The 114339-nt window shown below is 48.5% G+C and carries 122 protein-coding genes and 6 tRNA genes (2 of these 128 only partly in view); 86 read left to right on the forward strand and 42 right to left on the reverse strand.

Annotated features, from left to right (window positions below):
• From gatA to X794_RS05530, 8 genes are all read left to right on the forward strand, one after another.
• Positions 1-295 carry the final stretch of an Asp-tRNA(Asn)/Glu-tRNA(Gln) amidotransferase subunit GatA gene (gatA, locus tag X794_RS05495; protein ID WP_034376298.1) on the forward strand. 1166 nt of this gene lie to the left of the window's left edge, so the window shows 295 of its 1461 coding nt (coding positions 1167-1461); the start codon falls outside the window, past its left edge; its stop codon occupies positions 293-295.
• Positions 296-311: 16 nt separating this feature from the next.
• Positions 312-776: a hypothetical protein gene (locus tag X794_RS05500; RefSeq protein WP_034376295.1), complete on the forward strand. Its 465-nt coding sequence runs from the start codon at positions 312-314 to the stop codon at positions 774-776.
• Positions 777-899: 123 nt separating this feature from the next.
• Entirely contained in the window at positions 900-1274 is a 375-nt protein-coding gene (locus tag X794_RS05505; RefSeq protein ID WP_034376293.1) for a DUF2178 domain-containing protein, read from the forward strand.
• Between the two features lie 5 nt (positions 1275-1279).
• Positions 1280-1489: a helix-turn-helix transcriptional regulator gene (locus X794_RS05510; RefSeq protein WP_012034108.1), complete on the forward strand. Its 210-nt coding sequence runs from the start codon at positions 1280-1282 to the stop codon at positions 1487-1489.
• The gene (locus tag X794_RS05515; RefSeq protein ID WP_034376291.1) at positions 1486-2406 is read left to right on the forward strand and encodes an ABC transporter ATP-binding protein; all 921 of its coding nucleotides are present in this window, start codon (positions 1486-1488) and stop codon (positions 2404-2406) included. The genes X794_RS05510 and X794_RS05515 overlap by 4 nt, the downstream gene beginning before the upstream one ends.
• On the forward strand, positions 2406-3101 hold the full coding sequence (locus X794_RS05520) for an ABC transporter permease (RefSeq protein WP_011309698.1): 696 nt from the start codon (positions 2406-2408) through the stop codon (positions 3099-3101). Before X794_RS05515 ends, X794_RS05520 begins: the two co-directional genes overlap by 1 nt.
• A gap of 137 nt (positions 3102-3238) precedes the next feature.
• The gene (locus X794_RS05525) at positions 3239-3721 is read left to right on the forward strand and encodes an Lrp/AsnC family transcriptional regulator (protein WP_011309699.1); all 483 of its coding nucleotides are present in this window, start codon (positions 3239-3241) and stop codon (positions 3719-3721) included.
• A 22-nt stretch (positions 3722-3743) separates the two neighbouring features.
• Positions 3744-4940 (forward strand): aminotransferase class I/II-fold pyridoxal phosphate-dependent enzyme, encoded by a 1197-nt coding sequence (locus tag X794_RS05530; protein ID WP_011309700.1) that lies wholly within the window; start codon positions 3744-3746, stop codon positions 4938-4940.
• 79 nt (positions 4941-5019) lie between these two features.
• Here the strand turns inward: X794_RS05530 and trpS are convergent, their stop codons facing one another.
• Together trpS and ispH are read right to left on the reverse strand one after the other, a co-directional pair.
• The gene (gene trpS, locus X794_RS05535) at positions 5020-5991 is read right to left on the reverse strand and encodes a tryptophan--tRNA ligase (RefSeq protein WP_011309701.1); all 972 of its coding nucleotides are present in this window, start codon (positions 5989-5991) and stop codon (positions 5020-5022) included.
• A gap of 54 nt (positions 5992-6045) precedes the next feature.
• A complete protein-coding gene (ispH, locus tag X794_RS05540) occupies positions 6046-6900 on the reverse strand; it encodes a 4-hydroxy-3-methylbut-2-enyl diphosphate reductase (RefSeq protein ID WP_034376290.1) in 855 nt (284 codons plus the stop codon).
• An 85-nt stretch (positions 6901-6985) separates the two neighbouring features.
• Here ispH and X794_RS05545 point away from each other — a divergent pair, with 85 nt between their 5' ends.
• Together X794_RS05545 and pfkB are read left to right on the forward strand one after the other, a co-directional pair.
• On the forward strand, positions 6986-7996 hold the full coding sequence (locus tag X794_RS05545) for a tagatose 1,6-diphosphate aldolase (protein WP_034376289.1): 1011 nt from the start codon (positions 6986-6988) through the stop codon (positions 7994-7996).
• Positions 7993-8925 carry a 1-phosphofructokinase gene (gene pfkB / locus X794_RS05550; RefSeq protein ID WP_034376288.1) on the forward strand — a complete coding sequence of 311 codons (933 nt, stop codon included), beginning with the start codon at positions 7993-7995 and terminating at the stop codon, positions 8923-8925. Before X794_RS05545 ends, pfkB begins: the two co-directional genes overlap by 4 nt.
• A 3-nt stretch (positions 8926-8928) precedes the next feature.
• Here pfkB and X794_RS05555 read toward each other — a convergent pair whose 3' ends face one another.
• Positions 8929-9786: a DUF5667 domain-containing protein gene (locus X794_RS05555; protein ID WP_041344569.1), complete on the reverse strand. Its 858-nt coding sequence runs from the start codon at positions 9784-9786 to the stop codon at positions 8929-8931.
• A 5-nt stretch (positions 9787-9791) separates the two neighbouring features.
• Complete coding sequence (locus tag X794_RS05560) at positions 9792-10331, reverse strand: ECF subfamily RNA polymerase sigma factor, BldN family (protein ID WP_034376286.1); 540 nt, start codon at positions 10329-10331, stop codon at positions 9792-9794.
• A 366-nt stretch (positions 10332-10697) separates the two neighbouring features.
• Here X794_RS05560 and X794_RS05565 point away from each other — a divergent pair, with 366 nt between their 5' ends.
• From X794_RS05565 to X794_RS05615, 11 genes are all read left to right on the forward strand, one after another.
• Entirely contained in the window at positions 10698-10922 is a 225-nt protein-coding gene (locus X794_RS05565) for a helix-turn-helix domain-containing protein (RefSeq protein ID WP_034376284.1), read from the forward strand.
• A gap of 15 nt (positions 10923-10937) precedes the next feature.
• Complete coding sequence (locus tag X794_RS05570) at positions 10938-11615, forward strand: LuxR C-terminal-related transcriptional regulator (RefSeq protein ID WP_011309709.1); 678 nt, start codon at positions 10938-10940, stop codon at positions 11613-11615.
• A 104-nt stretch (positions 11616-11719) separates the two neighbouring features.
• On the forward strand, positions 11720-14056 hold the full coding sequence (locus X794_RS05575; RefSeq protein ID WP_011309710.1) for a GspE/PulE family protein: 2337 nt from the start codon (positions 11720-11722) through the stop codon (positions 14054-14056).
• Between the two features lie 9 nt (positions 14057-14065).
• Complete coding sequence (locus X794_RS05580) at positions 14066-15271, forward strand: type II secretion system F family protein (protein WP_011309711.1); 1206 nt, start codon at positions 14066-14068, stop codon at positions 15269-15271.
• 12 nt (positions 15272-15283) lie between these two features.
• Positions 15284-15739 (forward strand): type IV pilus modification PilV family protein, encoded by a 456-nt coding sequence (locus tag X794_RS05585; RefSeq protein ID WP_011309712.1) that lies wholly within the window; start codon positions 15284-15286, stop codon positions 15737-15739.
• Complete coding sequence (locus X794_RS05590; RefSeq protein ID WP_011309713.1) at positions 15736-16290, forward strand: PulJ/GspJ family protein; 555 nt, start codon at positions 15736-15738, stop codon at positions 16288-16290. The genes X794_RS05585 and X794_RS05590 overlap by 4 nt, the downstream gene beginning before the upstream one ends.
• Before the next feature lie 30 nt (positions 16291-16320).
• On the forward strand, positions 16321-17448 hold the full coding sequence (locus X794_RS05595; protein WP_011309714.1) for a pilus assembly PilX family protein: 1128 nt from the start codon (positions 16321-16323) through the stop codon (positions 17446-17448).
• A 114-nt stretch (positions 17449-17562) separates the two neighbouring features.
• Complete coding sequence (locus X794_RS05600) at positions 17563-19170, forward strand: DUF7305 domain-containing protein (RefSeq protein ID WP_011309715.1); 1608 nt, start codon at positions 17563-17565, stop codon at positions 19168-19170.
• 9 nt (positions 19171-19179) lie between these two features.
• Positions 19180-19755, forward strand: coding sequence for a hypothetical protein (locus X794_RS05605; RefSeq protein ID WP_015407204.1), 576 nt, complete (start codon positions 19180-19182; stop codon positions 19753-19755).
• 5 nt (positions 19756-19760) lie between these two features.
• On the forward strand, positions 19761-21218 hold the full coding sequence (gene pilM, locus X794_RS05610) for a type IV pilus biogenesis protein PilM (RefSeq protein ID WP_041344570.1): 1458 nt from the start codon (positions 19761-19763) through the stop codon (positions 21216-21218).
• Between the two features lie 16 nt (positions 21219-21234).
• On the forward strand, positions 21235-22350 hold the full coding sequence (locus tag X794_RS05615; protein ID WP_041344571.1) for a type IV pilus twitching motility protein PilT: 1116 nt from the start codon (positions 21235-21237) through the stop codon (positions 22348-22350).
• Positions 22351-22473: 123 nt separating this feature from the next.
• Here X794_RS05615 and X794_RS05620 read toward each other — a convergent pair whose 3' ends face one another.
• Entirely contained in the window at positions 22474-22833 is a 360-nt protein-coding gene (locus X794_RS05620; RefSeq protein WP_041344572.1) for a type II secretion system protein, read from the reverse strand.
• A 224-nt stretch (positions 22834-23057) separates the two neighbouring features.
• On the opposite strand from X794_RS05620, the gene X794_RS05625 reads away from it, so the two are divergent.
• From X794_RS05625 to X794_RS05655, 7 genes are all read left to right on the forward strand, one after another.
• Positions 23058-23825 carry a prepilin peptidase gene (locus X794_RS05625; protein ID WP_041344573.1) on the forward strand — a complete coding sequence of 256 codons (768 nt, stop codon included), beginning with the start codon at positions 23058-23060 and terminating at the stop codon, positions 23823-23825.
• Positions 23826-23948: 123 nt separating this feature from the next.
• Entirely contained in the window at positions 23949-26033 is a 2085-nt protein-coding gene (locus tag X794_RS05630) for a bifunctional mannosyl-3-phosphoglycerate synthase/mannosyl-3 phosphoglycerate phosphatase (protein WP_034376277.1), read from the forward strand.
• Between the two features lie 140 nt (positions 26034-26173).
• Positions 26174-26719: an RDD family protein gene (locus tag X794_RS05635; RefSeq protein ID WP_231097487.1), complete on the forward strand. Its 546-nt coding sequence runs from the start codon at positions 26174-26176 to the stop codon at positions 26717-26719.
• A gap of 60 nt (positions 26720-26779) precedes the next feature.
• Positions 26780-28243 (forward strand): glutamate--tRNA ligase, encoded by a 1464-nt coding sequence (gene gltX, locus X794_RS05640; protein WP_011309723.1) that lies wholly within the window; start codon positions 26780-26782, stop codon positions 28241-28243.
• Positions 28244-28447: 204 nt separating this feature from the next.
• Positions 28448-29017: a DUF3795 domain-containing protein gene (locus X794_RS05645; RefSeq protein WP_034376272.1), complete on the forward strand. Its 570-nt coding sequence runs from the start codon at positions 28448-28450 to the stop codon at positions 29015-29017.
• Positions 29018-29116: 99 nt separating this feature from the next.
• Positions 29117-29374, forward strand: coding sequence for a hypothetical protein (locus X794_RS05650; RefSeq protein ID WP_011309725.1), 258 nt, complete (start codon positions 29117-29119; stop codon positions 29372-29374).
• A gap of 1 nt (position 29375) precedes the next feature.
• Positions 29376-30380, forward strand: coding sequence for a radical SAM protein (locus X794_RS05655; protein WP_034376270.1), 1005 nt, complete (start codon positions 29376-29378; stop codon positions 30378-30380).
• A gap of 18 nt (positions 30381-30398) precedes the next feature.
• On the opposite strand, the gene X794_RS07385 is transcribed toward X794_RS05655, so the two are convergent.
• Positions 30399-30548, reverse strand: a complete 150-nt coding sequence (locus X794_RS07385) for a hypothetical protein (protein ID WP_011309727.1) — start codon at positions 30546-30548, stop codon at positions 30399-30401.
• 137 nt (positions 30549-30685) lie between these two features.
• On the opposite strand from X794_RS07385, the gene ybeY reads away from it, so the two are divergent.
• On the forward strand, positions 30686-31168 hold the full coding sequence (ybeY, locus tag X794_RS05660) for an rRNA maturation RNase YbeY (RefSeq protein WP_012984478.1): 483 nt from the start codon (positions 30686-30688) through the stop codon (positions 31166-31168).
• Entirely contained in the window at positions 31165-31737 is a 573-nt protein-coding gene (locus tag X794_RS05665; protein WP_011309729.1) for a flavodoxin family protein, read from the forward strand. The genes ybeY and X794_RS05665 overlap by 4 nt, the downstream gene beginning before the upstream one ends.
• A 1-nt stretch (position 31738) precedes the next feature.
• Here X794_RS05665 and X794_RS05670 read toward each other — a convergent pair whose 3' ends face one another.
• Positions 31739-32713 (reverse strand): dihydroorotate dehydrogenase, encoded by a 975-nt coding sequence (locus X794_RS05670; protein ID WP_012984479.1) that lies wholly within the window; start codon positions 32711-32713, stop codon positions 31739-31741.
• A gap of 295 nt (positions 32714-33008) precedes the next feature.
• On the opposite strand from X794_RS05670, the gene X794_RS05675 reads away from it, so the two are divergent.
• From X794_RS05675 to X794_RS05710, 8 genes are all read left to right on the forward strand, one after another.
• Complete coding sequence (locus tag X794_RS05675) at positions 33009-33380, forward strand: TraR/DksA family transcriptional regulator (protein ID WP_011309731.1); 372 nt, start codon at positions 33009-33011, stop codon at positions 33378-33380.
• A gap of 26 nt (positions 33381-33406) precedes the next feature.
• Positions 33407-33889 (forward strand): signal peptidase II, encoded by a 483-nt coding sequence (gene lspA, locus X794_RS05680; RefSeq protein ID WP_011309732.1) that lies wholly within the window; start codon positions 33407-33409, stop codon positions 33887-33889.
• Positions 33876-34778, forward strand: a complete 903-nt coding sequence (locus X794_RS05685) for an RluA family pseudouridine synthase (protein WP_011309733.1) — start codon at positions 33876-33878, stop codon at positions 34776-34778. The genes lspA and X794_RS05685 overlap by 14 nt, the downstream gene beginning before the upstream one ends.
• A 99-nt stretch (positions 34779-34877) precedes the next feature.
• Complete coding sequence (locus X794_RS05690; RefSeq protein WP_011309734.1) at positions 34878-35159, forward strand: winged helix-turn-helix domain-containing protein; 282 nt, start codon at positions 34878-34880, stop codon at positions 35157-35159.
• 27 nt (positions 35160-35186) lie between these two features.
• Positions 35187-35597 (forward strand): hypothetical protein, encoded by a 411-nt coding sequence (locus X794_RS05695; protein WP_011309735.1) that lies wholly within the window; start codon positions 35187-35189, stop codon positions 35595-35597.
• A gap of 140 nt (positions 35598-35737) precedes the next feature.
• Positions 35738-36328: a methyltransferase family protein gene (locus tag X794_RS05700; RefSeq protein WP_011309736.1), complete on the forward strand. Its 591-nt coding sequence runs from the start codon at positions 35738-35740 to the stop codon at positions 36326-36328.
• The gene (locus tag X794_RS05705) at positions 36325-37956 is read left to right on the forward strand and encodes a GH3 family domain-containing protein (RefSeq protein ID WP_011309737.1); all 1632 of its coding nucleotides are present in this window, start codon (positions 36325-36327) and stop codon (positions 37954-37956) included. Before X794_RS05700 ends, X794_RS05705 begins: the two co-directional genes overlap by 4 nt.
• Before the next feature lie 172 nt (positions 37957-38128).
• Entirely contained in the window at positions 38129-40654 is a 2526-nt protein-coding gene (locus tag X794_RS05710) for a diguanylate cyclase (protein WP_041344574.1), read from the forward strand.
• A 42-nt stretch (positions 40655-40696) separates the two neighbouring features.
• Here X794_RS05710 and nadC read toward each other — a convergent pair whose 3' ends face one another.
• From nadC to X794_RS05735, 5 genes are all read right to left on the reverse strand, one after another.
• On the reverse strand, positions 40697-41557 hold the full coding sequence (gene nadC / locus X794_RS05715; protein WP_011309740.1) for a carboxylating nicotinate-nucleotide diphosphorylase: 861 nt from the start codon (positions 41555-41557) through the stop codon (positions 40697-40699).
• A gap of 1 nt (position 41558) precedes the next feature.
• Entirely contained in the window at positions 41559-43106 is a 1548-nt protein-coding gene (gene nadB, locus X794_RS05720; RefSeq protein WP_012984482.1) for an L-aspartate oxidase, read from the reverse strand.
• Between the two features lie 21 nt (positions 43107-43127).
• On the reverse strand, positions 43128-43406 hold the full coding sequence (gene yajC / locus X794_RS05725) for a preprotein translocase subunit YajC (RefSeq protein ID WP_011309742.1): 279 nt from the start codon (positions 43404-43406) through the stop codon (positions 43128-43130).
• A gap of 10 nt (positions 43407-43416) precedes the next feature.
• Positions 43417-44673 (reverse strand): tRNA (N6-isopentenyl adenosine(37)-C2)-methylthiotransferase MiaB, encoded by a 1257-nt coding sequence (gene miaB, locus X794_RS05730; RefSeq protein WP_011309743.1) that lies wholly within the window; start codon positions 44671-44673, stop codon positions 43417-43419.
• Between the two features lie 96 nt (positions 44674-44769).
• Positions 44770-45114: a hypothetical protein gene (locus X794_RS05735; protein WP_012034140.1), complete on the reverse strand. Its 345-nt coding sequence runs from the start codon at positions 45112-45114 to the stop codon at positions 44770-44772.
• Between the two features lie 255 nt (positions 45115-45369).
• Between X794_RS05735 and mscL the strand changes: the two genes are divergently transcribed.
• Positions 45370-45834, forward strand: a complete 465-nt coding sequence (gene mscL, locus X794_RS05740) for a large conductance mechanosensitive channel protein MscL (RefSeq protein ID WP_012034141.1) — start codon at positions 45370-45372, stop codon at positions 45832-45834.
• 47 nt (positions 45835-45881) lie between these two features.
• Here mscL and X794_RS05745 read toward each other — a convergent pair.
• The 7 genes from X794_RS05745 to X794_RS05775 form a co-directional block, all read right to left on the reverse strand.
• Positions 45882-45973: transfer RNA gene (locus X794_RS05745), tRNA-Ser, on the reverse strand.
• 78 nt (positions 45974-46051) lie between these two features.
• Entirely contained in the window at positions 46052-46864 is an 813-nt protein-coding gene (gene mutM / locus X794_RS05750) for a DNA-formamidopyrimidine glycosylase (RefSeq protein ID WP_041344575.1), read from the reverse strand.
• Positions 46857-47480, reverse strand: a complete 624-nt coding sequence (locus X794_RS05755) for a phosphatase PAP2 family protein (RefSeq protein ID WP_011309747.1) — start codon at positions 47478-47480, stop codon at positions 46857-46859. Before X794_RS05755 ends, mutM begins: the two co-directional genes overlap by 8 nt.
• Positions 47481-47488: 8 nt before the next feature.
• On the reverse strand, positions 47489-50200 hold the full coding sequence (gene polA, locus X794_RS05760; protein WP_011309748.1) for a DNA polymerase I: 2712 nt from the start codon (positions 50198-50200) through the stop codon (positions 47489-47491).
• Between the two features lie 162 nt (positions 50201-50362).
• Positions 50363-50809, reverse strand: a complete 447-nt coding sequence (locus tag X794_RS05765) for a rhodanese-like domain-containing protein (RefSeq protein ID WP_015407911.1) — start codon at positions 50807-50809, stop codon at positions 50363-50365.
• Between the two features lie 3 nt (positions 50810-50812).
• Entirely contained in the window at positions 50813-51391 is a 579-nt protein-coding gene (locus tag X794_RS05770) for a hypothetical protein (protein WP_011309750.1), read from the reverse strand.
• Positions 51392-51443: 52 nt separating this feature from the next.
• Positions 51444-51647: a hypothetical protein gene (locus X794_RS05775; RefSeq protein ID WP_011309751.1), complete on the reverse strand. Its 204-nt coding sequence runs from the start codon at positions 51645-51647 to the stop codon at positions 51444-51446.
• A gap of 267 nt (positions 51648-51914) precedes the next feature.
• Here X794_RS05775 and argF point away from each other — a divergent pair, with 267 nt between their 5' ends.
• The 4 genes from argF to X794_RS05795 are packed head-to-tail and all read left to right on the forward strand — an operon-like array spanning position 51915 to position 55971.
• Positions 51915-52850, forward strand: coding sequence for an ornithine carbamoyltransferase (gene argF / locus X794_RS05780; RefSeq protein WP_015407912.1), 936 nt, complete (start codon positions 51915-51917; stop codon positions 52848-52850).
• Positions 52851-52870: 20 nt separating this feature from the next.
• Entirely contained in the window at positions 52871-54199 is a 1329-nt protein-coding gene (gene der / locus X794_RS05785; protein WP_015407913.1) for a ribosome biogenesis GTPase Der, read from the forward strand.
• Entirely contained in the window at positions 54193-54843 is a 651-nt protein-coding gene (plsY, locus tag X794_RS05790; protein WP_011309755.1) for a glycerol-3-phosphate 1-O-acyltransferase PlsY, read from the forward strand. Before der ends, plsY begins: the two co-directional genes overlap by 7 nt.
• A gap of 48 nt (positions 54844-54891) precedes the next feature.
• Entirely contained in the window at positions 54892-55971 is a 1080-nt protein-coding gene (locus X794_RS05795; RefSeq protein WP_011309756.1) for an NAD(P)H-dependent glycerol-3-phosphate dehydrogenase, read from the forward strand.
• Between the two features lie 3 nt (positions 55972-55974).
• Here X794_RS05795 and dnaJ read toward each other — a convergent pair whose 3' ends face one another.
• The 4 genes from dnaJ to hrcA form a co-directional block, all read right to left on the reverse strand.
• Entirely contained in the window at positions 55975-57054 is a 1080-nt protein-coding gene (gene dnaJ, locus X794_RS05800) for a molecular chaperone DnaJ (protein ID WP_011309757.1), read from the reverse strand.
• Positions 57055-57205: 151 nt separating this feature from the next.
• Complete coding sequence (gene dnaK / locus X794_RS05805) at positions 57206-59116, reverse strand: molecular chaperone DnaK (RefSeq protein ID WP_011309758.1); 1911 nt, start codon at positions 59114-59116, stop codon at positions 57206-57208.
• A gap of 35 nt (positions 59117-59151) precedes the next feature.
• Positions 59152-59715 carry a nucleotide exchange factor GrpE gene (locus X794_RS05810; RefSeq protein WP_011309759.1) on the reverse strand — a complete coding sequence of 188 codons (564 nt, stop codon included), beginning with the start codon at positions 59713-59715 and terminating at the stop codon, positions 59152-59154.
• A gap of 49 nt (positions 59716-59764) precedes the next feature.
• Positions 59765-60751, reverse strand: coding sequence for a heat-inducible transcriptional repressor HrcA (hrcA, locus tag X794_RS05815; protein ID WP_226988277.1), 987 nt, complete (start codon positions 60749-60751; stop codon positions 59765-59767).
• Here hrcA and X794_RS07445 point away from each other — a divergent pair.
• The 5 genes from X794_RS07445 to X794_RS07480 all read left to right on the forward strand — a co-directional run bounded on the left by X794_RS07445 (position 60693) and on the right by X794_RS07480 (position 63895).
• Positions 60693-60830 carry a hypothetical protein gene (locus tag X794_RS07445; RefSeq protein ID WP_226988281.1) on the forward strand — a complete coding sequence of 46 codons (138 nt, stop codon included), beginning with the start codon at positions 60693-60695 and terminating at the stop codon, positions 60828-60830. The two genes, hrcA and X794_RS07445, sit on opposite strands and share 59 nt — an antisense overlap.
• A 137-nt stretch (positions 60831-60967) precedes the next feature.
• Positions 60968-61600 (forward strand): MBL fold metallo-hydrolase, encoded by a 633-nt coding sequence (locus X794_RS05820; RefSeq protein WP_011309761.1) that lies wholly within the window; start codon positions 60968-60970, stop codon positions 61598-61600.
• A 39-nt stretch (positions 61601-61639) separates the two neighbouring features.
• Positions 61640-63172 (forward strand): InlB B-repeat-containing protein, encoded by a 1533-nt coding sequence (locus X794_RS05825; protein WP_034376261.1) that lies wholly within the window; start codon positions 61640-61642, stop codon positions 63170-63172.
• A gap of 44 nt (positions 63173-63216) precedes the next feature.
• Positions 63217-63714 (forward strand): ribonuclease H-like domain-containing protein, encoded by a 498-nt coding sequence (locus X794_RS05830; RefSeq protein WP_011309763.1) that lies wholly within the window; start codon positions 63217-63219, stop codon positions 63712-63714.
• A gap of 55 nt (positions 63715-63769) precedes the next feature.
• Positions 63770-63895 carry a hypothetical protein gene (locus X794_RS07480; protein WP_012984489.1) on the forward strand — a complete coding sequence of 42 codons (126 nt, stop codon included), beginning with the start codon at positions 63770-63772 and terminating at the stop codon, positions 63893-63895.
• 326 nt (positions 63896-64221) lie between these two features.
• Here the strand turns inward: X794_RS07480 and X794_RS05835 are convergent, their stop codons facing one another.
• From X794_RS05835 to X794_RS05850, 4 genes are all read right to left on the reverse strand, one after another.
• Positions 64222-67272, reverse strand: coding sequence for a fibronectin type III domain-containing protein (locus X794_RS05835; protein ID WP_041344576.1), 3051 nt, complete (start codon positions 67270-67272; stop codon positions 64222-64224).
• A 274-nt stretch (positions 67273-67546) separates the two neighbouring features.
• Positions 67547-68821 (reverse strand): transcription termination factor Rho, encoded by a 1275-nt coding sequence (gene rho, locus X794_RS05840; protein WP_012984491.1) that lies wholly within the window; start codon positions 68819-68821, stop codon positions 67547-67549.
• Between the two features lie 86 nt (positions 68822-68907).
• Positions 68908-69558 carry a fructose-6-phosphate aldolase gene (gene fsa, locus X794_RS05845; RefSeq protein ID WP_034376259.1) on the reverse strand — a complete coding sequence of 217 codons (651 nt, stop codon included), beginning with the start codon at positions 69556-69558 and terminating at the stop codon, positions 68908-68910.
• Between the two features lie 38 nt (positions 69559-69596).
• Positions 69597-71231, reverse strand: coding sequence for a CTP synthase (locus tag X794_RS05850; protein ID WP_011309768.1), 1635 nt, complete (start codon positions 71229-71231; stop codon positions 69597-69599).
• Between the two features lie 282 nt (positions 71232-71513).
• Between X794_RS05850 and X794_RS05855 the strand changes: the two genes are divergently transcribed.
• The 11 genes from X794_RS05855 (at position 71514) to X794_RS05905 (ending at position 83061) form a co-directional block, all read left to right on the forward strand.
• Positions 71514-72506 carry a DnaJ C-terminal domain-containing protein gene (locus tag X794_RS05855; RefSeq protein WP_034376257.1) on the forward strand — a complete coding sequence of 331 codons (993 nt, stop codon included), beginning with the start codon at positions 71514-71516 and terminating at the stop codon, positions 72504-72506.
• A 12-nt stretch (positions 72507-72518) separates the two neighbouring features.
• Entirely contained in the window at positions 72519-72824 is a 306-nt protein-coding gene (locus X794_RS05860; RefSeq protein ID WP_011309770.1) for a MerR family transcriptional regulator, read from the forward strand.
• A gap of 4 nt (positions 72825-72828) precedes the next feature.
• The gene (locus X794_RS05865; RefSeq protein WP_011309771.1) at positions 72829-75267 is read left to right on the forward strand and encodes an ATP-dependent Clp protease ATP-binding subunit; all 2439 of its coding nucleotides are present in this window, start codon (positions 72829-72831) and stop codon (positions 75265-75267) included.
• Positions 75268-75284: 17 nt separating this feature from the next.
• The gene (locus X794_RS05870; RefSeq protein ID WP_012034158.1) at positions 75285-75941 is read left to right on the forward strand and encodes a VTT domain-containing protein; all 657 of its coding nucleotides are present in this window, start codon (positions 75285-75287) and stop codon (positions 75939-75941) included.
• Between the two features lie 85 nt (positions 75942-76026).
• Positions 76027-77445: an amidophosphoribosyltransferase gene (gene purF / locus X794_RS05875; RefSeq protein WP_011309773.1), complete on the forward strand. Its 1419-nt coding sequence runs from the start codon at positions 76027-76029 to the stop codon at positions 77443-77445.
• Positions 77446-77560: 115 nt separating this feature from the next.
• Positions 77561-78583, forward strand: a complete 1023-nt coding sequence (gene purM, locus X794_RS05880) for a phosphoribosylformylglycinamidine cyclo-ligase (protein ID WP_051044878.1) — start codon at positions 77561-77563, stop codon at positions 78581-78583.
• Positions 78580-79200 carry a class I SAM-dependent methyltransferase gene (locus X794_RS05885; protein ID WP_034376255.1) on the forward strand — a complete coding sequence of 207 codons (621 nt, stop codon included), beginning with the start codon at positions 78580-78582 and terminating at the stop codon, positions 79198-79200. The genes purM and X794_RS05885 overlap by 4 nt, the downstream gene beginning before the upstream one ends.
• Before the next feature lie 22 nt (positions 79201-79222).
• Positions 79223-80770 carry a bifunctional phosphoribosylaminoimidazolecarboxamide formyltransferase/IMP cyclohydrolase gene (gene purH / locus X794_RS05890; RefSeq protein WP_173023623.1) on the forward strand — a complete coding sequence of 516 codons (1548 nt, stop codon included), beginning with the start codon at positions 79223-79225 and terminating at the stop codon, positions 80768-80770.
• A gap of 17 nt (positions 80771-80787) precedes the next feature.
• On the forward strand, positions 80788-81789 hold the full coding sequence (locus tag X794_RS05895) for a nicotinate phosphoribosyltransferase (RefSeq protein ID WP_011309777.1): 1002 nt from the start codon (positions 80788-80790) through the stop codon (positions 81787-81789).
• Between the two features lie 183 nt (positions 81790-81972).
• A complete protein-coding gene (gene hgcC / locus X794_RS05900; RefSeq protein ID WP_011309778.1) occupies positions 81973-82221 on the forward strand; it encodes an HgcAB-associated protein HgcC in 249 nt (82 codons plus the stop codon).
• Between the two features lie 3 nt (positions 82222-82224).
• The gene (locus tag X794_RS05905; protein ID WP_011309779.1) at positions 82225-83061 is read left to right on the forward strand and encodes an arsenite methyltransferase; all 837 of its coding nucleotides are present in this window, start codon (positions 82225-82227) and stop codon (positions 83059-83061) included.
• On the opposite strand, the gene tilS is transcribed toward X794_RS05905, so the two are convergent.
• Genes tilS through X794_RS05930 form a run of 5 tightly spaced genes read right to left on the reverse strand, consistent with a single transcriptional unit; the run spans position 83058 to position 88234 of the window.
• On the reverse strand, positions 83058-84488 hold the full coding sequence (tilS, locus tag X794_RS05910; RefSeq protein ID WP_012034165.1) for a tRNA lysidine(34) synthetase TilS: 1431 nt from the start codon (positions 84486-84488) through the stop codon (positions 83058-83060). The genes X794_RS05905 and tilS overlap by 4 nt on opposite strands.
• Before the next feature lie 42 nt (positions 84489-84530).
• The gene (locus tag X794_RS05915) at positions 84531-85154 is read right to left on the reverse strand and encodes a histidine phosphatase family protein (RefSeq protein WP_011309781.1); all 624 of its coding nucleotides are present in this window, start codon (positions 85152-85154) and stop codon (positions 84531-84533) included.
• Between the two features lie 2 nt (positions 85155-85156).
• Entirely contained in the window at positions 85157-86335 is a 1179-nt protein-coding gene (locus tag X794_RS05920) for a M48 family metallopeptidase (protein WP_034376253.1), read from the reverse strand.
• Positions 86335-86979, reverse strand: coding sequence for a TIGR03936 family radical SAM-associated protein (locus X794_RS05925; RefSeq protein WP_012034168.1), 645 nt, complete (start codon positions 86977-86979; stop codon positions 86335-86337). The genes X794_RS05920 and X794_RS05925 overlap by 1 nt, the downstream gene beginning before the upstream one ends.
• Entirely contained in the window at positions 86960-88234 is a 1275-nt protein-coding gene (locus X794_RS05930) for an HlyC/CorC family transporter (protein WP_034376252.1), read from the reverse strand. Before X794_RS05930 ends, X794_RS05925 begins: the two co-directional genes overlap by 20 nt.
• Positions 88235-88351: 117 nt before the next feature.
• On the opposite strand from X794_RS05930, the gene tsaD reads away from it, so the two are divergent.
• From tsaD to groL, 3 genes are all read left to right on the forward strand, one after another.
• Positions 88352-89332: a tRNA (adenosine(37)-N6)-threonylcarbamoyltransferase complex transferase subunit TsaD gene (gene tsaD, locus X794_RS05935; protein ID WP_011309785.1), complete on the forward strand. Its 981-nt coding sequence runs from the start codon at positions 88352-88354 to the stop codon at positions 89330-89332.
• A gap of 492 nt (positions 89333-89824) precedes the next feature.
• Entirely contained in the window at positions 89825-90121 is a 297-nt protein-coding gene (locus tag X794_RS05940; protein ID WP_011309786.1) for a co-chaperone GroES, read from the forward strand.
• Positions 90122-90148: 27 nt separating this feature from the next.
• Positions 90149-91762 (forward strand): chaperonin GroEL, encoded by a 1614-nt coding sequence (groL, locus tag X794_RS05945; protein ID WP_011309787.1) that lies wholly within the window; start codon positions 90149-90151, stop codon positions 91760-91762.
• A gap of 87 nt (positions 91763-91849) precedes the next feature.
• Here groL and X794_RS05950 read toward each other — a convergent pair whose 3' ends face one another.
• Positions 91850-93109, reverse strand: a complete 1260-nt coding sequence (locus tag X794_RS05950) for a M16 family metallopeptidase (protein ID WP_041344577.1) — start codon at positions 93107-93109, stop codon at positions 91850-91852.
• A gap of 112 nt (positions 93110-93221) precedes the next feature.
• Here X794_RS05950 and hypA point away from each other — a divergent pair, with 112 nt between their 5' ends.
• The 12 genes from hypA (at position 93222) to X794_RS06010 (ending at position 100410) form a co-directional block, all read left to right on the forward strand.
• Complete coding sequence (hypA, locus tag X794_RS05955; protein ID WP_011309789.1) at positions 93222-93581, forward strand: hydrogenase maturation nickel metallochaperone HypA; 360 nt, start codon at positions 93222-93224, stop codon at positions 93579-93581.
• Positions 93562-94215, forward strand: coding sequence for a hydrogenase nickel incorporation protein HypB (gene hypB, locus X794_RS05960; protein ID WP_011309790.1), 654 nt, complete (start codon positions 93562-93564; stop codon positions 94213-94215). The genes hypA and hypB overlap by 20 nt, the downstream gene beginning before the upstream one ends.
• Positions 94216-96507 carry a carbamoyltransferase HypF gene (gene hypF / locus X794_RS05965; protein ID WP_034376248.1) on the forward strand — a complete coding sequence of 764 codons (2292 nt, stop codon included), beginning with the start codon at positions 94216-94218 and terminating at the stop codon, positions 96505-96507.
• Positions 96507-96722: a HypC/HybG/HupF family hydrogenase formation chaperone gene (locus X794_RS05970; RefSeq protein ID WP_011309792.1), complete on the forward strand. Its 216-nt coding sequence runs from the start codon at positions 96507-96509 to the stop codon at positions 96720-96722. Before hypF ends, X794_RS05970 begins: the two co-directional genes overlap by 1 nt.
• A gap of 3 nt (positions 96723-96725) precedes the next feature.
• Positions 96726-97820, forward strand: a complete 1095-nt coding sequence (hypD, locus tag X794_RS05975) for a hydrogenase formation protein HypD (protein ID WP_011309793.1) — start codon at positions 96726-96728, stop codon at positions 97818-97820.
• Positions 97813-98820, forward strand: coding sequence for a hydrogenase expression/formation protein HypE (gene hypE / locus X794_RS05980; RefSeq protein ID WP_041344578.1), 1008 nt, complete (start codon positions 97813-97815; stop codon positions 98818-98820). The genes hypD and hypE overlap by 8 nt, the downstream gene beginning before the upstream one ends.
• A gap of 162 nt (positions 98821-98982) precedes the next feature.
• Positions 98983-99603: a TetR/AcrR family transcriptional regulator gene (locus tag X794_RS05985; RefSeq protein ID WP_041344579.1), complete on the forward strand. Its 621-nt coding sequence runs from the start codon at positions 98983-98985 to the stop codon at positions 99601-99603.
• A 9-nt stretch (positions 99604-99612) separates the two neighbouring features.
• Positions 99613-99936, forward strand: a complete 324-nt coding sequence (locus X794_RS05990; protein ID WP_011309796.1) for a hypothetical protein — start codon at positions 99613-99615, stop codon at positions 99934-99936.
• Positions 99937-100041: 105 nt separating this feature from the next.
• Positions 100042-100118: transfer RNA gene (locus tag X794_RS05995), tRNA-Trp, on the forward strand.
• A 5-nt stretch (positions 100119-100123) separates the two neighbouring features.
• Positions 100124-100210, forward strand: a tRNA-Leu gene (locus X794_RS06000).
• Between the two features lie 13 nt (positions 100211-100223).
• A tRNA-Gly gene (locus tag X794_RS06005) sits at positions 100224-100298 on the forward strand.
• 37 nt (positions 100299-100335) lie between these two features.
• Positions 100336-100410, forward strand: a tRNA-Cys gene (locus X794_RS06010).
• A 456-nt stretch (positions 100411-100866) separates the two neighbouring features.
• Here X794_RS06010 and X794_RS06015 read toward each other — a convergent pair.
• On the reverse strand, positions 100867-101283 hold the full coding sequence (locus X794_RS06015) for a hypothetical protein (RefSeq protein WP_015407243.1): 417 nt from the start codon (positions 101281-101283) through the stop codon (positions 100867-100869).
• A gap of 65 nt (positions 101284-101348) precedes the next feature.
• On the opposite strand from X794_RS06015, the gene X794_RS06020 reads away from it, so the two are divergent.
• The 3 genes from X794_RS06020 (at position 101349) to X794_RS07455 (ending at position 102007) form a co-directional block, all read left to right on the forward strand.
• Positions 101349-101433, forward strand: a tRNA-Leu gene (locus X794_RS06020).
• 15 nt (positions 101434-101448) lie between these two features.
• Complete coding sequence (locus tag X794_RS07450) at positions 101449-101595, forward strand: glycerol-3-phosphate acyltransferase (protein ID WP_226988229.1); 147 nt, start codon at positions 101449-101451, stop codon at positions 101593-101595.
• Between the two features lie 178 nt (positions 101596-101773).
• Positions 101774-102007 (forward strand): hypothetical protein, encoded by a 234-nt coding sequence (locus X794_RS07455; RefSeq protein ID WP_011309799.1) that lies wholly within the window; start codon positions 101774-101776, stop codon positions 102005-102007.
• 52 nt (positions 102008-102059) lie between these two features.
• Here the strand turns inward: X794_RS07455 and X794_RS06035 are convergent, their stop codons facing one another.
• From X794_RS06035 to X794_RS06045, 3 genes are all read right to left on the reverse strand, one after another.
• On the reverse strand, positions 102060-102473 hold the full coding sequence (locus X794_RS06035; protein ID WP_011309800.1) for a helix-turn-helix domain-containing protein: 414 nt from the start codon (positions 102471-102473) through the stop codon (positions 102060-102062).
• Positions 102474-102640: 167 nt separating this feature from the next.
• Positions 102641-102781, reverse strand: coding sequence for a DUF5679 domain-containing protein (locus X794_RS07390; protein WP_012034180.1), 141 nt, complete (start codon positions 102779-102781; stop codon positions 102641-102643).
• A 90-nt stretch (positions 102782-102871) separates the two neighbouring features.
• Positions 102872-103483, reverse strand: a complete 612-nt coding sequence (locus X794_RS06045; RefSeq protein ID WP_041344580.1) for a MarC family protein — start codon at positions 103481-103483, stop codon at positions 102872-102874.
• 114 nt (positions 103484-103597) lie between these two features.
• Here X794_RS06045 and X794_RS06050 point away from each other — a divergent pair, with 114 nt between their 5' ends.
• Entirely contained in the window at positions 103598-104044 is a 447-nt protein-coding gene (locus X794_RS06050; protein ID WP_012034181.1) for an SRPBCC family protein, read from the forward strand.
• A 4-nt stretch (positions 104045-104048) separates the two neighbouring features.
• On the opposite strand, the gene X794_RS06055 is transcribed toward X794_RS06050, so the two are convergent.
• Positions 104049-105026, reverse strand: a complete 978-nt coding sequence (locus X794_RS06055) for a hypothetical protein (protein WP_011309804.1) — start codon at positions 105024-105026, stop codon at positions 104049-104051.
• Between the two features lie 188 nt (positions 105027-105214).
• Between X794_RS06055 and X794_RS06060 the strand changes: the two genes are divergently transcribed.
• The 8 genes from X794_RS06060 (at position 105215) to X794_RS06095 (ending at position 110094) form a co-directional block, all read left to right on the forward strand.
• The gene (locus X794_RS06060) at positions 105215-105616 is read left to right on the forward strand and encodes a gamma-glutamylcyclotransferase family protein (protein WP_011309805.1); all 402 of its coding nucleotides are present in this window, start codon (positions 105215-105217) and stop codon (positions 105614-105616) included.
• A gap of 174 nt (positions 105617-105790) precedes the next feature.
• Entirely contained in the window at positions 105791-106447 is a 657-nt protein-coding gene (locus X794_RS06065; RefSeq protein ID WP_015407247.1) for a 50S ribosomal protein L25/general stress protein Ctc, read from the forward strand.
• 13 nt (positions 106448-106460) lie between these two features.
• On the forward strand, positions 106461-107312 hold the full coding sequence (locus tag X794_RS06070; protein ID WP_034376239.1) for an amidohydrolase family protein: 852 nt from the start codon (positions 106461-106463) through the stop codon (positions 107310-107312).
• Complete coding sequence (thpR, locus tag X794_RS06075; RefSeq protein WP_012034184.1) at positions 107305-107886, forward strand: RNA 2',3'-cyclic phosphodiesterase; 582 nt, start codon at positions 107305-107307, stop codon at positions 107884-107886. The genes X794_RS06070 and thpR overlap by 8 nt, the downstream gene beginning before the upstream one ends.
• A 71-nt stretch (positions 107887-107957) precedes the next feature.
• Entirely contained in the window at positions 107958-108161 is a 204-nt protein-coding gene (locus tag X794_RS06080) for a hypothetical protein (RefSeq protein ID WP_011309809.1), read from the forward strand.
• A 39-nt stretch (positions 108162-108200) separates the two neighbouring features.
• A complete protein-coding gene (locus X794_RS06085) occupies positions 108201-108902 on the forward strand; it encodes a ComF family protein (protein WP_015407250.1) in 702 nt (233 codons plus the stop codon).
• Between the two features lie 13 nt (positions 108903-108915).
• Positions 108916-109455, forward strand: a complete 540-nt coding sequence (gene hpf, locus X794_RS06090; protein ID WP_011309811.1) for a ribosome hibernation-promoting factor, HPF/YfiA family — start codon at positions 108916-108918, stop codon at positions 109453-109455.
• Between the two features lie 75 nt (positions 109456-109530).
• A complete protein-coding gene (locus X794_RS06095; RefSeq protein ID WP_034376236.1) occupies positions 109531-110094 on the forward strand; it encodes a methylated-DNA--[protein]-cysteine S-methyltransferase in 564 nt (187 codons plus the stop codon).
• On the opposite strand, the gene X794_RS06100 is transcribed toward X794_RS06095, so the two are convergent.
• The 4 genes in view from X794_RS06100 to X794_RS06115 are tightly spaced (at most 22 nt apart) and all read right to left on the reverse strand, a layout consistent with a single transcriptional unit that may run on beyond the window.
• A complete protein-coding gene (locus X794_RS06100; RefSeq protein WP_034376233.1) occupies positions 110072-110455 on the reverse strand; it encodes a protease inhibitor I42 family protein in 384 nt (127 codons plus the stop codon). The genes X794_RS06095 and X794_RS06100 overlap by 23 nt on opposite strands.
• Before the next feature lie 22 nt (positions 110456-110477).
• Complete coding sequence (gene radC / locus X794_RS06105) at positions 110478-111296, reverse strand: RadC family protein (protein ID WP_011309814.1); 819 nt, start codon at positions 111294-111296, stop codon at positions 110478-110480.
• Positions 111280-111528 carry a putative signal transducing protein gene (locus X794_RS06110; RefSeq protein ID WP_011309815.1) on the reverse strand — a complete coding sequence of 83 codons (249 nt, stop codon included), beginning with the start codon at positions 111526-111528 and terminating at the stop codon, positions 111280-111282. The genes radC and X794_RS06110 overlap by 17 nt, the downstream gene beginning before the upstream one ends.
• A protein-coding gene (locus X794_RS06115; RefSeq protein ID WP_011309816.1) for a DNA polymerase III subunit alpha crosses the window boundary here: on the reverse strand, positions 111512-114339 show its 3' portion. Its footprint extends 685 nt past the window's final position; 2828 of the gene's 3513 nt are visible here — the last part of the coding sequence; its start codon lies beyond the right edge, outside the window — the gene reads right to left on this strand; it ends in the stop codon at positions 111512-111514. The genes X794_RS06110 and X794_RS06115 overlap by 17 nt, the downstream gene beginning before the upstream one ends.

A 114339-nucleotide genomic window follows, 5' to 3' on the forward strand; every position in this document is an offset into this window, starting at 1 on the left:
ATTTAACAACGCCTTTGAAAAGTATGACGCCCTGATAACCCCAACCACCCCCAACCTACCCTTCAGTATCGGTGAAAAACTGAATGACCCTTTTGAGATGTATATGTGTGACACCTGCACCATTCCCATAAATATTGCCGGCTTGCCCGCGGTAAGCATACCGGCTGGTTTCGTAGACGGTTTACCGGTTGGTTTACAAATTATAGGCAAGCCCTTTGCTGACCAGACTATCATGCGTATAGCTCATGCTTTCCAGTGCGCTACCACCTGGCACAAGGAAACGCCCCGGTTATAGAGAGGTTGGAAAATCCATGATTAAGCAACCAAGCGAGTGGTACCAAACCAGCAGTGATACTATTGCAAAACTGGAAGCAAGCCTTAGCCCAAAGGAAATTAAGAAGTACCGTCTGAAATGGCTTAAAACCGTCCTTTACCAGATGGATAGCTTCGGACAAAACTGCAAGGATTGCAGCATGTTCCGCCATGCCCTGACTGCCTGCCTGAAAACCCTGAGTAACAAACCCGTTACCCAGAATGATGAGGAATCTTATTTCAACACCTTGAACGGTGCGGTACTTCACCTGCAAAATAAACACAAGTTAACACCCCCGGGTGAAAACATAGGCATCTGGCTGGCTTTGGGCTTGGTCATAGGTGCGGGGTTGGGATTTGTGCTGAGTGATATGGCTGCCGGTATTGCCATAGGGATAATCACCGGGCTGGTCATAGGGGGTATTCTGGATATTGCCGCCCGCAAACAGGGACGCGGTATTTAGAACCAGACTTCTCAAGATGAATAATAAAGCGGCTGGTAAACAGCCGCTTTATGTTTATATACCAAATTCCATAATGTATAGCTACCTTGACATTTTGAATATGTAGTTTTACAATACCAATCTATGAGTATTAAAAATTTCCGCTATCTGGTCATTCTGCTGTCGGTAATAATGGGTATTGGCATAGGGTGGGCAACAGCCAGCGGCGCATATCTCTTCGGGCTTCTGATAGTGCCTATCTTTATTGGGCTGAGTGTATTTCTAAAAAGCCAAGTACGGGGCGTATTGGCAGATGAACGCCAGTATCGCATTCAAGAAAAGGCCGCCAGCTTCACTATCCGTATTTTCGGCCCGGTAGTAGGTATAGCACCCCTGATATACCTGATGATAAATGAAGATGCGGCATCTTCCCCCGAGTACTGGCTACTCGTGGGCATGGCATTATTTTTTATTTTGCTGTATGACCTGGCAAATCTTTACTACCGCAGTAAAATGTAGACAACATGCAAAATAAACTTAAGGTTTTAAGAGCTATAAACAGCCTCACTCAGGAAGAACTGGCAGACAAACTGGGCATTACCCGCCAGACAGTTATTTCTATAGAACGGGGTAAGTATTCCCCTTCTCTGGAGCTGGCTTTCAAAATAGCCTCCCTTTTTAAAACACCTATAGAAGAAATATTTGTATATAACACTGAACAGGAAGGGCAATGATAGAAGTAAACAACCTTAGCAAAGTCTTTAAGGGCAAAACGGTGCTGGATAATATCACATTCAGTGTCGCCCCGGGGGAAATATTCGGTTTTCTGGGCCCCAACGGTGCAGGGAAAACCACTACCATGAGAATCATTCTGGGGCTGTTAAACCCCTCTAGCGGTAAGGCAACTCTGAATGGCAAAAATCTGGCTAAAGATGATACCGCCCGAAGCAATGTAGGTGTCCTGCTGGAGGTAGACGGCATCTATGACCGCCTGAGTGCCTACGAAAACCTGCGGTATTTCGCGGATATTTACCAGATACCCAACCGCGAAGCCCGCATAAATGAACTACTGGAATTTTTTAACCTGAGCGAACGCCGAAATGACCCAGCCGGCAAATTTTCCAAGGGCATGAAGCGTAAACTGGCTCTGGCCAAGGCTATTATGCACAAACCGGAGGTGCTATTTCTGGATGAACCGGCTTCCGGCCTTGACCCTGAAGCCCAGAAAAGCTTCCGTGACCTTATCCTGTCCCTTTCCCGCGAGGGCAATATGACTATTTTCCTGAATTCGCACGATCTGGACGAAGTTCAGCGTATCTGCAATAAAGTAGCCATTATAAAGGGCGGTAAACTACTGGCTTGGGATAGCCTGACCAATCTGGACAGGAAAAACCGCCAACCCGGTATGGAACTTTCATTCAGTAACACTGCTGATATTGAGCAGGCTGAAAAACTGCTTGTTTCCGCCAAACTGGCGGTTGATATTCACCGCACACAGGAAGGACTGACCCTGACCCCGGCTGAAGGCGTAGATACCCCAAAGATAATCACCTATCTGTCCGGTCACAATATCCAGCTGGAAGAGGTACGTAAGCTAAAGCGATCTCTGGAAGAAATATATCTGGAGACTATGAAACAGGAGACCAAGTAATGAAAAATATACTGACCGTAGCTAAAAAAGAATTGCGGGATAACTTTAGCAACAAGGGCATGCTTATTCAGGCTCTCATCATGCCGCTGCTGTTCGGTTTCCTTTATTCCAACAACCTATCCAGCCAAACAGGTCTGGGTTTATCCTTAAACGGAGTAGTCTTTTACCTGTCCATTATGATAAGCGCCTTTATGTCTTATATGTTTCTCAGCCAGGCATTCGTGATGGAAAAATACACCCGCACTATTGAAAGCCTGATGTGCACCCCTCTCAGCCTGCGGGATATTCTGCTGGGAAAAGTACTGGGAGTAAGTGCTTCCACCTACCCGTTTGTCCTGCTGGCTGTTTTAATACCCATTGTCCGTACCGGCCTTGAAAACGGGGAGTTTATACTGCCCTCGCTGGCGATATTTATTCAGGTACTGTTTGTAACCCCGCTGGTTATTTTGGGTTTTGTAAACCTGATGGGTTTTTTAAACCTGTACGTGGGGCTTAAAGAATACCGGATTTTAAACCTGATTGTGTTTGTACCAATGTTCGGGCTGATGGGCGCAGGTATTGGTCTTGCCAGCAATATTGATGCTCAGTGGACTCTGGTAGGCATAGTAGCCGGAGTAGCTTTGCTGCTTTTGGGTATTTCCACTTACCTGACCCGCTTTCTCAGCCGTGAAAGAATAGTAACCACCCTGCCCTAAAATAATATTACCGTCACCTAATGCCCCTCTGCCTATAAAAGCAAAGGGGCATTTTTTTGACAGGAATAATCAACAGGAGTATTTTTTACATTTAAATATATCTGTTATAATAACCCTACCATAAACAGGAGAAAATAATGCTTAGTGACATTTTGAAAATCCTGGAAAATGACTCCCGAATCACACCTGACAGACTGGCCTGCATGACCGGCCTGCCCGAAGGGGAAATCAGCCGTGAAATAAAGCAGGCTGAAGCTGATAAAACTATCCTCAAATACAAAACCGTTATCAATTGGGAAAAACTGGGTGCCGAACAGGTTTTTGCCCTGATAGAGGTCAAGGTCAGCCCCCAGAGAGATGTGGGATTTGACGCTATTGCAGAGAGGATTTACCGCTATCCGGAGGTTCGCTCATGCTACCTGCTTTCAGGCACTTATGACCTGCTGGTAATGGTAGGCGGCAAGACCATGCAGTTGGTGGCCAACTTCGTAGCCCAAAAACTGGCTCCTATCGAAGGCGTACAGGGAGCGGTTACCCATTTTCTGCTGAAGCGCTACAAAGAAGATGGCGAAATAATTGACGGCAATGATGATATTAAACGTGAACCGGTAGTCCTTTAATAAAGATTCAGAGGTTTATGCTATGACATCACAGGTGGGAACGGACAAAGGTTTTATCTCTGACAGAGCCAAAGAGCTCAAGCCCTCCGGCATACGCAAATTCTTTGACCTGGCCGCCAAGATGGGTAGCGGAGCGATATCTCTGGGTGTGGGCGAACCTGACTTTACTACCCCCTGGCATATCCGCGAATCTGCCATTTATGCTCTGGAAAAGGGATATACCATGTATACCTCTAACGCCGGGCTTTTGGAACTCCGTCAGGAAATATCCAAATACCTTTACCAGACCTATGGGCTGGAGTACAACCCTGAAACCGAGGTATTAATAACAGTGGGCTCAAGCGAGGCTCTGGACCTGGTTATGCGGGCTACCCTGAACCCCGGTGATGAAGTACTGATGACAGACCCAGCTTATGTAGCCTATCCTTCCTGCGTCTTTATGTCATACGGCAACCCGGTACAGATACCCACCTTTGAAGCTAATAATTTTGAGATAAGTGCGGCCGATATAGCCCCCAGAATTACCCCCAAGACCCGCTCTATTCTGCTGGGTTACCCTTCAAATCCCACTGGGGCGGTTATGCCCAAGAATAAACTGGCGGAGATTGCCAAGCTGGCCTGTGACAAAAACCTGCTGGTGGTATCTGACGAGATATATGACAAGATTATCTACTCCGGTTTTGAACATACCTGTTTTGCCACTCTGCCGGGTATGCGGGAACGCAGTGTTATTATAAACGGTTTTTCCAAGACCTATGCCATGACCGGCTGGCGGATTGGTTATGCAGTAGGCCCGGCCGCTATTATTCAGGCCATGACCAAGATTCACCAGCACACCATGCTCTGCGCCCCTATTGCCGCCCAGAAAGCCGCCCTAGAGGCCTTGAGGAACGGTCAGGATGATGTCCGTCTGATGGTAGAGGAATATGACCGCAGACGCCGTTTTATAGTAAAAAATTTCAACGATATGGGTTTGTCCTGTTTTGAGCCCAAAGGGGCTTTTTACACCTTCCCTTCAGTGCGAAAAACCGGACTGAGTTCGAACGAATTTGCTGAAAAACTGCTTATGGAAGAAAAAGTGGCAGCTGTACCCGGTACTGCCTTTGGTGAGAGCGGCGAAGGTTACCTCCGCTGTTGTTACGCTACCTCCCTGAAGGATATTGAAGAGGCCATGAAACGTTTCCGCCACTTTTTAAAACACAACTGCCCGCAGATGTAGGCACTTCTTTCATTAGGCAAAACTAAAGCCCCGCTTTTCGGCGGGGCTTGTTTTATAAACTGATACCAAACGGTTTGGATTAGCGGAGATTCATTTTCTCACGGACCTCGTCCAGCGTCTGGCGGGCGATGACTCCGGCTCTTTCCGCCCCGTCTGCCATTATGCGGTAAATCTCGTCCGGGTTTTTAGCCAGTTCGCTTCTTTTTGCCCGAATGGGACGCAGGTAAGCGTTGATAGCTTCGGCTAGAGCCCGTTTGCACTGGACACAGCCTATGCGGGCATTTTGGCAATCATCGGTAATCTGGGCAACCGCTTGCGGGCTGAAATAATTGTGCAATTTGTAAACATTGCAAATATTCGGGTGACCGGGGTCAGTCTTGTACTGGCGGGCAGGGTCAGTAACTGCACTCATTACTTTTTTGGCAGTTTCTTCCTCTGACAGAGCCAGTTCAATATGGTTGTTGAGGGACTTACTCATTTTATCCTTGCCGTCCAGACCAACCACAGTGGGGAAATTGGTCAGCCTTGCCTGAGGCTCGGGAAAGGTATCCCCGAACTTTTCATTGAAACGGCGGACTATTTCACGGGTAAGCTCCAAATGGGGCAGCTGGTCTACCCCCACCGGCACCACATCCGCCTTGTAAAGGGATATATCTGCCGCCTGAAGCACCGGATAACCCACCAGACCGTAGTTCACATTGTCAGGGTGCATTTTTACCTTTTCCTTAAAGGTGGGCACCCGAAGCAGCCAGCTTAAAGGGGTAATCATGCCGAACAGGGTGAAGAGTTCGTTTATTTCCGGTACCTGAGACTGGACAAAGAGAATGCACTTTTTAGGATCCAGCCCCGAAGCCAGCAAATCCAGCATCATCTCATATATATTTTCTTTCAAAGTGGCAGTTTCTTCCAGAGTGGTCAGGGCGTGAAGGTCTACCACGCAGTAAATACATTCGTAATCATCCTGCAAAGCTACATAGTTCTTAACCGCTCCAAGGTAGTTACCCAGATGGAGACGGCCTGTGGGACGGACACCGGAAAAAACCCGTTTCATTTGTTCCTCCTAAATAACAGGTGGATTGTAACATAAGCCAAAGCTAATTTAAAGCTAAGCTCCGGCTGAAAGCCTATCCAGATACGAACAAACTTCGGATATGGTGGTTTCATCAGTGGAAGCCCCGGAAGTAATGCCGATGCGGCTTACCCCCTTTAACCAGTCAGTTTGCAGTTCTGAAGCAGTCTCTATCAAATGGGTGTTGGATACGGTTTTGCATAAATCCAGCAGGTGGCGGGTATTGGCACTGTTGTGCCCGCCGATAACCAGCATCAGATCTACCCGTCCCGCCAGTTCCAGAGCGGCCGACTGCCGGTCACGGATATCGTGGCAGAGGGTATCGGCTATACGAATTTCGGCATCTTTGACCAGAGCCTGATCTATAACATTTTTAACAAAAGAAGTGAAACCGGTGGGTATCTGGGTAGTCTGAGAAAGTACGCCTATATAACGGGATAAATCCGGGATATCATCTAATCCCTGCGGGTTAAGGGTAGCCAGTCCGTTTCCACCCGCCCAACCCAGTATGCCCTTGACCTCCGGGTGGTTTACATCACCGTAAATTACAGTAAAAAACCCTGCATCATGAAAGCGTTTGGCGGCTACCTGAGCCCGTTTGACGAAAGGACAGGTGGTATCCACTATTTCCAGCCCTTTGGATTTTAGCTCAGCCAGAACCGCAGGTCCTACCCCGTGGGAGGAAATAGCTACAGTACAGCCGCTGATGTCATCTATATTTTTTACAACCCGTACACCCATACCGGAAAGGCGGTTTAAAACCTGCTGGTTATGCACCAAAGCACCCAGAGTCTCCACCCCGCCCCGTTCGGAAGCCGTTTTTTCCAGTATGTTTATAGCGCGGCGTACGCCAAAACAAAACCCGATATTAGATGCACATTCCACTTTCATAGCTAAAAGCCATTATATCCCGTATATCCTGCCAAAACAAATACTTCTTGATTTAGCGGCTTTCTTGCTACATAATGGCTCTAAGATGAGTATAAGCGCCGGCAAACTGCTTAATCTGACTGCTCTGGCCAGCCCCAGAGGCGTATTTGAGATTGCGGCTATGGACCACCGCGGCTCAATTAAAAAGCACCTCTGCCCCAAAAACACAGATGAAGAATGCTACCGCAATCTGGCTGATTTCAAACTCAGCCTTTGCCGTGCCTTTTCCGGTCAGGCCAGTGCAATATTGCTTGACCCACTTTACGGACTGCCTGAGTGCCTGTCTCAAAATGCCCTTTTGCCCGGGTGTGGTTTGCTAGTCAGCCTGGAATCAAGCGGTTATGCGGGGGAAGCCGAATACCGCACTACCGAGCTTCTGGAAAACTGGGGGGTGACCAAGATAAAACTGCTGGGAGCTAACGCCGTTAAGCTCCTGCTGTACTACCGCCCGGATTTAAAAGATTTAGCCAAGAAACAACAGCTTCTGGTATCCAGAGTAGCTGATGAATGCCGCAAACTGGATATCCCCTTTGTGCTGGAACCTGTCACCTACCCCATAGGGCAGGAACTGAAAAATGCCGAACTCTTCGCTAAAAATAAACCGGATCTGGTACTCTCAACCGTAGCGGATTTGGCCGGTCTGGGTATAGATATACTGAAAGTGGAGTTCCCCGTTGATCTCCGCTTCAGCCTGACCGAAGACATGGCATTTCAATCTACCCGGAAATTGGATTCTCTCTGTCCCGTACCCTGGGCTATACTCTCAGCCGGGGCAGATTTCAGCCTGTATGTGAGAGAATTGGAAATAGCCTGCCAGTGCGGAGCTTCCGGTTTTCTGGCCGGGAGGGCAGTCTGGCAGGAGGCTCTGGAGATAACCAATCCGGTAAACCGTCAGGATTTCATAAACCGTATAGCTGTTGAAAGATTTAAACGGCTGTGCCAGATAGCCGAAAACGGGGGGCAGCCATGGTATGAGAAGCTGGGGTTGAAAACAGGTAATTTTATAAATCCCAGCCAGCACTGGTATGCCGAATACCACCCGGGTGAAGACCTGTGATTGCCACGGTTACTTTAAACCCCTGCCTGGACAAGCATATAGATGTGCATGGTTTGGTACTATATGAAACCAACCGCTGGCATCGCATGTCCAAATATGCCGGCGGCAAAGGGATAGATGTTTCACGTGCCGTCTACGAAATGGGGTTTGATACAATTGCCTGCGGTTTGCTGGGGGGAGAGGAAGGGCGGGAAATTGAAACCCTGTTGACAGAGCAAGGGCTAAAATATCACTTTACCCCCATAAGCCAGCCTACCCGCAGTTGTTTTATAATTTACGATACCAAAACCCGCCGCCAGACTAATCTGAACGCCCCCGGTCCGCGAATAGCTCCGCCTGAACTAAAAATGTTTTATGCAGACCTGCTGAGGGAAAGTGCTGCTTCCAGCCTGATTGTTATGTCGGGAAGCGTGCCGCCGGGAGTGCCGTCAAGTGTCTATTTCACCCTTATCAGCCACGCCCGCAAACTGGGCAAACAAACCATACTGGATACCGCCGGTAAATACCTGCGGGAAGGGCTGAAGGCTAAACCCTGTCTGGTCAAGCCCAACATCCGCGAAGCAGAGGAACTGTTGGGCAGAAAACTGGAGACTGAGGCTGAAATAATACTGGCTGCCAAAGAAATAGTCCGGATGGGGGCAGGAATAGCGGTAATCTCCATGGGTAAAAAGGGGCTGATAGCCTGTGACGGAAAGCAAGTAATAAAGGCAAGTTCGGCTTATGTGCGGGTAAAAAGTACGGTGGGAGCAGGGGATTCAACCGTGGCCGGTTTTGCTATATCACTCCGCCGCGGAGACAGCCTGGAAGAAGCCTGCCGTTTGGGGGTAGCTATGGGCACAGCTGCCGTAATGACTCCCGGTACTGAACTCTGCCACCGTGAAGACGTTCAGTATTGGCTGCCCCGGATAAAAATCCGCCGTCTGGCTTAGCCTTCAGGGAATATACATGGCGTTTAATATCCGCTGGTAAGCCGCAATTGCATTGGCAACCACCCAGGCCATATCCTCGCGTACATCATCGGAAGCTCTTTCCAGAGCCAGATTAAGGGCATTCTGATTAGCAATGGCTAAAAGGATAATGCCATTTTGGGTAGTATTGGCACTGCCGCCTGAATTTTCAGTTAACCCGAGGTTTTTATTGGGAGGTGCAGTGACTGGTGCAGTCAAGGCAGTATCATCTCTGTCTTGAGGGTTAGCCGCTGACATCACACTGTTTTCAAGCCCCACTAAACTTGCCATAACAGATAGAGCGGAATTGAGCTTGTCATTGGTTTGCCTTAACAGATTAACCTGATCCGTATCCGCCAGATAGATTATCTCGGCAACCCGTCTGTCGGCAATCTGGTTCATAGCGTTTATTTTACCCTCTTCGCCAAAGGAGAAATTCAGCCAGAGTTCTTCGGTTGCCAGTTTCACCCCGTATAGCGGGCTGTCAGGCATACTGCCGGAAGCAGCTACCGCAACCCCTCCGCCTGAAACAAAAAGGAACATAAGGGCGCTGGCAAGCCCGGTTGCCCAGTTAAGCCGCCACCCGAAAAAGCCTTTTCTATGTTTGCTTTCTTTCAGAGCAGACATAAATTCATAGCGGGCTCTGGCCTTGAATACTGGCGAAGGAGTACATCTGCCGGCAACCCGTTCAATCCCGATAGCGGTTTTGAGCAAAGGAGCTAACTCTACCGCCTGATCAGGATACAGGCGAAGACAGCTTTCCAAATCCTGCCCGTTTATAAGAATACGGTCCAGACATTCGTTCAGGATGTTATTAAATTCAGGGCTATTTTTTACATTCATTTCATTCACGCTCCAGAGAGCATTCGGCGGAGTGAGGATACCGCACTGTGCTGCAGCGCCTTGACCGCACCCGGAGTTCTGTTCATTATTTTGGCCACCTCGGCGATAGGCAAATCCGAAGAAAACCGCAGGGAAATTACCTCCTGCTGGGCGGGGGTAAGTTTGGCAGATACCTTCACAAACTTCTCATAGTCTATATTTACTTCGGTAGTTTCCACCGGGTCATCGGCACAAGCCAGCGGGGCAACTATCTCTATATCCACCGTGGGCTGGCGGCTTTTCTTCCTCAGGTAGTCTACAATCTGGTTATGGGCAATACGGTATAGCCAGGCAGAGAATGGTGTATTATCTTGCCATTTAAAGGAAGACATAGACCGGAGAGCGTTCATAAAGACCTGTTGGGTCAAATCCTCGGCCTCCATTTTGTTGCCAATCTTCAAAGCAATATAGCGATAAATTTTATCGAAATATTCCTCATATAGTCTGGCAAATGCCTGCTCATCTTTTTGTCGAGCAAGCTCAACCAGGTGTCTTTCTGTTTGCACCAGTAAGATCCCCTTCTTGGCCGGCCTCTATTTGAGGACTCCCGGCCGGTCAAACCCGGTTATTTACCCGTGCACAAATTATAACGAAGCAGTTTTTAAAAAGATAGCAATCCGAAACAGTTAAAATCTTAAGCATCTTGCAAATATTTTTTTCCTGCAAACTTTCTCTGTCTTCAAACAAGGGGTTGAAATCCTTGTCTGTTTCCGTCATTATAGGAAATATACACCTTTTGGCTTCCCTAAGTTATCTTAACTTATATTACTATTTTCCTATACAGGTTAGTACATTCGGGGGATTGGATAGTAGAGTTTATATAATGTATAGTTCTGAATAGTTAGGTTAAGATACTTTAAGAAAGGACTGCCATGGCAAATCATGAAGATAATATAGTCTCCCCCATGCTGACCACCAGCGAAGTAGCCCATATGCTGAATGTGCATATAAATACTGTACGCCGCTGGAGCAATCAGATGGTACTTAAATCCTATCGGATTGGAGCCAGAGGTGACCGCCGTTTCCGTAAGGAAGACGTGGAACAATTTTTGGAACGGGCAGGCAAGACCAAACTCTTGAAAGAAACTCTAGGCTAAAAGAAGGGGCAAGCGATGGAAGACAACAGTAAAATCAGGGTAATGGTCATAGATGAGCAACCATTTTTCAGAGCGGGTGTTGCCCAGGCCTTGTCCGACAATAATTTTGAGATATTGGCAACAGACACTCACAAAGACCCCCTGGAACAGGTTGAAACCAAGATGCCTGATGTAGTTTTGCTGGGTTCAGACCTGACCGCTTACAGCGGGTTGGATTTGGGGCGGCGTATTGTGCGTACCTTCCCCAATACCAAGGTTATTATCCTTTCCCCAAACCCCAATGATACCGAACTGTTTGAATGCATAAGAACAGCGGCTGTAGCCTGTCTGAAAAAGAGCAGTACTGCTGAAGAGCTTATTGAAACTATCCGCCGGGCAAACCGGGGTGAGTATCCTATCAATGAAAGCCTTATGGGTAGCCCTAGCCTGGCTAAACAGGTATTGGCCCAGTTTCAAGATGTCTCCATGCTGGGTAAAGATGCCTCTAGTTTTGTTGCCCCCTTGACCAATCGTGAAAAACAGATATTGACCTTGATTGCCAACGGCAATACCAACAAGCAAATTGCCAACAATCTGGAAATAAGCGAGCAAACCATAAAAAACCATGTCAGCGCCATTTTACGCAAATTAAATGCCAATGACAGGGCACATGCGGTTGTTGTAGCTATACGCTGTGGCCTGATAAATATATAATATGGCTTATTTTTGACAAATAGTTGCACCTTTATATGTATTATGCGTAAGATGTTATAATTAAGTGAATAAAAGCCAATAAACTAGCTGAAATGTGGTTGGGAATGTTACAAAACAAAGTGAAAGATACAGAACTTCGCAAACTGGTAAGCAAACGAGTGGCTGATTATTTGTCCAGCCACAATTACCAGGTGGAAAGTGATGTTAAAATAACCGGGCAATCCGGTATAGAGCATATCTTTGACATCGTAGCCCGCCGAAATGATGGATTTACCGCCAGAACTATGGCTGTTTGTATAATTCTGGGTTCAAACCAGGAGGAAGAAAGCAGCTCTATTTTCAACTTTGCCAACAAAGCCTTTGATACTGGCATAAATGAACGTATCCTGATTGCCATACCCAAACTGACCCCGGAAACCCGCAATCTGGCTGAAAAACAGCGGATAAAAGTCTTTGACGAGGACCGTTTGGAAGATCTGTTGATTACCAGCACCAAGCGCCCCAACCGTCTGGAAGGCATGAACAACATCTCCTCTCGCGAAGACCTTATTAAGGCTCTGACCAATCTGGGCTACACCATAAGGGAGAATGCCCGTATCAAAGGGCGGTCAGGCATTTCCCATGTTTTTGATGTGGTGGCCAGTGATATTAACACCGAAAACTACACTTTAGGTATAGATATTTTAAAGAAGCAACCTGCTCTGGAACTTCAGGATGTGGCTCTCTTTGATGCCAAAGCCTTTGACTGCGGCATATCTGACAAAGTTATCGCTACCACAGCCAAAATAACACCTGATGCCCAGCAATTTGCTGATGCCCAAAAAGTTAAACTTATAAAACTTAACCCTATCCCTATCTCCACTGAAGAGAGTGCCGCTATAACTACTGCCGAAGAGGTTGTAAAAACTTCGGCTAAAACCGAATCCAAAAATGGCAAACCTGCTATAACCGACCTGCGTCAGTCACCACGCCCCGAAGCACTTAAACTTATCCCTGAGGTGCTTGCCCGGCGTTATACCGCTATACCTCTAAATATAGTGGGCAATACCCTTGAAATGGCTATGGCTGATCCGTCTGACATTCTGGCGTTGGAAGCTTTCTCCGCCCACTCCAAACGTCGTATCAAGCCAATACCGGCAGACGCCCGCGAGATACGCGAATCTATAGACTTTAACTACAAAGGCTACGGGGATATTGAAAAATATCTCTCCCGCATGTCTATTCCCAGTGAAATTACAGATGACCGTCTGGCTATTGATGCGGCTATTGACGCACCTCTAGCCCAGGCCCTGAATCTTATTATTGAAGAAGCGGTGAAAGCCCGCTCATCAGACGTACACATTGAACCCAACGAAGACCGCCTGCGGGTGCGTTTCCGCATAGACGGCACTCTACAGGATATGATGTCCCTGCCTATCACCGCCCACCGGGCTATCATTTCCAGAATTAAAATTTTGGGTGACATGAACATAGCAGACCATTTCCACGCTCTGGACGGTCAGTTTAGCGTAAATGCCGGCGGACGGGAGATAGATATCCGGGCGGCAACTGCCCCCACCGTCAATGGAGAAATGTCTGTTTTGCGGTTGCTGGATAAGAGCCGGGCTACTATTGAACTTTCCCAGCTGGGCTTTTTACCCGAAAGCCTGGAAAAATACAACAAGATGCTCAAAGTACCCTATGGCATGATACTTATCAGCGGCCCTACCGGCGCTGGGAAAACCACTACCCTTTATGCATCTATAAATTCGCTGGACATCATGCGCCAGAATATTATTACCATAGAAGACCCGGCAGAATACCGTTTTAAAGATATAAATCAGATACAAGTAAATGTGCAGGCCGGCATTACCTTTGCCAGCGGTCTGCGTTCTATACTGCGCCTTGACCCTGATGTGATACTGGTAGGCGAAATACGTGATTCGGAAACGGCCAATATAGCCGTTCAGGCAGCCCTTACCGGCCACCTTATGCTTTCATCCATCCACGCCAATAATACTACCGGCGTTCTTTACCGCTTGATAGACCTTGGGGTAGAACCATTCCTTATTGCTTCAGCCGTGGTGGGGGTAGTAGCCCAGCGCATGGTCAGGCGGGTTTGCCCGTACTGCCAGCACACTATTGAGGTACCGGTTATTGAGCAGGTAGCCTATGAACGTGAAATTGGGGAAAAACGAACCAAATTTGTATATGGTAGCGGCTGTAAATCATGTGCCTTTACCGGCTATTTGGGACGGGTGGGCCTGTTTGAAATAATGTCTATAAGTGACGAGCTCAGACGGCTTATGCTGAGCGGAGCTTCGCCCTCAGAAATACACAATCAAGCTATCAAAGACGGCATGATTACCATGATGAAAGATGGTATGCTAAAGGTTAAAGATAATGTTACAACACCCTCCGAAGTACTCCGTAGTGCCTATTCACCGGAGGAGCAGTATTGAGGTGAATAAATGGATTTTAATTACGTAGCTTATGGGCAGGATAAAAGGCTTGTAAAGGGGAAAATCCCGGCTACTTCTATGGAAGCAGCCCAGAGACTGCTGAGTCACAGCGGTTACCAGATTTTAAGCATCAAACCCCTTACACCTTTTTTCAATACAGCCGGTTCGTTTAACTTCTCAAAGGTAAAACCCAGAGAAGTTATTCTGTTTTCCCGCCAGCTGGCTTTACTGCTGGAATCCGGCACGGATATTGTGACTTCTCTGGAACTTCTGCAGGAACAGACTACCAATAAACTTTTCCGTGAGATTATCGGCGAGATTGTAAATGATATCCGGGGAGGCAGTTCGCTCTCTCTAGCCATGAGCAAACACCCCAAGGCTTTCCCCCCTCTGTACCACAGGGTAATCGCTGCCGGCGAACAAGGAGGCAGCCTTGAAGTAGTGCTTCGGAATCTGGCTAGCTTTGTACAGCGAAACGTAGAAACTGAAAAGAAGGTTAAAAGCGCACTGACTTATCCCGGTGTAGTTGCCGTGGTAGGTATTCTGGTGCTGCTGCTTATGGTCACATTCGTATTGCCAGCTTTTACCAGTCTATACTCCCAGATGGGTACTGAACTGCCCACCCCAACCAGAATACTTATAGGCCTGAGTGACTTCTTTGAGTCATGGGGTCTATATGTGATTGGGATTTTCATAATAGCGGTAACCGCACTGGTGATTTATATGCGCACACCCATGGGGCGATACCATAGAGACCGCATAGCTCTGAAACTGCCTGTGATCGGGCGGATTCTGCTCCTTTCAGAACTTTCACGCGCCTGCCAGACCATGTCGTTGCTGTTTAAAGCCGGCCTCCCTTTGCCCGAGATTATGAACCAAACCACCGCCGCAGCTAACAACAAACTTATCAGCAATGCACTGGCAGATGTACAGCATGACCTGATAAGGGGTGAGGGACTTTCCCGCCCCATGACTAAAAATCCCCTCTTTTTACCCATGATGGTTCAGATGGTAAGCGTGGGTGAGGAAACCGGTAAACTGGACGACACCTTGGCTACCGTATCCGCCACTTATGATACTGAGACCGATGACCGCATAAGTGCGGCTATTGGCATGATACAGCCTGTTATGACGATAGCTATCGGTCTGGTAGTAGGCTTTATTGCCGTTGCCCTGGTATCTTCCATGTACTCTTTGTACGGGCAAATAGGCTAAGGATAAAATAAAATGAGAAGAAAGCTGCTCAGGCGTCAGAAGGGATTTTCCCTGATTGAAGTGTTGATTGCCCTGGCTCTAATAGGCCTGATAGGCGTGGCTTTTCTGACTGCCCTTAATACGGCCGTAAAAGCGGTATCTATAGCTAACGTACGCACTACTTCTGAAAGTTACGCCAAGAGTACCATGGAGCAGCTGAAAAGCTTTTCATACCTTAAAGCTACAGATGGCTCAGTAGCGGATTATGTATTCCTAAGCCCGTCTGATACCACTTTCACTATCTGCACTTATAACCGTGATGGAAACCTGATACAAAACAAGATTTACGGTATACCCTGGGATGTAGTTACCAATACCCAGAGTATTACTGATAAAGGTATCCAGAAGATAACCATAGTAATACAGCACAATGAGGGTGGGGTAAACAAGATTATCTTTACCCTGATAGATTATGTGACAAAGAGATGAGAAGGTTCATTTTAAAATACAGCGGTAAGCAGGCTGGATTTACGCTGGTGGAAATGCTGGTTGCTCTGGCCATTACCGGACTTATCATGGCAGGGTTAACTACCAGTGTCTTCCAGTTGTTTACCGTCACTCAGCGAAGCAATGACCACATGACCATTATCCGCCATCTGGACATTGTAAACAGCTGGCTTTCCAATGATATTCAGATGGCTAATATCCAACCTGAGTGGGATCCGAATACACATTCCCTGACTATAAACCAAACAAGAGCGCTTGCAGACCCTACAGACCCGGAGTCCAATGTAACTGATTACATCGTCACTTATACTTATAATCCCATTACAGGCACGCTCACCAGAACCGAATTGCGGCTGTTTGACAATTCTACCCAAACAAGCCTCATAGCCGAGTATGTTAGTGGTATACTATTTGAAGATGAGCTGGCACCAAATGAAATAAGCGGTGCCGTAGATATCAAAATAACCATAACCTTACATACCCAGACTGAAGACAGGCTTTTGCACATTAAACCAAGGATAAGCAGCACATAACTGGAATTGCTTGGTTGGGGAGGTGCGGAGATGAGAAACTTAATAACTATAAGCAAGAGGCTTAGAAGCCAGCAGGGTCAAGCGCTGGTTATCGCCCTTATATTTCTGGCCATAGGAGCCCTAACCCTGCCCCCGCTGATGATGCTGATGGGTTCAGCCCTGGTACAGGGTACTACCTTTGAAAACCGGACTGCCAGCCTTTATGCCGCAGATGCCGGCGTTGAGCAAGCTATCTGGTATCTGGATCCGGCAAACAGCCCCTTGATATCCGGTGGTTTGCCCATGCATACAGGAGAAAGCCGAACTCTGCCCGGCATGTCCATAGACGGGCGGACTGTGAGCGTAACTTTAGCCTACCTTGCAGAGGATACCTACCAGATTATGTCCACCTCTGTCAGTTCCACTGAAACCATCAGCATAACTACAGTGGTAGGTGAAACCTTTAACAACTATACCGACATAATGACTCATGTCATTACCTCACAAGGGGACTACACTATTCAAGGCGGCCAAGCCAGCGTAACCCCTGATACAGGCGATAACGCCCCCATAGCCAATTATGATGGTCCATGGCCGGGTGCAAATGAGTTATCTGCTTTTTATTATGTAAATACTACCCCATATGCTTCAGCCACCCTAAATGTGACAAACTATCCAACCGGCGTTCCCGAAATACTAAGACTGGGGACACTTGATATTGTGGCTACAGCGAATGCCGTCTATACGCTTGAAGGTGATATATACATCACGGGTGATACCCTTATCGGCATGACTGGTTCAAACTTCACTCTGGACTTAAACGGCCACTCTATATATGTGAAAAGCAATACAGCCGGAAACCAATATGCCCTTCGTATTGGAGGGAAATGCACCCTGATTGGATCAGGAAGCATCATTGCCGAAGGTAACATAGAGTTTAAACCCAATCTGGCCACCAACCTGAGTGATTATGTATTTGTCCTTTCGGTAAACGGTAAAACCTATATGCAACCTAATGGTAATTTTTACGGTACTCTGGCAGGCTCAACCGAAGTGTATCTCCAGAACGGCTCAGTTACCTATTCCAGCCCGTTTGATGAGTACGGAAACTACAAAATAGATTTTCCCGGCAGCGGTCTCAGCCACTTCTGGGGGATAATAACCTGGAGCATTAGCTAATATATGCCCAAAAGTACTATCTGTTGGGTTGAATATGACACCGCAGACCTGTTAGTATAGTGGGATATAGTCCATATTTAGCAAATTTGCGTGGGCAGCACCGGAGAATATAACATGATTGGTATAAAAAAGCTTATCAAGGGGGAAAAAGGGGCTTCACTGGCCATAGCCCTTATCTTTCTGGCAATAGGTGCTATTATGATTCCTCCCTTGCTGATGCTGATAGGTTCCGGACTTAAACAGGGGACCACCTTTGAAGACCGAACTGGCGCTATATACTCTTCGGATGCCGGAGTGGAATGGGTTATAAATATCCTTAAAACCGGCGGCGAAGGAGTAACTGACGCTTACGGGAATATCGGCCTGCCAAACGAGCAAGATTCCATTCGTATCTATAACCTGTCTGACCTGAATGGCAGTACAGTAGAGGTAACCCTGACCTACCATGACGTAGGCAGTTATTATAACGTAATCTCAACAGCCAGCCTGAACGGCAAATCCATCACCACTCAGGCCACCTTAAAATATCAGCTAGGTGGAGGCAGTGTATTTGATAATGCCATTACCTCTCTTGACGGTGATGTAAAACTTACCGGCTCTTCCAGTGTAATTTCAGACCCCCGAAACCCTCCCGGGGCTATGGTATATTCCGGCGGGGAACTCATTTTGACTGGTTCATCCTTTATCGAAGGCAATGTTTATGCTGATGACGGTATTGACCTCGGCTGGTCAACCCCCATAACCGGTGACGCCGTTACTCCGGCAGACATAAACCGACCCGGCAATATAAGCGGCACCGTAACAACCGGTGCTGCTCCCCAGTTGCCCAATGTGCTAACTGATGCCGAGATAGCCGCCATTGTGACAGATATCCAAAACGAAACTGCCTTTGCGGCCTTCAGCCCCGGGGCAATTACCCGAAGCAGTGACTGGAATATCAAGTATTATCCTGTACCCGCCTCAATTTATTATACTGCTGAACGTATCCAGCGGGATTTGAATATCAATACCGATACCCCTTTGACCTTTAAGTCCAGCGTATATATAGGACGAAACTTCAACCATAACAATTCCTCTACCGTAACCTTTGAAGGTCCGGTAGTCATACTGGGTGATCTCAAAGTAAACGGCAGTGGTCATATCATCTTTAAAAACTCTGTCTGGGTAGGCGGAAATGTTGATCTGGGCGGCAGTGTAAACGTAGAGTTTGAAGGGAAAGTATATGTAGGCGGTGACTGTAAATGGGCATCGGGAGGCACAGTTCCGCTTGGTGATACCCTGTATGTTGCCGGTGATCTCAAAACAACCGGTAGCCGTGAAGTTGACCTTAGCGGCAGCATATTTGTTGGCGGAGACCTGGATCTGGCCGGCAGTTCGCAAATAATTGGAGCTGAAACGGTGGTGGTACTGGGTGACATAGATCTGACAGGCAGTACCAAACTTACTGATGTAAATGAAATACCTTTTATTCTGTCTCCCACCGGTGATTTTGACATGAGCGGCTCGTCATGGGTTTCGGCCGTTGTATATGCGCCTCAGGCTGACGTCAGCCTGAACGGCGGTGTAAATCTGTATGGCGCGGTTGTAAGTAATAGCTTGACCATTACCGGCAGCTCTCAGATACAGTATCCTACTTCCCTTTCAACCCGAACTGATTTGCCCGGTGGTGGTGATTCCAATGCCACTCTGGATATACTCACATGGACTGTATTAGGCGGCTAAGGAGTATTTATGAAAATAAGTAAAACGTCGTGGGCACTGCTGGCATTCGGTTTAATTATCATTGCCGGAGCCAGTCTGTTTATCCTCTTCGAAAATGAGGATAGCCGCAAAACAGACCTGGAGAACCGCATTGCTCTGGCAGAATTGTCTATACCCAAAGTAGCTGGAGATATTGCCACCTCTACCGAACAGGCAAACCAGCTGGCCGCCCAGCTAGAGGAAGCCCTAGGTAAACTTGCTCAGGCAAAAGGCCAGTTCCCGGAAATGATTCAATCTATAGAATATGCCAGCGTACTGGTACAACTAGCGGCTGAATCCGGACTGGATGTACTTAGTTTCTCATCATCTGAAGCTACCAAACTGACACTGAATAAACTTGACTTCAAGATAACCGAATTCAAGATTGTAGTCAGGGGGGATATCCACCCTATCCTCAGTTTTATATCAGCTATAGACAAGGGTGAAGATTTTCTGACCGGCAGTATGGATGTTATAGACCTGACCTTTGATACCACCACCGCCGATGATGCACTACCCAAACCTGCAATAACCATTACTCTTTTACTGATAAGTTACGAGGGTTAAATAATATGGCTAAAACAACGACGCTATACATAGAAGATGCCGAAATAAAGGTCCTTGTAAACAATGGTAAAAAGATAGAGAAATGGGCGAGCTCTCCTCTTGAAACCGGTCTGGTTATTGACGGATTAATTCAGGACGAAACCAAGGTATCTGAAGCAATAAAAACTCTGTTTAGCCGTGAGAAAATACCGGCAGGCAGAGTTGTGGCGGCTATGAGCGGTCTTAAATCTATCTTCCGTATTATTACCTTGCCTGCCGTACCTAAAAACATACTGGACGAGGCTATTAAAAATGAAGCTAACCGGGTAATTCCCACCCCCATGGACCAGAATTACCTGTCCTACCAGATATTGCCCTCCGCTCAGAGCGAAACCAAAGTATTTATCGTAGCCCACCCTAAAAATACTACTGATTCTGTAGTAAGAACGATAAACAAAGCCGGGCTAAGGCTGGAAGTGCTGGATATTGCCCCGCTGGCTCTTTGCCGTTGTGCCAATCTGGAAAAGGTTATTATTGTAAGCAACTGGCTGGATAATGTGGATATTGCCATTATTATAGACCGCATTCCACAGGTTATCCGCAGTCTGTCACTCCCGATTGAAAGCCAGTCTCTAGCCGAGCGGATAAGCACCATTGCCGAAGAATTGGCCAGAACCATAACTTTTTATAATTCCAGCCATGCAGAAAGCCTGCTGGATGAAAGCGTACCGGTATTAGTCTCCGGTGAGCTGGCAAAAGAACCGGATTCATGGCCTTTACTGCTAGACGAACTGAGCAATCAGATTTCCATCCTGCCCTCTCCCTTTGTTGCCAGCGAAGACTTTGACCCCAGTGTTTATATTGTAAATATGGGTATGGCAATTAGAGAACTGCCTGCCGGTACAGATAACCATAATTCGCTAATCAACTTTAATGCCATGCCGGGTTTTTATAAACCCAAAGGCACTTCCCCGGCAGCTATCTTGGTTCCCACTGTAATAGTTCTGCTGGTGGGCGGCCTTGTTTGGGGCTGGTTTTATATTGATGATATGAAGCAAAAGAATAATACATTGGAACCGCAAGTACAGGTGCAGGAAACTGCTCTGATACAAAAACGGGCGGAACTCTCCGCTATTAATATCCAGCTTAGCAACACCCAGAAATCACTGACCGGCATTGAACCGGTAGTAACAGTGCTAAATGATATGCTCTGGGATATGTACCAGGGACGGGAAACAATTACCGGCGACTATAAAGCCATTTATAACCTGCATTCCAGCAATATCGGGCTTTCTACTGTCAATTTTGATGGTAAAAGCATTACCGTCACAGGTTACGGCCTGACCAAAACGGCTGTACTGGAATATGCCGGTATACTCCGGGGCAGCAACCGCTGGCTGGACGTAGTAGTGATTAATATGGAAAAAGTTCTACTGGATGACCAACTCACATCCATATATAGTTTCGAATTCCTTTTGAAATAGAATAGTCTGGTAAAATATGGACGTTATAAAACTCATCTACGAAGCCGAAGAGAAAAAAGGATCAGACCTTCATCTGGTAGCCCAAAGCCCGCCGCTGGTTCGGGTAAGGGGCGACCTGGAGGCCTTGAATGGTTATGAACAACTTCAACCGGCAGATATCAAAACCGCTTTTGAGCAACTGACCACCCACGAAGAGCGCGAAACCTTTTACCAAGAGTGGGAGCTGGATTTCGGTTATTCACTGGACGGAGTGGGACGATTGCGGTGTAATGCCGCTATGCAAAGGGGGGCTATCAGTCTGGCTATCCGCCTCCTCCCGCCCAATATACCGACTATTAGTGAACTGGAACTACCGGATATATGCCAGAAACTGGTTACCAAACCCCGTGGCTTGGTGATAGTTACCGGCCCTACCGGCAGCGGCAAGAGCACTACTCTGGCGGCCATGATACAGCACCTGAACAACACCGAGAGCAAACACGTGGTGACTATTGAAGACCCTATTGAATATGTTCACCCCTGTATAAAATGTGCCGTTACCCAGCGTCAGCTTGGTTCGGACACACTTTCCTTTGGGCATGCCCTGAAGCATGTACTCCGCCAAAACCCTGATGTGATAATGGTGGGAGAGATGCGTGACCTGGATACAGCCGCCGCTGTACTGACCATTGCCGAAACAGGCCATCTGGTACTCTCCACCTCCCACGCACCCAGTGCCTACCAGGCACTGGAGCGGATTATAGACCTGTTCCCGCCCCATGAAAGGCATCTGGCCCAGACCCGTTTGGCTTCGCTGATTGAGGGTGTGCTCTGCCAGACCCTGATACCCCGCTCAAACACCGATGGACGGATAGTGGCGGTGGAAATAATGCTGGGAAGCCCGGCGGTCAGAAACCTTATCCGTGAGGGCAAGTTTTACCAGCTGCCGAATGTTATCCGCACCAGCCATGACGAGGGCATGATAACCATGGATGAAGCTCTGGTGGAGCTGTACCGCCAGCAGGTAATCAGCCGTGAAAATCTGTTTAACTACTGTCAGGACGCGTCAGAAGTGGAAAAGCTGATAAGCAGCAGCCCCAGCAGCCAGAAGCGGAAAAAACTTATTGAAAGCAGCAAGAGCCTGCTCTTCTAGAGGGCATTTTACCGAAATAAATTAAAGGGGCGGTTTAAATGAACCGCCCCTTTTGTTTACCCTTGCACTGCCGATAGATATAATAAAGGTCTGCTTTAAAGCAGACCTTTATTAATTAGCTAATTAAGTGACACTGGTTGCCTTGGCACCCTGCGTAACTACACCCTCAGCTGTCCATGTGTATGTATACGCCGATGAATTAATTACATAGGGACCAAGTATTGTAGTACCAGGAGTAATTTGGACTGCAGTAGTCACCGGTGTGATAGCAGTTCCGGGATTATCAGCCATGTAGGCTGTCATGGCCAGCTGAATATTGGCCAGTTCAGTTGCTGCAGCTTCCTCAGTACCGGAACCGATGAATTTAGCGACATTGGGAACTACTACGGCCGCCAAAACACCCAAGATGGCAACCACTACCAAAAGCTCAATCAGGGTGAAGCCTTTCTGGTGTTTGCGGAGTTTCCTCATGAAATTGTACATTTGTTTGTTCACCACCTTTCGTTTTTCGTATTATGTTTTACCATGTTTTGTAATGATAGTTACTTTAAAGATAGTTTATATACCCTTATAGGGTCAATAGTTATATAGTAACACCTCTACACTGGGATTATAATACACCCTGTGCCCATTTGTATATATCCCGCCAGTACTTTCGTATATAAACCCTCTTGACGGTTCGGCCAAAAAAAGCCACAATATATTTCATGCTTATCAGTTGGATTATTTTCTTTTTCATCTTGGGGGCTATACTGGGCAGTTTTATAAACATGCTGTCTGACCGCCTGCCGGCTGAAAAATCCATTGTTGCTCCCGGCTCCGGGTGTGATGTCTGCGGCAAAAGGCTGGGCATTGCTGACCTGATACCCATTTTCAGTTATATTTTTCTAAAGGGGCGTTGCCGTTACTGCGGGGCGGGCATACCTCAAAGAGCTTTGTGGGTAGAGATAGCCACAGCCTGCCTGTTTGGCCTGTTCTGGGTGATGCTGGGGCCAAGTGTGGAACTGGGTATAAGCCTTTTATACCTTTGCGTATTTATCACCCTTTTTGTAATAGATCTGGAAAAAGGGCTAATTTTAAACGTAATTATTTATCCCTTTATGATGCTGGCACTGCTGCTTTCGCCCCTCTACCTTCAGGGAGACGGTCTGCTGGCAAACCTGTCATCTTCGTTTTTTGGCGGGCTGACCGGTTTCGGACTGTTTCTGCTGATATATATTGCCTCACGCGGGGGCATGGGGGAGGGGGATATAAAAATGGCCGGCTTTATCGGGCTGGTCTGCGGTTTCCCGAATATTTTTGTGGCCATTTTTGCAGGCATAGTGCTAGGCGGTCTGGCAGCAGCCGGGCTAATGCTTTCAGGAAAACGCCGCAAAGGTCAGACTATCCCCTTCGGACCTTTTCTGGCTGTGGGTGCGGTAACTGCCATGCTGTTTGGCAGCCAGATTATGGAGTGGTATCTGGCTCTGGCCTAAGCTTTTTTACCAAAACCCTTTCTTGATTATCACTAGCACCTTGATACCCATCCGGTTTCCGCCTAGAATAAGGCATATCTGCCGTACAGTGCATTTATACCTGTTTAAAGGAGTTTCCCCGTTATGCGAATTGAAAGCCTGCGTCCCGCCGAACATCTGGGTAATGTAACCATCCACGGCGTAAGGCGTTTTTTAGAACTTGATTCCGGAGCTTCCAACCTGCCCCATCTTCAGGAAAGCCGCGAAGTGGAGATTGTGGACCAGCAAGCTATTTCAGACGTTGAAAAGAAAATGGCTATTGTTCTGCCCATAAAGGACGAAGACCTAAAGGTGTTTGAAGGTGTACTAAGCGGCATACCCCATGACTGTCTGATGATAGTTATCAGCAACAGCTCCAAACAGGAAGTAGACAATTTTAAAAACGAAAAAGATATTGTCAACCGCTTTTGCCGCATTACCCACCGCCAGGCTTTCGTAGTCCACCAGAAAAACCCCGAACTGGCCAATGCCATTGCAGATGCCGGCTACCCTGAACTGCTGGGTGAAGACGGGCTTATCCGCAGCGGCAAGGCTGAAGGCATGATACTGGGCATTATACTGACCATGTTCAGCGGGCGTGACTATGTGGGTTTCATAGATACCGACAATTACATACCGGGGGCAGTCTGGGAATACGCCAAGCACTTCGCTACCGGTTTTAATCTGGCTCAGTCACCTTATTCCATGGTACGCATACTCTGGAAATATAAACCCAAGCTGGTGGGAGACCTATATTTCAAACGCTGGGGGCGAGTGTCCGAGGTTACCAATAAACACCTGAACCACCTGATATCCAGCAAAGGCAAATTTGAAACCGAGATTATCAAAACCGGCAATGCCGGTGAACATGCCATGAGTATAGAGCTGGCTAAACGCCTGACCTACGGCACCGGCTATGCGGTGGAAACCAAAGAGATTATGTCTATACTGGAACAGTTCAGCGGTATACTGCCTATAGAAGACAGGGAAGTGGCCGAAGAGGGAGTGGAAATACTCCAGACTGAAACCATTAACCCCCACCTGCACGAGGACAAGGGCGGTGACCACCTGCTTCAGGATATGCTTTTACCCAGCCTGGCGGTCATTTATCACAGCCCGCTGGCAGATGATACCGGCCGGAAAATGATTGAAACCCAACTGGCAGGGATGGAGGGTTTCGATGCCGGTATACAGATACCTCAGATAAAGCTGATTCCCCCTCCCCAGAAAATGGACTTGCCGAAATTTTCAGCCATAATTGAAAAGTATCTGCCCCAAATTATCCTGCCGGATGGAGAGCTTTTTTCGCGGGCAGGACGCCCGTCCCGTTTGCCTTCATTAGGCCAGTTCAAAAAGATTGTCTATACAGACTTGGACGGCACTCTGCTGAACCCCTTAACCTATTCGTATTCAACCGCACTTGATGCCCTGCGTTTGTTAAAAGACAAACAACTTCCTTTGGTATTCTGTTCCGCCAAAACCATGGGCGAGCAAGACCTGTACCGCAACGAATTAGGTATAAAAGACCCCTTTATAACTGAAAACGGGGGGGCTATATTTATCCCCAAAGATTATTTCCGCCTGCCTTTCGCCTATGACAGGATAGCCGGTAATTATCTGGTAATTGAACTGGGGATGGCCTATAAAGATATCCGCCATATCCTTAAAAAGGCGCTGGCTGCCGCCTGCGCCGAAATAGAAAACTCTGAAAAGGCCGGTAATATATTCATTACCAGCTTCGGGGATATGTCTGTTGAAGATGTGAGCCGCCTTACTGACCTTAACCTAAAACAAGCTGAACTTGCCAAACAACGGGAGTACAGTGAAACCGTACATATAGAGGGTGACAAACGAAGCACCAATATGGTTCTGAACCATATACAACAAAGCGGACTGGAATATAGTTTCGGAGGGCGTTTTTACGAGGTCACCGGCGGCAATGACAAAGGCAAAGCTATCAAGATACTGAACGAGTTGTTCCGCCTGAATTTCGGCAATATCCATACCTTTGGTCTGGGTGACAGCGAAAATGACTACTCCATGCTGGAGACAGTGGACTCACCCATACTGGTGCAACGCCCCGGCAACAAGTGGCACAAGATGCGTTTGCGTAACCCCAGTTACGTCAAAGGGGTAGGGCCTGAAGGTTTCAGCCGGGCAGTCACTGACATAATAATACCCATGGAATAAAAGCCGAAACCATTACCAAAATAAACTTGTCAGTATTTTTCCCGAAGACAACCACGGGTAAAATCTGCTTCGGAGAACTTTCGCCAATCCCCAATAGCCTTAGCCCTGCCTTTGGGTTACTAGGATTAGACCTTGTTTAGATGTATAATACCCACAGCCAGGTCTGGCAGGAGTGTGTACCAATAATGATCCACTTGAAAAGCCCTTTGGCTCTGGAATTTGCCGGCTTCTGGCGGCGTTTCGGAGCATTTATCATAGATAATATAATCATCAGCATAATCTCTTCAGCCTTTGTACCTGTACACTGGTTTGAAATACCTGTTTTCTGGAACATAGACAGTCTGTCAGGTATTTGGTGGCTGGCAGCCCCGATTATAGCTTTTTCAAACGTACTTTCATTATTAGCCATGGTGGCTTACTTTGTATTTTTCTGGTACTGGCGCGGTCAAACCCCCGGCATGATGATTGCCCAGATAAAGGTTATCAGGGTAGATGCTTCAGGGGTTTCTTTAGGAAACTCCATTATCCGTTTTCTAGGGCTTATTGTATCAACCTTGCCTTTAGGTCTGGGGTTTTTCTGGATTGCCTGTGACCGCCGCAAACAGGGCTGGCATGATAAAATGGCTGATACAGTAGTAGTCAAACTACCCAAACCGCCTGAGGTTACCGCTCCTCAGGCTACTTGAAGTTCACTATCAAAACGCCTTTCCCGTTAGGGCAGGCTGTATTTATAAGGCAGGAACAAGATGACAAACGAAGTGAGAGTACGCTACGCCCCCAGCCCCACCGGCTACCCCCATCTGGGCAATATCCGCACTGCTATGTTCAACTGGCTGTTTGCCAGACACAATGGCGGCAAATTTATTGTCCGGATAGAAGACACTGACCGTGAACGCTATGTGGAAGGGGCGGTGGAATCCATACTGGAAAGCCTGAATTGGCTGGGATTGGACTGGGACGAAGGCCCGGACAAAGGCGGGGATTACGGCCCCTACTACCAATCAGAAAGACTCCCTCTTTACCGGAAGGCCGCTGAAAAACTGGTTGCCGAAGGCAAGGCCTATTACTGCCACTGTTCTTCCGAAAAGCTGGATAAAATGCGGGAAGACCAGATAGCCCGCAAAGAACCCCCGGGTTATGACCGCTGTTGCCGTGATATGGGTCTGGGACAAAAAGAAGGTGCGGTTATCCGCTTTAAAATACCGCTGGACGGGCAAACTGCCTTTACCGACCTTATACGGGGAGAGGTTACCTTTGATAATGCCAAACAGGACGACTTTGTCATATTAAAATCAGATGGCTTCCCCACCTATCACCTGGCCAGTGTGGTAGATGACCATGCCATGCAGATAAGCCATGTCCTGCGGGCGGAAGAATGGCTGCCCTCCACCCCCAAACACCTTATGTTATATAAGGCTTTGGGCTATACCCCGCCCCTGTACGCCCACTTACCCATGATACTTGGACCAGACCGTTCCAAACTTTCTAAACGGCATGGTGCTACTTCAACTATAGAATACAAACAGGCCGGCTATCTGCCTGAAACCATGGTGAATTTCCTGTCCCTGCTGGGATGGGCTTATGATGACAAAACCGAGCTATTCAGCCGTGAACAGCTGATAGAGTATTTCTGTCTGGAAAAGGTCAGCAAAACTGCCGCCATTTTCAACTATGAAAAGCTGGACTGGATGAACGGCATGTATATCCGCACACTTTCTGCCCAAGACCTTGCCTGCCGGGCTATGCCGTTCTTGGAAAAAGATGTACGCATTGCCGCATCCGGTCACTTAAACCTTGACTATACCGTAAAAGTTATGCCTCTGATACAAGAACGGGCCAAGAAACTGAATGAGCTTGCAGAACTTTGCTGGTTTATATATTCAGATGATATCAGCTATGACCCAGCTTTGCTTATCGACAAGAAACTGACCAAAGAAACCAGTTTGTCCGCCTTGAAAGCGGCAAATGCCCGTCTGGAAGCTTTGCCTAACTTTGATGCCGCCAGTATGGAAGAACATATCCGCCCGCTGGCTGCCGAACTGGAACTAAAGCCGGGACAGCTGTTTGGCATGCTCCGCACCGCTTCCACCGGCCAGCAGGTTGCCCCTCCCCTTTTCCAGACAATGGAAGTGCTGGGCAGGCAAAGATGCCTCTGGCGGATAGCCATGGCTATTGCCAGACTGTCTGAAATGCCTTTCCAGAGGAGCTAAACAGCTAATAGGGTAAAATGGGCAGGCTATGTTATTGCGGGCTCTATTGCGGAAACTGTTACCACTTAAAATAGATAGCAGTTAGCTGGCAATGCACTGACTATCCAGCTTGCCGGAAACTGGACTTTCTGAAGCAGGTTCATGGTGAGTTGCAACTGGCAAACCTGACAGCTATTGAAAAAACGGGTTTGGAGAAGTGGTTTAATGGCAAACCAGGGTTTTAATTTTCAAAAGGAACATCCCGGTATTGCCCTGTGCGGGCTGGACTGTTACGCCTGCCCGCGTTACCACACCATCGGTTCATCACGCTGTCCGGGCTGTGCCGGCAAGTATTTCTCTGAAAAACACCCCTCCTGCGGGTTTATCAGCTGTGCATTTAAACATGGAAGATTGGAGAGCTGCGGACTTTGCCCCGAAATAGATACCTGTAACCGCATCACCCGACTAAAAACAGTTATCAAAGACCAGCCCGGTTATCCTTCATACCAAAACCGCATAGCCAATCTAATAAAAATAAAAGGAACAGGATTTGAAGCCTTTGCAGATACCTGCATACACAAAGAAGCCCTTCTGAAAACCCTGATTGATAAATATAATGACGGCCGCAAGAAGGCATTTTACTGCCGTGCCGTCCAGTTATTGCCCTTGCCAGACCTTGAAAATTTACTTGATGAAAATGCCAAAAAGGGGTATAAATCAGTAGATGACGCCGCTTTGGCTGTAAGTAACAGCCTGAAAGAGCTGGCAAATAAACTTGGCATAGAGGTCTGCTGAATATGACAATAGGTCACTCCTCGTTTATCCCGCCTCCCCACCAGCACTGATACTGCCTTATTTTTTAAAAAGACTTAAATTAACGAGGAGTAAATATATATGAGCCAGCAGGTAAATAAAGAAGAAGCTATAAACTGGTTGATAAAGATAGGCACCATTCCCTACTGGGATTCCATAGATAACCGCCCCCTGTTCCGCAGGATTGTAAAGAAGAATGACGGCACTAAGGTTGACCGGGTAACTGAAGAAGAAGCCTGGCCGTTTATAATAAACGCTTTGGGCATGAAAACCGAAGCCGAAACTGAATCTTTACGCAAAACTATTGAAAAAGCCTTGAAACTGCAGGGAAGGATTTAGGTTGAATCAGGAAACTTCCGAATACACTCCCAGATACCTTGAGCTTTATGAATCCGGAGAGCTACAAAAGAGGCTCATGCGGCTTGATGAGCGCATGGCGGAGTGTGACCTTTGCCCCAGAAAGTGCGGGGTAAACCGCCTTTTAAACGCCGAAGGCGGGTACTGCCACAGCGGAAACGCCCCCATAGTGGCTTCGGTATGCGACCATCTGGGTGAAGAGCCGGCTATATCCGGCGATAACGGCTCCGGCACGGTCTTTTTCTCCAATTGCAACCTGCGCTGTGCCTTTTGCCAGAATCACCAGATAAGCCAGGACTTTGAAAGCCAAAAATCCAACCTGACAGACTGCCAGACTCTGGCCGGACAGATTATAGACCTCCAGAATACCAAGGGTGTGCATAATATAAACTTCGTATCGCCCTCGCACTTCGTACCCCAGATGCTCCGCACCATAATAGAAGCCATACCCTTGGGACTGAAGGTGCCTATTGTTTACAATACCAACGCCTATGACTCTCTGGAAACACTTTATGAGCTGGACGGGGTAGTAGATATATATCTGCCGGATTTGAAATATTCCAATGATGAATGGGCACGCCAAATTTCCGGTTGCCCAGACTATGTCAGCCACGCCCGTGCCGCCATACGGGAAATGTTCCGCCAGGTAGGACGGGTGCGTTATAATGCCGAAGGCATTGCCGAGAGGGGGCTTATTGTACGCCACCTTATCCTGCCGAATGATCTGGCCGGCAGTAAAGAATCACTTATGTGGATAGCGGATTTATCAACTGAAATTACCGTCAGCCTTATGGCACAGTACTACCCCTGCCACCGGGCTTTGGATATGCCCCCGCTTGCCCGGACTATATCTACGGCCGAATACCGCACCGCCATAAACATGCTGGATATTTTGGGAATAGAAAACGGGTGGCTTCAAGAACCGGAAGCCAAGGATTACTATATCCCTGATTTCCAGCGCAACGGCCACCCGTTTATAAGTTACTAAGAAAAAACTTTTTGAAAACTAACCGTGGCGTTTACGGTTGCAGAAAGCAAAGTGGATCTTCAGACCGCTGACCTTGTCTTTTTTGTTTACGCCGGTCATAAAAGTCTTCAGGTCAGGCAGTTCCTGAGCGGTTTTGGTATTTTCAATCTTCTCGGTTTTACAAGCCATTATATTTACTCCGTAATTTTATACAAACTGAACCAGCATTATAGCATGTATTCGCTTTCAACAAAAGCCGCTTTAAAACAAGCTCTCCTTTAAACCCCGATTGTGCCCCTTTTGGGGCTGTGATATTATTTAGACATATGGAAATAAATATAATAGTTAAACCGCCTTTTAAAAAACTGGTATCCGCCCAATTTCTAAAAAAAATAGCCTCTGAAACCCTTAAAGCCCAGGCCGCAGACCCAAGTTCGGAACTGGGTATTGTTATTACCGGGCAGGAAGAAATAAAAGAACTCAACTGTAAATACCGCCAGCTTGATGAACCTACAGATGTGCTTTCGTTTTATATGCTGGAGGAAAACCCCGAAAACCTGACCGCACCGGATGATTTTCCCACCCCTCCTGATGAAGCCACCCATTTGGGAGAAGTGATAATCTCTTATCCGCAGGCGGAGCTTCAGGCTGGTGCTGCCGGCCACAGCGTCAACCATGAACTAGCCTTTTTGCTGATTCACGGGGTACTCCACCTGCTGGGGTATGACCACCATGAAACCGCCGCCGAAGCAGTTATGAAATCCCATCAGGATATAGCCATGAAACATATACGGGAGATACTGAAATGAGAGTACTGGGTTTATCAGGCAGTCCCCGTTTGGGAGGCAACAGCGACACCCTGCTGCACGAAGCTATAAAGGGTGCCAAAGACAAAGGGGCGGAAACCCATATTATTTACCTGTCAGACCTGACTATAGGTCACTGCCCTGCCTGTGATGACTGTTTTTATACCGGTGAGTGCCGTTACCGCGATGATATGGACGAAGTAATAAGCCAGATGGAAAAGGCTGACCGCATAATAGTTTCCAGCCCTATCCACTTTATGGGTGTCAGCTCACAACTTAAGGTTATGATAGACCGCTGCCAGTCACTCTGGGCACGCAAGTACAAACTGAAAGCCTCCCCCTTGGGTGATGAGCGTGAACGCAAGGGTATGTTTATGGCAACCGGCGGCATGAAAAACGGTGAGGTTTTTGAAGGTGCCAGAGCTACCATGAGGTCTTTCTTTGCAGTACTGAATATAAAATATTCATACGAACTGCTGGTAAGCGGAGTGGACAATCTGGGTGCTATCCAGTCCCAGTCCGATACCCTCAAGAAGGCTTATGAACTGGGTCAGATGCTGGCAGATAAATAAACTAGCCTCTGGCTACCCCTACTATTTCCCTTATGCTCTTTAACCCCTCAGCTTTGGCATAGGCTTCCAGCCCTTCAAGTATATCCATGGGGGCGCGCGGGTTGACCAAATTGGCAGTGCCTATCTGAATTGCAGTTGCCCCGGCCATCAGGAACTCCAGAGCATCTTCAGCATTCATAATGCCTCCCCCCCCGATAACCGGTACGTTTACCGCACCCGCTACCTGATATACCATGCTGATAGCCACCGGTTTTATAGCCGGGCCTGAGAGCCCTCCGGTATGGTTACCCAACACGGGACGCCGTTTTTTGATATCTATGCGCATACCCCGAAGGGTGTTTATAAGTGAAATCGCATCTGCCCCGGCATCTGCCACCGCCTTAGCCAGTTCGGTAATGCTGCTGGTATTGGGGGTAAGTTTTACGATAAGAGGCAGGGTAGTAGCATTCCTGACTACGTCAGTCACTCTGGCGGCAGATTCGGGAGAAGAGCCAAACTCTATACAGCCGCACTTTACATTGGGACAGCTGATATTTACCTCTATACCGCTTACCCCGGGCACTTTGTCCAAACGGCGGGCAAGTTCGGCATAGTCTTCTATACTCTCGGCGGCAATGTTTACTATCACAGGCACATCCCAGGTATACCACTGGGGTGCTTTGTCACGGATAACCGCCTCTACCCCCATATTTTGCAGTCCTATAGAATTCAGCATGCCGTTAGGGGTTTCGGCTATGCGCGGCTGGGGGTTTCCCTCCCGCGGTTTCAGGGTGGTAGCCTTGCAGACAATGGCACCCAGACGGTTGCGGTCAAACAGGTGGGGGTATTCGTCACCATAGCCGAAAGTTCCGGAAGCCGCCATAACAGGGTTTGAAAGCCTGAGCTGGCGGGGATTGTAAGGGGCGATGTCTACATTTAAATTAAGTTCAGCCATACGCCCAAGATTATAAGGCTTGGAGACGGCAGAACACAACATCTCCTTCAAAGCTATGCACTAATATTTTATCTTGCTTATTTGGGTTTTATAGACTACACTGAAACCATGAAGCGAAACACCTCCTGTTTTGGCTTTGTTGTTATTAGGGGATATAAAAAATCCCGCTTGGGTAGTTTGTTTTTTACGCATAGCGGAGAGGCCGGGCAGATTTCAGGCGGGCTTCTTCCCGAATGCTAAGTTAAAAACCGGATTTAAGTTTCTCATTCGGAATTTTCGGCAAACCGGCACATTACCGAAGCATACCCGAAGTTATCATAGCAACCAGGAGGACCCGATGGTGGCAAAGAAAAATAGTGGATTAAGCCCGATATATCGTTCACGCCTGGAGGCTGACCTTAAAAGGCTGACTGACCAGATTGAACAAATGCGTGCTTTACGTGTATCCGAAGACCGGCGTGAAGGAAGCCCTTTTGGCAAACGTGAAGAAGAGGCAACCGAAACAGCCGACCTTGAAAATGGGCTGGCTATGGAAAAGAAACTGCTTGACCAGATTGCCGAAACTGAGTATGCCCTGGATAAATATACCCGGGGTATTTACGGCTTGTGCGAAATGTGCAAAGAGCCGATAGACCCTGCCAGACTTGAGGCTTTGCCACAGGCCAGACTGTGTATGCAGTGCAAGTCCAAATCAGCTAAGTCTTACTAAATCAGGTTTAAAAGGGTTGGGGGTTAATGACCAGGGGATTAGTATTTTTTGTCAGCACCGCTTGCGGCATTTTGGCTGACCAGTTAAGCAAATTTATTATCACCGCTAACCTTGCCACAGGCACATCCATACCGGAAAGCGGTTTTTTTCAGATTGTCCACGTACACAATACCGGTGCGGCTTTCAGTATCTTTCGGGGACATATAGAGTGGCTTATTGCCGCCAGCGTTCTGGGAGTAATACTGGCAATGACCGCCTTTTTTATAAGGAAAAAGCTGCCGTTTTTAGACACCCGCCCCGGTTTGATAGCCTTGGGGGTGATTCTGGCTGGTACAGTGGGCAACCTGATTGACCGGGTGCGGCTGGGCTATGTTACTGACTTCATACGGGTGGGAGACTTCCCTACTTTCAATATTGCTGATTCATGCCTGACAGTAGGTGTTATCGGTCTGCTACTTTTGTACATTGTCTCATCCCATGTATCCGGAGATACCAGTGAAAACGTTTAAACTGGTAGCCGAAACTGCCGGCGAAAGACTGGATAAATATATTACCCAAAAGGAATCAGGGCTTTCCCGCAGTTTTATTCAGGAACTGGTGAGTTCAGGTCATATACTGGTAAACAACCAGTCTGCCAAACCCAGCCTGAGGCTTAAAACCGGCGATACAATAACTATAGAAATCCCTCCCGAAACCCCCTCTGAACTTAAAGCCGAAGATATACCGCTGGAAATAATCTTTCAGGATAAAGACCTGTTGCTTATAAACAAGCCTCCCGGACTTACCGTACATCCTGCCCCCGGTCACCCTGACCACACACTGGTAAACGGGGTATTGGCACTGGAACCTGAAATGGAAGATTTTGATGACCCTCTTCGCCCCGGAATAGTCCACCGTCTGGATAAAGATACCTCCGGACTGCTGCTGGTAGCTAAAAACCGTCAGGCACTGGCCAACCTGTCTGCCCAGTTTAAAGAACGGACCATACGCAAGTACTATCTGGCACTGGTAAAAGGTGAACTGCGGCCTGCCGAAGGGTTTATTGAAGCCCCTCTGGGGCGTGACCCCCAAAACCGCCAGAAAATTGCAGTGGTGTCTGACGGGAGGCATGCCCGTACCGGGTATAAAGTACTGCGGTATATTCAGGGATACAGCCTGCTTGAAGTCAAACTTGAAACCGGCCGTACCCACCAGATACGTGTCCATTTTGCCGCCATAGGCCACCCGGTGGCAGGTGATGCAGTTTACGGCCAAAAGGAATCCTGGGTAAAACGGCAGTTCCTTCATGCGCACCGCCTTAGCTTTGCCCTGCCTTCAAACGGGCAGGTAGTGGAGTTCACCTCCCCTCTTCCGCCGGATCTGGAAGAAGCCCTGAAAATACTGGAAACCCCCTCCTGAAATATTTTTTAAAAAATTTAAAACTGGGGGGTTATATTCGGCTTGCATGGCATAGTATAATAGTAACTCCATAGTAGATAGTAATGGGTCAAAAGGGTTATGAGATTAGACCGCAGACGTTCTAGTATAGAGATTATCGCTGACATGCTCAGGCTGGGTGAAGCCGGCAAGACTGAGATCATGTATAGCGTCAATATGTCTTATTTCCAGCTTCAGAAATATTTGAACTTTATGCTGGAGAGGGAGCTTATTGACCGTGTACAGCTTGGCAACCCCTCTGTTACCTATAGAGTAACCGCCAAGGGGCTTGAACTTTTGCGCAGTATTGATAATATATTAGACACACTGGACCTTAAAGATAATGAACAGGACGAAGCCTAACTTACTGGGGCAGTAAAAGGAGATACCATGTCTGACAAACGAATGCTGATTGTACCGGCGGAGCTGGTAAGGCGGATTGACGAAAACCGCGGCGATCTTAGCCAAGCGGATTTTCTGAATTACCTTATTGACTCTCAGCTTGGCGGTGAAAGCCGCAAGGAAAACGGAATCTCCAACCAGGAGTTTGAGGCCCTGAAGCAGGATGTAAAGAAACTGCTTGAAAAATCCAACAAGTCTGCCAGCAGAGAAGAATTGGTCTCCTTCCAGGAAGATACCAAGAAGCTCCTTAAGAGTTTCGTAGATTTCTTTGTAGGCTACGGGTTGGAACTGGGCAAAGGATCTTCTGCCATGAGCGACCTTGAAGCCCTTAGCAAACTGGGTAGCACCGGCAGCAAAGATGAAACCCCCGGCGGCGAAGTAAAACTTAAGTGGAAATAATCTAAAACAGGTTTTTAAAAGCTTTTTTTAAGCCCTCTTCATACGAAGAGGGCTTTTATTTTTTCTCCTCAGCTTTAATAGAACATTGTTCTAGTATTCAAAACCTTCCAAGGGTATTTTCTGTCTGCCATATTTAGAACATGTTTTATGTATTTATTGGCGCAGTCGGTTTTTCTCTGGTCCACATCTTTGATTTTGTGGCTCTGAAAAGGTTGCCACTCCTCAAACCCGTACTCTGGCTGTCAGGCTCTGCCCTGCTCCTTTATTCGGGTTTCATGGTCTGCTTCAATGGCGATTCATTAGCTCTGCCCGTCTGGCTCAGTGCCGCCGGCTGGGTGGTATTTGCCATCGGCATATATTTTTTCCTTTATTCCCTCTTTATCAACCTGCCTTTCGGTAAAACTTATGTTAAAACCGGAGTAGGAGACAAACTGGTTACCAGCGGGTTTTATGCCCTGGTGCGCCACCCCGGCGTACCCTGGTTTGTACTAGCTATGGCAGGTATGACACTGGGCGCAGGTACTTACTTCGCCCTGTGGGCAGCCATTATCTGGAGTCTCCTGGATATAGCACTGGTATACATCCAAGACCGCTGGGTATTTGGCAGGATGTTTCCGGGTTATACCCAATACCAAAAAACTACCCCCATGCTGGTACCAAACCGCAAAAGCATTGCGGCTTATATAAAACAGCGTAATTTTTCAAATACTATAAAAGGAGTAGCCAAATGACTCAGCTTGGTGAACTATTTGCACAGGGTAAACTTGAGGAAATCTGGGACCGTTGCTGTGGTTTTATAGACCTTAGCCTTGAAGATTTTATGAAGATACAGGAAAGACTCCTTCAGGAGCAGCTGGAGCTTCTCAAAAAATGTGAACTAGGCAAGCATATCTTCAATGGGGCTGTACCCACCAATTCAGAGGAACTGAGGCGGAGTGTACCCCTGACTACCTATGCAGACTATGCCCCTTTCCTGACAAAAAGACGCATGGACATACTTCCCAAAAGACCTATCCTCTGGCAATATACCTCCGGTAAAAACGGCGAATACGCCCACCGCTGGGCACCGGTAACTGCCCGACAGATGGACGAAGTAGAGTCACTGGTATGGGCAATGGCTCTCTTCAGCAGCTGCAATAAACGCAAGGACATAAATATCCGCCCCAATGATGCAGTGCTTTACGGCATGGCACCCCCGCCCTACGCCACCGGCACTATTGCCCGCTGTTTCCCCCACGAAAAGTTTAACTTCCTGCCCAAGGTGGAAGAAGCCGAAAGAATTCCTTTTGAAGACCGTATAAAGAAAGGTTTTCAGCTGGCTCTTTCTGAAGGGCTGGATTACAGTCTGGCTATGTCCAGTGTAACTGTGGCCATGGGCAACCGCTTCAGCCAGAGCAGCGGTAAAATGAGTATGAAATTCCTTCTGTCCAACCCTAAAGCCCTGTTGCGGCTGGCAAAAGGTAAAATCAAAGCCAAACTGGCCGGACGCCCCATGCTCCCTAAAGACCTCTGGAAGGTAAAGGGAATTATGACCTACGGTATTGACGGCAGTGTTTACCGTGAGAAAATAAAGGAACAGTGGGGACGGTATCCGCTGGATTTCCACGGTTGTACCGAGGCCTTTTTAATAGCTACCCAAACCTGGGATTATTCCAGTATGACCTTTGTTCCCTATATGCAGTTCTTTGAGTTTATACCTGAAGAAGAGGCTATAAAGAGTTGGCGTGATACCAGCTACCAGCCCAAGACCCTGCTGATGAATGAATTGAAACCCGGCAACTACGAAGTGGTTATAACCAGCTTCCATGGCGGCCCATTCATCCGCTACCGGTTAGGACATCTGGTGCAGATAACATCTTTGCGTAACGAAGCTTTAAATATAGATATCCCCCAGATGATTTACCTGACCAGAGTAGATGACCAGATTGATATCGCCGGTTTTACCCGCCTGTCGGAAAAAGGCATCTGGCAGGCAGTGGAAAACAGCCATATAGAATATGTGGATTGGATGGCCTGCAAGGAACGGGTAAACAATACACCCCGCCTGCACTTGTATATTGAACCCAAAGACAACACTACTCAGGACAAGGAACAGGCAATAGCATCTATCCACGAAGAACTGAAAAAAGTACACCCCGGTTATGCAGACTTGGAGTCGTTTATAGGTTTGATGCCGCTGGATGTTACCTTCCTGCCCAAAGGCTCTTTCAAACTGTATAAAATACGCCAGCAGAATGCAGGGGCAGATTTGGGCAACTTGAAGCCACCCCATTTGAATCCTTCCGCCGAGGATTTGGAATTTATGCTGCATACCACCACCAGAGTGACTGTGAAACAGGAAGAACCTGTAAGAGTCTAAAACAAAAAACCACCAGTGTCAGCCAAAAAGGGGCGGTGCTCAAAGCTACCGCCCCTTGGTTTTACCAGTTGTCCGTATTTGACAACAACCAGCTTGTACTTCATAATGGCTCAATACAAGCTTGATTTTTAACTATTCACCCGGATATAACGGGTAATAAAGAGGCATTTTCGTGACTATCTGGGCTCTGGTACCGCTTGTAACCAGTATTGCATATTTAGTGCTGCTGGCGGTTGTTCTGCTTTCAAAACGGCAGTCTATCACCAGAGTTTTTTCCGTGTTTTTAGGTGCCGCTGCTTTCTGGAGTTTCACCTCTTTCATGCTCCATATTGATGCCCCGCCGGAGCAAACCCTGATCCGGCACAACCTGCTGAATATTGCCCTGTTTGCCACCATGCTTATGTACTACCAGTTTATCCGCGCCTATACCAACCGCAGAGGCAAACTTTTTCTGATAATAGGTTACATGGCACTGGCGCTGGATATTTTCCTTAACCTGACCGGACAGCTGGTCACATCCGCCTACATAGAGGACAATGTTGTTTACCACACAATAACTCCCGTGTTTTATTCTGTTTTTATATTTGCGTTATCATTCATCGGGGTAATTATTTACCACCTAGTCCAGAAATATCGCCAATCTACAGACCCAGCTGAACGCAACCGCACACTGTATTTGGTACTGGGATGGGTAATAGTAGTCCTTTCAAGCTATACCAATCTTAGCGACAACCCCCGTATCTACGGCCTTCCCCTTGACCATGTGGGCAACTTTATAAATGCGGGGATTATCGTTTACGCTATCACCCAGTACCGTTTGATTGATATCAAACTGATAGCCCGCAAAACCCTTACTTACGTCCTTCTATTCTTCTCCATGATAACTGTATATGCAGGAGCTATATTTATAGCTACGCGGATATTCCCTGCCGAAGAAATGTCTACTATCATCCTTATGGCAACCCTGATTGTACTGATACTGGCCATGACAGCCCGCCCGTTGAGAACATTTATTGAAAAGCGCATAGACCGTCTGTTTTACCAGGAAACCTATGAATCCCGTCTGTCCCTCATGGGCTTTTCCCGCAAGATGGGCAATATACTTAATCTGGAGGAACTGGCCAAATCGCTGTTACCTGATCTGGCTAAGTCTTTAAATATAAATAAAGCTGCGCTGCTTTTCCCTGATGTTGCCAGCGGCGAATTCTCTATGGAGTACATCTACCCCGCAGATGACCACCTTAAAACCCAGTTCAAATTGGCGGCGGACAACCCCGTTATTTCCTGGCTGGATAAAAATAACGCCCAGCTTTATCTGAATAAACTGGACAATCTGCCTGAACTGAAAGGCTTATGGCAGATAGAAAAAGAGCAACTCCAAAAATCAGAGATGGGGTTGTTGTATCCCATTAAAAGCCGCGACAAACTTATAGGCATTATCGGGCTGGGAAACAAGAAGCGGGGGGGTATATATTCTACCGAGGATTTGGATATGCTGATAAGTGTGGCTAATCAGGCTGGTGTTATTATAGAAAATGCCCAGCTCTACACTCAGGCCACTATCCGAGCCAATACCGATGAACTTACCCGCCTGTATAATCACCGCCACTTCCATGAGCGCATAGAACAGGAAATAGCCCGCGGTTCACGCTTCGGCAATACCTTTTCCCTGATACTGCTGGACCTTGACCTGTTTAAGGTCTACAACGACGTATACGGCCATCTGGCCGGTGACCAACTGCTACGCAGACTGGGTAAAATACTGGAAAACTCCATCCGCTCTATCGACATGGCTTTCCGCTATGGCGGTGAGGAATTTGCCATAATGCTACCCGGCACCAAGATTGAAGACGCTTACCATGTAGCTGAACGTATCCGAAAGAATATTGAGTCTAAATCTTCCTTCCGTGACATGCCGATAACTGCTTCTCTGGGTCTGGCTAACTGGCCGACTGACGGGGTAATGAAAGAGGAGATTATAGCCAAGGCTGATGCCGCCCTGTACCGTTCAAAGGAAACCGGACGAAACCGCACCAGCCTGCCTGCTGACCTGAATAATAACTCCACCCAGATAATCAGCTCTGAATTGGAAGCCCGCCCCAAAGCCATGTCCATTATCTATGCTCTGGCGGCCACGGTTAACGCCAAAGATCACTATACTTACGGGCATTCCCGCAAGGTTAGTGAATATGCGGTGGCTCTGGCAGAGATATTGAAGCTCTCTGAGGAAAAAGTGGAAACTATACGGGCAGCCGGACTATTGCACGATATCGGCAAGATAGGCGTACCTGACCATATCCTGACAAAACCCTCCGCTCTGGACGATGAAGAATGGGAACCTATCAAGACCCACCCGGAACTGGGAGTGGAGATATTAAAACGTATCATGGATCTGGTTAACTGCCTTCCGGCTATACTCCATCACCATGAACACTTTGACGGCAGCGGGTATCCTTTTGGACTGAAGGGTGAAAACATACCTCTGGAAGCCAGAATACTCAGCATAGCAGATGCCTATGATGCGGTTACTTCACCCCGCCCCTATCGCACCCAGCTTCACACTGAGCAAGCGGTAGCCGAACTGAAACGTTGTGCCGGCTCCCAGTTTGACCCTGAGCTGGTAGATATCTTCTGCCATGTTATTAAGCCTGAAGATTCCCCGCAGCTAAAAGCCTCACCTGAAACCGGCACTGAATAAACTCCGTGCTGATTATTCTTTTTTAAGAGTTACTTTAACCGGCTATTCCTGTGCCTGCTGCTGAACGGGAAACTCCAAACTGAAGTCCAGCGCCGGAGCCGAATGAGTCAAAGCCCCCACTGAAATAACATCAACCCCGGTCATGGCCACTTCACGGACATTATCCAGATTGATATTGCCGGAAGCCTCTATCTTTATGGTCTCCGGTATAATATCAACTGCCTTTTTCATATCGGCAATGCTCATATTATCCAGTAAAATGGAATTGGGCGCAGCCTCTATGGCTTGTGCTACCTGTTCCAGAGTATTTACTTCTATAGTTACCGGCAGTTTGCTCTTGTTGGTTTTAGCCTTCTCAATGGCTTCTTTTACACCTATGCCTTTGGCAGACAAAGCCATCAGGTGGTTATCCTTTATAAGTATCCCGCAAGCCAGATCAGGTCTGTTGCTTTTGCCGCCTGCGGCATATACAGCATATTTTTCCAGTATCCGCATACCGGGTATGGTTTTACGGGTATCTGCCAGAGAAACATTCAATCCATCTACTTTGGAAATATACTTGGCCGTAAGAGATGCAATGCCGCTTAAGTGGGTTATGAAATTCAGGGCGGTACGTTCACACTTGAGTATGTTTATCACCCTGCCGTTAAGCACCATGATAACATCTCCGGTTTTTACCCTCTTGCCGTCTTCTATCAGTATTTCCACTTCCATGGTAGGGTCATGCTTTACAAATACTATCTTGGCTACTTCAGCTCCAGCCAGTACCCCATCCTGCTTGGCAACTATAATAGCCCGTCCTGCCAAAGAAGACGGGATAAGTGTTTCAGTAGTAACATCACCCCGGGCAAAATCTTCGTTACAGGCATTGTCGATAATTTTCTCAATTTGAGACTGGGACATGTTAATCCTCCTTAATAAAGACTATATGTTTTTCCCATTCGGGCTGGTGGTCAGGAAAATCAGTACGGTAATGTGCCCCGCGGCTTTCCTGCCTGAGCAGGGCTGATTCTACCATAAGCCTTCCGGCCAAAATAAGGTTTGCAAGTTCAATCCCTTTGCGGTTGGAAACGTCACCCAGACTGTATTGCCAGCCTGAGAGTATCTCCTGAGCTTTCACCAAACCGCCATAGCTTCTTATTATACCAGAGTCTTCCCAGAGAAGCTTCTGGAGAGCGGGTATTGAAGGCTCGGGTAAATCACGCACGTATTTGCCCCATCCCAGCAATCTTTTAGTCAGTTGGGGCAGCGGAGCAAGCATTTCAGGCTGGTTTTCACCGGCAGTGTATTCTATAATCCGCCTACCGAATACCAACACCTCTAAAAGCGAATTTGAAGCCAGACGGTTCGCCCCGTGAACACCGGTACAGGCTACTTCGCCGCAGGCAAAAAGCCCCTTGATATTGGTTTCTCCCCAGCTGTCTACTTTTATCCCGCCTATCATATAATGGGCCGCCGGAGAAACAGGTATGGCCTCACGGGTAATATCCAGTCCGTGATCCAGACAAAAACGGTATATCTGAGGAAAGCGGCTGCTTACTTTGTGGGGAGGCAAATGGGTAACATCCAGATAAACATGGTCAGCACCGGTTTTAAGCATCTCAAGGTGAATACTGCGAGCTACCACGTCTCTTGGGGCAAGTTCGGCCTGAGGGGAATATTCGAGCATAAAGCGTTTGCCCTCTATATTCCGCAAAATACCGCCTTCTCCCCGAACTGCCTCTGAAATAAGAAAAGGGGCAACCCCCGGCAGGTGAATAGCGGTAGGATGGAATTGGTAAAACTCCATATCTTTTATCTCAGCCCCAGCCCTGAAAGCCAGAGCTACCCCATCAGCAGTGGCAACCTCCGGGTTAGTGGTAAAACTGAAAAGCTGACCAGCTCCGCCGGTTGCCAGTATCACAAAACGGCACAGGTAGTTCTGGATGGCACCGGTATTTGTATCCAGAGTTGCCACACCCTTGATCTGGCCGTTTTCTATAATCAGCTCTTTGGCCAGAGTATCTTCCAGAACCTCAATCTCGGTAGTCCGTACCCAGTTGTTCAGGGTGATTTCAATGTGTTTGCCGGTGGCATCCCCCCCGGCATGAAGTATACGGGGACGACTGTGAGCAGCCTCTAAGGTAAGAGCTATTTCACCGTTTACACTGTCAAAAGGCACTCCCAGATAAACAAGCTCGGCAATACGCTGTGGAGCTTCGTCTGCCAGCAAACGCACCATCTCACGGTCACATAAACCGTCTCCGGCTATCAGGGTATCTTCAAAATGCAAACGGGGAGAATCATCCGGGCCAATGGCGGCGGCTATGCCTCCCTGAGCATGGCGGGTATTGCAATCCTGTATCTTGCCTTTGGTAACCAGCAAAACACTTCCCCGGCCACGCGCCAGTAAAGCAGTATACAAACCGGCAATACCGCTGCCCACAATTATATAGTCGTACCTGGAGTTCAAAATATGCCCGTCCTGGGGATTTTACTTTTTATCTTCGGGGGATTTTTTAAAACCGATAGCACCTCTGGAAACCTTAAGCAGAGTGCCTGACTCTACTTTGATAACTACGCTGTCTTCAGCTACAGATTCTATCACCCCGTGAATACCGCCTATAGTAATAACGCCGTCACCCTTGGCAATTGATGACATAAGATTGGCATGATCCTTTTGACGCTGGCGTTGCGGCCTGATGATAAGAAAGTAGAACATACCAAAGAAAAGAGCCAGTAAAACAAACATCGTGATAGTCTGCTGATCCATTTTTTCTCCTTTAACTTTCCAGGATATTTACCAGCTTTGCCTGCAAAGACCATGGGCTGGTTTTAAATATCTTAACCTTTACCAGACATCCTTCAAGCGGTAAATCGCTCTCCAGAAATACCAGTTTACCACCTAAAGTGCGTCCCTGCCACTTATTCTTTTGCAACCCTTCCACAAGCACCTCGGCAAATGTGTCCATGAGAGCGGCGTTTGCCTTGCCTACTGTTTCTTTCTGCAGGTCTTCTATAAGCTTCAGGCGGCGTTTTTTCTCTATAACGGGGACATCATCTGCCATGTCACGGGCAGCCACAGTCTGGGGGCGGGGTGAATAAGCGGCCACATGTATGGCATCATAACCTATATCGGCCATCAGTTTGTAGCTTTGATTAAACTGTTCTTCGTTTTCAGACGGAAAGCCTACTATCAAATCTGTCTGGAGGCTGATATCCGGCATGGCGGTTTTTATACGTTCCACCAGCTCACGGTATTGCTGATTGGTATATCCCCGCCGCATAGAGGCCAAAATGGTATCATCACCAGACTGCACCGGCAAGCTGAGCGAGCGGCAGACCTTAGGCAAGTGTGCCATGGCATCTATAAGCTTCTGGCTGATATCCTTGGGATGGCTGGTTAAAAAACGTATCCGTAACAGCCCCGTAATGTCATGAAGTGCCGAAAGCAAATCTGCCAGACAGGGCTTTTCAGGCAGGTCATGCCCGTAGGAATCTACATTTTGCCCCAGCAGTACCACTTCACGGCTGCCCCGCCTGACCAGTTCAGCCACTTCACAGCCTATTTCAGCTATACTTCGGCTTTTTTCCCGTCCGCGGCGGTAAGGCACAACACAGTAGGTACAGAAATTGTTACAGCCCTGCATAATGGTCACATTGGCACTTACAGGCGGCCTAAGCGGCAGAATAAACCCTTCCGGAATTTCGCGCCAATCCGGCATACTGCCCGGACCAAAAATATAATCTACGAATGGAAATTTTTTCTTTATGAGGGAAATATCTTGCCCAACCAAACAGCCGGTCAGGGCTATTTTGAGTTTAGGATTTTTATTCTTCAAACTGCGTAAAAGATGCAAGCGGTTAACCACTTTGTTTTCAGCATGTTCACGGACAACACAGCTGTTTACCAGTACCAGTTCGGCATCTTCAGCTTTATCGGCTAAAGAGTAACCCCACAGTTCAAAAAGCCTACCCAACCGGTCTGATTCGGCTTGATTCATCTGGCAGCCAATAGTCCAGAGGTAATAACCGGGCATAAGCAAAATCTCTCCGTATCCAGACTAAACTGAATATAGATTATACCCTAATACGAAGAAATATCATAAATACCAAAGAGGTATTCCAGTTTCAGTTCAAATACGGTTGCGATAAGCCACAATCAGGCTGCTGGCAAAAACGAGTATTCCCAGACCCCAAAAAAACGGGCTGAAAGCCAAACCTACTACTGAAAAGATATACCCCGTAAAAAACAGGGTAGAGCCCACTGCCGCTCTGGCATTCAGTTTGTCTTTAAGAACCAGAAAAAAACTTGCACCCATCACCAATCCGGTTATCAGGTACTCCACCCCTACCAGTGTATCCGCATCTACAAACAGCTTGAAAATAGCCATAAACATAAACAGGGCAAAGGCTACCCCCAGCAGAACAAGCCATACTTTGAAAAATTTTTGGTCCAGAGTACTGTTTCCTTCAGTCATATACATTCTCCTTATTCACCATTACAGGCAAGCACCTTATGCCCAAAATGGCATCCCTATTATTCCAAATAACCTTAAACCCATGCGGATATTGCCAGTGATAAATAAACCTTCCGCCTGAAGTAGTGTATAAACCGGCATACTCATCTGTCAATGCCCCTCAGGTAAAATGTGCGGTGCTATGATTAACTGGATGTCTTGTATTTGCACTGCAGCGGTATTAGTATGCAATGAAACCGGTTGAGAGGAGGATGTATGTTTAAAGAGTTTAAAATCTTTATCATGCGCGGCAATGTAGTAGATCTGGCTGTGGGTATTGTAATTGGCGCAGCCTTCGGGGCTATTGTAAACTCACTGGTAAAAGATGTGCTGATGCCCCCTATCGGCTTGCTTTTGGGCAATGTTGATTTTGGCAATCTGTTTATCGTCCTTAAGGAAGGTGCCATTGGCGGGCCGTATGAATCCCTGCTGGTTGCCCAAACAGCGGGCGCTGTAACCATAAACTACGGGGTATTTATTAACGCCTTAATCAACTTTTTAATACTGGCTATGGCTATCTTCTTTTTTGTGGTAAGGCCGCTGAACCAGCTGGCTGCCCGCCAGAAAAGTAAAGAAGCTGTCATTCCTGCCCAAACTGATAAGAAAGATTGCCCTTACTGCGCTACCCAAATACCCTTGAAAGCCAGTAAATGCCCTTACTGTACTTCAGAGCTTATGTAGGCAGAAGATGAAAATAAACAGGTGAGGATAAAAAGACTGAATTCTGATGGCGGAGGGGGAGGGATTCGAACCCTCGACCCCGGTTTCCCGGGGCAAGCGCTTAGCAGGCGCCCGCACTAGACCACTATGCGACCCCCCCAGTGCCCAAACAAGAAGATAATATAGCATAAGAACCTAGTTCATACAACCAAAAGCCACTTTCAAACGGACTGGGGTGTCAGGACTGGCAACGGGGACAGAAGTAACAGGCTCGCTGGCGTATCAGCTGGCGGGTTATGGGAGCACCGCAAACCGGGCAAGATTCGCCCCTGCGATGGGCAACATTAAACTCCAGCTGGGCACCGCCCTTTGAGCCGTCAGGGCGATGATAGGTGCTGACACTTGCCCCCTTGTTTTGTATAGCTTTATGTAAAACTGACTGAATAGCTGAATGCAGTCTTTCCACCTCTGCCATACTCAGGCTTTCAGCCGAACGGAGCGGGTTCAGGCAGGCTTTAAACAGGGCTTCATCTGCGTACATATTGCCCACCCCAGCCAGTACCTTCTGGTCAAGCAGTACCGCTTTTATAGGTCCTTTGCGCCCTGAGAGACGATGCCAAAATACACCGGCGGTAAAAGTTTCCTCCAGAGGTTCAGGCCCCAGTTTTTCTAAAACAGAGTTCAAACCGGCAAGCAGGGTTATCCTCCCGAATTTGCGTATATCGGTAAAATATACCTGCTCTCCATTTTCCAGATGGAAAATGGCTCTGGTAAAGCGGGGGGCTTGACCGTTTTCAGCCCTGATTGCCGTCAGTCCGCCGCTCATTTTCAGGTGGACACTGATAAATAACCCGCTGCTCAGGCTAATGATAATATACTTGCCACGGCGGCTCAGCCCGGTTACACATGTACCTGATGCCAGTGCGTTAAAATCCGCTTCGGGCGGGCAAAGAGTTTTGGCCCACAAAGCTTCCATGCGGATTATCTTTTTACCCAGCAAATGGGGCATTATTTCATTCTTTACCGTTTCAACTTCAGGCAATTCAGGCATGGTTTACTCCTTTGGCTAATCTCTGCCACAGATAGGTCAGCCCTATACCCAGCACTGCCCCTGCCAGCAGGTAAGACGCCAGTACATCACTGGGCCAGTGGGCATTCAGATATACTCTGGAAATGCCCATAAAAAGTATGGGGACAAGGCAGACCAGTCTTAGCACCAAACGCAGTAAAGGATCCCGGATAAAACGGGGTATCAGAAAGAATATCACCCCGTAGCAAGCCAAAGCATAGGCGGTATGCCCTGATGGGAAACTGGTGCCGCCGTCTTCAAGGCCGTAAGGACGAGGACGATCAATAATCCATTTAGATATACCCACTATCAGGGCGGTAACAGCCGGAACCAGCCCGCAAATTACAGATTGCAACCGATAGCCTTTGCACCACAGCCAGATTACCGCCGCAACCGGTGAGATAACCCAAGCCGGGAAGTTTCCAAGACGGGAAATGAAACCCATAAATCCGTTAAAACCGGGCAGTGAAATGCCCTGAATAAACCCCGAAACAGTCGTATCCACCCCTAAAACAGGGTTTAAATAAACCAGCCATGCCAGCAGGCCAAACATGCCCAGCAGTATCAGGTACGGCAGATAATTACGCAGTTTTGCCAAGTCCGGTCTTACTCCATATCTCCCCAGTTTGCTCCGGACTTAAGCTCAACCTTAAGCGGTATTTCAAAGGTGACTGCACCTGACATAGTTTCCATAAGCAAAGCACTCATACGCTTAAGCTCTGCGTCAGGCACTTCAAATATAAGCTCGTCATGCACCTGAAGTAGCAGGCGGCTTTCCAGCTTTTCTTCTTTCAGTTTTTCATCCAGCCTGACCATAGCCAGCTTGATAATATCCGCAGACGTACCCTGAACAGGCATATTTATGGCCATACGTTCGGCCGATTCACGCAAAATCCGGTTGGGCGAATTGATTTCAGGTATATACCGGCGTCTTCCCAGCAGGGTCTCAACGTACCCGTTAGTCCGAGCCTGATGCTTAATCTCCGCAAAGTAAATAGCTACCCGCGGGTATTTTTCAAAATATGCCTTGATAAATTTGTCGGCCTCTGCCAGTGAAAGCTCGGTAGCCTGTTCCAACCCGTAGCTGCTCATGCCATATATCACTCCGAAATTCACCGTTTTAGCCAGACGGCGTTGTTCCTTTGTCACTTCAGACGGGAGTATATTCAGCAATCTGGCAGCGGTAGCAGTGTGGATATCCTGGTCCTTAAGAAAAGCCTCTATCAGGGCAGGGTCTCCGGAAAGATGGGCCAGCACCCGCAGGTCTATCTGGGAGTAATCTCCAGCCAGCATTACGGTACCCTTCGGGGCAATAAATGCCCGCCGTATTTCTCTGCCCATTTCACCCCTGACGGGTATATTTTGCAGATTCGGTTCACTGGAAGACAATCTGCCGGTAGCCGTTCTGGTCTGGTTGAAACTGGTATGCAGGCGACGGGTATGCGGATTCACCATACGCGGCAGAGTATCCAGATAGGTAGATTTCAGTTTGACCAGCATACGATATTCAAGTATCAGGTCTACAATCCGGTGTTCACCCTTCAGTTCATCCAGTACCTCTGCCCCGGTGGAATAACCGGTCTTGGTTTTTTTGATAACCGGCAGTTTCAGTTCGTCAAAAAGTATCCGCCCCAGCTGCTGGGGAGAACCTATGTTGAAGCTGTGTCCCGCTTGGGCATATATGGCTTCTTCCAGTTTAAATATCTGCCCGCCCACCTTTTCGGCCATACCTTTGAGCAAATCGGTATCCAGCATAATACCGCTACGCTCCATACCCAGTAATATAGGTACCAAAGGCATTTCAACATTGACAAACAAATCTATCAGCTTGGTTTCGGCAAGCTGGGCGGCAAACAGACCCTTGAGGCGGAAGGTGTAATCAGCCACCAACTGGGCGGCTTCTGAAAGCTCTGATGCACTGAAGCTCTTTTTCTTGCCGTTCTGAGTAAGTATGTTTTCAACATCAGCAATTTCCACCCCGAAGTGTTCAAATACCAAGTCTTTTATACCCAGATTTTTTTCACCCAGCAGGTGGGCAGAAAGCATGGTATCAAAGTCCAGTCCCTGTATTTCCTGCCCGGCTGAAGCCAGCAGATTCATGAGGTACTTGGCATTATGAGCGGTCTTGGTTATATTTTTATTCGTAAGCAGGGCAATCAAACCCGGGTGACCTTCGGAAACAAACATCTGCCCATCCGAAGCACTACCGATAAATTCTGCAGAAATAAAATAGGCTTCGCCCTCTGCCGGTGAAATTGCCAGCGCAGTCAGGCGGGCATCTATAGCTTCTTCGGAAGTGCCCGAAACTGCCAGTGCCAGCTCTTTGGTTTCCGTGAACCGCTTCACGATGCTGTCTAGATTCTGCCCGTTGGCTACAATATAGCGGGTTTCAACCTTTTGGGGGGTGTTAAACATATCTGTCATACCGCCGCCAGGATTTTCACCGCCTGGCAGGCGGTTAATCAGCCTGAAAAACTCCAGTTCACGAAAAAGGTCTACCACCTTTTGGCGGTTATAGTGTTCCGATCTACATTCCTGAATACTGAAATCCAGCGGCAGATCACACACAATCGTAGTTAATATTTTACTCTGGCGGGCTACTTCGGCGTTGTCTGCCAGTTTCTTTTGGAGACCGGGCGGGCTTATTTTATCCAGATTTTTATATATATCTTCTATGCCGCCGTATTCTTCTATAAGTTTCTGGGCAGTTTTCGGGCCTATGCCGGGTACTCCGGGTATGTTGTCAGACGGATCACCCATAAGGGCTTTGTAATCTGCGACATGCTCCGGCCCTAAACCGTACTTTGCCCTTACTGCCGCCTCGTCATACAGACTGGTATTGGAAAAAGAACCGGCCGGGCCGGGATACAGAATACGAATATCCGGACTGACCAACTGCATGGAGTCTGCGTCTCCGGAGGCTATTATAACCTCCATGCCTTCGGCGGCGGCTCTGGTAGCCAGTGTGCCCAGCACATCATCTGCCTCAAAACCGCTCTGTTCGTATACAGGCATATTGAAAGCATCCACAATCTGGCGTACCCGTCCCAGCTGGCTGACAAGCTCGTCAGGCATGGGCGGACGTTGGGCTTTGTAGTCCTTGAACATCTCATGCCTGAAGGTAGGGCCTTTTTTATCAAAGGATATAGCGTAACAATCCGGTTTCAGGTCGGTTAAGACTTTTATAAGTATAGAGGCAAAACCAAAGGCCGCCCCCACCACTTCACCTGTTTTGCGGACTGTAAGAGGTGGCAGTACATGATATGCCCGATGAACCAGATTTGTGCCGTCAAAAAGGACAATTACAGGTTTACTCATGAACACATTATAGCAGATGAACCGCAAAGAGGGTCAGCTATTTTGCCCGCCACGACCCCAACCTGATCAAGCTTGGTCAAAATATGGAGTACATACTGCGGATTGGAGAATACCCCGCTGGTTTACCGAAAAAAGCCCGACAGAGAATGACTGACGCGGTAGCTAGGTTGCCAGCGGCAGTCCATTCGCAATCCAGACGTTTATACCGCCCAGCATGTTATATATGCTGGTAAAGCCATTATCCACCATAAGCTGGGAGGCAGAGACAGAGCGGTTACCTGAACGGCAATAGACAAGGTAAGTTTTATTTTTATCCAAAGCGAAAAGCGAATTTTCAAAGGAAGCATAATAATCCAGATTTACAGCACCGGCAATATGCCCTTGAGCATATTCGGAGGGGGTACGCACATCTAAAATAACAAATTCAGTTGAGTTGGTATTCCGGTCTATAAGGTCTTTGGCTTCGTCAACAGATATATCCTGCACCTTAGTCAAATTACTATCAGTATTATCTAAAGGGTCAGTTCTATCTGTATCACAGCCTGTCAGAGTTCCGGTAAATACCATGCATAACGCCAGTACGGCGGTCAGACTACGTTTGAAAGACATACTTTAAACTCCAATAAAATTCGGCTGGAGTTTAACCCCTGAATAACCGGCCATTGTCTGCAGGCAGGTTTCTTCACGCTGGGTAATCCATGTGGATACGCTGGTCAGACCGAAGTCAGACAACTGGCAGAAAGTTACCATAAGCTCGTTGCAATAGCTGTAATAACGCGAAGAACGGTTGTCAAAGCTGACATTCCCCGTATCAGCCATTTGTTCTATCAAAGCGCGCAATTTCAGGCGGTTATAATACGTAGCCCTCATGCCGGCCAGCATACCCTCAAAGAAGAGCTGTGCCCGAAAGTTTATCAGCTGACCTTGATTATTAAAAACCACATCAAAAGAGCCGCCGGTAGCACCGGATTCTTTAAACTGGAAAACCTTCTGCTCATAACCTATAGGCAGGGGCGGAGTAAGCTCTGGCAAACGGATTTCAGGAGCTTCGGTAATATCGGTCAGGCTTTTACCGCCGAACCGGCGGATTATATCCTGGGGAGATTGAAAAGCGCTGTAATCACCCAAAACTTCTGACACAAGTGTAAGGTAAGACAGTGATTCTTTTGGGTCATACTGACGCAGTCTCATACTTCCTCCATGCACATTCGAGTAAAGCTAATTGAAACAGGTGCAAAATATGTCAAACGGCTATGCTTGCCTTTTCTATATCCGAAAGATATCCGGTAACCACTGCCCCCAACCGGACAACGACATGAAGCGAAATAACAACAAGAATCCGCCATTTAGTAATAAAGCGGATATTTCTTATACTTTCTTCACGGGCAAGTTCCCTGAACTTCTCCTGAAGCTGAACACCGGAGGCTATAAATTTATCTTTTGTCATAGTTGTCGCAAGTGATGATTACATTATAATACCCCCTGTGAAGCGGGTGTCAAGTGCAGCCCTGAAACCAAAGTTTGGGTATGTACATTGCCGGTAAATACGGTACTCTATTTCGGTTTTTCCCCAAGCACCATTACTAATGGTATACCATGTATCAGTTGTTTATATATATTTTTACAAACCGACCACCTACACCCTGACGGCTAAAGTATCCAGACCAGTACATTAATGCTATAATTAGGGGTAATTGTGTGCCGGAGGCGAAAAGTGAACACCAAGGATCTGCTCTCTATTTCAGACCTTTCCCCTGATGATATCGGGCGTCTGCTTTCAGATGCCGTTGAACTTAAAGCCAGGGGCTGGAACAACAGCCTCTCAGGTAAAACTCTGGCTCTGGTATTTGAAAAACCCTCCCTACGTACCCGTGTCAGCTTTGAGCTAGCCATGAAGCAGATGGGCGGAGAAGCACTATACCTTTCTCCGGCTGAAGTGGGTTTGGGCAAACGCGAACCGGTGGCTGACGTAGCCAGAGTCCTTTCCCGTTTTGTAGATGTTATCGCCTGCCGCACATTCGGGCATGAAACTCTGGTGCAACTGGCAAAATATGCGGATATACCCGTTATCAACGCTCTCTCGGACTTGGAGCATCCCTGCCAAGCGCTGGCAGATATCCTAACCATTTACGAGAAGAAGGGCGACCTGAAGGGACTTAGTCTGGCTTATATAGGTGATGGCAATAACTGTGCCAACAGCCTCCTGCTGGCCTGCGCCATGACTGGTATAAACTGCCGGCTGGCTTCACCTAAAGGCTATCTGGTAGACAAAGACCTGTTTGCCAGAGCGGAAGCCTATGCTGAGGACAGCGGGGCTGAACTCTACAGCGAAACAGACCTTAAAACCGCTCTGCGCGGAGCAGATGTAATTTATACAGATGTCTGGACCAGCATGGGACAGGAAGCTGAAACTGAAAAACGCCTCAAGGACTTTACGGGGTTTCAGGTTAATGCCAAGCTGGTTTCCATGGCTAAGAAAGATGCCATCATCATGCACCCTCTGCCGGCTCACTACGGCGAAGAGGTTGACCGGGAAATACTGGAATGCCCTCAGTCTGTTATCTTTGACCAGGCCGAAAACCGGCTGCATGCCCAAAAGGCTGTTTTAAGAGATATGCTGGGTGGACTGGAGATAGGCGGCCGGCATTAAGCCTGCTGTGAAAATTATATATGAGTAATACTACCACCCCTATTATAGCCATTGTAGGGCGACAAAACGTGGGTAAATCCACTTTGCTAAACCGCCTTGCCCATAAAAATCTGGCCATTACCGAAGACCTGCCCGGTACTACCCGTGACCGCCTGTTTGCTACCGTAAGCTGGCTGGACCGCAGGCTGATTATGGTGGATACCGGCGGACTTGACCCGGATATTGAAAGCGTTATTGGCCAGCAGGTCAATATCCAGATAAGCCTGGCCATAAAGGAAGCTGACCTGGTGCTTCTGGTGGTAGATGTAAAAGACGGTTTGATTACGCCTGATTATGAAATGGCCGATATCATCCGCCGCACCGGCAAGCCGGTTATACTGGTTGCCAATAAAGCCGACAACCTGAAAATGGGCCAGGAAGCCACCGAATTTTACAGTTTGGGTTTTGGCGAACCTGCGGTTATAAGTGCTTTCCACGGCACCGGTATTTCAGACCTGATGGACCGCGTAATGGAGGAATTGCCCGACCAGCCCATTGCCACCCCTGAAGAAGACACTTCAGTTAAACTGGCACTTGTCGGCAGAACCAATGTCGGTAAATCCACTCTGCTTAATACCTTCCTGGGAGAGGAACGCTCAATAGTAAGCAATATACCCGGTACTACCAGAGATGCCATTGACACACCTCTTGACTTTGATGGTACTAATGTGCTACTTATAGATACTGCAGGGATAAGGCGACGCGGCAAAGTTGAGAGCGGTGTTGAGAAATACAGTGTACTCAGAGCCCTGAAGGCCATTGACCGGGCGGATGTAGTTCTGCTGGTTATGGACACCGAAGAACTGGTTACTGCTCAGGACACTCACATTGCCGGATATGTCCGGGATACCGCCAAAGGTATTATCATTATCCTGAATAAATGGGATCTGGGTAAAGGCCAGGATAAAGCGGAAGTGACGCAGACTATCCAGAGTAGATTTAAGTTCCTAGATTACGCTCCGATATTGTTTGTCTCAGGCAAAACCGGACGTGGTGTTGATACTATTATCCCCATGGCCCTAAAGGTACAGGAAGAACGCAGCAAGCGTATCCCCACCGCCAAGGTAAACAGCGTGGTTACCGAAGCCCTTTCCGCCCATACCCCGCCCCGTCAGGGCAAAGTCCAGTTAAAAATCTTCTACGCTACCCAGGCAGAAACCAATCCGCCTTCGTTCGTATTTTTTGTCAACAACCCTAAACTGGTTCATTTTTCTTATGAACGTTTTATTGAAAATCGTCTCAGGGAGTCTTTCGGATTTTTTGGTACGCCTATCCGTTTAACTTTTAAAGCCCGAGGTGAAAAATGTTAATTGCCAAGCTGCTGCTTGTTGTTATAGTAAGTTATATCCTTGGTTCAATACCCTTTGGCTATCTGGTCAGCCACCGCGGCTCCAAAATAGATATCCGCAGTTTCGGCAGTGGACGCACCGGTGCCACCAATGTACTGCGCACCATGGGCAGAAAAGCCGCTTTGCTGGTGGCCTCTTTGGATGTTATCAAAGGGGCTTCGGCTGTAGCTTTTGCCGGGCTGGTCATAGGCACTGAAGCACTGGCTTTCGGTACCAATGGCATGGCTCTTCTATTCGCTCAGGTTCTAGCCGGGCTGGCGGCGGTTGCCGGTCATATCTGGCCGGTATTCCTCAAATTCCGCGGTGGACGGGGTGTGGCTACTTTCTTCGGAGGCATGATTGCCCTGTGTCCGGTGGCTGCTATATTCGGCGGCGAAGTGCTGATAATAGGTGCCGGACTTTCCGGTTTTGCCTCTCTGGGTTCCATAACGGGGGTGGTTGGTGCTTATGCTTTGCTGGTACCCCTTACCCTGATCAGCGGATTCCCCACCGAATATATGATATACGCGGTTATAGGTTCACTCCTTATCACCATTATGCACCGCGATAATATTAAGCGGCTTCTGGCAGGTAAAGAACGCAAGCTCAACGAAAAAGCCCGCTAAACACCCTCCGGTTTAACCCAATTTGGCATTAGAAAGCTTGGATTTTTTATGTCTAAAGTTTGTATTATAGGCACTACTACCTGGGGTATTACTCTGGGTACAATTATAGCCCACAAAGGGCGTGAAGTAATGCTCTGGGCACGCACCGAGGACGAAGCTATGCTTCTTTCCACTCAGCGCCGTCCGGCTGACTTTTTGCCGGAAAACTATCATTTCCCCGAATTCATGAATGTAACTGCCTGTTTGGAAGAAGCTGTAGCCGGGGCAGACATGGTCTTGCTAGCTGTACCTTCCCAGCGGATGCGCCCCAATATACGGCTGGTTGCACCCCTGCTGACTAAAAGCATGCTGATTTGCAGTGCCGCCAAGGGGCTGGAAATAGGCACTGCCAAACGTATGAGCCAAGTAATTACCGACGAGATTTCCCCTGATTTCGCAAAGAATATCTGCGTTCTTTCAGGCCCGAATTTGGCTATGGAGATATTAAAAGGGTTGCCGGCTGTAACTGTGCTGGCTGCCGATACTGAAAAGACAGCTAAAAAAGCCGCCAAACTGATAACCGCTGCCAATTTTTCTGCCTATACCAATACAGATATTATAGGGGTGGAACTGGGCGGCTCACTCAAAAACATTATCGCTCTGGGGGCAGGCATAGTAGACGGGCTGAATTTGGGCAACAACGCCAAGAGCGCCCTTATTACCCGTGGCCTGACTGAAATTTCCGCACTTGGGGCAGCTTTGGGGGCTAACCCCCTGACCCTATCCGGTCTGGCTGGTCTGGGTGATTTGATTGCCACCTGCTCAAGCAATCTCTCACGCAACCATTTTGTGGGAGTGGAACTGACCAAAGGCCGAAGCCTGAATGATATCATGTACAATATGAGCAATGTAGCCGAAGGTGTATCTACTACTGCGGTAGCTTATGAAATGGCCCGCTCCATGGATTTGGAAATGCCGGTAACTGAAAACATCTATAATGTGCTTTACAATAATGCAGACCCGAAAGAAGCCGCCAGAATACTTATGGATGCCCAAGCTACCCATGAGCTGGCAGGGCGTAAATGGAATCTGTTTAAAATGTTCAGAAAACGCAAAGCCCGCAAAACACCCGAACTTAACCCTGATTAAGGGTTAAGTTGCCTGTTTTTTATCCTCAGCAAAAGACTTCTCCAGCTCTTCAAAGAGCTGCTTCTGTTTCCGGCTAAGTTTCTCAGGGGTAACTACATTCAAGTGTACCATTTCATCACCGCTGCCAAAGCGATTCAAATGGGGAATGCCCTTGCCTTTCAACACAAAGTACTTGCCGTTTTGACTGCCTGACGGGATTTTCAGCTTGTGTTCGGTATTAAGCCCCGGCACATTTACTTCAGTACCCAAAGCCGCCTGGGCAAAATTTATCTCAAGTTCGTAGATAACATCATCACCGTCACGTTTGAAATCCGCATGCTCGGCAATGCCTACGTTTATATACACATCTCCAGCAGAAGCGCCCTTGTCACCTACTCCGCCGTAGCCGTTAAGGCGTATTTGGTTTCCGTCTGCCACACCGGCAGGTATTTTTACCTGAACAGTCCGCTTGACGTATTCTTTACCCGTACCCCGGCACTTGGTGCAGGGTTCGCCAATAATAGTCCCCTCACCACGGCATTTGGGACAGGGAGTTACACTGGTAAAACGCCCGAAAACGCTTTTTTGCACCTGGTATACCTGTCCGGTACCGTTACAGCTGGTACATTTTACCGGCGAAGTGCCGGCTTTGGCACCTGTGCCGCTGCACTCGGTGCAATATTCAAGTCTTTCAGTGGTAATATCTTTTTCAACACCGGTTGCGGCTTCTTCAAGGCTTATCTTTATATCATAAGACATGTCAGGCCCGCGACGAGGACCGCGTTTGGCACCCTGGGTAGCACCGCCAAAGAAGGTTTCAAAGATACTGCCCAAACCGCCAAAATCAAAGTTTTCAAAACCGCCCTGTCCGAAGGAATCCGCCCCGGCGCTGAAACCGAAACGGTCATAGGCCGCCCGTTTTTCAGGGTTGGAAAGAACCTCGTAGGCTTCGTTGACTTCTTTGAACTTGTCTGCCGCACCCTCTTCGTGATTACGGTCAGGGTGATGCTTCATAGCCATCTTGCGGAAGGCCTTTTTTATATCTTCGTCAGAAGCACTGCGTTCAAGACCCAATACTTCGTAATAATCTCTTTTATTAACCATAATTAATCATTATAACCTAAAAATTCATTTTATAAAAATAAGCCGGTTCAAACAGAATACATCTATATTTGCTACAGACCTGCCAAATAAAGGCGGGAGGGGGCATCACACCCCCTCCCAGAGGCCGCAGAACCAAATTCCCGGCCTTTATTTAGACTTCGCGGAATTCTCCCTCTACCGTACCTTCATCGTCAGCCTTTTTGCCTTCTGCTGAAGGTTCTTCCTGAGCGGGAGCACCCTCCTGTTGTTTGCCGTAAACGGCACTGCCTACACTCTGAAGAGCAGTTGAAAGCTCCTGAGTGGTTTTCTTGATAGCTTCCACATCATTGCCCTGCAGAGCAGTGCGGACTGCGGCTATCTTGCTTTCCAGTTCGGTATTCAGTTCAGCCGGTATCTTGTCCTTGTTGTCACGCAGGGTCTTTTCAGCATTGTAAGCCAGATTGTCCGCCACATTGCGGGCTTCTATTTCTTCTTTACGTTTGGTATCTTCGACAGCATGGGCTTCTGCCTCACGGGTCATCTTTTCCACTTCTTCCTTGGAAAGACCGGAAGACGCGGTGATGGTTATCTTCTGCTCACGCCCGGTACCCTTATCCTTGGCTTTGACGGAAAGCATACCGTTAGCGTCAATATCAAACGTAACTTCTATCTGGGGGACGCCTCGCGGGGCAGGCAAAATGCCGTCCAGCATAAAGCGGCCCAGAGTGCGGTTATCCGCCGCCATGGGGCGTTCACCCTGAAGTACATGGATTTCTACGCTGGGCTGGTTGTCAGCCGCAGTCGAAAATACCTGGCTCTTGGAAGTGGGTATGGTGGTATTGCGGGTAATGAGTGCAGTGGATACACCACCCAATGTCTCAATGCCCAGAGTCAGGGGGATGACATCCAGCAGGAGTACATCACTAACTTCACCCTTGAGCACGCCGGCCTGAATGGCAGCACCTATGGCAACCACTTCGTCAGGATTCACACCCTTGTTGGGTTCCTTGCCGAAGAAATCTTTGACCTTTTGCTGTACCAGCGGCATGCGGGTCTGTCCGCCCACTAGAATAACTTCGTTGATTTCGGCGGAAGTCTTGCCCGAATCTTTTAAAGCCTGGCGGCAGGGTTCAAGGCTCTTTTCAACAAGATCCATCACCATCTGCTCCAGCTTTGAGCGGGTAAGGATAATATTAAGATGCTTAGGGCCGGAAGCATCCGCTGTAATAAAGGGCAGATTTATCTCTGTCTGCTGAACAGTGGAAAGCTCTATCTTGGCCTTTTCAGCCGCTTCTTTCAGACGTTGCAGAGCGGTCTTGTCCTTGGAAAGGTCAATGCCCTGATCTTTCTTGTATTCAGCTATCAGCCAGTCAATAATCTTCTGGTCAAAGTCATCGCCTCCCAGATGAGTATCACCGGCAGTGGATTTTACCTGAAAAGTGCCTTCGCCCAGTTCCAGTATGGAAATATCAAAAGTACCGCCGCCCAAATCATAAACGGCTATAGTTTCATCTTTTTTCTTATCCAGACCATAGGCCAATGCGGCAGCGGTGGGTTCGTTGATAATCCGCAGAACTTTCAGCCCGGCAATAGCCCCGGCATCTTTGGTAGCCTGACGCTGGGCATCGTTGAAGTAAGCCGGTACGGTAATAACCGCTTCGGTTACTTTTTCACCCAGATAAGCCTCGGCATCTGACTTCAGCTTCTGCAAAATCATGGCGGAAACTTCGGGGGGGCTGAAATCCTTGTCGCCCATGACTACCCGGACTTCATTGTTATTCCCCTGAATCACCTTGTAAGGTTTGCGCTTGGCATCTGCCTCAACCGGCAATTCACGTCCGGCCGGTTCGCCCCATTTGCGTCCCATAAAACGCTTGATGGAATAAACTGTATTTTCAGGATTCAAAATTGCCTGATTTTTAGCCTGACGACCAACGATGCGTTCGCCGTTTTTATTTATCGCCACTACCGAAGGGATAAGCGTACTGCCTTCGGCAGAGGGGATAACTACCGGCTCGCCGCCCTGCATGACGGCAACTTCACTGTTTGTAGTACCAAGATCTATGCCAACTACTTTACCCATTAAATTTTCGTACCTCCTTGTTTGTTAAAAGAAATTTATTTCATATCTGAATTTTGCTGGCAGGGCTGGCTTCCATTGCCCACCACCACCAGCGAGGTCCTAAGTACCCTATCCCCTACCGTATAACCCCGGCGGGCTTCGTGAAGAATTATGCCTTCCGGCCCGTCTTCACAGGCAACTGCTTCATGCAGGCGGGAATTAAACTGCTCTCCGGCGGCCGGAATAGCCTTAACCCCCTGATTATCCAGTATGGCCTGAAACTTGCGGACTATCAGGTCCAAGCCCTCTATAAATGGTTGCCCGGCAATATTAGCGGGAACAGATGTCAAAGCCCGTTCCAAATCATCCAATACCGGCAGAACCAGCATAAAGGCATTGCCTCTGGCCATATCACCCTGTATATTTCTTTCCTGTTCTATGTACCTTTTGTAGTTTACAAATTCGGCTCTGGCCCGTTTTAAGCTATCCAGATATTCCTCTGAACGCTTCTTTTCCTCTGCCAGTTGGGCATTCAGATTTTCCAGTTGCCCATCAGTTTTAGCCTGGGTATTTTCAGGGTGTTCATTTTCTTCTTTATCTTGCATTTTTCTATCTGTCATAATACCTTCCTCAATTGAAATGAAAATGCGTTACGGAATAAAGATGGTGCTATTCATCTTTGTCAACAGGCGCTTTGCCGTAAAGTTCGGCTACCAGAGTACTCATAACCAGAGACAAATAACTGACCGCCGACAATGCCCTTTCGTAGGCCATGCGGGTAGGTCCTATAACCCCGATAGTGCCCACAGCTTCATCAGGTATGCCGTACTGGCTGACTATCAGACTGTAATCACGTATTTCGGCAGAGGCATTTTCCTGCCCTATGTATACCTGTACACCCCGGTTAAAAGGCATGGGCGGTACAATCATCTTGGAAAGTTTCTTCTGCTCCAGCAGCTGCATTATCTCCTGAGCTCTCTGGTTCTGGTGAAATTCGGGCTGTTCCAGCATATAATGCAGCCCGTCAAAAAAGGGCTCACGGCTTTCCTGCTCATCTTCACCCCGCATCATCTTGACCAGACTGTCCTTGACCTTCAGTTCATCATGGTTCAGACCAAGCGGTTTCTGATCTATCTGGAAACGGGTCAGACCATCATATGCGTCATTTAAGCGGTTTGATATAAGCGTAAGCTCAGGCTGGGAAACAACATTCTCAAAGTTTACAAGCTGCTGTTTTACCTTGGCTCCCCGAAGTATCAGGACTACCAGCACCAGATTATCCTGCAGGCTGACCAGCTCTATATGATGCACTTTGCCCTGGGTCTGGCGGGGCATGGTAACAACTGCCATACTCTGTACACGCTGGGAAAGCACAGCTACTGTCAGATTAAGCCATTCCTCCATCTCTTTTTCTACCTGATGAAAAAGATGGCGGATAAGAAACTTGTCATTGGTAGGCAGTTCCACATCTTTAAGGGATTCTACGTAATAGCGGTATCCCTTATCAGCCGGAATGCTGCCGGCAGAGTGATGGGGACGAAGGATATAACCCTCAATCTCCAGCCGTACCACTTCGTTCCGTATGGTGGCTGAACAAATGTCCAAACCGCAATCTTCCAGTATGGAAGATGACGAAACCGGTACTGCTTTGGTTATATACTGCCTTACTATAGAACGCAGTATTATCTCTGCCCGTGATGTTAGCACTCTTGCTACCTCGTTAGCACTCTATTAGCCCGTTTGCTAATACAGGTATAATTTAGCATGACTGCCAACTACTGTCAAGGGTAATCCGCCGGACAGATACCAAATAAATAATAAAGTGACAGCTTCAATTGACCCTCTGAAGGGGGTCTGATATAATTCACCCATATGGAAATTAAATGGTTAGGTCACTCGTGCTTTCGCCTTAAAGGCAAAAATACTACTATAATTACTGACCCGTTCCCCCCGAATTTGGGGTATGCGATGGGCAAACAGAGTGCTGAGGTAATTACCGTCAGCCATGCTCATCCCAATCATTCGTTTACTTCGGCTATTGATGGCAATCCCCACATTGTAAGCGGCCCCGGTGAATATGAAATCGGAGATGTTATCATCCTGGGTCTTTCCACCTTTCATGATGACTCCAAGGGCAGCGAGCGGGGTAAAAACACCATTTACCAGATGGAGATAGATGACCTGTCCATATGCCATCTGGGGGACATTGGCCAGGGTCTGACTGACAACCAGATTGAAGAGCTGGGACGGGTGGATATACTTCTTCTGCCGGTTGGCGGGGGCAATACCATCAGCCCGGGCAAAGCCGCCGAGATAATGCGCAAGCTGGAACCAGCTGTTGTTATTCCCATGCACTTCCAAAGTGATTTATCAACCAGTTCCCTTTTGCCTATAGGCCAGTTTCTCAAGGAAATAGGTATAAGCAGTCTTGAACCCCAATCAAAGCTGAATATAACCAGAGGCAATTTGCCTGTTACCACCCAGGTTATGTTACTGCAGCCCTAAAACCCGGAAAACAAGAACTGTGCGGGAGGATAGCACTGAATGCACTACCTGAAACGGGTTGTCATTTCCTTCATTCTGGCTCTGGGGCTGGCCGCAGGTCTTCTGCCCCAAACGCCGGTTTTGGCTGTTTCCTCACATGAATACTGGGCAGTAGTGGTGGGTATTTCAGATTACCAGAAAATTACAGATGTAATAGGTCTGGCTAACGGTGCCCAGAAATTTGCAAATTCCCTCAAACAAGCTTGGGGGGATGACCATGTAGTGTTGCTGACCGACAGCAAAGCGGACAAATATTCCATAAAGTCAGCTTTGGACTGGATGAAAGATAAAGAAGATGACAATGATACTGTTATCTTTTTCTTTGCCGGACATGGCGACAGCCATTCATATATAGCCCCGTATGATGCTTATTATGCCTCAGACTGGATTTCTAGCCAGGAGCTTTCAAACTGGCTTTCACCTATGGAGTCTCACTATCAGGCTATCATACTGGAATCCTGCTATTCCGCCAGCTTTGCCACTGATTTAAGCCAGACCGGACGGATAGTTCTCTATTCATCACTGGCTACTGAAGTTTCCTGGGCAGACGGAGACAGCGGGCTTTTTTCCGGATATATAAATGACGGACTCAGCTATGTACCCAACGCAGACATAAACGGTGACAATATAATAACCTTGGAAGAGCTTTTTTACTACGCACAGCCCCTCACTACATATGAATCCCAATTAGCATCCTCCCTTCAGCACCCTCTCCTTTCGGATGGAATAGGCGGAGAGCTCAGCCTTATCGGCAAACTCATCCTTAGCACTTCGGTGCCTATAACCGGCAACTATAACTATCTGATAGTGGATGGCAAAACCTATTCACTTAGCTATACACAGTTCAACTTCACTCCCGGCACAACCCACGAAATTACCGCTCTAAATGTAGAAATACTTCAGGGAATCCGTTACCTCTTTAAAAACTGGGCAGATGGAAATACCTCAGCCAGCCGTTCGTTCATAAGCGGTGCAAATCTGCAGGCAGTTTATTCCCGCCAGTATCTTTTAACCATAGACTCCCCTGCCGGTACGGTTACCGGTGCCGGATGGTATGACCAAAACACCTTTGCTTCACTTTCTGCCCCAAATATTGAAGATGGCGGAATACGCTACACATTTACCGGCTGGAGCGGTGATATCAGCGGGAGTTTGGCCAGCACCCGCCTTGTAATGGACAAACCCAAAACGATAAAGGCGAACTACAACACCGAATATCAGCTTAACCTGTCCTCTCCGTATGGCACACCTGACGGCGCCGGCTGGTATGCCGCAGGCAGCACCGTGAAATTAAGCGCACCCTCACCGGAGGGGTTTTTAATCCGCCAAGTATTTGAAAGCTGGAGCGGAGATTATAGCGGCACAGACGCAGGTGCAATCATTACACTTAATAAACCTATGAACATAACCGCCAATTTCAAGGCTGATTATACTTTTCTTTATATTGCCATCGGATTGGGATTACTGATAATTGTCTTGGTCATACTGGCAATATTCAAACGCCGAAAGAGCTATTATTACAATACTATCTGACAAACTGTTCCCCGTGTTTGAGAAAAGGACAACATTAAACCTGCATGGAAGCATATTTAGATATTGAAACAACAGGCCTTTCACCTTATCAGTCTGAGCTGACAGTCATAGGTATCCATCTGGTAAACGGCAGTTCGATACCGGGACTGATTCAACTGGTAGGCAGAGAATGCACTGCCGAAAACGTAATGTCATCTCTGGCAGGTGCAGATACAATTTATACCTATAATGGCAAGGGATTTGACCTGCCGTTTATTCACCGAAAACTTGGGATAGACCTGAGCCGCCATTTTAACCATCGTGACCTGATGTTTGACTGCTGGGCTAAAAACCTGAAGGGCGGATTAAAGAAAGTGGAATGCCAGTTGGGTATTCCCCGCCAGTTGACCGAGGTTAACGGATACGTAGCTGTCCAGCTATGGTGGAGTTACATAAACAAATCTGATATCGGGGCACTTGAAACACTGCTGGCCTACAACCGTGAGGATATAGTAAATCTTAAAACCCTTAAGGACATGTTATTAACTAACTGTACCTATTGACTGGCAAGTTTATCCTGACTATAATCATCAATAATGTATTTTAGGAGGCGTTAATATGGAATGGTATGAAATCCTTCTTATTGTGGTTGTACTTTGGGCGGTAGCTCATACTTACATGGACATGCAGATGAAGAAACAGGTAGAAAAACTTCAGAAAGAGTTTGATTCCCACAAGCATTAATCAGTTTTTGTTTTTAGCCTAAAGGGCCGGAGAAATCCGGCCTTTCTTTTTTCAGCCAAACTCCATTTTAGGCCATTATCCCCACCCGCCAGTATGCCATTTCAGCCATTTTCTAGTCCGTTCCGGCCGGGCATCTTCCCCTAAATTCCAAGTGCCCAGTTTTTGCCCGTAGACCCTCTCATGCAAGTAGCACCACTTTATGTAGAGTTATATTTTCATCAGGCGCAATCACACGGATAAACTAGCATAAATATAAGAGCCCCCCGTTTCCGGGGGGCTCTTTGACTTACTTTAGGACCGTCAATCCTTTTTCACTTTGTAGTTTATTAGACTACGCGGCGAGTGCGGACAATCAGGACGATTACGGCGAGAGTCAGTATAGCACCGACAGCCACAATCAACCAGATATAGACAGGAGTTTCAGCCTGAGGTACGGTCAAAGTGATAGCCGGAGGATTATTGACCTCTACCGGGGCTGCATCAGCCTTAACGGTGGTAAAGACGGCCGGGAACCATTCACTGGTGCTGTTGGCAGTATTGATGCGAACTCTCCAGTAATAGCTGGTTGAGTTGGTCAAAGTGCCGTCATAGGCCCAGTAATTGGTGGTCAGGCTCTTGGTAGCCAAAACCTTGGTAGCATCAGCGAAGGTAGGATCGGTGCTGAGTATCAGGTCATAGCTGACAGCAGTAGCAACTGAATCCCATGCAAACACGGGTTTAATGGGGATATTGATAGCGCCATTGGTAGGCATCAGGTTAACAGTGTAGTCGGGACGATCAGGCTGGGTGGAGACTGAAGCAGTACCCACGAAGCTCATGACCGGATCAACAGCCCAGACGCTTACCTGATACACAGTATCAACATCAAGATCATTAATCTTAAAGCTGGTTCCGACAGTGGTACCATCGGAAGTAAAGGCAGATGTGGTCATATAAGCAACTTTAGCACCGGTAGCAGCATCTGTGATGTATACATAGTACATTACTTCAATGTTGCTATTGTCAACATTCAAGGCATCCCAAGTTACAGTCAAGGATGTGGTGGTGATCTTGGTTATCTGAACATTGGCAACAGGTACTGCCATCTTGTCAGTGTAAACATACAGTTCGGCACCAAAGATACCGTAAAGCATGTTAGCACCGGGGGCGGCAATACCAATCAGTTTAGTGCCTACTGCAGTACCAGGGGTAGCGACAGAACCAGCATAGCTGGTAGTGCCAACCATGGTAAAGCGAGAAAGACCATCGGCAACGGCATTAGCGTCCAGAACATAGAGTACGCTACCACCAGAAGCAATGCCGGAGAAGATACCTACGCCGTTAACAACAGCGGAGGTAGCAGCCCAGTCAAAGTCGGTAACGGGAGTAGCAGTGCCCAGTTCTTTCCAAGCGGGAGTGGTAGCGGCAAAGTCATACTTGAATGCGCCACCGTCGCTACCGGTCAGGTAGACAACGCTGTTGCTGCCATTCTGGAAAGTTACCAGAGATGTTGCAGAAACGGTAGGAGCAGCGGCAGAAGGAGTGCTCCAGGTAACGCCGCCATCAATGGATTTGGAAACCTTGCCGAGAGAACCGGTGGCTACTAATACAGAACCATCAGTTGAAACAGCAAAGGAGGTAACAATACCAACAGCACAGGGGCGGCCAAACCAGAGAACGCCATTGGTGCTGGTCTGGTAAACTACATTAGCACCACCAACCAAGATGGTGTTGGCATTGGAAACAAACCAAGAAGAAATAAGAGCAGCACCGTCAACAGTGGTAATGTTGCTTACCTGAGCGGTGAAGGTCTGGCCGTTATCCAGTGAGCGCCAGATCATAGTACCGCCGAGGGAAGCTACAAATACTGCATCACCAGCGGGTGAAACAGCAACATCAATGTCGCCATCTTCGCCAACCATGGAGGTTGAGAAGACACGTTCGTAAACACCACCGGACAGACGCCAGACACTCTGTTCAACATAGTCATAGGTGACTACAAACAGGTTGCCGGCAATGTTTGCAACTTCGTTGATAGCCTGGCGCATCATAGAAATGGTATTCCATGTTTTGCCAAAGTCAGCAGTGTAAGAAACACCGCAGTCCCAACCGCCGGTACCAGCAAGGGCTTTACCGGAGGTGGCGAAGTCAGCCAAAGCCAAAACGGTTACATCCTCATCAAACCAGCTATGAGAACCGGTAGGGGCTTTGCTGGTCTTGGTGAAGGTAAGGCCGTCGGCAGAATACCAAGTTTTGGGTTTCCAATCTGAGGTATTGGTGTAACCACCGATAATCAGCTTGGCAGTGCCGACGCCGCCGGCGCCGTCAATATCAGAGACTTCGGTTTCGGTGTCAAGGCCGCTGACGTTAAGGTCAATGGTCTTGGTGCTGTTACCATACCACAGGTAGACATCACCCTGATCATACATAGTGGCCAAGGCCAGCCAGGCCTGGAATTTGCCGGAGGTCAGGCTGGAGCTGAAATCAGAGGGCAGCCAGAGTTCGGCATGGTAAACACCAGAGATGGAAATATCGTTGCCCTGCATTACTTCTGCATCTTTGCAGGTAGCAGGCTGGTTCCACTGATTGCCAAAGTATTTGGCGGTAATATAGGTAGCTTCAGAACCATCTGTAGTGTCTTCGGCTACAGCAATAATACCCTGCTTGGTGGCAAAGTCAGTGGGGTCTACAACTACGTCCCAGACATTACAACTATCCCAAGCATCATCACGCTGACCAATGACATCAAGGTCAGTCCAGGGCATACCAAAGGCGGTTTCCTGGCACATATATACGCCGTTAATACCAACGCCGCCAAAGGTGGCGGTGCCAGCAAAGACGTATTTGTTAGCGCCGGCATAACCGACATCCAAAGTTACAATATCACCATCAGGAATGGCGGTCACAAAATTGGAAGTTGCATAAGTGACAAGATTTGACAGCTTGTTCCAGGTTACACCACCGTCCTTGGTGGTATAAATTTCAGAACCGTCAGTGAAGTAAACTTCATTGGCGTTTACGCTGGAAGCACAGACATCAAAGATATAGTCACCATCAAGAACGGGGTTAGAACCGTCCCAGTTGCTGAAAACCATCTTCCAGGTGCGGCCGGCATCGGTTGACTTGAAGACGCGTACGAGAGTGTCGTCTCCATCATCATAAACAGCGGTCGCATAAACAGCGGTTTTGTCAGCATTCCATTCCAGAATACCGATGTCATAGAAACGCATGTCAGTGTCACTGACAACATAGCCGCCGGTGGCGCCGGAACCGGGCAGGGCGATCTTGCTCCAAGCCTGGTTGGCAGCAGCTACGGGGGTAGCGACAGCGAACATGGACAGAACCATGGCAGCAGTCAGGACTACGCCCAGTACTTTACTTATTTTTGTCTTAAACATCGACCTAAAAATTTCCTTTTTTATTATTTTATGCAAATGTCTTCATATTATATATGTATATATGAAGACCAAGAGTGGTCCAATTTCGCATCAATCAAAGACGCTTCCCCTTACGGGTGCATACAAATTACACCACCACCTTTCATGGTTTAACCTATCTTATATAATAACACAGGCTGTCAATACTTTATTAGTATTTTGCCCCAATTTGGCTAATAAATACTATAGTTTTGATACCCTCTACGTTTGAAAATATTTTTTTATCCTTTTTAGCTTACATTTCCTTCTGGAGGTTAGCCAAAAATTCAGCATTGTTCTTGGAGCGGCGCAGGCGGTCCAGCAGGCGCTCGTTAACCTCTGTATAGTGGTTGGCGTCATCAGCGATAATAGCTACCATTCTCCGCAGGAGCTGTACCTGCTTGTAGTTGTCACCCAGCAGAAGCTCTTCACGGCGGGTGCTTGAGCGGGGTATATCCAAAGCCGGGAATACACGGCGTTCGGCCAAACGGCGTTCCAGATGAAGTTCCATATTGCCGGTGCCTTTGAACTCTTCATAAATAAGGTCATCCATGCGGCTGCCGGTTTCCACCAGACAGGTGGCAATGATGGTAAGAGAGCCGCCTTCTTCGGTATTGCGGGCAGCCCCGAAGAATTTCTTGGCGGGGTGGAGGGCTACCGGGTCAATACCGCCGGAAAGGGTGCGGCCTGATGAGGGCATGGCCAAGTTGTAGGCACGGGTAAGGCGGGTAATGCCGTCCAGCAGGATAAAGACGTCTTTGCCGCTCTCTACCATGCGCTTGGCCCGTTCCAGTGCCAGTTCGGCTACCCGGGTCTGGTTTTCTACCGGTTCGTCAAAGGTGGCGGCCATTACCTCGCCCCGCACGTGGCGGCGCATATCGGTTACTTCTTCAGGGCGTTCACCTATAAGGACTACCATTATGTGTATATCGTTATAATTGGTAGCGGTGGCATTAGCTATGTTTTTCAAAATGGTGGTCTTGCCGGCCTTGGGCGGGGAAACAATAAGACCGCGCTGTCCCCTGCCTATGGGGGCTATCAGGTTTATGAGGCGGGTGGCCAGTTCGGTGGGGGTGGTTTCCAAATTTATCAGGCGGTCAGGAAAGGTGGGAACCAGAGCACCGAAATTCGGGCGGCGTTTGGCCATTTCGGGGTTAAGGTCATTGATAGCTTCCACCCGCAGAAGACTGTAATATTTCTCACCCGGCTTGGCCGGCCTCCCTTGGCCTATTACCATATCACCGGTGCGAAGTCCGAAACGGCGTATCTGGGACTGAGACACATATATGTCTGATGAGCTGGGCAGGAGAGATGCCTGTCTAAGGAATCCGTATCCGTCCGGCATTATTTCCAGAATACCCGAACAAAATACATTCCCTTGGGATTCGGTATAAACCTGAATAAGGCGCATCACCAAGTCCTGCTTTTTAAGGGCAGTTACCCCGTTTATACCCATTTCTTTGGCAATATCCAGAAGCTCTTCGCGAGTCTTCTTTTCAAGTTCACTCAGTTCAAATTGTCCGATTTCCATTGTGTCTCACCCCCTATCTAAAACGAATTATTTGTATTTTGGTTTCTATATATAAAGGAAGCACCTTTAATAAACAAACGTCAGTGTTACTTCTGGACTCTTTTCCAGTCAGCCATGAAACGGGCAACACCCGAATCTGTCAGCGGGTGGTTCATCATCTGCATAAGCACCTTGTAGGGTACAGTGGCAATGCTTGCCCCGGTTTGGGCCGCCTGAGTGCAGTGAAGCGGATGGCGGATACTGGCGGCAATCACACGGGTTTCAAACCCGTATTCCTTATATATATTAACTATATCATTTATCAGCATCATGCCGTCATGCCCGGCGTCGTCCAGCCTGCCCACGAACGGGCTGACAAAGGCCGCCCCGGCCAAAGCCCCCAGCAAAGCTTGGTTAACCGAAAAACAGAGTGTCATATTGAAACGGACACCCTCTTTGCTTAGCTTGGAAATTATCTCCAACCCTTCAGTAGTGGCAGGTATCTTAACCACTACATTGGGTGCCCATTTGGCTATTTCACGGGCCTGTTTCAACATTTCGGCGGGGTCTTCAGCCGTAATTTCGGCAGAAACATCACCCTCCGGCAACAAAGCGCATATCTGCTGAACTACAGATTTATAATCACTTATGCCTTCTTTGGCAACCAGTGTGGGATTGGTAGTTACACCACTCACCACCCCGAGTTTCAGGCCTTTTTTAATTTCTTCAATATTGGCGGTATCCAGAAAAATGCGCATTTCTACCTCAGGACCGATTTATATTCATGCCCGTATTTTTAGGGCGAAAGCGGCAAAGAAGGCTGTTCACCATCACGTATAACCTTTTTGGCAGCATTTATAAATTCCCGGAACAAGGGATGGGGACGGTTGGGACGGGAAAGAAATTCCGGGTGAAACTGTGAACCCATCATAAAGGGGTGGCCGGTAACTTCACAAATTTCTACCAGTTTACCGTCAGGAGACAACCCGCTAAATAACATACCGGCTTTGGAAAGGGTATCACGATAATCATTGTTAAACTCAAAACGATGGCGATGACGTTCATTTATCAGGTTATTCCCGTATGCCTGCCCAGCCATGGTACCCGGCTGGATAACACAGGGATAATTGCCCAGACGCATAGTGCCGCCCTTGGAATCCACTCCCCTCTGCTCCGGCAAGAGGTCAATAACCGGATAAGGTGAATCTGGTTCAAATTCGGTAGAATGAGCTTTGTCTGAGCCAAGCACGTAACGGGCAAATTCAATCACCATAACCTGCATACCCAGACATAACCCCAGATAGGGTATGCCATTTTCACGGGCATACTTGACGGCACTTATCATGCCTTCAATACCTCTTATGCCGAATCCGCCCGGTATAATAATGCCCTGAACATGTTTCAAATATTCCTCAGGGCCATTCTTTTCAATATCTTCTGCATGTACCCAGTCTATCTGGATATCCCGCCCGTTATGAATGGCGGCATGACAGAGAGACTCGCGCACTGAATAATAAGCATCTTTGAGTTCCACATACTTGCCAACCAGCGCTATCCTGACTGTCGGGGTGGGTTCTTTAATCTTTTCCACCAACCCGCGCCAGACGCTGAGGTCAGACGGAGAAGCATTCAGGTGAAGACGGCTGACCAGCAAATCCCCCACACCCTCGGACTCGAGCTTAAGGGGAACTTCATATATGGTGGAAACGGTAGGCATAAAGATAACTGCCTTGCGTTCTACGTCACAGAACAAAGAAATCTTGTCTCGGATACCCTCTGATATAGGGTAATCTGCCCGGCAGACTATAATATCAGGCTGGATACCTATCCGCCGAAGCTCGTTAACACTATGCTGGGTAGGCTTGGTTTTAAGCTCCTGGGTGGACTGTATGTAAGGAAGCAGGGTGACATGAATATACAGAACATTATCCCGGCCGGTATCATTCCGCATCTGGCGGATAGCCTCAAGGAAAGGCTGACCTTCAATATCACCGACTGTGCCGCCCACTTCCACTATCACCACATCAGCTTTGGAACGGTCTGCCAGACGCTGTATTCTGGCCTTTATCTCCTGAGTAACATGGGGCACTACCTGTATGGTACCTCCCAGATAATCACCCCGGCGTTCTTTGTTTATAACCTCGGAATACACCTGCCCGGAGGTAACGGTGGAATCAGCAGTAAGTTCGATATCTATAAAGCGTTCATAACTTCCCAGATCAAGGTCGGTTTCAGCCCCGTCTTGGGTTACAAAAACCTCGCCATGCTGGTAGGGGGACATGGTACCGGGGTCCACGTTCAGATAGGGGTCAAGCTTCTGAACCGAAACACTCAAGCCCCGGCTTTTGAGAATATTTCCCAATGAGGCAACGGTAATACCTTTGCCTACAGAACTAACTACACCGCCAGTTACAAAAATAAATTTTGACATAATAACCTGCTAAGACTTGATAAGATGAGAGTAAAATAGAAAGGCAAATCTTGAATCTTTGCCATAAATTTGGAAACCCATGGAAAAAGCAGAAGTCTGATTCATTAAATCGAGTTTTATTATAAAGATGTACCGAAGGCTTGTCAACATCATATATACATGGAAATGCAATATACCTTAAACTATACTAACACCATTTTATTAACTTTGATAATACCTCATTGACACTATTTATACCATCATATTATAATATTAAACAGATATTTCCCAAGGGGGAATTATATGGCAAATGAAAAAAACTTATACGAAACGCTGGGCGTCCCTAAAACCGCCAGTGCGGACGAAATAAAAAAGGCATACCGTAAGCTTGCCCGCAAATACCACCCTGACTTGAATCCGGGGGACAAGGCGTCTGAAGAAACCTTCAAGAAGATAAATCAGGCTTACGAAATATTGAGCAACCCGGAAAACCGGACCAAGTATGACAAGTACGGGGAGCAGTGGCAGTACGGTGAGCAGTATGAAAAAGCCCGCACCAGCCAGCAGCAAACCCAGGGCAGTCCCTTTGGCGGATATGACTTTAACTTTGGCAGTTCCGAAGGCGGCGGATTTGAAGATATCTTAAGCCAGATGCTGGGCGGACGCACCGGCAGACGCCGAAGCCATCCCCAGCCTGGACAAAGCATTGAACAACCCGTAGACATTTCGCTGGAGGAAGCCGCCAGCGGTACCAGCCGTCTGCTAAGTTTCCAGATGCAAAAACCCTGTGAAACCTGCGGGGGCAGCGGTGCAAAAGATAAAAAGATCTGCCCAACCTGTCAGGGTACGGGTATAAATCCGGGGATTGAAAGGCTGGAAGTCAAGATACCGGCCGGTGTTAATACTGACTCCAAAATCCGTCTGGCAGGCAAAGGCGGGTATGGACAGGCGGGTGGACAAAGGGGTGACCTGTACCTTCGCATCCATGTACGCCCCCATGAAAAGTTTGAACGCAAAGACGATGACCTTACGGTAAATGTACCGGTAAACCTGACTACCGCCATGCTGGGCGGGGAAATATTTATCCCCTCGCTCAAGGGCAAACTGGCGCTTAAAATACCGGCTGAAACCCAGAACGGTCGCACTTTCCGCCTTAAAGGACAGGGTATCCCCCATCTGGGGAAGGATGGAAGCGGAGATTTGCTGGCTAAAGTCAGCATTGTACTGCCTGAAAAACTTACAGATACCGAAAGAGACCTTTTTGAAAAACTGCGCCAGCTTCGGCCGGACAGTTAAAGGGAGATACTCATGGAAAATACCAATCAGCCACGTTATGTAATCTCGGTAGCCGCCGAAATACTGGGCATGCAGACCTACACCCTGCGTTATTACGAACGGGTGGGCATTATCAAGCCATTCCGTTCACAGGGCAGGATAAGGTTATACTCGGAGCAGGATATTGAACGACTGAAACTGGCCAAGACTCTGCTGGATGAGCTGGGCATAAATATGGCCGGGGTGGAAGTGATACTAAATATGCGTAATCGTATTCAGGAGCTTATGTCCGAAAATGAAGCCCTGAAGGAAGAAATACAACTACTCAGAGAGGAGTAAACCCATGAGACAGGAAAAATTTACCGAACAAGCCCAGGAAGCCCTCAGCGCTTCACAGATGCTGGTACAGGAATATCAGCACAGCCAATGGGATGTTGAACATGTACTGCTGGCTCTTGTCCGTCAGGAAAAAGGGCTGGTGGGTGAAATAATCAAAGAGCTGAAACTAAGCTCCGAGGAAATAACCAAACAGCTGGTAGAGGCTTTGAAACGTTCGCCTAAAGCAGTAGGCGGCAATGTTCAGATATACCCCACCCCCCGCATTATCAGCCTGCTGCAAACCGCCAACAACGAAGCAGACCGCCTGCGGGATGAATTCATAGGCACGGAACATCTGCTGGTAGCTATAGCAGGAGATACCCAGGGAGAATCTGCCCGCATCCTGAAGCATTTTGGTATTGATCAGGAAAAAGTCTATTCCGCCCTCCAGAAAATAAGGGGCGGACACCGGGTGACTGATGCCAGAGCCGAAAGCAAATACAGGGCACTGGCCAAATACAGCCGTGACCTTACCGAACTGGCTAAACAGGGCAAGATAGACCCGGTAATAGGCCGTGATCAGGAAATCCGCCGGGTTATGCAGATACTCTCCCGCCGCACCAAGAACAACCCTGTGATAGTGGGGGAAGCAGGTGTAGGCAAAACTGCCATTGCCGAAGGGGTTGCCCAAAAAATTGCGGATAACGACGTACCCGAATCCCTGCGTGACCGCAAGGTAATGGCACTGGATATGGGTGCATTGGTTGCCGGAAGCAAGTTCCGGGGGGAGTTTGAAGAACGCCTCAAAGCCGTAATGGACGAAGTGCGCCAATCTGCCGGTGAAATTATTTTGTTTATAGATGAAATCCATACCGTAGTCGGGGCAGGGGCAGCCGAGGGGGCTATTGATGCCTCAAACATGCTGAAGCCGGCCTTATCCAGGGGTGAACTCCAGACTATTGGGGCTACCACTCTGGATGACTACCGCAAATATATTGAAAAAGACACCGCTCTGGAGCGCCGCTTCCAGCCGGTATATGTGGAAGAACCTACAGTGGAACAAACTATTGAGATACTAAAGGGTATCAGACCCAAGTACGAAACCCACCACAAGCTGAAGATAAGTGACGCCGCTCTGGAGGCAGCCGTCAGGCTGTCCAGCCGTTACATAACTGAACGCCAACTGCCCGATAAGGCTATAGACCTTATTGACGAAGCCGCAAGCAAACTCCGTCTGGATAGCGAAAGCGCCCCGCCGGAAGTAAAGAAGCTGGAAAATGAATTTCGTCAGGCAGGCATTGAGGAAGAAGCCGCCTCCCAACTGCAGGATTATGAAAAAGCGGCTGAACTCAAGGCTGAAAAAATACGCTTGGAAGAAAAGTTCAACACTGCCCGTGAGGAATGGCTGAAACAGGAGAAAATAGCCGAAGAAGTAACTGACAAACAGATAACCGAGCTGGTTTCCTCTATGACCGGCATACCTGTCAGCCAGATGCTTGAAGGCGAGGCTTCCAAACTGCTGAATATGGAAGAGCGTATCCACGAGCGGATGGTAGACCAGGAAGAAGCCGTAAAAGCCGTTGCCGAAGCTATCCGCCGCAGCAGGGCAGGTCTTAAAGACCCGCGCCGCCCTATAGGCAGTTTCCTGTTTTTAGGCCCGACCGGGGTGGGCAAAACAGAACTGGCCCGAAGTCTGGCCTGGTTTTTGTTTGACGATGAAACCGCCATGGTAAGGCTGGATATGTCCGAATATCAGGAAAAGCACACCGTATCCCGTCTGGTGGGGGCACCTCCCGGATATGTGGGCTACGATGAAGGCGGGCAACTAACCGAATTGGTTCGCCGCCGCCCTTATCGGGTTATCCTGCTGGATGAAATTGAAAAAGCCCATCCAGATGTCTACAATTCCTTGCTCCAGCTATTGGATGACGGCCGTCTGACAGACGGGCAGGGCAGAACAGTGGACTTTAAAAATACGGTCATTATAATGACCTCTAACGCAGGCATAGAAACCATAAAACGCGAATCTGCTCTGGGTTTCGCAGTCAGAACCGATGACACCAAAACCCGCCATGACAGCTATGAACGCATGAAAGACAAGGTCATGACCGAAGTCAAAAAGACCTTCCGTCCGGAGTTCATCAACCGGGTAGATGAAATAATTGTCTTCCACGAGCTGGCAGAGGAACAGATACGCCAGATAGTAGATTTCATGATAAAAGACGTTTCCAAACGTCTTGAGGAACGCAAACTCAAACTGGAGCTGACCGACGAGGCTAAGGGCTGGCTGGCCAAGGTGGGTTATGACCCGGCTTTCGGTGCCAGACCCCTTCGCAGAGCCATTGAAAGATACGTGGAAAGCCCGCTGGCGGGCAAGCTGCTTCGCAATGAGTTTAGTGAAAATGCTACAATACTGGTGGACAAGGCGGATGAAGCTCTGAGTTTCAGCCAAAAGGCCGCCTGATACCAGAAAGACCTTAGATGGCAGAGCTGCCCGAAGAAGAAATATCAATATGTGCAACCGGTGCCGAGCTAAAGACCCGTACATGGTTTAAAAAGTGGGGAATTTGGCTCGGCGTTCTGGTTATTATAATCAGCATTGCCCTTTCGGTTTGGCTCATCATCCGCCGGGATATTATTCAGGATTTGGCCGGCTATGGATATATAGGCATGTTTGCCATCAGTTTTCTGGGTAGCTCCATTTCTATTGTTCCGGTACCCATGCTGGCTGTCCAGTTTACGCTGGGCGGGGTCTTGCCGCCGCCGGTGGGAGATCCGATACTGGGGCCGCTCTTCGCCGGAGTGGTAGCCAGCTTAGCCGAAGCTCTGGGGGGCTTTTCCATTTACATGACCGGCTATTCAGGTAAATCCAGTCTGGCCGGATCAGATTCAGGCAGCAAACTAAACCGCTTGTACTGCAGAATGCTGAAGCTGATGGAAAGGCGGGGTTCACTTATGGTTTTTATACTTTCAGCTATTATCAACCCTTTTTTCTACCCCATGACTCTGGCCGCCGGAGCAGTAAATTTCGGTATCCGCAAATTTATGCTGATTTCACTGGCCGGCAAGTTTATTAAATGCACTGCCATCTGCTATGCCGGCTATTTCGGCCTGACCCGCCTGTTTGGCCTTGAATAGGTTTGCATCGCAGCTTAAATTGACCCGTTCCAAAGCTTAGCGTATAATAAAAAATTGTCATTCAGATATAAAGAGGCTGTCTATTTTGCATGAATCTTGCGGCGTTTTCGGTGTATTTGCCCCCGGTCAGGATGTAGCCCGACTCACATTTTTCGCTCTGTTTGCCTTGCAGCACAGAGGGCAGGAAAGTTCAGGCATATCTACATCTGATGGACAGGAGCTTAAGCTTCATTCCCAGATGGGTCTGGTTTCCCATATTTTCACTGAAGATATACTTAAAAAACTGGACGGCCATATTGCCATAGGCCACAACCGCTATTCCACCACCGGTTCAAGCCAGCAGATTAACGCCCAGCCCTTTGTAATGGGGCAGGGAGATAATGTTATAGCCATAGCCCATAATGGCAACATCGTAAATTCCGAAGCTTTGAATACAGAACTTACCTCTCAGGGATACACCTTTAAGACATCCACTGATACCGAAATAATCAGCCAGCTTATCCTTTCATCTATTGAAACTGACTGGGTCAAACGGATACGTTATGCCATGAACCGCCTGAAAGGGGCTTTTTCCTGCACCCTTATGACCAAAGACACCCTATTTGCCATGCGTGACTCACTGGGTGTCCGTCCCCTGTGCTTGGGTAAAATTCAGGGCGGTTATGTAGTCACTTCTGAAAGCTGTGCTCTTGACCATATCGGAGCTGATTTCGTGCGTGAAATAGAGCCAGGCGAGATTGTAGCTATAAACGGAAACGGCATAACCAGTTTTAAACAGCAAAGCTCCAGACGGGCTTTGTGTATATTTGAGTTCATTTATTTTGCCCGCCCAGATAGCCTGATAGACGGGCGTCTTTTGTATTCCGCCCGCCAAGCCATGGGGGTAGAACTGGCCAAGGAATACCCGGTAGATGCAGACCTGGTTATAGGCGTACCTGACTCTGCCACGGCTGCCGGTATCGGCTATGCCGTAGGTTCAGGCATTCCTCCAGCCGAAGGCCTTATTAAAAACCGCTACATGGGGCGAACCTTTATTCAGCCTGACCAGCGTCTGCGTGATTTGGGCGTGAAACTAAAGTTCAATCCCCTTAAGAGCGTTCTGGAAGATAAGCGGGTAGTACTGGTAGATGACAGCATAGTCCGGGGAACTACCACCCCACAGGTTATCCGCCTGTTACGTAAAGCCGGCGCCAAAGAAGTCCATATGCGGGTATGCGCACCCCCCATAACCAACCCATGTTTCTTCGGGGTAGATATGGCCACCCGTTCAGAACTTATTGCCGCCAGAATGAGCATACCTGAGATACAAAAATACATAGGAGCAGATTCACTTGGCTATCTTAGCCTGCCCGGGTTGATAAATGCCGTGGGGCTGCCTGAGAAGAATTTCTGTCTGGCCTGTTTCACCGGCGAATATGCCCTGCCAGTTCAACTGGAAATGGATAAATTTGCACTTGGCAATCAACGACACAACTGTTGCCAGATGCCTTCACCCGAAAGCTAGTTTTCCACCCCAAAAGAGCTATCCCGCGCCTGATACCGCTTGAAGTTTAACGCCTTCGGCGGTGTTTTATTCGTTGCAGTTGATAGTTATTTCTGATAATCTTAGTTACCACGATTTGAGAGGTGGCCACATCAAAGATACATATGCAGGGGCAGGAGTGGATATAAACTCCGCCTCAAAATCAAAAGAACTCATCAAACAATACGCCAAAGCCACTCTTGGACCTCAAGTGCTGGCAGGTCCGGGATTTTTCGGCGGAATGTACGAATTCAAGGGTTACAAAAACCCGGTACTGGTTTCCAGCTGTGACGGCGTAGGCACCAAACTGAAAATTGCCGGCGTGCTGAATAAACACGATACTATAGGCATTGACATTGTCAATCACTCTGTCAATGATATATTGACCTCCGGGGCTGAACCCATCTTTTTCCTTGATTACATTGCCATGGGCAAGCTATCACCAGGAAAGATAACCGAAATTGTCAAGGGACTGTCAACCGCCTGTCTAGAGGCGGGATGTGCCCTTATCGGCGGTGAAACTGCCGAAATGCCCGGCCTTTACCACGGGGAAGATTACGATTTGGCCGGATTTATTGTCGGGGTAGTTGAAAAAGAAAATATGCTTATCAACCGGGGCATCAAACCGGGAGATGTGATTTTGGGTCTGGCTTCAAACGGACTCCATACCAACGGTTATTCTCTGGCACGCAAAGTTCTGGGTGAAAGCCGTGAATCACTGGACAAATACTATCCTGAACTCGGGCAAACAGCAGGCGAAGCCATGCTGGTACCCCACCGCAGTTATCTAAAAGAAATAAAGCCCAACCTCCTTCTCATAAAAGGGTTAGCCCACATAACCGGCGGCGGCCTGACGGATAATGTCCCTAGGACACTGCCTGAAGATGTGTCCGCCCGTTTTGAAACTAAAAACTGGGAAATACCGCCCTTGTTCCAGCTTATCCAAAAAACCGGTGGAATAGACCGCGAAGAGATGTTCCATGTGTTCAATATGGGTATAGGTATGGTTATAATAGCCGGCACTGAAGAGGCCGGGCTTATTATGAAAAACCTGCCGGAAGCAAAAATCATCGGGGAGATTATTGCCCGCCAGAGCGGAGCACAAGTGATAATTGAATGAGCAGCCGGGATTACTTCAATCAGGTAGCCGACAACTGGGATGAAATGCGTCAGGGCTTTTTCTCAGACCGGATACGCGAAGCTGCCCTTGAAGCCGCAGATGTAAAACCGAACAGCATAGCCGCTGATATAGGGGCAGGCACAGGATACTTGACCGCAGGACTGCTGCAAAAGAATTGCCGGGTTATAGCCGTTGACCAGTCAGCCGCCATGCTTGAAAAGATAAAGTCCAAGTTCGGGGTGCGAAATGTCTCCTGCCTACAGGCAGATGGAAACGCACTCCCTTTAAAAAACCAAAGCGTAGATTACAGCTTTGCCAATATGTTTCTTCATCATGCCGAAGATCCGGCAGGGGTGATAAATGAAATGAGCCGGATACTTCTGCCGGGCGGACGGCTGGTCATAACAGACCTTTGCCTCCATACCCATACAAATATGCAAAAAGAGCATCACGACCGCTGGCCGGGGTTTGAACTGAAAGATGTCAAGGGTTGGTTTGAACAGGCCGGTCTTCAAAATATCCGGGTTGAAACCTTGAACCAGAAATGTACCGCATCAAGCTGCACCTGCCAAGAGCAGATTGCCATAGATATTTTTCTGGCCTCAGGTGAGAAATAAAATTTATTTAACATAAGGAGGGATTGTCATGAGGGCTATCCTAAGCGTCTCAGATAAAACCGGTCTTATCGAATTCGCCAGGGGCTTGTCAGAACTGGGTTTTGATATATACAGCACCGGCGGAACCAAGAAATCACTCCAGCAGGCAAATGTAACTGTTCACAGTATTTCAGACATGACCGATTCACCCGAAATACTGGACGGACGGGTTAAAACCCTGCACCCCAAGGTACACGGTGGCATACTAGCCCGGCGTGACCTGCCCGAACATATGGCCGAACTGGAAAAATACAATATCCAACCCATTGACATGGTGGTAGTCAATCTCTATCCCTTTGTCAAGACTGTGTCGCGTCCGGATGTCAGCCTGACCGATGCACTGGAGAATATTGATATTGGCGGCCCGACCATGATACGTGCTTCTGCCAAAAACTTCCCCAGTGTGACAGTGGTGGTAGACCCCCAGGATTACCCCCGTGTTCTGGAACACCTCAAGACCGGCACTTTGAGCCTAGATGAACGCAAGAAGCTTGCCCAGAAGGCCTTTCAGCATGTAGCTATGTACGATACTGCTATCTCCCAATATCTCTGGCAGGGAGAAGAGGGCTTCCCCGAGAATATGACCATAGCCCTTTCCAAGCGCTATGACCTGCGTTACGGTGAAAATCCCCATCAGCCGGCAGTTTTCTATGCTGAAAACAGGGTAGGGCACGGGCAGAACACCGGCATTACCTGGGCACAACAGGCCTGGGGCAAACAGCTTTCCTTTAACAATATCCTGGATGCCGACGCCGCATGGGGAGCCGCCACTGATTTTTCGGCCGCCACAGTAGCCATAGTCAAGCATACCAATACCTGTGGTCTGTGCAGCCGCGAAGACGTAGCCGAAGCCTACAAGAGAGCTTTTTCCGGAGACCCTGTTTCAGCTTACGGGGGCATCGTAGCCTCAAACCGCAAGGTGACTCTGTCCATGGCCGAAGCCATGAAAGGCACCTTTTATGAAATTATTATTGCCCCCGAATACGAGCCGGAGGCGCTGGAATTCCTTAAAACCCGCAAGGATTTACGCATACTTATAGCCGAGCTTCCCAAACATAATGAGGCCGAAACCCGTTCACTGGATTACCGCAGGGTAAAGGGAGGGCTGCTGGTACAAGCCGCTGATGAACTGGCGGAAAATGCCGTCCAGACCAAGGTGGTAACCAAGCGCGAACCCACCCCTGAGGAAATGTCAGATTTGAAATTTGCATGGCGGGCAGTCAAGCATATCAAATCCAACGCCATTGTGCTGGCTAAGAACAATGTTCTGCTGGGTATGGGAGCCGGACAACCCAACAGGGTAGTCAGTGTAGACATTGCCAAGAGCAAAGCCGGTGAGGCTTCAAAGGGTAGTGTCATGGCCTCTGACGCCATGTTCCCCTTCCCTGACAGCGTTGAACAGGCTGCCGCTGCCGGAGTGACCGCCATTATCCAGCCAGGCGGTTCTATCCGTGACCAGGAGTCTATTGATGCCGCCAACAAGCACAACATAGCTATGGTCTTTACCGGCACCCGTCACTTCCGCCATTAGAATGAACCGGAGGAGTTATGACTTTTAAACCGAAGTTTAATATACCCGGAAACCTGCTGGCAGGGGATACCACAGATATCTATTTTGCCCGGACAGTGGAAATACTGGCTAAAGAAAACCGGAACCCTGTAGCGGTAATGGAAGTATTCGCCACCCGGCCCGGCATTCTGTGCGGTCTGAGCGAGGCTGTAGAGCTTCTTCAGGCGATATTGCCGGCAGGTGAGGGAGAAATATGGGCACTGGAAGACGGTGACCAGATTTCAGCCAAGGAAGTCGTGATGCGTATCAAAGCTCCTTACCTAAGCTTCGGCCTTTACGAGACTGTTTATTTAGGCATGCTGGCTTCGGGTACTGGCTGGGCAACCGCCGCCCGCGAATGTGCGGAGGCGGCAGGGGATATACCTGTTACCAGTTTTGGTGCCCGGCATATTCACCCGCTGGTAGCCGGCCGCATGGATTATGCCGCCATGGTGGGCGGGTGCGAAGGCTGTTCGTCCATTGAAGGGGCGCGCCTTTCGGGCATCAACCCTTCTGGTACTATTCCCCACGCCCTGATACTGGTTATGGGTGATACTTTAAAGGCCACTCTGGCCTTTGACAAATACATGCCGTCCCAGATACCCAGAGTAGCTCTGGTAGACACCTTTAAAGACGAGGTTGAGGAAAGCCTGCGGGTAGCCGAAGCCATGGGACAAAGGCTGGACAGCGTCAGGCTGGACACCCCCCTTGAGAGAGGGCGGGTTACGGCAGATTTAGTTAAAGAAGTGCGTGCCAATCTGGATATGGCCGGACACAGGCATGTCAAGATATTTGTTTCCGGCGGCCTTACCCCGGAACGCATACGCTACTTTGCGGAAAATAATGCCCCGGTAGACGGCTACGGAACAGGCAGTTATATAAGCGGTGCCCGCCCCATTGACTTCACCGCAGACCTGCACGAAATTGAAGGCAAACCGGTAGCCAAACGGGGGCGCATACCAGGTCTCGCCCAGAACCCCCGCCTTAAAAAAGTGCGTTAGCTATATTTAAACTCTAGATTATAAAGCGGCCTTAACCAGCCGCTTTTTCTTTTGTTTGCCAGTTTGATACGTCTAAATAAAACTCTAAAAAGCAGTGGCCCCCGTTATATTATTTGACAGAAAAAACCAATTGGAGTATTATTCAGTATATTCTGATTTTACTGATTTACTAGTGAGGCAAATATGGAAGAAAAGTGCTGTTGCGGGATAGATGCCATCTTAAGCATAGACGCCCGTGGTCAGCTGGTACTCCCAAAGGAAATCCGCACCAAACTGGATATCCAGCCGGGAGACAAACTGGCGGCCATTACCCAGCATTCAGGTGGAAAACCCTGTTGCCTGCTACTCATAAAAGCAGACGAGTTTTCGGAACTGGCCAAAGAAATAGTCAGCCCCATTTTAAAAAACATGACAGTTGCAGGAGGAGATTAACCCATGACAGACATCAAGAAACTGGTGCGTGATGAATACGGACAGATAGCCGAAAGAGCGGCTTCACCCGCCAGCGGTTGCAGTTGCTGCAGCAGCAGCTCTAATATGGCGGCAGAATCCAGCCTTCAGGCAGGCTACAGCCCTGAAGAAATAAACTCCGTCCCCGAAGGTGCCAACCTGGGATTGGGCTGCGGTAACCCTCTGGCGCTAGCCGAAATAAAAGAAGGTGAAACTGTACTGGATTTGGGGTCAGGCGGCGGTTTTGACTGTTTTCTGGCCAGCCCGCGGGTGGGTGAAAAAGGCAAAGTAATAGGTGTAGACATGACACCCCAAATGTTGTCTATAGCCAAACGCAACGCTTTTCAGGGTGGTTATACCAATGTGGAATTCATTCAGGGGGAGATTGAAAACCTGCCGCTTGAGGCAAACAGTATAGACCTTATTATCTCCAACTGCGTTATAAATCTGTCACCGGACAAGCCTGCAGTCTTCAAGGAAGCCATGCGGGTACTCAAGCCGGGAGGTCGGATAGTCATTTCGGATATTGTGCTGGAAGGAGACCTGCCAGACGAAGTCCGCAAATCTGCCGCCGCCTATGTGAGTTGCATTGCCGGAGCAGAACAGATGTATGATTATCTGGATATTATCAATGATGCCGGTTTTGTTGACATAACATTACTATCCAAAGAAACCTACGGCTCAGACAGCTGTGGTGACGAGGGTTGCGGCTGTAGTTGCAGCTGTTCAGATGAATCCTGCCACAGCCACCAAGATGCCGAAACCAACGAACTAGACGGTTTAATCAGCAGTTTAAGGCTCAAGGCCTACAAACCGCTTTAACCCAACAGCCTGAATTCCACCCGAAGCACCCGGCGGGTATTTTCATCTACCTTGGCGGATTCGCCAATACGGTAACCCACCAGCCAGAGTATTTCCTTGCTGGATATAAGCAGGGGTACTCTGGCCCGCCAGTTTCGGGGAATCTTATTGTCTATCATAAATTCCTTCAGGCTCTTGGCGTCTTCCATACCCAGCGGCTGAAACTGGTCACCCTCGGCGCGGGTACGAACTATCAGGTCAGTCCCGGCTTTATCCATATCCAGATAGGCTACCAGACTGCTTTCACTTAAATCCAGACCTATCGGCGAAGGCAGTATTTCAGTTTTTACTACCCAGCCGTCCAGAAAAGTTTCCGTCCCCACTCCCAGCCTGTATTCCCCCTGACAAGGCGGGTATGGACAGAGTTCGTCAATCCCCCAGCCCAGCAAATAATGTTCATAATCTACCTGAAAAACCAGCTTATATGGCAGGTCTATCCGCCGCCCGGCAGGCTTATCCATGGTCTGGACAATGTTCTCTATGTGACGGGCTTCTATATCCTTCAACCCGCCCAGCAGTTCTTCCATCATCTGGCGTAAAAGGTTTCGCTTAAGTGCCGGATGAAGCCGCTGCATCTCTATTTTTTCAATCATAAGCACATCGTCTTGGCGGATTACCAATTCGGCTTTCATCTGGGATGTAACCTCATCCAGCAGAGCCATTTCCTCACCCGCAATAAAAGCAGTACGGAGTATAGTTTCCTCAAAGGCGGGGTTAATTGTCTTTAACAGAGGCAATACCTCAAGGCGTATTCGGTTTCGCAGAGGTTCTGTGCTCAGGTTCGTAATATCCTGTCTGGGCAAAAGCCCAGCTTCGCGGCAGTACACTTGAGTTTCTGCCCGGCCAAGACACAGTAAAGGGCGGATTACCCTTAGACAGCCTGCACCGGCTATGGTTCGGTTTAAAACCGGCCTGAGTCCTTGAAGTCCGCGGGTTCCGCTACCCCTAACAAGGTGGAGCATAACGGTTTCAATATTGTCGTCCAGGGTATGTCCTACCGCTACTGCTGCTGAACCGAATTCGGCCGCGGTTCGGCAGAGAAAAGCGTAACGCATTTCGCGGGCGGCTTCTTCCAGTGACAGGTGGTGTTCAGCCTGATAAGCCTTGACACTGACTTTCTGCTGGCAAAGGGGTAATCCCAAAGCACTTGCCAGTTCGGTTACATAGGCGGCATCACGGTCAGATTCTTCTGCCCGCAGACCGTGATTCAGATGTGCCAGCCGCAAACTGAAACCCATTTCCCTGCTTAGTTTATGCATTATGTAAAGCATACAAACGGAGTCAGGTCCGCCGGAAACTGCCAGCAATATTTCGTCGCCGGCTGAAACCAGTCCCTGTTTTTTTATATATTTACTTACCCGTTCTGTTAAAATCTCGGTATTGTCCAAGGGTATATTACCGCCTTTTAAAACTTATTCAACAAGATATTTTCAAATACAACGGCTGTCCTGGTGAAAGCCATTTTCATTAAAAAGTGCCAGATAAGCTTGGTTGCCCTTAAACTCTATCAGACTTAGACTGCCGATGTGAAGCCTGAAATTGCCCATTTTTTCCAAAGGCAAATCAAGCACCTTGCAAATAATGGAGAGTATCACGAAATAATGACAGACCACGGCCACATTCTGGTCAGGATGGTCTGCGGCTATTTTGGTGATAACCCGCCATGCGCGGGTCTGAACATCGGTAAGGGATTCGCCGCCGGGAATGCGGGGCAAGCCGCCCTCAGGATGGGGTTCGGTAAACAGCTCTGTAACCTTCATATTGGTACTGCCCATGTCAACACCTTCAAACTCGCCTGCCTCTATCTCCCTGAGGTCAGGTGCGGTATTGATGGCAAGACCGTGCTCAAGTGCAATCACTTCGGCGGTTACTTTTGCCCGGCTAAGAGGGCTGGCATATATGGCAGACAGTTTTTCATCTTTGAGCCGAAGTGCCAGACTACGGGTCTGGCGAAGGCCGTTTTCATTAAGGGGGGTATCACTCAACCCGCCCTGCAAACGGCGCTTATTATTCCAGTCCGTTTCTCCATGCCGAATCAAGTATATTCTGGTCATGTCTAGCCTCTGTCCACACTCCGGCGTTTTTCAAATTCGTCCGCCAGATGGATTCTTTGGGTATAGCTGGGATGATCTTGCGTCAGCCGCTCCAGCCAGTTTGAGGGTTCGGCTTCAGCCAGATTCTGGTTAACCAGACGGGTCATAGCCGTCCGAAAGGCAGACGGGTTTTGACTGATATTCAGGGCAAATTCATCTGCCTGCTTTTCTAATTTACGGGTAAAAAGGCTGAGCACTGGTGAAATACCTATTAACAAAACCGCCAATATACCCCCCAGTAAAGGCAATCCGGCCGGGTCAGAAAGCCCGCTATATTCCATAGCATTGCTTAGATAGCTGAAAATAGCCCCCACCACCGCTAGGACTCCGAATAAAACCGCTGCCTGAAGGGAAAAAAGACGCAACATATCATTATGCTGCTGGTGGGCAATCTCGTGGTACATGATAACCTCTATCTCAGGTATGGAGTAACGGTCTACCATGGTATCGCTCAAAACTATCCGCCGGGTACGCCCCAAACCCATCAGGGCGGCGTTGGCGGCCGTTCCGCGGGCACTCAGCTCTATAATATATATCCCCCTGACAAATACGCCTATACGCCGGCAAAGCTCTGTAAGGCTGGTTTTCAGTTCCCCATCGTCAAGGGGTTTCATGGGGTAGAACAGAGGTATCAGCCAGATAGGGGCAATAAAAGTCATGCCCATGCTTACCGCCAGAAATCCCAGCCAGACCAGCAACCACCAGATATCCGGCCAGGCACCCATAACGGCATAAACCGCCGCTACCAGAAGCACACCCATCACCAGCGTAATTAAAAAAGACTTGGCAGCATCCGCAAAAAATGTCTGCCGGGTCTGGCTCAAAACCCCATAGCGTTTGCCCAGAACATACCCGGTGTAATAACCAAACGGCAGGCTGAATATTTCATAAACAAACGCAAGCAACAAAAAATAGATACCGGCTGACCAAACCGGGGGCAACCCCAGATGGCTGGTAAGCTCGGAAGACAGACCGCTAAAGATTAAAAATGATGCCGCTATGGCAATAATACCCGTTTGAATATAAGCAAACCGGCGTTGAAGCCGGCTGTAGTCTCTGGCTTTTTGCTGGCGTTCCGTATCCAGCCCAAGGGGAGAGTTCAAAGTATCTTCGGGGGGAAGAGCCAGTTCACCTTCAGGCATCAGGCCTCCAGAACAAGCCGTATACGCTCCACTGACAGGGGAAATTCGGAAATACCCAAAGCTTTGGTTATCTGTTCAGGGCGGCCTGCCCCTTTGCTGTCGCACTGGAGAAGCATCCGCAGGCAGAGCATATCATCAGCCAGAGCCAGCACTTCCAGTTCAGCTACCTGAGCACGCAAATCATATTCTTTAACCTTGTCCTGACGCTGCAACTGCCAGACAAGGCTGTCTTTGGCCATAAAGTCATCTACCACCTGCCGGCACTCCGAAAGGGACATTGAAGTCCGCACCGTTACAACGTACTCGGCCTGACGCACCAGTGCCTGAAGTGAATCCTGTTCAAGGGGTACAACACAGCTTTGGAGTATCTTGATGCCCTCCGGCAGCTGGCGGTTTATCAAATCTTCAAAATAATGGGGACTGAGAGCGCCAGAAGTATACAAATCCATAAATTCAGCCCGGCTGGTATACCCCACCGGCAAGGGTGATGCCAAAGCCATGCGCGGGTGAGGGTTAAACCCTTCTGAATAGGCGGGTTCTACTCCGGCCCGGTAAAAGGTCCTTTGCCACAGGCGTATTATGTCAAGGTGAGAAATAAACTTCAGGTTTTCTCCCCTTTGGTATTTAATTCTTAGACGCTGCACGTTTTTCCTTTGTTATCAGGACTTCATCAATCTTCATACCCTTCATACGGGTAATCACCACTTTGAGATTCTGCAGTTTTATTTGCTGACCCTGCTTGGGTATATATCCCAAACGATCCAGTATCAATCCGGCAATAGTCTCATAATCACCTTCGGGTAAGTCCAAATCCATTTCAACATTAGCTTCTTCTATCCGCATACTACCGTCTACCTGAAAGGTGTACTCATTAATAGACTCGTAATCTTTTTCAGCATCCGCCAGCTCATCACCTACCGGTCCGACTATCTCTTCCATCAGGCGGGAAAGACTTACAATACCAGCTGTGCCGCCGTATTCATCTATAACTACACACATGCGGAAGTTCTTTTCCCGCATCTCATTAAAAAGCTTGCCGATTGGCTTGGTTTCAGGGGCAAAATAGGCCGGCCGCATCAAATCGTCAACCGAATCCTGCGGGGTATGAGTACCCTTGGCCAGTGCCATCAGCACATCTTTAATGGATAATATGCCCAGTACATTATCCATATTTTCTTCGTATACAGGGAAACGTGACATGGGAGACTCGGCATATAAATCCAGAAAATCTTTCAGGGTCGAGCCTTTTTCCACGCTCTCCACTTCCGGTCTGGGAACTATCACTTCCCGTACCGGCCGGTCAGAAAACTCAAATACTTTATGCAGAAGCTCGGCCTTATCTTCTTCAACCGTGCCCTCTTTATGGCCTACGGTTATCATGGCCCGGATATCGTCTTCGGCCACCAGAGAACTCTTGAGCGAAGGGCCGCCGAACAACTTGGTAAAACCAGAGGATATCCAGCCGAGCAAAGCCACCACAGGTGCAAATATTTTAGAAATTATTTCTACAACAGGGGCTACCGAAAGGGCTATTTTTTCAGAATGCTGGGTAGCCAAAGTTTTGGGTGTAGTTTCGCCGAAAACCAGCAATATTATAGTAACCCCGGCAGTGGCAATAAGAACGCCTGTTTCATTGCCCCATACCGAAACCGCCAGAACAGTACCCAGAGCGGAAGCGGCCGTATTTACAAAATTGTTGCCCAGCAATACGGTAGAAAGAAATTTTTCAGGCCTTTCCATTAATTTGGAGACTTTGTCAGCTCCTTTTACCTTGCTTTGAACCATGTTTTGCAGGCGGAAACGCTGCAGTGAGATAAAAGCAGTTTCAGAGCTGGCAAAAAAGGCGGAAAAAACAACACACAGAACGAAGAGTATAAGGTACCATGTCTCGGTACTCATTTTGAAGAAAACCTCACTAACCTAGGCTACAAAGCCTGGATATTTATAATAACATTGACCTATATGGGTGTCAAAGGGTTTAGCCCTTGACATTGTCTATGATATAATCCTGTTTATATGAAAATACTGGGTATTGAAAGCTCCTGTGACGAAACTGCGGCCTCCGTGGTGGAAGATGGGGTAAATATTCTCTCCAACCGGATATCTTCACAGATAGATATCCACTCCCGTTACGGCGGAGTAGTCCCCGAAGTGGCTTCCCGCCAGCACCTGCTTTCCATATTGCCGGTTATTAAAGACGCACTGGAGGAAGCCCGCACTGGTCTTGATGAGATTTCCGCCATAGCCATAACCAATGGACCCGGGCTGGCAGGCTCTCTGATAGTGGGGGTAAATGCCGCCAAGGCCATAGCCGCTGCCCGCCGTATACCTCTGGTAGCGGTAAACCACCTGCACGGCCATATCTACGCAAACTGGCTTTTCGGCAAAATACCGGAGTTCCCCTGCCTGTGTCTGACTGTTTCAGGCGGGCATACGGACTTGGTGCTGATGAGCGGACACGGGCAGTACCAACTGCTGGGACGCACCCGTGATGATGCCGCCGGAGAAGCCTTTGACAAAGCCGCCAGAATACTGGGATTAAGCTATCCGGGCGGACCAGCCATAGACAGAGCCTCCCAGGATGGCCAGGCTGTACTTGATTTGCCCCGTTCATGGATACCAGGCAGTCATGACTTCAGTTTCAGCGGGCTAAAAACAGCCCTTCTCAGGCTGGTGGAAAGCGGTGAAGTTTGTTCGGTAAATGATGCCGCCGCCAGCTTTCAAAAAGCAGTGGTAGACGTGCTGGTAACCAAAACCATAAACTGCGCCCAGGAATATAATGTGAAGCAGATACTTCTGGCAGGCGGAGTAGCTGCCAATAATCTGTTGCGTAAACAGCTAAGTGAAAAATCCTCCCTGCCGGTTTCCATACCGCCGATGGGGCTTTGCACCGACAATGCCGCCGTAATAGCCTCCTGCGGCTATTTCCGCTTTATATCCGGCAAGCAAGACGGGCTGGATATGGATGTATTGCCGGCACTGTCAGTTACTTCCTGAAGTGATTGACAATCTTTTTTTGGCAAATAAAAAAGGAACCCGTTTCCGAGCTCCCTTTTACAACCTGTACAGTATTTGAGGCGGCCTGTACAGTTTTCAAAGACCATCCAGATCTTCATTAACTGTAACCATTGTAGACCAGTATCAAAGATCTTACTATCGTACTTATTACGTAAATTGACTGCGCATTTATGCTTAGTACTTTAATATACTATCGTATATTTTTAAGCCGGGAGGTACTTTTCAGTCTCTGTTAAACCCTGCTATCTGACTATCCCAAGACCATATAGAGAGTTTATACCCTTGGTTGATATAGCTATATTTATTTTTGCAGCTATATTTCTTCTTATTTTACCCTAAATACCTGTAATTATCTCTGTATACAGTTGCAGGTAACCTTTCAGTACTGTATTATATTGCTGTTAGCAGTCTCGTACTGAGACTGCTAAAAAATTGCCGCATAAATATAGTTAAATATTAAAAGGAGGAATAATGGCAATTAGATTCGAACCCCTGCACAACATGGTACTCATCCAGCCCCAGGAAAAACAGGATATGAGCAAAGGCGGTATCATCATACCTGACGCCGCTCAGGAAAAATCCCAGGAAGGCTTGATTGTAGCCGTGGGCCCCGGCCGTCTGGATAAAGATGGCAAGCGCGAAACCATGAGCATCAAAGTTGGAGAGAAGGTTCTTTTCCCCAAATTCGGTGGTGTTGAACTTAAATCTGGCGGCGTGGAATATATCATCATGCCCGAGAGCCAGATCATGGCTAAAATCGTAGGCTAAATTTTTTAACGAATATTAGGAGGTATAATGGCTAAGCAGATTATATTTGGCGAAAAAGTCAGGGTCTCCCTTAAAAAGGGTGTTGACACTCTGGCAAATACAGTAAGAGTAACCCTTGGCCCTAAAGGTCATCCCGTAGCCCTTGAGCGGAAATGGGGCGCACCCACTGTTATAGATGACGGTGTAACCATTGCCCGTGATATTGAACTGCCCGATGCTTTCGAGAATATGGGCGCCCAGCTGGTCAAAGAGGCCGCTACCCGCACCAGCGATGCCGCCGGTGACGGTACCACCACCTCTATCGTACTGGCTCAGGCCATTATCAACGAAGCCTTCAAGAATATTGCCGCCGGTGCCGAACCCATCAACCTGAAACGCGGTATTGAAAAGGCTGTTGCCGCCCTAAAGGCCCAGCTCCGCAAGAATTCCACCCCCGTCAAGGGCAAACAGCAGATTGTTCAGGTTGCTACCATTACCGGTAAAGACCCTGAAATCGGTAACCTGATTGCTGACGTTATGGACAAAGTCGGCAAAGACGGCGTTATCACTATTGAAGAATCCCGTGGCCTGCGTTATGAAACCAGCTATGTAGAAGGTATGCAGTTTGACCGCGGTTATATCAGTGCCTACTTCGTAACTGACCCCGGCCGCATGGAATCCGTCATGGAAGATGCCACCATTCTTATGACTGACCGCAAGATTGAAACCGTTGCCGAGCTTCTGCCCGCTCTGGAAAAAATCCTGCAGATTTCAAAGAATCTGGTCATCGTAGCTGAAAACGTTGAAGCTGAAGCTCTGGCTACTCTGGTAGTCAACAAGCTGCGCGGCAACTTAAACATCTTGGCTGTCAAAGCCCCCGGCTATGGCGACCGCCAGAAGGCCATGCTGGAAGATATGGCTATCCTGACCGGTGGTCATGTAATCAGCAAGGAAGCCGGCCGCAAGCTGGATTCCGTAACCGAAGCTGACCTTGGTCATGCCCGCAGGATTGTTTCCAATAAAGACAAGACCACCATCATTGACGGCGAAGGCTCTGCCGAAGCTATCAAGGATCGCATCAAGCAGATTAAGGCCCAGATTGAAGAAACCGAATCTGCCTTTGACCGCGAAAAACTGCAGGAACGCCAGGCTGCTCTGGTCGGCGGCGTAGCCGTTATCGCCGTAGGCGCTGCTACCGAAACCGAAATGAAAGAACGCAAAGCCCGCGTTGAAGATGCTCTGGCTGCCACCCGTGCCGCCATTGAAGAAGGCATCCTGCCCGGCGGCGGCACCGGCCTCTTGAATGCCCTGCCCTGCCTTGATGCCCTGAAACTGGAAGGCGACGAAGCCACCGGTGTCAATATCGTCCGCAAGGCTCTTATTGAACCCGTCCGCTGGATTGCCACCAACGCCGGCAAAGACGGCAACGTCATTGTTGACAAGGTCAAGAACTCACCCGTCGGCCATGGTTACAACGCTGAGAATGATGTCTTCGGCGATATGGCTGAAATGGGTATCATTGACCCCACCATGGTTGTCCGCTCCGCCCTTGAGAACGCCGCTTCTATTGCCAACATGGTTCTCATCACCGACTCACTGGTAGCTGACATCCAGGAAAAAGCCCCTGCCGCCCCCGGCCCTGAAGCCGCAGGTATGTACTAAGACCCAAACGGGTTAAACAGAAAAGGGCGAGACTTCGGTCTCGCCCTTTTCTTTACTCAAAACTATATTTATAAATAGATACGTTGTCTAGTCTTTCAGTAAACAGCTCACCTTTTCTTTATCAATCTGCCCCACCAGAGCCAGCCGCATCTCAGGTTTCCTGAAATACTCCCCTGCCAGTTCCATTACGCTTGTCAGGGTCACCCCGTCTATCAGGCGGATAACATCTTCATGGGTGTTTACCCTTCGGCATAACAATTCCTGAGAGCCTATCCATTTGGCCATATAGCGGCTGTCTTCCATAGCCAGCTGAATCCGCCCCTTGGACATTTCCTTAGCCTTTGTCAACTCTTCTGCGGTTATAGTTGTCTTGGCGGCTTCCATCTCCGAAAGTATAGCCTCTATGCAGGCCGTCAGATTTGCGGGGTCTACAGCGGCAAATATGGAAAAAGCCCCTGTATCATGCAGGAACTCCGTACCGGACTGGACAGAATAAGCCAAACCCAGATTATCCCTGACATGGGCAAAGAGACGGCTACTCATGCCGTCACCCAGTATGGTATTTAGTATACTGAAAGCATAACGGCGGTTATCCAGCCGGTTCATACCCGGCATTGCCAGCATCAGGTTAATCTGCTCTGCATCCCTTTTGTCTACCCCTACCGGACAGGGGTTGCCGGAATGATAAGGTTCAAAAGTCTGAACTATATTCTGACCGCCCAAACCGCTGAAGGCCTGACTGATAGCCGAAACCGCGGGTGAGTGCTTTATATCTCCGGCTACTGCCACCACTACATTGGCCGGGTTATAATGGCAATGCATGAAACTAAGTAGTCTCTGCCTGTCCAGACCTGCCACACTCTGGCGGCTGCCGGCTATATCCCTGCCCAAAGGGTGATTCGGCCAGAGTATTTCATCAATCAACAGACCTACCCGGTGGGAAGGGTTGTCCATGCTCATGCTTATCTCTTCGTAGACAACCTTGCGTTCTTTCTCAAGGTCTTCAGGATCAAACACAGGGGTTACCAGCATATCCGAAAGCACATCCAGTGCCAGAGCAAATTTGTCACTGCCCACTTTGGCGTAGTAAAGGGTGGACTCACGGTCGGTAGCCGCATTCAAAATACCACCCACCCCCTCTATGGCGCTGGAAATAAGCTGGGAATTGGGGTACTTGGCACTCCCTCTAAATACCATGTGCTCTATAAAATGGCTGGCGCCGGCTTCACAGTCTTTTTCATAACGTGAACCCACCCCTATATATATGCAAATGGTAACCGAACGGCTGGCAGGCATGTGGTGGCTTATCACCCGAAGGCCGCTTGGCAAAACACTTAATTCATACAAATAAACACCTCGCTTCTTTTTGAATAATAAACATGGTCTCAAAGGGTGTCAAATGGAACCGGTGGATTAGACACCTAACCATGTCTGCTTTATAATTAAACAAGGCGGAAAAATGCACGAACTGTCAATAACCGAAGAACTGCTTAAAACCATTGTAGCCAAGGCAGAGGAAGCCAAAGCCCGAAACGTCAGCCGGATAAATCTGGTTATCGGCGAATATGCGGGCGTGGTGGAAGACAGTGTAAAAATGTGTTTTGAGATACTCAGTCAGGATACAATAGCCAATGGGGCAGTTCTGGAATTCAGCCGTATACCTGCCAAGTTCCGTTGTCGCCTGTGCGGCCATACCTTCCCTTCCGGCCAAAATTTACTTGTCTGCCCGGAGTGTCAGGGCTGGAATGCCGAAGTGATAGCCGGCAACGAATTTTTTATTGAAAGCATTGAGGTAGATGATGAAAGTCAAAGTTCTTAAAAATATAACCGATATGAATGACCAGCTGGCCACCCGAAACAAGCATATGTTTGCCGACAAAGGCATACTGGTTATAAATGTCATGTCTTCGCCCGGTGCCGGCAAAACCAGTCTGCTTTTAAAGACTATCGAGCTGCTGGGGAATGATGCCCGGGTGGGTGTGATAGAGGGTGATATTGCCTCAAGCGTAGATGCCGAAAAGATAGCCGCAACCGGCTCGCAGGCTATCCAGATAAATACAGATGGGGGTTGTCACCTTGACGCCAACATGGTTGCAACCGCCGCAGACGGGCTGGAACTGGACAAACTGGATATCATTTTTATTGAAAACGTGGGTAATTTGGTCTGCCCGGCCGGTTTCCAGCTGGGTGAAGCCAAAAGGGTAGTTCTGGCATCCGTGCCGGAGGGTGATGATAAACCAACCAAATACCCCTTTATGTTCAGAGATACAGACGTAATAGTCATAACCAAAATGGATTACCTGCCCCTCAGTGATTTCAATATGGAATCCTTCCGCAAAACAGTGCTGGGTCTCAACCCGGACGTCAAAATAATTGAGCTTTCAGTAAGGAATGGACAAGGGCTGGACGAATGGATAGCCTGGCTGAAAAGCAACCTTTTACAGAGGCAATAAATGCCCGCACCTAAACAAACCAAACGGTTTGCCTTCACACTTAGCGGTGTTGTCCAAGGGGTGGGTTTCCGCCCGTTTGTTTACCAGCTGGCCGCCAAACACCGCTTAGCCGGCTGGGTCAGAAATACCTCCGCCGGAGTGGAGATTGAGGCAGAAGGTGCAAGGCAGGCACTGAACGCCTTTTCAGAAGAATTGACCAGTCTTAATCCGCCTCAGTCAGTTATAAAAACATTCAAACAGACTGAAATACCTTTAACAGGCGAAGAAGGGTTTGAAATCAAACCCAGCCAGAGTCTTGCAGGCCGCTTTCAGCTGGTCTCACCGGATATAGCCACCTGCACCGAGTGCCAAAAGGATATCTTTGCTCCCCGAAACCGCCGTTACCGCTACCCCTTTACCAACTGTACCAACTGCGGACCCCGTTTTACTATCATCGAAGATATACCCTATGACAGACCCCTGACCACCATGAAGAACTTTAAAATGTGCCCTGACTGTCAGGCCGAATATGACAACCCTTTGAACCGCCGTTTTCATGCCCAGCCGAATGCCTGTCCGATATGCGGCCCCCGCCTCTGGCTGGCCGACAAAACCGGTACAGAGCTTTCAAATACCGATACCATAGCAGAAGCCGCAAAACTGCTTCAAGACGGTCAAATTTTAGCTATACGGGGCCTGGGAGGCTTTCTGCTGGCCGCCGACGCTACCAATCCACAGGCCGTAGCCACCCTTAGAAACCGCAAGCACCGCCCTTCAAAACCCTTTGCGGTTATGCTGGCAAATCTGGAAGAAGCCCGAAAATACTGTTCCATATCCAAAGAAGAAGAAAACCTCATGGTTTCACCCGCCGCACCCATAGTCCTTTGCAGGTGGAACAAAGAAAGCCCCGTTTGCCCTGAAACTGCCCCCGGTCAAAATTATCTAGGCATTATGCTCTCTTACACCCCTCTCCACCATTTACTTCTTAAGGAAATAAACAAACCCCTTGTCATGACCAGCGGCAATCTGAGTGAAGAGCCCATTGCCAAAGACAATGACGAAGCCCTGAAAAGGCTCTGCAATATCGCGGATTATTTTCTGCTCCACAACCGTCCCATCTACTCCCGTTATGATGACAGCGTGGTCATGTATGAAGCAGGCGAAAAGAGGGTGCTCAGACGGGCCAGAGGCTACGCCCCTTACCCTGTCCAGACCCATTTCAAGGGCAAGGAAGTACTGGCCATGGGGCCGCAGGAAAAGAACACTTTCTGCCTGCTGAAAGACGGTTACGCCTTTGTCAGCCAGCATATAGGGGACATGCAAAACCCGGAAACACTGGACAGCTTTGAAGAAACGCTGGCGGTGTACTTGAAACTGTTCCGCTCAAAACCTGAAATAATAGCCGCCGACCTGCACCCCGGTTACATCGCCACCGCTCTGGCAGAAGAATGGTCTGACAGGCTTGACATACCTCTGGTCAAAGTCCAGCACCACCATGCCCATATTGCATCCTGTCTGGCTGAACACGGCTGTGACGATGAGGTTATAGGGGTGGCTCTGGACGGCACGGGTTATGGTCTGGACGGGAATATCTGGGGCGGGGAATTTTTCTGCGGAGGTATAAAACAGGGATTTAGCCGCCAAGCCCATCTAGAATATTTGCCGCTCCCCGGAGGCGAAGCCGCCATCAAAAAGCCTTACCGCACAGCGGTGTCATATGTCTATACCCTGCTGGGAGAAGAAGGCTTGGGCTTTTTTAAAGATATAGACCCGGAAAAACTGGATATTATAAAAAGCCAGCTCAACAAAAAACTGAATTCCCCGCTCACTTCCAGTACCGGCAGGCTGTTTGATGCGGTTGCCGCCCTGTGCGGAATCTGCCGGGTGGCCAACTATGACTCACAGCCGGCCATAGAGCTGGAAGCCGAGGCAAAAGATACTGAATTTGCCCAGTTCTACCCCTTTGAGTTAGACTTAGACAAGGGCATTTACCTGATTCGGCTGAAAGGCATACTGGAAGGTGTGCTTTCGAACATCAAATCAGGCAAAACAGCCGCTTATATATCGGTAAAATTTCACAATACTGTCAGCCAAATAGTTCTGGACACCTGCCGCAAGCTTTCAGCCGAAAGCGGGCTTACAAAAGTAGCTCTTTCAGGCGGGGTTTTCCAGAACAGACGGCTTTTCCGGCAGGTGATACAACAGCTGGAAACAGAGGGGTTTAAAGTGCTTACCCACAAGGAAATCCCCTCTAATGACGGCTGTATATCACTGGGTCAGGCGGTAATAGCCGCCAACCAAGGAGGATTATAATGTGCCTTGCAGTCCCTGCCAAAATAATATCCCTTGAAGACAGCGTGGCGGAAGTGGATCTGAACGGAACCACTTATAAAGCCAGCGTCATGCTTACCCCTGAAGCCAAAGTGGGTGATTACGTACTGCTCCACACCGGCTATGCCATACAGGTAATAGACGAAAAAGACGCTCTGGAAACTCTGGAAATATTCAAACAGATGGAGATGCTTTAGCCTGTGAATTTCATAGAGGAATTCCGAAACAGCCAGTCAGGGCGTACCCTGCTGGAATACATAAATAAACGTTCCACCAAGCCTGCCCGCTTTATGGAGTTTTGCGGAGGGCATACCGTAGCCATTTTCCGTTACGGCATCCGCCAGCTGCTGCCGCCCCATATTGAAATGCTGTCAGGACCGGGCTGTCCTGTCTGTGTAACCTCTACTGCCGATCTGGACAAAGTCATAGCCCTGTCCAGACTGACCGGGGTCATCATCTGCTCATTCGGTGATCTTTTGCGGGTTCCCTCCAGCCGCCAAAGCCTGCTGGAAGTGCGGGCGGAAGGGGCAGACGTACGTATTGTTTACTCTACCATGGACGCACTGGAGATAGCCCGCCAAAACCCTGCCAAAAAGGTTATCTTTGTGGGTATAGGCTTTGAAACCACCGCCCCCACCATTGCCGCTTCGGTAATTCAGGCGCGTAATCAAGGGCTTGATAATTATTATGTAATGTCGCTCCATAAAATAACCCCTCCCGTCATGCGGGCTATACTGGACGCGGGTGAAACCCGTCTTTCGGGCATAATCTGCCCCGGACATGTTTCTTCCATTACCGGCAGTAACGCCTGGGAGTTTATCCCCAAAGACTACCATCTGGCCTGTGCCGTTTCCGGTTTTGAAAGCCTGGACATACTCTACTGTGTCAAGTCACTGGTAGACCAAGTGGAGGACAAAACTCCCCGTCTGGATGTCAGCTATTCACGGGCAGTCAAACCCGAAGGCAACCTTGCCGCCCTGAAGATTATGGACGAAGTATTTGATATCTGCCCGGCCAACTGGCGCGGCATAGGTATTTTGCCCGAAAGCGGTCTCTGCCTGAAACCAGAATTTGCCGCTTTTGATGCTGAGAAAAACTTTGAAATAAAACTCTCCGAACCCAGCCGCGAAACACCCGGCTGTTTGTGCGGCGAGATTATTAAGGGCACCCGGACACCGCTGGAATGCAAGCTGTTTTCAAAGGTTTGCACCCCGGAAAATCCGGTCGGGCCGTGCATGGTCTCCTCTGAGGGCACTTGTGCCGCCTATTACCATTACGGAGGCAAACTTGGATAAAACTAAGATATTACTGGCCCATGGTTCGGGCGGACGCCTGACCCATGACCTTATTTCCAAATACCTTGTCCAATCCCTGTCAAACCCGCTTTTAAACAAGCTGGACGACGCGGCTGTTTTTAAAACCGGGGGCAATATGGCTTTTACCACCGACAGTTACGTGGTAAGCCCCATTTTCTTTCCCGGCGGCAATATAGGCAAACTGGCAGTCTGCGGTACGGTAAACGACCTGTCTGTCATGGGGGCTGTCCCCAAATACCTCAGCCTGTCATTTATCATTGAGGAAGGGCTGGACATAACCGTTCTGGAGGAAATCATACAATCCATTGCCGCTGCCGCTAAAGAAGCCGGGGTAGAAATAGTGACCGGAGACACCAAGGTAGTCAATATCGGCAAAGCCGACAAGATATTTATAAATACGGCCGGGGTAGGCTTCATACCCGAAGAGCTGGATATATCCGGTTCCAACGCCCAGCCGGGTGATGCGGTAATTGTATCCGGCACTATGGGCGACCATGGTATTGCCATTATGGCTCAGCGTGAAGGACTGAACTTTAAAATAGCAGTTGAAAGTGACTGTGCTCCTTTAAACGGGCTGATAGCCGATATGCTTAAAGCCTGCCCCCGAATACACGTCATGCGTGACCCCACCAGAGGCGGGCTGGCCACCACCCTTAACGAAATAGCCGCCCAATCACAGGTAGGTATAGAGCTTGACGAAGAGTCCATACCTGTCAAACCGGCAGTGGGCGGTGCCTGCGATGCGCTGGGGCTTGACCCGCTGTATGTAGCCAATGAAGGCAAGCTGATAGCTATCCTGCCTGAGGAATTCGCACCAAAAGTACTTTCGGCTATGAAAGCCCATCCGTACGGAGTAGACAGTGCCGTTATCGGGCGGGTCACTGCCAAAAACCCGTCACGGGTCAGCATCCGCACCCCGCTGGGGGCACTTCGGATACTGGACATGCAAAGCGGCGAGCTCTTGCCCCGCATCTGCTAGCATAACCGGACAAGCATTGACACAGGCTGGACAGCTATTCTGCCCGGCCTGTTTTATTTTCCACCATCCGCATTATTATTTAAAACATATTGACAGCGCATCTTTATACACTATAATATCAGAGATATTGAATGAATGTTCAATGAATTTTAAAGGAACACCATGCCAGAAACAATTAAAGCAGATAACCGCAAAATGCAGGCTGAAAAACGCCGCCGTGAGATACTGGACGCTGCCCTTAAAATATTTGCCGAACAAGGCTATCAGGGGGCAACCATAAGCCAGATATCCGAAACCGCCGGAACTTCGCTGGAACTGCTTTACCATTACTTTCCCAACAAAAAAGCCCTTATGGAGGCGGTAATAGCCGAAAACAGCTTCCTGCCCATGCTAAAAAACATACTGGGCAAACCCGGCAACCAAAACATACAGACTGTCTTAACTAAATTGTGTCTGGAATTTTACCGCCTGCTTGAAAACAAAAAAGAACTGGTAAGCGTGTTTTTACGGGAGGGAACCAGCAACCCGACGGTGCGGCAGGTATGGTTCGGTATGCTCGCCCAAGGGGCTCTTTCCTTTAAAATATTTCTCGACCAATATGTGGAACGGGGAGTGCTGAAAGCCCACTCCACTGATATTTCCGCCCGCAGCCTCATGTCGGCAACCGTTATGCTTTACCTGACTAATGAAGCCTTTGGAGAAGGGTTTGCCAAACCGGCGGAATTCATAACCCAGATGGTAGCCAACCAGCTTAGCGGTATAGAAATTCGCCAAAAAGAATAGGAGAATAAAATGAAACTGGAACGCAAACACGGCATCGGTATTATGGCTCTTAGTTGCCTTATTCTTACCGGAGCGGTACTGATATTTATATCCGTACCGGATTGGGGTAATTTTATCGGTTCATACTTTCAGGGAGTGAACCCAGATGAGTATTCCCCGCAGGTCGCGCCTTTGCTAAGCACATGGAAAAGCCTTTTCAGCCCGCTGCTTGCCCAGGTAGGCGGTTATATGAAGGCAGCCGGCATCTTCGGGGGTTGCGCCTTAAGTATTATGGGACTGATAGCCATGTTTGTGGGTATCAACATCGTCCGTCAGAGTGCAAAATCCATTTAATAACTCTTTGACAAGTAATACCGAATAAAAGCTAAATTGCCCCCAGGCGGAGTTGACTTTGGGGGCAATTTAGTAGTAAGATACTTCTCTAGATTTTTACAGTTTAGGAGTGTAGCTCAGTCCGGTAGAGCAGCGGTCTCCAAAACCGCCGGTCGAGGGTTCGAATCCTTCCACTCCTGCCATACTGGCCGAGATGGTGGAATGGCAGACACGCTAGCTTGAGGGGCTAGTGAGTGATGAGCTCGTGGGAGTTCAAATCTCCCTCTCGGCACCAATAAGTTATAGGGGCGGAAGTAGTTCAGCGGTAGAATGCCTCCTTGCCAAGGAGGAGGTCGCGAGTTCGAATCTCGTCTTCCGCTCCAAAATCATTTAGCTGGCGTAAAATCTAGTCTTTGGCTGGGCGACGTAGCCAAGTGGCAAGGCAGGGGTCTGCAAAACCCCTATTCAGCGGTTCGAATCCGCTCGTCGCCTCCAAAACTCCTTCGTCACTCATCAATTTTCTTTTGAACTTTGTCTTACCTTGAAAATCTTTATTTACCAACCCTGCATTAACCGTCATTACCTTCACTTATATTTTGTTTCAACACAGTTTAATATCCTAAGGGGATATCTATTAATCTAAACTGGGGTTGAACATGGCAAAATATCAACAAATCCAAACTTTACCGAACATTCCCTGCACCAAAAAACTTTCACCGAGAGTGCCTCCCGACGGCATAATATAGCTGGATAAACGCAAGCAAAATATTCTGCTAATCTATCTATCTGCCTATTTGAAATCGGGTAGCGTCCAGCAGGGCGTGCCAAAACAGACCCGTGTCACTTAGTTTATATTTCAAACCGGACACAGGCGTATATTTCCGAAGGAACAGGCTATTGCCCCAAAATCCGCTTTTGAAAACAGCCGAGGAAATTTATAGCTTTTTGCCGTTAAACCCTGCGGCGAATTGATTTCAGGCGATAACCCAGCAAAGCCAGCAAAGGAACAGATATAAAAAATGACATAAACAGCCAGTCCGAGTTCTGGTTAAGGTGGGTAACTTCAGCCAGCCCCAGAGTTAATACCCCTCCCAAAACAGCCCCCAACCCGCCAATTCTGGCAGAACCGGAGTAAGCCGTTTTATAACGCAGCCAGACCATAGACAGGCAAAGACCTAACGGATAACCCAGTACTATTCCCAGAATAGCCCCACCCAAAGCCGCAAAACCGGCTGAATCAGAGCCTATGACAAACACTGCCAGCCTGCTCAGCATAACCGCACCCGCAAGCCCACCCCCAAGCATGATAACAAATGCCAGTACATGTTTAAGAAAACCCGGGGCTGCAAATATATTTTTTAATTTCATTATTCCAGTATAGCTTTTTTCCTTGAAAGAAGCACCGCAAGACGCTAAAATGGCGTTACTAATTAGCCGGGGTGGCGGAATCGGCAGACGCAGCGGACTTAAAATCCGCCGGAGCAATCCTTGTGGGTTCGACCCCCACCCCCGGCACCACTTTGAGGCTGTCATATGCCTTTACTTTTTATCCTTCTAAGTTATCTGCTCGGAACTTTTCCTGCAGCCTATCTGGCCGTATACCTGAGCCAAACCGGAGATATCCGCCTGAAGGGTGACCGGAACATGGGCGCCCAGAATGCCTGCCGTTGCCTTGGCTGAGGCGGGGCACCCAGTTTCACTTTTGACCTTACCAAGGGTTCTTTGGCCATCATGCCGGCTCTGGCGGCTAGTCTGGATACCGGCTGGGTCATGGTTTGCAGGTTGGCTGTGATTATCGGACATAACTAGCCTGTCTGGCTGAGTTTCAGTGGAGGACGCGGGGAAGCAGCCGCCATAGGTGCTGGTAATTGCCACCCAGCCGATGCTTTTTATGGGCAGGCTGGGTCTGCTGGTGCTGATATTTACCTCCAGCGTTATTGCCGCATCTGCGGTTATGTTCAGACTTTTATGGCTGGCGGTCATGATTTACGGCCTGCCCGGCGGAGTTATCGCTTACAGCATCGGACTGCCGGTAGTAGTGGGGCTTACCCATTACATGCGCACCCTTAAAGGCCGCTCTCAAACCACATAAAAAAATCCGGGTTTAAACCCCGGATAATTTACATATTGCCACCATTGGAAACTCAGGACTTTTCTGTCCAGCCCAGTTTCTGCCAGAGCCGTTCAAACCAGCCCTGTTTAGGTGTGCTGTCAGGGGTATTCTCACCCGGTGCATTAAGCAGTTTAAGCTGACTCTCCATTTGTTTAATCTTTTCAGTAGCCGCTCCTAGCTGGGCAGCCAAAGCCAGATTTTTTTCATGAAGTTCACGGACTACATCCATAAACTGGATAGGGGTTTGGATAGTCTGCAGAGAAAGGTCTTCCTCGTCTTCCTTCTTCAGGTCAGAGGGAATTTCATAAATACGGTATTCCTCGCCAAAAGAGCCGGGAACCAGTTCTGCCTGTATCTTGCCGGACTTGATATAACGCCGAATGGTACGGGTGGAAACACCCAGTAAATCAGCGGCTTGGGCAATAGTCATACCTTCTTTAGTCATGGCTTGACAAGTGTAGGCAAAGATACAAGTTTTGTCAAGGGGTCAAAAAACTTTAGCCGAAAACTGTGTGACAGGCGAATTAAAATACCGCAGGCAAATAGCCGCAAATGGAAAAGCCGGGGATGTTATCCATACCCCCGGCTATTTCAACAAACAGACAAAAAACCTTATGCTTTGCCGATTTTGAACATCTTGGTTGCGCAATCGGGGCAAACACCCTGAGTGGCGGGACGGCCGTTCTTCATGGTGATCTGCTTGGTATTTTTCATTTCCTTCTTAGCGCGGCATTTCATACAATAACCCTGCATAGCCTACCTCCTATTAGATTTGTATAAACGATAAAACACTCTGAACGCAATGTCAAGCCTTTAGCAAACATTTTTTAGCTATATTTCAGTTTAGCCCCCTCCGGCAACCGCTCCAAGTATCTCTTCAAGGCGTAAACCTTTGATAATCATACTGATAGCAATAGCCGCCAGAAACAGGCTGAAAATCCGTGACATAGCTTTGAGACCACCCCGTCCCATGTAGTGAACAAACCATTCGCTGGACTTAAAAATGAGCCATGTTGCCAGCATATTCAGGGCAAAGGAAATTAGTACTATATACAGGGGAAATTGGTTTACCAGCAAAATCAGGGTAGTGATAGTGGCCGGCCCCATGGTAAGGGGAGTGCCGATGGGTACAACCGCCACCATTTCCTCTTTGATAACCTCTACCATATGCCCGCTGGTCATATAGCGTATGGCAAAAAGAAGCAGGATAAGACCGCCGGCAATGGCAAACGCCCCTACGGATATGCCCATCAGGTCCAGTACCAGCTTGCCCATGAAAAGAAACAACAGCCCCAGTAAAGAGGCGGTAATAACCGCAAGATTAACTACCTTTTTACGTTCTTCGGCAGTGGATTGGTCGGTAATGGATATTACAAACGGCAAATTACCCACTGCGTCCACCACGATAAACAGCGGCACAAAGGTCAGCAGAATATTATTCCAGAAATCACTCATATTTTAGTAAACCTCTACTCCAGAATGCTATGTCCTGACGGCATATTCTGTCAACAGATATTATTCTTATTGCCAGCAGGTTTATAATAGCTGGCAAAGGATGCGAGTAATTTTTTGATAAAATATTTTTTCAAAACTGTCTGGCACTTTGACGCCCCACCTGAAAAAGTCTGGGAGCTGATTAAAGATGCCCGCAGCATGCCGGAATGGTGGCCGGGAGTAAAACGTTTTGAAATACTGTCTAAAGAACGGGAACTGCAGCCGGGTTGCCTTATACAGGCTTCCGTAAAGGGGCTGACCGGAGACCTTAACTTTGAACTGGAAGTAAGCAAGGCAGTACCCTGCCATGAAATCGTAATGCTAAGCAGGGGAGACTTGATGGGGCAGGGAGTATGGACACTTACCCCTGACAATGGCAAGACCATCAGCACCTATATCTGGGAAGTAACCACCACCGGCAAACTGATGAATGCCATAGGTTCTGTCTGCAAGCCGGTATTTATCTGGAATCATAACAGGGTAATGACAGCCGGCTTTAAAGCCCTTAAAAAACGCCTCTAATAAATTACTTGGAGCTCAGAGACAAAGGCAGCAGATAAGTTTGACCGGGTTTGCGGTTAAGATATGACTTGGTGTATTCCTGGGGGAATGAATACACTATTTGAACCTTGGGGTGTTCCAGCCAGAAAAGGAAAACGCCCACCACCTGCGGTTTAGTGCCGAACGGCCCTATCACCATGTTGTAGGTGGTCTTTACTTCATCATAAATAGACTCAAGTATATTGCGGACTGCCCATGGGTTGTCCGCCGGAGCCTGCCGCACCTCCACCGAGGGCTGGGAAAGCAGGTACTCATTGTTTTTTTCAGCATACTTCAGGTATTCAAGGTTACTGTCCCGGGGAGCGGTTATAAGGGCAATGGTGCGGGTGGGATTAAACTGCTTCCAGACCGAAAGTGCCCGTTCGGGTTCAAAACCCAAGAAAAGCACCAGAACATTGTCTTTTTCCAGAGATATATTTCCGAAGTAATTTGTAACCGTACTTATCTGCTGGACACCCTGAGTCAAACGGGTGGGGGAGTAGGACTGGGTGGTATGAATCATACGGGGCAATCCCAGATTAGTCTCCGCTACCAGATAATGCAAAAGCCCCAGCAGATACACCTTGGTAAAACCAGAAATGTCCACGGTTATAAAAGGCTCTTCGGAATCTTTGGGTTTGCACCTGTGCCAGATACTTTTTAACTGACCAATACCGTCAACCGGATCTTCGCGCTGACAACGGATAACAAATAAACCCTCGGCTGTCTTCCGTGAGAGGATAGACTGTATTTTGGCAAGGTTAACTTCTACTAATTCTTCATGGCGGGGTTCTTCAATCACAAAGATAATGGAATATCGTGCCCGGAAATTCGGGCTCATCCGCTGGATAGAAGCTACACACCGTTCCTCAAAACTGGCGCAACAGATAAAAAGGTCATCCGGCCCGTATTCATTCAGACGGGTCAATACCTCTATCAAAATTGGTTCTTCAGCCGCCTTCATGGCTTCTCCAGACAAACCCGCATTTTGCCCAAATATAAACGGAATCAGTCCATAAGTCAAATTGCTCCAAAGCAGGCTACGGACACTACCGCCCAAATATCCCCCGTTATATCATTCATAACCCCCATTTAAAGCCCTTTAACAAACAGCTATAATGGTATAATCTAAATACCGGACAGGAGAGTGACATGCTGTATTTTGCATACGGACAGAGCCTCAGCCGAAAACAGATGAAGGAAATCTGCCCGGATGCCACCCCAAAACAGAGTGCCACGCTGGCTAACTACAGGCTGGTTTTTCTGGGTTATTCACGCAAGTGGCACGGGGCACTGGCCAGCATCAAACCTTCCCGCGGTGACAGGGCTAAAGGAGGACTTTACGAGATAAGCGAATCCGGACTGCGCAAACTGGACGCCCATGAGGAATATCCGGCTAACAGCGAACGGATAAAAGTAAATGTCCATAACGAAGACGGGAGTCTTTTGGAAGCCTTTACTCATACCCGCCGCCGCTCTGATGACGAGGCCAAACCCTCCGCCGAATACTTGACGGTAATCCAGCAAGCCTATCATGAATGGGGGCTTGTCTGACCCCTGGACAGCTTTTGACAGTTTTAAATCACTGTCAAGGGAAGGAATAAAATTAGCTTAGACAGCACATCATCTATCACCCGTTAACCTTTGACAAAGGAGTAACCAAAGCGATACCCGGATTTTCTCACAGCAACAGATAAACAGATTTATCTGATTTGAAGGAGGCACTAAATGACTGGTATCAGCCTGGCACTTAAACCCAGACAGGTTTTTGGCAACAAGAACAAACTCATCAGAGCCCAAGGGCTAACCCCTGTCCATATCTTCGGGCACGGACTGAAATCACTGGCACTTCAAGCCGACACACTGGAACTTGAATCAACCATCAACCGGGCCGGCAGTTCACATCTGGTGAATATCAAGCTGGACACAGACAAAAAAACCCGCAAAGTATTTATCCGTGAAATTCAGCGCAACCCTATAAAAGGTTACCTTGAGCATGTAGATTTTTACCAGATAAATCTGAAAGAAAAAGTAACGGCGGAAATACCCATCCACTTCAGCGGTGAATCATCCCTGCTCAAAGAAAAAGGACACAAACTGATAGCCCCCTTTACGCACCTTACTGTTGAAGCCCTGCCGGATGACCTTCCGCCAGAAATACATATTGACCTCTCCCAGTTTGACACTCTGGAGAAAGACCTTTACATAAAAGATATCATCCTGCCCGGCGGAGCCAAAATCCTGAACGAGGCTGACCTTCTGGTAGCCAAGGTAAGCGAAGTCCACCTCAAGGTAGAAACCACGGTGGCAGTCAACCCGGCTGAGGAATCTGTGGAGAAACCTGTAGCCCATATTGAAGAAAAAGAAAGCACTGAAAAGGAATAGTTATCCGTCCTTCATGATAATAGATTTTCATACCCATATTTTCCCTCCCGAAATCATTGCAGCCCGGCAGGAATACACCTGCCGGGACAGCTGCATGGGGCTGCTTTATTCAAACCTCAAAGCCAAAATGATAACCGCAGACGAGTTGGTAGCGGCACTGAATGAAGCCGGCGTGGATAGGGCAGTGGCACTGAATATCAGCTGGGATTCAGATGAACTGTGTACATTTACCAATAACTACCTGCTGGAATCTGCCCGCCGTTACCCTGAAAGGATTATTCCGTTTTGTGCTTTACCCATTTCAAACCCGTCTGCCAGCCTTAATGAGCTGGAACGCTGCCTCAGTCTGGGGGCAAAGGGTATAGGCGAACTCCGTACCGAACGGCCGGAAGAACTGGCTCTTCCGCCATATCAACCCTTGTTTGAGCGTATAGCACAGAAGGGCTTGGTTTGCCTGTTTCATGCTTCAGAACCGCTGGGGCATATCTATCCCGGAAAGGGTCTTGCCACTCCGGAAAGGTTTTACCCGTTTATTTCCCGATACCCCAAGCTTAAACTGGTACTGGCCCATCTGGGCGGGGGCATGCCCTTTTACCACCTTATGCCGGAAGCCGCCAAGGTGCTTTCAAACACCGCCTATGACACCGCGGCCGCCCCTTTCCTGTACAACCCTGAAATTTATCAGCAGGTGATAAAACTGGCCGGAGAGACTAAACTCCTTTTCGGCAGTGATTACCCCCTCATGCCTTATGACCGCACCTTAAAACACCTACTAGATGGACGGCTTGAGACTGATATACAGGCAAAGATACTGCGGCAAAACGCACTTGACTGGTTAAACAAAGGGGAAACGGGTCTTGGCTGAAGGACTTATCCGCACTTTCATCGCCATAGAACTGTCACCTGAGCTTAAAACCACACTCGGCGGTATCCAGAATTCGCTGCCTATACCCTCTCAAGCTATTAAATGGGTAAAACCCGAGTCTATCCACCTGACTCTCAAATTTCTGGGGGATACCCCGCTAAGCCAGATTGAGAGTATCGTACAGGGCATGGAGAAAGCCGCACTGGCCTGCCCTGCCTTTACCCTATCAACCACCCGAATAGGGGCTTTCCCTTCACTTTCAAACCCGAAGGTTATCTGGCTGGGGCTGGAAGGTGAGACCGATAAACTGCAAACCACCTTCGCCGAAGTTGAGAAAAATATTTCCCGGCTGGGATTTCCAACAGATACACGGGAATTTGCTCCTCACTTGACCCTTGGGCGTCTTAGGGAGAATGCCGGTAGAAATGATATAGAAACCACTGCCAAAATACTCAAATCCGCACCCCCTATCCCCCAAACCAGCTTACACGCCAGCCATATCTGTTTGTTTAAAAGCCAGCTTTTACCCGCCGGACCGTTATATACCAGACTGGCCCAAATCAGCCTTGCCTAGTCTTGTCAGGAAAAACCTCTTGGAGTATACTCAATCAACTTGAAACAAGGTCTCAGCCGGGAGGTAACTTCGTGGAGAATACAAGTTTTCCGAAATGTTTAAAATGCAATCAGGGTGATCTGCTGCCCCTGTCAGACTTTGGCAGTCAGGGTGCATCCATCCATTACAAAGCTTGGGTCTGCTCTAACCCCGGTTGCGGCTTCAACCTCAAAATCCGCAACGGGGATATATATATTAACGAACCTATCATAAACGGCAACAACCGCCAGCATTAGGCCGGTAAAAGCCAATCTAATCTGCCTGGGGGCAAACTGATGGCGTTTTTGCATCAATCCTTTAAAGATACATTGCTGGATCTGGTCTTTCCCCAGCAGTGTCTGGTTTGCGGGAAAGAAGGCAAGCTGTTCTGTGCCAAATGCCATGCCGGTCTCAGCTATATCTCCCCTCCGGTCTGTTCACTCTGCGGTCATCATGTATCAAATGACGGGGTTTGCCCTATGTGCCTTTCCGGCAAAATCCATCTGGACGGGCTGCGTTCAGTTTTCAACTTTGAAGGCGGTATTGCCCAAGCCATTTATTCCCTCAAATACCACAACCTGCGTTCGGTTGCTCCGTTACTGGGCACTTTTATGGCAGACTACCTTAAACAAAACCCTATGCCGGCTGATATTATTGTACCTGTGCCTCTCCACCCCAGCCGTTTGAAATACCGCGGCTATAACCAGTCTCTCCTGCTGGCAAGGGAACTTTGCCGCCAAACAGGTATAGAATTAGCCGACAAATGGCTTGAGCGTTCTCTGGCAACTGCTTCTCAGGCACGCACCCAAAACCGCATTGAACGTTTGGCAAACGTAAACAACGCCTTTATTTTCAAATACCCCACGACAACCGCCCCCAGGGTGATTATAATAGATGATGTAGCAACCACAGGCGCTACCCTGAATGCCTGCGCCGCCACTCTTAAAGAGGCTGGTGCCCTCAGTGTATGGGGGCTGACCATAGCCAGAGAAAGATAGAGGAGTGTAGAGTATGGAGATTCAGATTACCACCAAGAATTGCCGCCTGGACAACCGTACCCGCAGTTATATCCAACGCAAAATGGGACGGATAACCCGCATGCTCCCCCAGATTTCCGAGTTCAAGATTGAGCTTGACGAGGAACAAACCCGTTCCCAGGCTGACCATTTTATCCTTAAAGCTACTCTGCATACCGGTACAGACGTACTTTACGCTGAAGAACGAGCCGAAAACCTGCTGACCGCCGCCGACCAGGCGGTGAAAGTGCTTAACCAGCAGATTGACCATGCCAAAGGCAAAATGGAAGAAAAAGTACGCAACCGCGAAAGCATACGTCTCAGCCAGCCAAAGGTGTCTTCTCCTCCACGTGAGCCTTTAATCCGAAAACGCCAACAAGAGGCAAAACCCATGACCGTGGAAGAAGCCGTAAATCAGCTGAATTTATCCGGAGAGGAATATCTGCTCTTTTTAGGTCCGGATACCAAACGGGTAAATCTGCTTCGCCGCTTTGCTGACGGCAAATTTGAGCTGGTAGAGCCTGTACCCGAATAGTTTTTAATGCCCGACCACCAGCCCTGATACACTCAGGAGACTGCAGGGTCAAATTTAAGAGGTGGATAACAGCTTTTGAGTAGAGTTGCACTAAAGAGCCTTGACACAGCCGTCAGAAGGGCTGAAACTGATTCCGATATCCGCTGGGATATTTTTAAAATCCAACCAGGTTGGGTTGGGGTAATGGCATCTACGGAAGGAATCTGCCGCCTTACCCTGCCTCAGCCCGGTCAAGCCGAAGCACTGGGGCAACTGAAACCGCCGCCGGGTGCTACCCGGACTGACAATCTAGTCAGCTCTCTGGCAACTAAACTTGAAAGCTATTTCAAGGGAATCAGCACGGATTTCCCGTTCAGCCTTGACCTTGGCGGGTATACACCCTTTGAATCACTGGTGTTTCAGGCCTGCGCCCAGATACCCTACGGACAAACCGCCAGTTACGGCCAGATTGCCCGCCAGATAGGCTACCCCAAAGCTGCCAGAGCAGTGGGGCAAGCTCTCCATAAAAATCCCGTGCCCCTCATAGTACCCTGCCACAGGATAATTGCCGGTAGCGGCAAAACAGGCGGTTTTAACGGCGGGATAAATATAAAATGCTGGCTGCTTACACTGGAAGCTAGGAAACCTTCAGATTTATAACTAACGTTTCCAGAGGTACAGCATCCCACGGACGGGAATAGTAAAACCAGAGTTCGGTCTGTTCTTTATCCAAAGCCCTGAAGCGGAAATATTCGGTTCCGCCGCTTCCGACCAGAGCAGCATCAGCATTATCAGGCGTATAGGTTTTTTCAACCAGATATATTTTAGAACTGACCGATTCAAAATCCCAGCTATACCCGGTGCTGGGATTAGACGGCAGGGCTACTATAAATTCGTCACCGGTATGGCACTCTATCAGGGTATCATCGGCGGTATAAGTTTTTACCTGAGCACTGCAACCGGAAAAAGCCAAACTGAAAGCGCAAACCAGACTAAGTATCAAACCCGCAAATTTCTTCATAATTTCACTCCATCAGGCTCATCTACTCCGGGTTTCCCCCGAACAGTTCTGCCCGGTATATATGGCGTCTGGCCTCGGAAACATGCTTCAGTTTCAAATTCAGAAAACCTGTTTCATACTCACCCATAATACCGGCGGCGGCAAAACTAAAATAACAGTTATCCCCGATGATAATATGGTCTAAAGCCCGTATTTTCATCACCATGGCAGCATATACCAGTTCACGGGTTACGTCTTTATCTGCCTGTGAAGGCTCGGTCTTGCCGGAGGGATGGTTGTGGACAAAAATAAGGGCGGAGGCATTTTTGGAAATAGCGGCCGCAATCACCTCACGGGGGACTATGCAACCGCTGGCCACCGTTCCGCAAAAAAGGTCTGCCACGTCCAGCACCCTGTGCTGGCTGTCCAGATAAATTACCTTGAAAACCTCTTTTTTAAGACCCCGCATGGCACAGTAAAGGTAGTCAAACACCTGCTGGGCAGTATTGCAGACCGGTTTTTCAATAATGCCATCTTTCAGGTAACGCTGGGATACTTCTTTAATAAGTTTGATAGCCACCGAATTGACCGCCCCAATGCCCTTTATGCCTGAGAGTTCTTCAGGTGAGGCCTCCAGCACAGCCCTCAGACTGCCGAAGTTTTTGATAGCCTCTTTGGCGGCCTGTTTGCAATCACGGCGGGGAGTTCCTAAAGTAAGCAGTAGCTCCACCACTTCATAATCATTCAGCCCGTCCAGACCGGCCTTTAAAAAACGCTCACGCAAACGCTGGCGGTGCCCTTCATTAGGGTTAGCCGGGGGATTGGAGGAGGGGGTCTCATCGGTCTTATTCGGCAGACTCATCCGGTTCTTCATTCTGTATCTGCAAATCCGCCAATATTTCTTTGGCCTGAGTAAGGTGTTCCTTTAAAACATACAGACTTACCGGCAACATGGTCACCCCCAGATACGAAAATACATGCTGGGCTCCCAGAGTGGACGGAATACCCTCCCCCTCCAGAAAACCCTGCCACATCTCAGCTATTATCTGGTTCGGGGCTATGCCCGCCAGTTCCAGTTTATCCGCTTGGGGCATTATTCTCCAACCTCACATTGGCACTGCCCACCAGGGCAGCAAGCTTATTTTTTAGCTCCGGACAATAGTATACCCAGATATCAGGCATTTTCAATATGAAAACCCTCTCGTGGTTGACCACGCACAACCGTACTTCGGTTTCACCCGTATATTGCCGCAGGGTTTCCACTACCTCATTCAGACAGTCAATATCCCGTTCCTCATTTTCAGTTTGCTGGATACATACCACCAAACGCTGCAGTTGGGGAGCCGGAGGCTCTTTTTCCTCGGACTTTGGCTGGGGGGCATTTATAAATACCGGTGCCGCTTTCTTCTCTGTTTCCGGCTGGTACCGGCTTACTTTTTCGGCATGAATTGATACCCTGTCTCCACGAACCACAGCTTTACCTTCCACTAAAAGAATATTCCCCTCTTCCCAGAGGGCCTTGGTTGCGTTATAAACTTTCGGCCAGGCGGCTATTTCCACCCGTCCTACCAAATCTTCAATTTCGGCCATAACAAACGGTTTGCCTTCGCGGGTGGCCGAAACCCGCACCGAAGCCACCATACCCGCTACTGTAACCAGCTGATTGTGGAGTTCCTCATCTATCTGGCCGCACAGGGCGGTAGTTACCTCCAAAGCCGAACTGGCATAGGGGGTAAACGGATGCTCAGATATAAATATACCTACCAGCTCTTTTTCCCACTGGAGTTTTTCACGGGTGGTAACCGGTGATTCTTCAAGCTCCAGATTAGTCATGGGTACGGGTGATTGCTGGCTGAAAAGGTCAAACATAGTAGTCTGGTTTGAATCTTTCATCTTCTGCTCCCGCTGAGCCAATGAAAGTATATTCGGCAAATTGAAAAAGAGAGTTCCCCTGTCACCCATATTATCCAAAGCCCCAGCCTTAACCAGACTTTCCATCACCCGCTTGTTAAGTGATGAACCCTCGGCCCTGCGGCATAAATCCTCCACAGACAGATAGTCCCCGTTGGCTTTCCTTTCGGCCACAATAGGCTCTACTGCCGCCACACCCACATTCTTGATAGCCGCCAGCCCGAAGCGGATTTTTTTAACCCCGCCTTCGGCTTGTTCTATCTCAAAATTAGCCCCGCTGCGGTTAATATCCGGCGGCAATACTTCTATCCCCATATGGCGGGCTTCGGTAACGGCGGTTACCACCTTTTCGGTCACGTCACAAAAAGCCTGAAGATAAGCGGTTATATATTCCACTGGGTAATTAGCCTTGAGGTAGGCTGTCTGATAGGCGATAAGGGCATAGCTGGTAGCATGGGCCTTGTTAAAGGCATACCCGGCAAAAGGTTCAACCAGAGCAAATACCTCATCGGCTATCTCACGGGTATAGCCGTTTTTCATGGCCCCGTCCACAAAATTGGCTTTCTGCTTCTGCATAACGGCGGCAATCTTTTTACCCATGGCCTTGCGGAGTATATCCGCCTGCCCCAGAGTATAGCCGGAAAAGGTCTGGGCTATGAAGAGAACCTGCTCCTGATAGACAATAACCCCGTAAGTTTCTTCCAGCAGGGGTTCAAGTGCGGGGTGTGGATAGGTGATAGGCTCAAGCCCATGCTTGGATTTGATAAAACGGGGTATCTGCTCCATAGGGCCGGGGCGGTATAAAGCCACCATAGCACCAATATCCGAAAACACTGTCGGTTTCAGTTCTTTGATATAGCGGCGCATACCCGTACCTTCCAGCTGGAAAACACCCACTGTTTCGCCGGCTGCCAGCAGTTCAAAGGTCTTTTGGTCGTCAAGGGGTATGGCCAAGGGGTCGATATCCTGTCCGGTGTATTCTTTGATTACCGCACAGGCCTTGCCCAGTATATTCAGGTTGACCAAACCCAGAAAGTCCATCTTGAGCAAACCTATTTTGGCTATGTCTTCCATGGTGTACTGGGTCATGACCAGCCCCAGATTATTCTCCTTGCTGAGGCGCTGCAGGGGTACATGGTCTGTCAAGGGGTCTTTGGAAATGACTACGCCGGCAGCATGGGTGGAAGCATGACGGGAAAGACCCTCCACCTTGCGGGCGGCATCCACCAGATTGCGGACAACGGCATCTTGATTGTACATTTCCTTGAGCTCGGAGCTTTCTTCCATAGCCTTGTCCAGAGTCATGTGAGGGGAGAAAGGTATAACCTTGGCTACCCTATCCACATCGGCATAGGCCATGCCAAGTGCCCGTCCCACATCCCGCACGGCCGCTTTTGCCCCCAGCGTACCAAAGGTAATAATCTGGGAAACATGGTCACGCCCGTACTTGCCGACAACGTATTCAATAACCTCCTCGCGGCGGTCATCCTGAAAGTCCATATCAATATCAGGCATTTCCTTGCGTTCAATATTCAGAAAACGCTCAAAAACCAGTTTGTATCTGATGGGGTCAAGGGCGGTTATGCCTAGACAGTAAAGCACTATGGACGAAGCGGCACTGCCACGGACACCATAATACAACCCTTTTTCTTTTACAAAACGGATGATATCCCAGGTAACCAGAAAGTAATTGGCAAACTCGGTGGTTTTGATAACATCCAGTTCGTACTTCAGGCGGTCAAGTATCTCCGGGCCGGCATCAGGGTAAAAAACTGGCAGTCCTTCATAGCACAAGTCTGCCAGATACTCATCAGGGGTTTTGCCTTTGGGTATATCTATCTCCGGCAGGTGCAGACGCCCGAAGTCCAGGCTGACATTGCACATCTCAGCTATTTTGGCGGTGTTTTCAATTGCATCAGGTATATCTTGATAGGCTTCCGCCATTTCCTGAGGGGATTTCAGGTAAAAATATTCCCCCTCCATCTTCATCCGCT

The sequence above is a fragment of the Dehalococcoides mccartyi CG5 genome, from assembly GCF_000830885.1.
Classification (GTDB): Bacteria; Chloroflexota; Dehalococcoidia; order Dehalococcoidales; family Dehalococcoidaceae; genus Dehalococcoides; species Dehalococcoides mccartyi_B.

What these genes read in the sequence shown, in the direction of transcription:
- X794_RS05690 (WP_011309734.1), top strand. Translation starts at nt 34,878, where the DNA reads ATGAGATTAGACCGCAGACGTTCTAGTATAGAGATTATCGCTGACATG.
- X794_RS06100 (WP_034376233.1), bottom strand. Translation starts at nt 110,455, where the DNA reads ATGAAGAAATTTGCGGGTTTGATACTTAGTCTGGTTTGCGCTTTCAGT.
- trpS (WP_011309701.1), bottom strand. Translation starts at nt 5,991, where the DNA reads ATGAAACGGGTTTTTTCCGGTGTCCGTCCCACAGGCCGTCTCCATCTG.
- fsa (WP_034376259.1), bottom strand. Translation starts at nt 69,558, where the DNA reads ATGCGCATTTTTCTGGATACCGCCAATATTGAAGAAATTAAAAAAGGC.
- X794_RS05770 (WP_011309750.1), bottom strand. Translation starts at nt 51,391, where the DNA reads ATGAGACTGCGTCAGTATGACCCAAAAGAATCACTGTCTTACCTTACA.
- X794_RS05630 (WP_034376277.1), top strand. Translation starts at nt 23,949, where the DNA reads ATGCGAATTGAAAGCCTGCGTCCCGCCGAACATCTGGGTAATGTAACC.
- X794_RS05645 (WP_034376272.1), top strand. Translation starts at nt 28,448, where the DNA reads ATGGCAAACCAGGGTTTTAATTTTCAAAAGGAACATCCCGGTATTGCC.
- X794_RS05885 (WP_034376255.1), top strand. Translation starts at nt 78,580, where the DNA reads ATGAGCAGCCGGGATTACTTCAATCAGGTAGCCGACAACTGGGATGAA.
- dnaK (WP_011309758.1), bottom strand. Translation starts at nt 59,116, where the DNA reads ATGGGTAAAGTAGTTGGCATAGATCTTGGTACTACAAACAGTGAAGTT.
- X794_RS05675 (WP_011309731.1), top strand. Translation starts at nt 33,009, where the DNA reads ATGGTGGCAAAGAAAAATAGTGGATTAAGCCCGATATATCGTTCACGC.
- X794_RS05500 (WP_034376295.1), top strand. Translation starts at nt 312, where the DNA reads ATGATTAAGCAACCAAGCGAGTGGTACCAAACCAGCAGTGATACTATT.
- polA (WP_011309748.1), bottom strand. Translation starts at nt 50,200, where the DNA reads ATGAGTAAACCTGTAATTGTCCTTTTTGACGGCACAAATCTGGTTCAT.
- X794_RS05555 (WP_041344569.1), bottom strand. Translation starts at nt 9,786, where the DNA reads ATGAATGTAAAAAATAGCCCTGAATTTAATAACATCCTGAACGAATGT.
- X794_RS05990 (WP_011309796.1), top strand. Translation starts at nt 99,613, where the DNA reads ATGAAACTGGAACGCAAACACGGCATCGGTATTATGGCTCTTAGTTGC.
- X794_RS06060 (WP_011309805.1), top strand. Translation starts at nt 105,215, where the DNA reads ATGCTGTATTTTGCATACGGACAGAGCCTCAGCCGAAAACAGATGAAG.
- nadC (WP_011309740.1), bottom strand. Translation starts at nt 41,557, where the DNA reads ATGTCCCAGTCTCAAATTGAGAAAATTATCGACAATGCCTGTAACGAA.
- X794_RS05600 (WP_011309715.1), top strand. Translation starts at nt 17,563, where the DNA reads ATGATTGGTATAAAAAAGCTTATCAAGGGGGAAAAAGGGGCTTCACTG.
- X794_RS05505 (WP_034376293.1), top strand. Translation starts at nt 900, where the DNA reads ATGAGTATTAAAAATTTCCGCTATCTGGTCATTCTGCTGTCGGTAATA.
- X794_RS05905 (WP_011309779.1), top strand. Translation starts at nt 82,225, where the DNA reads ATGACAGACATCAAGAAACTGGTGCGTGATGAATACGGACAGATAGCC.
- X794_RS06015 (WP_015407243.1), bottom strand. Translation starts at nt 101,283, where the DNA reads ATGAAATTAAAAAATATATTTGCAGCCCCGGGTTTTCTTAAACATGTA.
- X794_RS05510 (WP_012034108.1), top strand. Translation starts at nt 1,280, where the DNA reads ATGCAAAATAAACTTAAGGTTTTAAGAGCTATAAACAGCCTCACTCAG.
- ispH (WP_034376290.1), bottom strand. Translation starts at nt 6,900, where the DNA reads ATGAAAGTGGAATGTGCATCTAATATCGGGTTTTGTTTTGGCGTACGC.
- X794_RS05915 (WP_011309781.1), bottom strand. Translation starts at nt 85,154, where the DNA reads ATGACCAGAATATACTTGATTCGGCATGGAGAAACGGACTGGAATAAT.
- X794_RS05705 (WP_011309737.1), top strand. Translation starts at nt 36,325, where the DNA reads ATGACTCAGCTTGGTGAACTATTTGCACAGGGTAAACTTGAGGAAATC.
- X794_RS05615 (WP_041344571.1), top strand. Translation starts at nt 21,235, where the DNA reads ATGGACGTTATAAAACTCATCTACGAAGCCGAAGAGAAAAAAGGATCA.
- X794_RS05985 (WP_041344579.1), top strand. Translation starts at nt 98,983, where the DNA reads ATGCCAGAAACAATTAAAGCAGATAACCGCAAAATGCAGGCTGAAAAA.
- X794_RS05525 (WP_011309699.1), top strand. Translation starts at nt 3,239, where the DNA reads ATGCTTAGTGACATTTTGAAAATCCTGGAAAATGACTCCCGAATCACA.
- X794_RS05700 (WP_011309736.1), top strand. Translation starts at nt 35,738, where the DNA reads ATGTTTTATGTATTTATTGGCGCAGTCGGTTTTTCTCTGGTCCACATC.
- X794_RS06085 (WP_015407250.1), top strand. Translation starts at nt 108,201, where the DNA reads ATGGCGTTTTTGCATCAATCCTTTAAAGATACATTGCTGGATCTGGTC.
- X794_RS05605 (WP_015407204.1), top strand. Translation starts at nt 19,180, where the DNA reads ATGAAAATAAGTAAAACGTCGTGGGCACTGCTGGCATTCGGTTTAATT.
- pilM (WP_041344570.1), top strand. Translation starts at nt 19,761, where the DNA reads ATGGCTAAAACAACGACGCTATACATAGAAGATGCCGAAATAAAGGTC.
- X794_RS05625 (WP_041344573.1), top strand. Translation starts at nt 23,058, where the DNA reads ATGCTTATCAGTTGGATTATTTTCTTTTTCATCTTGGGGGCTATACTG.
- X794_RS05520 (WP_011309698.1), top strand. Translation starts at nt 2,406, where the DNA reads ATGAAAAATATACTGACCGTAGCTAAAAAAGAATTGCGGGATAACTTT.
- X794_RS05855 (WP_034376257.1), top strand. Translation starts at nt 71,514, where the DNA reads ATGGCAAATGAAAAAAACTTATACGAAACGCTGGGCGTCCCTAAAACC.
- X794_RS05590 (WP_011309713.1), top strand. Translation starts at nt 15,736, where the DNA reads ATGAGAAGGTTCATTTTAAAATACAGCGGTAAGCAGGCTGGATTTACG.
- X794_RS05670 (WP_012984479.1), bottom strand. Translation starts at nt 32,713, where the DNA reads ATGTTGTGTTCTGCCGTCTCCAAGCCTTATAATCTTGGGCGTATGGCT.
- X794_RS05635 (WP_231097487.1), top strand. Translation starts at nt 26,174, where the DNA reads ATGTATAATACCCACAGCCAGGTCTGGCAGGAGTGTGTACCAATAATG.
- der (WP_015407913.1), top strand. Translation starts at nt 52,871, where the DNA reads ATGAGTAATACTACCACCCCTATTATAGCCATTGTAGGGCGACAAAAC.
- dnaJ (WP_011309757.1), bottom strand. Translation starts at nt 57,054, where the DNA reads ATGGTTAATAAAAGAGATTATTACGAAGTATTGGGTCTTGAACGCAGT.
- X794_RS07445 (WP_226988281.1), top strand. Translation starts at nt 60,693, where the DNA reads ATGTCCAAACCGCAATCTTCCAGTATGGAAGATGACGAAACCGGTACT.
- X794_RS07390 (WP_012034180.1), bottom strand. Translation starts at nt 102,781, where the DNA reads ATGCAGGGTTATTGTATGAAATGCCGCGCTAAGAAGGAAATGAAAAAT.
- X794_RS05545 (WP_034376289.1), top strand. Translation starts at nt 6,986, where the DNA reads ATGAGTATAAGCGCCGGCAAACTGCTTAATCTGACTGCTCTGGCCAGC.
- X794_RS05515 (WP_034376291.1), top strand. Translation starts at nt 1,486, where the DNA reads ATGATAGAAGTAAACAACCTTAGCAAAGTCTTTAAGGGCAAAACGGTG.
- rho (WP_012984491.1), bottom strand. Translation starts at nt 68,821, where the DNA reads ATGGAAATCGGACAATTTGAACTGAGTGAACTTGAAAAGAAGACTCGC.
- ybeY (WP_012984478.1), top strand. Translation starts at nt 30,686, where the DNA reads ATGGAAATAAATATAATAGTTAAACCGCCTTTTAAAAAACTGGTATCC.
- X794_RS05825 (WP_034376261.1), top strand. Translation starts at nt 61,640, where the DNA reads ATGCACTACCTGAAACGGGTTGTCATTTCCTTCATTCTGGCTCTGGGG.
- X794_RS05765 (WP_015407911.1), bottom strand. Translation starts at nt 50,809, where the DNA reads ATGTCTTTCAAACGTAGTCTGACCGCCGTACTGGCGTTATGCATGGTA.
- hpf (WP_011309811.1), top strand. Translation starts at nt 108,916, where the DNA reads ATGGAGATTCAGATTACCACCAAGAATTGCCGCCTGGACAACCGTACC.
- X794_RS05895 (WP_011309777.1), top strand. Translation starts at nt 80,788, where the DNA reads ATGACTTTTAAACCGAAGTTTAATATACCCGGAAACCTGCTGGCAGGG.
- X794_RS05920 (WP_034376253.1), bottom strand. Translation starts at nt 86,335, where the DNA reads ATGCCTGAAGGTGAACTGGCTCTTCCCCCCGAAGATACTTTGAACTCT.
- radC (WP_011309814.1), bottom strand. Translation starts at nt 111,296, where the DNA reads ATGAGTCTGCCGAATAAGACCGATGAGACCCCCTCCTCCAATCCCCCG.
- X794_RS05865 (WP_011309771.1), top strand. Translation starts at nt 72,829, where the DNA reads ATGAGACAGGAAAAATTTACCGAACAAGCCCAGGAAGCCCTCAGCGCT.
- X794_RS05570 (WP_011309709.1), top strand. Translation starts at nt 10,938, where the DNA reads ATGGAAGACAACAGTAAAATCAGGGTAATGGTCATAGATGAGCAACCA.
- X794_RS05650 (WP_011309725.1), top strand. Translation starts at nt 29,117, where the DNA reads ATGAGCCAGCAGGTAAATAAAGAAGAAGCTATAAACTGGTTGATAAAG.
- X794_RS05580 (WP_011309711.1), top strand. Translation starts at nt 14,066, where the DNA reads ATGGATTTTAATTACGTAGCTTATGGGCAGGATAAAAGGCTTGTAAAG.
- X794_RS05530 (WP_011309700.1), top strand. Translation starts at nt 3,744, where the DNA reads ATGACATCACAGGTGGGAACGGACAAAGGTTTTATCTCTGACAGAGCC.
- X794_RS05775 (WP_011309751.1), bottom strand. Translation starts at nt 51,647, where the DNA reads ATGACAAAAGATAAATTTATAGCCTCCGGTGTTCAGCTTCAGGAGAAG.
- X794_RS07480 (WP_012984489.1), top strand. Translation starts at nt 63,770, where the DNA reads ATGGAATGGTATGAAATCCTTCTTATTGTGGTTGTACTTTGGGCGGTA.
- X794_RS05810 (WP_011309759.1), bottom strand. Translation starts at nt 59,715, where the DNA reads ATGACAGATAGAAAAATGCAAGATAAAGAAGAAAATGAACACCCTGAA.
- plsY (WP_011309755.1), top strand. Translation starts at nt 54,193, where the DNA reads ATGTTAATTGCCAAGCTGCTGCTTGTTGTTATAGTAAGTTATATCCTT.
- X794_RS06070 (WP_034376239.1), top strand. Translation starts at nt 106,461, where the DNA reads ATGATAATAGATTTTCATACCCATATTTTCCCTCCCGAAATCATTGCA.
- X794_RS07385 (WP_011309727.1), bottom strand. Translation starts at nt 30,548, where the DNA reads ATGGCTTGTAAAACCGAGAAGATTGAAAATACCAAAACCGCTCAGGAA.
- X794_RS05695 (WP_011309735.1), top strand. Translation starts at nt 35,187, where the DNA reads ATGTCTGACAAACGAATGCTGATTGTACCGGCGGAGCTGGTAAGGCGG.
- X794_RS06035 (WP_011309800.1), bottom strand. Translation starts at nt 102,473, where the DNA reads ATGACTAAAGAAGGTATGACTATTGCCCAAGCCGCTGATTTACTGGGT.
- X794_RS05795 (WP_011309756.1), top strand. Translation starts at nt 54,892, where the DNA reads ATGTCTAAAGTTTGTATTATAGGCACTACTACCTGGGGTATTACTCTG.
- X794_RS05835 (WP_041344576.1), bottom strand. Translation starts at nt 67,272, where the DNA reads ATGTTTAAGACAAAAATAAGTAAAGTACTGGGCGTAGTCCTGACTGCT.
- groL (WP_011309787.1), top strand. Translation starts at nt 90,149, where the DNA reads ATGGCTAAGCAGATTATATTTGGCGAAAAAGTCAGGGTCTCCCTTAAA.
- X794_RS06065 (WP_015407247.1), top strand. Translation starts at nt 105,791, where the DNA reads ATGACTGGTATCAGCCTGGCACTTAAACCCAGACAGGTTTTTGGCAAC.
- X794_RS06110 (WP_011309815.1), bottom strand. Translation starts at nt 111,528, where the DNA reads ATGCCCCAAGCGGATAAACTGGAACTGGCGGGCATAGCCCCGAACCAG.
- X794_RS05870 (WP_012034158.1), top strand. Translation starts at nt 75,285, where the DNA reads ATGGCAGAGCTGCCCGAAGAAGAAATATCAATATGTGCAACCGGTGCC.
- X794_RS05830 (WP_011309763.1), top strand. Translation starts at nt 63,217, where the DNA reads ATGGAAGCATATTTAGATATTGAAACAACAGGCCTTTCACCTTATCAG.
- hypF (WP_034376248.1), top strand. Translation starts at nt 94,216, where the DNA reads ATGCCCGCACCTAAACAAACCAAACGGTTTGCCTTCACACTTAGCGGT.
- X794_RS05735 (WP_012034140.1), bottom strand. Translation starts at nt 45,114, where the DNA reads ATGACTGAAGGAAACAGTACTCTGGACCAAAAATTTTTCAAAGTATGG.
- X794_RS05970 (WP_011309792.1), top strand. Translation starts at nt 96,507, where the DNA reads ATGTGCCTTGCAGTCCCTGCCAAAATAATATCCCTTGAAGACAGCGTG.
- X794_RS06055 (WP_011309804.1), bottom strand. Translation starts at nt 105,026, where the DNA reads ATGAAGGCGGCTGAAGAACCAATTTTGATAGAGGTATTGACCCGTCTG.
- miaB (WP_011309743.1), bottom strand. Translation starts at nt 44,673, where the DNA reads ATGCCCGGTTATTACCTCTGGACTATTGGCTGCCAGATGAATCAAGCC.
- X794_RS05665 (WP_011309729.1), top strand. Translation starts at nt 31,165, where the DNA reads ATGAGAGTACTGGGTTTATCAGGCAGTCCCCGTTTGGGAGGCAACAGC.
- X794_RS05595 (WP_011309714.1), top strand. Translation starts at nt 16,321, where the DNA reads ATGAGAAACTTAATAACTATAAGCAAGAGGCTTAGAAGCCAGCAGGGT.
- mscL (WP_012034141.1), top strand. Translation starts at nt 45,370, where the DNA reads ATGTTTAAAGAGTTTAAAATCTTTATCATGCGCGGCAATGTAGTAGAT.
- hypA (WP_011309789.1), top strand. Translation starts at nt 93,222, where the DNA reads ATGCACGAACTGTCAATAACCGAAGAACTGCTTAAAACCATTGTAGCC.
- X794_RS06045 (WP_041344580.1), bottom strand. Translation starts at nt 103,483, where the DNA reads ATGAGTGATTTCTGGAATAATATTCTGCTGACCTTTGTGCCGCTGTTT.
- X794_RS05820 (WP_011309761.1), top strand. Translation starts at nt 60,968, where the DNA reads ATGGAAATTAAATGGTTAGGTCACTCGTGCTTTCGCCTTAAAGGCAAA.
- X794_RS05860 (WP_011309770.1), top strand. Translation starts at nt 72,519, where the DNA reads ATGGAAAATACCAATCAGCCACGTTATGTAATCTCGGTAGCCGCCGAA.
- X794_RS05565 (WP_034376284.1), top strand. Translation starts at nt 10,698, where the DNA reads ATGGCAAATCATGAAGATAATATAGTCTCCCCCATGCTGACCACCAGC.
- lspA (WP_011309732.1), top strand. Translation starts at nt 33,407, where the DNA reads ATGACCAGGGGATTAGTATTTTTTGTCAGCACCGCTTGCGGCATTTTG.
- X794_RS05575 (WP_011309710.1), top strand. Translation starts at nt 11,720, where the DNA reads ATGTTACAAAACAAAGTGAAAGATACAGAACTTCGCAAACTGGTAAGC.
- X794_RS05620 (WP_041344572.1), bottom strand. Translation starts at nt 22,833, where the DNA reads ATGTACAATTTCATGAGGAAACTCCGCAAACACCAGAAAGGCTTCACC.
- hgcC (WP_011309778.1), top strand. Translation starts at nt 81,973, where the DNA reads ATGGAAGAAAAGTGCTGTTGCGGGATAGATGCCATCTTAAGCATAGAC.
- hypB (WP_011309790.1), top strand. Translation starts at nt 93,562, where the DNA reads ATGAAAGTCAAAGTTCTTAAAAATATAACCGATATGAATGACCAGCTG.
- yajC (WP_011309742.1), bottom strand. Translation starts at nt 43,406, where the DNA reads ATGGATCAGCAGACTATCACGATGTTTGTTTTACTGGCTCTTTTCTTT.
- X794_RS05930 (WP_034376252.1), bottom strand. Translation starts at nt 88,234, where the DNA reads ATGAGTACCGAGACATGGTACCTTATACTCTTCGTTCTGTGTGTTGTT.
- X794_RS05585 (WP_011309712.1), top strand. Translation starts at nt 15,284, where the DNA reads ATGAGAAGAAAGCTGCTCAGGCGTCAGAAGGGATTTTCCCTGATTGAA.
- X794_RS05940 (WP_011309786.1), top strand. Translation starts at nt 89,825, where the DNA reads ATGGCAATTAGATTCGAACCCCTGCACAACATGGTACTCATCCAGCCC.
- mutM (WP_041344575.1), bottom strand. Translation starts at nt 46,864, where the DNA reads ATGCCTGAATTGCCTGAAGTTGAAACGGTAAAGAATGAAATAATGCCC.
- X794_RS05850 (WP_011309768.1), bottom strand. Translation starts at nt 71,231, where the DNA reads ATGTCAAAATTTATTTTTGTAACTGGCGGTGTAGTTAGTTCTGTAGGC.
- X794_RS07450 (WP_226988229.1), top strand. Translation starts at nt 101,449, where the DNA reads ATGCCTTTACTTTTTATCCTTCTAAGTTATCTGCTCGGAACTTTTCCT.
- tsaD (WP_011309785.1), top strand. Translation starts at nt 88,352, where the DNA reads ATGAAAATACTGGGTATTGAAAGCTCCTGTGACGAAACTGCGGCCTCC.
- gltX (WP_011309723.1), top strand. Translation starts at nt 26,780, where the DNA reads ATGACAAACGAAGTGAGAGTACGCTACGCCCCCAGCCCCACCGGCTAC.